The 115,343-nt window shown below is 45.7% G+C and carries 111 protein-coding genes, 1 tRNA gene, 1 pseudogene and 1 riboswitch (2 of these 114 running past the window's edge); of the genes and pseudogenes, 92 read left to right on the plus strand and 21 right to left on the minus strand.

The annotated features are described in order from the left end of the window. The 11 genes from NST07_RS10355 to NST07_RS10405 form a co-directional block, all read left to right on the plus strand. On the plus strand, positions 1-1,073 hold the 3' portion of the coding sequence (locus NST07_RS10355; RefSeq protein WP_342481485.1) for a PTS transporter subunit EIIC. The gene continues 220 nt to the left of window position 1, outside the view; only the last 1,073 of its 1,293 coding nucleotides appear in the window; its start codon lies off the left edge, out of view; the stop codon is at positions 1,071-1,073. A gap of 21 nt (positions 1,074-1,094) precedes the next feature. Then, positions 1,095-2,558: a 6-phospho-beta-glucosidase gene (locus NST07_RS10360; RefSeq protein WP_342481486.1), complete on the plus strand. Its 1,464-nt coding sequence runs from the start codon at positions 1,095-1,097 to the stop codon at positions 2,556-2,558. A 250-nt stretch (positions 2,559-2,808) separates the two neighbouring features. After that, entirely contained in the window at positions 2,809-3,813 is a 1,005-nt protein-coding gene (locus NST07_RS10365; RefSeq protein ID WP_342481487.1) for a Gfo/Idh/MocA family oxidoreductase, read from the plus strand. Further along, on the plus strand, positions 3,810-4,721 hold the full coding sequence (locus tag NST07_RS10370; RefSeq protein WP_342481488.1) for a helix-turn-helix domain-containing protein: 912 nt from the start codon (positions 3,810-3,812) through the stop codon (positions 4,719-4,721). The genes NST07_RS10365 and NST07_RS10370 overlap by 4 nt, the downstream gene beginning before the upstream one ends. A gap of 11 nt (positions 4,722-4,732) precedes the next feature. Next, positions 4,733-5,815 carry a Gfo/Idh/MocA family oxidoreductase gene (locus NST07_RS10375; RefSeq protein WP_341378035.1) on the plus strand — a complete coding sequence of 361 codons (1,083 nt, stop codon included), beginning with the start codon at positions 4,733-4,735 and terminating at the stop codon, positions 5,813-5,815. A gap of 105 nt (positions 5,816-5,920) precedes the next feature. Further along, positions 5,921-7,507, plus strand: a complete 1,587-nt coding sequence (locus NST07_RS10380; RefSeq protein WP_342481489.1) for a response regulator — start codon at positions 5,921-5,923, stop codon at positions 7,505-7,507. 3 nt (positions 7,508-7,510) lie between these two features. Continuing rightward, positions 7,511-9,283, plus strand: a complete 1,773-nt coding sequence (locus NST07_RS10385; RefSeq protein ID WP_342481490.1) for a histidine kinase — start codon at positions 7,511-7,513, stop codon at positions 9,281-9,283. A gap of 121 nt (positions 9,284-9,404) precedes the next feature. Continuing rightward, the gene (locus NST07_RS10390) at positions 9,405-10,814 is read left to right on the plus strand and encodes a sugar ABC transporter substrate-binding protein (protein WP_342481491.1); all 1,410 of its coding nucleotides are present in this window, start codon (positions 9,405-9,407) and stop codon (positions 10,812-10,814) included. 42 nt (positions 10,815-10,856) lie between these two features. Next, a complete protein-coding gene (locus NST07_RS10395; RefSeq protein WP_341091501.1) occupies positions 10,857-11,744 on the plus strand; it encodes a sugar ABC transporter permease in 888 nt (295 codons plus the stop codon). Further along, positions 11,741-12,571: a carbohydrate ABC transporter permease gene (locus NST07_RS10400; RefSeq protein WP_341091503.1), complete on the plus strand. Its 831-nt coding sequence runs from the start codon at positions 11,741-11,743 to the stop codon at positions 12,569-12,571. The genes NST07_RS10395 and NST07_RS10400 overlap by 4 nt, the downstream gene beginning before the upstream one ends. Positions 12,572-12,597: 26 nt before the next feature. Then, a complete protein-coding gene (locus NST07_RS10405; protein ID WP_341378040.1) occupies positions 12,598-14,439 on the plus strand; it encodes a beta-L-arabinofuranosidase domain-containing protein in 1,842 nt (613 codons plus the stop codon). A 135-nt stretch (positions 14,440-14,574) separates the two neighbouring features. Here the strand turns inward: NST07_RS10405 and NST07_RS10410 are convergent, their stop codons facing one another. Continuing rightward, entirely contained in the window at positions 14,575-15,840 is a 1,266-nt protein-coding gene (locus NST07_RS10410) for a TerD family protein (RefSeq protein WP_341378041.1), read from the minus strand. A gap of 51 nt (positions 15,841-15,891) precedes the next feature. Then, entirely contained in the window at positions 15,892-16,455 is a 564-nt protein-coding gene (locus NST07_RS10415; protein WP_341378043.1) for a hypothetical protein, read from the minus strand. Positions 16,456-16,622: 167 nt separating this feature from the next. Between NST07_RS10415 and NST07_RS10420 the strand changes: the two genes are divergently transcribed. Together NST07_RS10420 and NST07_RS10425 are read left to right on the plus strand one after the other, a co-directional pair. Then, positions 16,623-16,958: an RQC-minor-1 family DNA-binding protein gene (locus NST07_RS10420; RefSeq protein ID WP_341378044.1), complete on the plus strand. Its 336-nt coding sequence runs from the start codon at positions 16,623-16,625 to the stop codon at positions 16,956-16,958. Positions 16,959-17,000: 42 nt separating this feature from the next. Further along, on the plus strand, positions 17,001-17,210 hold the full coding sequence (locus NST07_RS10425; protein ID WP_341378045.1) for a hypothetical protein: 210 nt from the start codon (positions 17,001-17,003) through the stop codon (positions 17,208-17,210). A 360-nt stretch (positions 17,211-17,570) separates the two neighbouring features. Here NST07_RS10425 and NST07_RS10430 read toward each other — a convergent pair whose 3' ends face one another. The 4 genes from NST07_RS10430 to NST07_RS10445 are packed head-to-tail and all read right to left on the minus strand — an operon-like array spanning position 17,571 to position 21,394. Further along, the gene (locus tag NST07_RS10430; protein ID WP_341091510.1) at positions 17,571-18,575 is read right to left on the minus strand and encodes an ATP-binding cassette domain-containing protein; all 1,005 of its coding nucleotides are present in this window, start codon (positions 18,573-18,575) and stop codon (positions 17,571-17,573) included. After that, the gene (locus NST07_RS10435) at positions 18,572-19,354 is read right to left on the minus strand and encodes an ABC-2 family transporter protein (protein ID WP_341091511.1); all 783 of its coding nucleotides are present in this window, start codon (positions 19,352-19,354) and stop codon (positions 18,572-18,574) included. Before NST07_RS10435 ends, NST07_RS10430 begins: the two co-directional genes overlap by 4 nt. Positions 19,355-19,382: 28 nt before the next feature. After that, positions 19,383-20,201 carry an ABC-2 family transporter protein gene (locus NST07_RS10440; RefSeq protein WP_341091512.1) on the minus strand — a complete coding sequence of 273 codons (819 nt, stop codon included), beginning with the start codon at positions 20,199-20,201 and terminating at the stop codon, positions 19,383-19,385. After that, on the minus strand, positions 20,201-21,394 hold the full coding sequence (locus tag NST07_RS10445) for a serine hydrolase domain-containing protein (protein WP_341378046.1): 1,194 nt from the start codon (positions 21,392-21,394) through the stop codon (positions 20,201-20,203). Before NST07_RS10445 ends, NST07_RS10440 begins: the two co-directional genes overlap by 1 nt. Before the next feature lie 447 nt (positions 21,395-21,841). Between NST07_RS10445 and NST07_RS10450 the strand changes: the two genes are divergently transcribed. Continuing rightward, positions 21,842-22,795: a serine/threonine-protein kinase gene (locus tag NST07_RS10450; RefSeq protein ID WP_341378047.1), complete on the plus strand. Its 954-nt coding sequence runs from the start codon at positions 21,842-21,844 to the stop codon at positions 22,793-22,795. 114 nt (positions 22,796-22,909) lie between these two features. Here NST07_RS10450 and NST07_RS10455 read toward each other — a convergent pair whose 3' ends face one another. Further along, the gene (locus tag NST07_RS10455) at positions 22,910-24,919 is read right to left on the minus strand and encodes a VWA domain-containing protein (protein WP_342481492.1); all 2,010 of its coding nucleotides are present in this window, start codon (positions 24,917-24,919) and stop codon (positions 22,910-22,912) included. A 417-nt stretch (positions 24,920-25,336) separates the two neighbouring features. On the opposite strand from NST07_RS10455, the gene NST07_RS10460 reads away from it, so the two are divergent. From NST07_RS10460 to NST07_RS10665, 42 genes are all read left to right on the plus strand, one after another. After that, positions 25,337-27,505, plus strand: a complete 2,169-nt coding sequence (locus NST07_RS10460; RefSeq protein WP_341091517.1) for a transcriptional regulator — start codon at positions 25,337-25,339, stop codon at positions 27,503-27,505. Positions 27,506-27,626: 121 nt separating this feature from the next. Beyond that, on the plus strand, positions 27,627-28,052 hold the full coding sequence (locus NST07_RS10465; protein WP_038589056.1) for a hypothetical protein: 426 nt from the start codon (positions 27,627-27,629) through the stop codon (positions 28,050-28,052). A 125-nt stretch (positions 28,053-28,177) separates the two neighbouring features. Beyond that, complete coding sequence (locus NST07_RS10470; protein ID WP_341091518.1) at positions 28,178-28,600, plus strand: DnaJ domain-containing protein; 423 nt, start codon at positions 28,178-28,180, stop codon at positions 28,598-28,600. A 48-nt stretch (positions 28,601-28,648) separates the two neighbouring features. Continuing rightward, a complete protein-coding gene (locus NST07_RS10475; protein WP_341091520.1) occupies positions 28,649-29,197 on the plus strand; it encodes an FHA domain-containing protein in 549 nt (182 codons plus the stop codon). A 27-nt stretch (positions 29,198-29,224) separates the two neighbouring features. After that, positions 29,225-29,758 (plus strand): FHA domain-containing protein, encoded by a 534-nt coding sequence (locus NST07_RS10480; protein WP_038589064.1) that lies wholly within the window; start codon positions 29,225-29,227, stop codon positions 29,756-29,758. After that, positions 29,755-30,624, plus strand: a complete 870-nt coding sequence (locus NST07_RS10485; RefSeq protein WP_076110616.1) for a protein phosphatase 2C domain-containing protein — start codon at positions 29,755-29,757, stop codon at positions 30,622-30,624. Before NST07_RS10480 ends, NST07_RS10485 begins: the two co-directional genes overlap by 4 nt. 88 nt (positions 30,625-30,712) lie before the next feature. Further along, positions 30,713-32,482 (plus strand): serine/threonine protein phosphatase, encoded by a 1,770-nt coding sequence (locus NST07_RS10490; protein WP_342481493.1) that lies wholly within the window; start codon positions 30,713-30,715, stop codon positions 32,480-32,482. After that, complete coding sequence (locus NST07_RS10495; RefSeq protein WP_341378050.1) at positions 32,479-33,771, plus strand: normocyte-binding protein; 1,293 nt, start codon at positions 32,479-32,481, stop codon at positions 33,769-33,771. Before NST07_RS10490 ends, NST07_RS10495 begins: the two co-directional genes overlap by 4 nt. After that, on the plus strand, positions 33,768-34,457 hold the full coding sequence (locus tag NST07_RS10500) for an iron-dependent peroxidase (RefSeq protein WP_341378051.1): 690 nt from the start codon (positions 33,768-33,770) through the stop codon (positions 34,455-34,457). Before NST07_RS10495 ends, NST07_RS10500 begins: the two co-directional genes overlap by 4 nt. Before the next feature lie 62 nt (positions 34,458-34,519). Beyond that, positions 34,520-37,171, plus strand: coding sequence for a molecular chaperone (locus NST07_RS10505; protein ID WP_341378052.1), 2,652 nt, complete (start codon positions 34,520-34,522; stop codon positions 37,169-37,171). 31 nt (positions 37,172-37,202) lie between these two features. Next, on the plus strand, positions 37,203-37,979 hold the full coding sequence (locus NST07_RS10510; RefSeq protein ID WP_341378053.1) for a DNA and RNA helicase: 777 nt from the start codon (positions 37,203-37,205) through the stop codon (positions 37,977-37,979). A gap of 42 nt (positions 37,980-38,021) precedes the next feature. Continuing rightward, entirely contained in the window at positions 38,022-38,657 is a 636-nt protein-coding gene (locus tag NST07_RS10515) for a hypothetical protein (protein ID WP_341091529.1), read from the plus strand. Then, positions 38,650-40,074, plus strand: a complete 1,425-nt coding sequence (locus tag NST07_RS10520) for a hypothetical protein (protein WP_341091530.1) — start codon at positions 38,650-38,652, stop codon at positions 40,072-40,074. The genes NST07_RS10515 and NST07_RS10520 overlap by 8 nt, the downstream gene beginning before the upstream one ends. 94 nt (positions 40,075-40,168) lie before the next feature. Further along, entirely contained in the window at positions 40,169-41,410 is a 1,242-nt protein-coding gene (locus tag NST07_RS10525; protein ID WP_342481494.1) for a pentapeptide repeat-containing protein, read from the plus strand. Then, on the plus strand, positions 41,407-41,967 hold the full coding sequence (locus NST07_RS10530; RefSeq protein ID WP_342481495.1) for a hypothetical protein: 561 nt from the start codon (positions 41,407-41,409) through the stop codon (positions 41,965-41,967). The genes NST07_RS10525 and NST07_RS10530 overlap by 4 nt, the downstream gene beginning before the upstream one ends. Positions 41,968-42,036: 69 nt before the next feature. Further along, complete coding sequence (locus tag NST07_RS10535; RefSeq protein ID WP_052091975.1) at positions 42,037-42,522, plus strand: DUF4280 domain-containing protein; 486 nt, start codon at positions 42,037-42,039, stop codon at positions 42,520-42,522. A 22-nt stretch (positions 42,523-42,544) separates the two neighbouring features. Next, positions 42,545-45,289: a phage baseplate assembly protein V gene (locus NST07_RS10540; protein ID WP_342481496.1), complete on the plus strand. Its 2,745-nt coding sequence runs from the start codon at positions 42,545-42,547 to the stop codon at positions 45,287-45,289. Between the two features lie 39 nt (positions 45,290-45,328). Then, positions 45,329-45,832, plus strand: a complete 504-nt coding sequence (locus NST07_RS10545; protein ID WP_341378058.1) for a hypothetical protein — start codon at positions 45,329-45,331, stop codon at positions 45,830-45,832. Positions 45,833-45,873: 41 nt separating this feature from the next. Further along, positions 45,874-46,311, plus strand: coding sequence for an Imm48 family immunity protein (gene imm48, locus NST07_RS10550; RefSeq protein WP_341378059.1), 438 nt, complete (start codon positions 45,874-45,876; stop codon positions 46,309-46,311). A gap of 377 nt (positions 46,312-46,688) precedes the next feature. Continuing rightward, entirely contained in the window at positions 46,689-46,934 is a 246-nt protein-coding gene (locus NST07_RS10555; RefSeq protein WP_342481497.1) for a hypothetical protein, read from the plus strand. Continuing rightward, complete coding sequence (locus NST07_RS10560; protein ID WP_342481498.1) at positions 46,916-49,219, plus strand: phage baseplate assembly protein V; 2,304 nt, start codon at positions 46,916-46,918, stop codon at positions 49,217-49,219. The genes NST07_RS10555 and NST07_RS10560 overlap by 19 nt, the downstream gene beginning before the upstream one ends. Then, positions 49,212-49,781, plus strand: a complete 570-nt coding sequence (locus tag NST07_RS10565; RefSeq protein ID WP_341091535.1) for a suppressor of fused domain protein — start codon at positions 49,212-49,214, stop codon at positions 49,779-49,781. Before NST07_RS10560 ends, NST07_RS10565 begins: the two co-directional genes overlap by 8 nt. A 245-nt stretch (positions 49,782-50,026) precedes the next feature. After that, on the plus strand, positions 50,027-50,752 hold the full coding sequence (locus NST07_RS10570; protein ID WP_342481499.1) for a zincin-like metallopeptidase toxin domain-containing protein: 726 nt from the start codon (positions 50,027-50,029) through the stop codon (positions 50,750-50,752). A 17-nt stretch (positions 50,753-50,769) separates the two neighbouring features. Next, positions 50,770-51,267, plus strand: coding sequence for a hypothetical protein (locus NST07_RS10575; RefSeq protein WP_342481500.1), 498 nt, complete (start codon positions 50,770-50,772; stop codon positions 51,265-51,267). 179 nt (positions 51,268-51,446) lie between these two features. Then, positions 51,447-53,384, plus strand: coding sequence for a phage baseplate assembly protein V (locus NST07_RS10580; RefSeq protein WP_342481501.1), 1,938 nt, complete (start codon positions 51,447-51,449; stop codon positions 53,382-53,384). Positions 53,385-53,403: 19 nt separating this feature from the next. Continuing rightward, positions 53,404-53,619: a hypothetical protein gene (locus tag NST07_RS10585; protein WP_342481502.1), complete on the plus strand. Its 216-nt coding sequence runs from the start codon at positions 53,404-53,406 to the stop codon at positions 53,617-53,619. Between the two features lies 1 nt (position 53,620). Then, positions 53,621-54,049, plus strand: coding sequence for an SMI1/KNR4 family protein (locus tag NST07_RS10590; RefSeq protein WP_342481503.1), 429 nt, complete (start codon positions 53,621-53,623; stop codon positions 54,047-54,049). Positions 54,050-54,387: 338 nt separating this feature from the next. Further along, complete coding sequence (locus NST07_RS10595; RefSeq protein WP_342481504.1) at positions 54,388-54,897, plus strand: hypothetical protein; 510 nt, start codon at positions 54,388-54,390, stop codon at positions 54,895-54,897. 156 nt (positions 54,898-55,053) lie between these two features. Further along, on the plus strand, positions 55,054-55,392 hold the full coding sequence (locus tag NST07_RS10600) for a hypothetical protein (RefSeq protein ID WP_342481505.1): 339 nt from the start codon (positions 55,054-55,056) through the stop codon (positions 55,390-55,392). After that, positions 55,358-55,723, plus strand: coding sequence for a deaminase (locus tag NST07_RS10605; protein ID WP_342481936.1), 366 nt, complete (start codon positions 55,358-55,360; stop codon positions 55,721-55,723). The genes NST07_RS10600 and NST07_RS10605 overlap by 35 nt, the downstream gene beginning before the upstream one ends. Before the next feature lie 19 nt (positions 55,724-55,742). Beyond that, entirely contained in the window at positions 55,743-56,183 is a 441-nt protein-coding gene (locus NST07_RS10610) for a hypothetical protein (RefSeq protein ID WP_342481506.1), read from the plus strand. Between the two features lie 310 nt (positions 56,184-56,493). Beyond that, positions 56,494-56,868 (plus strand): hypothetical protein, encoded by a 375-nt coding sequence (locus tag NST07_RS10615; RefSeq protein WP_342481507.1) that lies wholly within the window; start codon positions 56,494-56,496, stop codon positions 56,866-56,868. Then, positions 56,844-57,473 carry a hypothetical protein gene (locus tag NST07_RS10620; RefSeq protein WP_342481508.1) on the plus strand — a complete coding sequence of 210 codons (630 nt, stop codon included), beginning with the start codon at positions 56,844-56,846 and terminating at the stop codon, positions 57,471-57,473. Before NST07_RS10615 ends, NST07_RS10620 begins: the two co-directional genes overlap by 25 nt. A 19-nt stretch (positions 57,474-57,492) precedes the next feature. Then, positions 57,493-57,888 carry an immunity 22 family protein gene (locus tag NST07_RS10625; protein WP_342481509.1) on the plus strand — a complete coding sequence of 132 codons (396 nt, stop codon included), beginning with the start codon at positions 57,493-57,495 and terminating at the stop codon, positions 57,886-57,888. Positions 57,889-58,199: 311 nt separating this feature from the next. Continuing rightward, complete coding sequence (locus tag NST07_RS10630) at positions 58,200-58,613, plus strand: phage baseplate assembly protein V (RefSeq protein ID WP_342481510.1); 414 nt, start codon at positions 58,200-58,202, stop codon at positions 58,611-58,613. Between the two features lie 125 nt (positions 58,614-58,738). Then, positions 58,739-59,755 carry a hypothetical protein gene (locus NST07_RS10635; protein ID WP_342481511.1) on the plus strand — a complete coding sequence of 339 codons (1,017 nt, stop codon included), beginning with the start codon at positions 58,739-58,741 and terminating at the stop codon, positions 59,753-59,755. A gap of 165 nt (positions 59,756-59,920) precedes the next feature. Continuing rightward, positions 59,921-60,103, plus strand: coding sequence for a hypothetical protein (locus NST07_RS10640; RefSeq protein WP_342481512.1), 183 nt, complete (start codon positions 59,921-59,923; stop codon positions 60,101-60,103). A 26-nt stretch (positions 60,104-60,129) separates the two neighbouring features. Then, positions 60,130-60,648, plus strand: coding sequence for a hypothetical protein (locus tag NST07_RS10645; RefSeq protein ID WP_342481513.1), 519 nt, complete (start codon positions 60,130-60,132; stop codon positions 60,646-60,648). Between the two features lie 512 nt (positions 60,649-61,160). Beyond that, complete coding sequence (locus tag NST07_RS10650; protein WP_342481514.1) at positions 61,161-61,661, plus strand: SMI1/KNR4 family protein; 501 nt, start codon at positions 61,161-61,163, stop codon at positions 61,659-61,661. A gap of 103 nt (positions 61,662-61,764) precedes the next feature. Further along, positions 61,765-61,989, plus strand: coding sequence for an SMI1/KNR4 family protein (locus NST07_RS10655; RefSeq protein ID WP_342481515.1), 225 nt, complete (start codon positions 61,765-61,767; stop codon positions 61,987-61,989). A 340-nt stretch (positions 61,990-62,329) separates the two neighbouring features. Then, the gene (locus tag NST07_RS10660) at positions 62,330-62,686 is read left to right on the plus strand and encodes a hypothetical protein (RefSeq protein WP_342481516.1); all 357 of its coding nucleotides are present in this window, start codon (positions 62,330-62,332) and stop codon (positions 62,684-62,686) included. A 134-nt stretch (positions 62,687-62,820) separates the two neighbouring features. After that, positions 62,821-63,300: a hypothetical protein gene (locus NST07_RS10665; protein ID WP_342481517.1), complete on the plus strand. Its 480-nt coding sequence runs from the start codon at positions 62,821-62,823 to the stop codon at positions 63,298-63,300. A 464-nt stretch (positions 63,301-63,764) separates the two neighbouring features. Here the strand turns inward: NST07_RS10665 and NST07_RS10670 are convergent, their stop codons facing one another. After that, entirely contained in the window at positions 63,765-64,349 is a 585-nt protein-coding gene (locus NST07_RS10670) for a transposase (protein WP_342481518.1), read from the minus strand. 40 nt (positions 64,350-64,389) lie between these two features. Between NST07_RS10670 and NST07_RS10675 the strand changes: the two genes are divergently transcribed. The 19 genes and pseudogenes from NST07_RS10675 to NST07_RS10765 all read left to right on the plus strand — a co-directional run bounded on the left by NST07_RS10675 (position 64,390) and on the right by NST07_RS10765 (position 78,290). Continuing rightward, entirely contained in the window at positions 64,390-64,896 is a 507-nt protein-coding gene (locus NST07_RS10675) for a hypothetical protein (RefSeq protein ID WP_342481519.1), read from the plus strand. 528 nt (positions 64,897-65,424) lie between these two features. Beyond that, the gene (locus tag NST07_RS10680; protein ID WP_342481520.1) at positions 65,425-65,571 is read left to right on the plus strand and encodes a hypothetical protein; all 147 of its coding nucleotides are present in this window, start codon (positions 65,425-65,427) and stop codon (positions 65,569-65,571) included. After that, complete coding sequence (locus NST07_RS10685) at positions 65,564-65,809, plus strand: hypothetical protein (protein ID WP_342481521.1); 246 nt, start codon at positions 65,564-65,566, stop codon at positions 65,807-65,809. Before NST07_RS10680 ends, NST07_RS10685 begins: the two co-directional genes overlap by 8 nt. A 487-nt stretch (positions 65,810-66,296) precedes the next feature. Next, positions 66,297-66,629, plus strand: a complete 333-nt coding sequence (locus tag NST07_RS10690; RefSeq protein WP_342481522.1) for an Imm8 family immunity protein — start codon at positions 66,297-66,299, stop codon at positions 66,627-66,629. Continuing rightward, positions 66,630-67,226 carry a hypothetical protein gene (locus NST07_RS10695; RefSeq protein WP_342481523.1) on the plus strand — a complete coding sequence of 199 codons (597 nt, stop codon included), beginning with the start codon at positions 66,630-66,632 and terminating at the stop codon, positions 67,224-67,226. It begins immediately after the preceding gene. A gap of 399 nt (positions 67,227-67,625) precedes the next feature. Beyond that, positions 67,626-67,799, plus strand: a complete 174-nt coding sequence (locus NST07_RS10700; RefSeq protein WP_342481524.1) for a hypothetical protein — start codon at positions 67,626-67,628, stop codon at positions 67,797-67,799. 110 nt (positions 67,800-67,909) lie between these two features. Then, positions 67,910-70,264 carry a M13-type metalloendopeptidase gene (locus NST07_RS10705; RefSeq protein WP_342481525.1) on the plus strand — a complete coding sequence of 785 codons (2,355 nt, stop codon included), beginning with the start codon at positions 67,910-67,912 and terminating at the stop codon, positions 70,262-70,264. Between the two features lie 492 nt (positions 70,265-70,756). Continuing rightward, positions 70,757-71,512 (plus strand): annotated as a pseudogene (gene imm47, locus NST07_RS10710) (Imm47 family immunity protein). Positions 71,513-71,943: 431 nt separating this feature from the next. Continuing rightward, on the plus strand, positions 71,944-72,573 hold the full coding sequence (locus tag NST07_RS10715; protein WP_341378065.1) for a hypothetical protein: 630 nt from the start codon (positions 71,944-71,946) through the stop codon (positions 72,571-72,573). A 31-nt stretch (positions 72,574-72,604) separates the two neighbouring features. Continuing rightward, positions 72,605-73,081 (plus strand): SMI1/KNR4 family protein, encoded by a 477-nt coding sequence (locus NST07_RS10720; RefSeq protein ID WP_341091552.1) that lies wholly within the window; start codon positions 72,605-72,607, stop codon positions 73,079-73,081. Between the two features lie 44 nt (positions 73,082-73,125). Then, on the plus strand, positions 73,126-73,626 hold the full coding sequence (locus NST07_RS10725; protein WP_342481526.1) for a hypothetical protein: 501 nt from the start codon (positions 73,126-73,128) through the stop codon (positions 73,624-73,626). A gap of 58 nt (positions 73,627-73,684) precedes the next feature. Next, positions 73,685-74,131 carry a hypothetical protein gene (locus NST07_RS10730; RefSeq protein ID WP_342481527.1) on the plus strand — a complete coding sequence of 149 codons (447 nt, stop codon included), beginning with the start codon at positions 73,685-73,687 and terminating at the stop codon, positions 74,129-74,131. Between the two features lie 382 nt (positions 74,132-74,513). Continuing rightward, positions 74,514-74,861: a hypothetical protein gene (locus NST07_RS10735; protein WP_341091558.1), complete on the plus strand. Its 348-nt coding sequence runs from the start codon at positions 74,514-74,516 to the stop codon at positions 74,859-74,861. 17 nt (positions 74,862-74,878) lie between these two features. After that, complete coding sequence (locus NST07_RS10740) at positions 74,879-75,346, plus strand: DUF2004 domain-containing protein (protein WP_341091559.1); 468 nt, start codon at positions 74,879-74,881, stop codon at positions 75,344-75,346. Between the two features lie 227 nt (positions 75,347-75,573). Continuing rightward, positions 75,574-76,062 carry a hypothetical protein gene (locus NST07_RS10745; protein WP_341091560.1) on the plus strand — a complete coding sequence of 163 codons (489 nt, stop codon included), beginning with the start codon at positions 75,574-75,576 and terminating at the stop codon, positions 76,060-76,062. A gap of 25 nt (positions 76,063-76,087) precedes the next feature. After that, complete coding sequence (locus NST07_RS10750; protein ID WP_341091561.1) at positions 76,088-76,531, plus strand: SUKH-3 domain-containing protein; 444 nt, start codon at positions 76,088-76,090, stop codon at positions 76,529-76,531. Positions 76,532-76,550: 19 nt separating this feature from the next. Beyond that, positions 76,551-77,009, plus strand: coding sequence for an SMI1/KNR4 family protein (locus tag NST07_RS10755; RefSeq protein ID WP_342481528.1), 459 nt, complete (start codon positions 76,551-76,553; stop codon positions 77,007-77,009). Between the two features lie 55 nt (positions 77,010-77,064). After that, positions 77,065-77,535: an SUKH-3 domain-containing protein gene (locus tag NST07_RS10760; RefSeq protein WP_341091564.1), complete on the plus strand. Its 471-nt coding sequence runs from the start codon at positions 77,065-77,067 to the stop codon at positions 77,533-77,535. 80 nt (positions 77,536-77,615) lie between these two features. Continuing rightward, positions 77,616-78,290 carry an Imm3 family immunity protein gene (locus NST07_RS10765; RefSeq protein ID WP_342481529.1) on the plus strand — a complete coding sequence of 225 codons (675 nt, stop codon included), beginning with the start codon at positions 77,616-77,618 and terminating at the stop codon, positions 78,288-78,290. A 4-nt stretch (positions 78,291-78,294) separates the two neighbouring features. Here NST07_RS10765 and nfi read toward each other — a convergent pair whose 3' ends face one another. From nfi to NST07_RS10785, 4 genes are all read right to left on the minus strand, one after another. Further along, positions 78,295-78,972, minus strand: a complete 678-nt coding sequence (gene nfi / locus NST07_RS10770) for a deoxyribonuclease V (protein ID WP_341380346.1) — start codon at positions 78,970-78,972, stop codon at positions 78,295-78,297. A 127-nt stretch (positions 78,973-79,099) separates the two neighbouring features. After that, entirely contained in the window at positions 79,100-79,939 is an 840-nt protein-coding gene (locus NST07_RS10775; protein ID WP_341380347.1) for a DNA alkylation repair protein, read from the minus strand. Between the two features lie 80 nt (positions 79,940-80,019). Continuing rightward, complete coding sequence (locus tag NST07_RS10780; protein ID WP_341091569.1) at positions 80,020-80,709, minus strand: Crp/Fnr family transcriptional regulator; 690 nt, start codon at positions 80,707-80,709, stop codon at positions 80,020-80,022. Between the two features lie 145 nt (positions 80,710-80,854). Continuing rightward, on the minus strand, positions 80,855-81,742 hold the full coding sequence (locus NST07_RS10785) for a fructose bisphosphate aldolase (protein WP_342481530.1): 888 nt from the start codon (positions 81,740-81,742) through the stop codon (positions 80,855-80,857). Positions 81,743-81,874: 132 nt separating this feature from the next. On the opposite strand from NST07_RS10785, the gene pyk reads away from it, so the two are divergent. Beyond that, entirely contained in the window at positions 81,875-82,984 is a 1,110-nt protein-coding gene (gene pyk / locus NST07_RS10790) for a pyruvate kinase (RefSeq protein WP_342481531.1), read from the plus strand. A 313-nt stretch (positions 82,985-83,297) separates the two neighbouring features. On the opposite strand, the gene NST07_RS10795 is transcribed toward pyk, so the two are convergent. Next, positions 83,298-84,452: an alpha/beta hydrolase gene (locus tag NST07_RS10795; protein ID WP_342481532.1), complete on the minus strand. Its 1,155-nt coding sequence runs from the start codon at positions 84,450-84,452 to the stop codon at positions 83,298-83,300. 158 nt (positions 84,453-84,610) lie between these two features. Here NST07_RS10795 and NST07_RS10800 point away from each other — a divergent pair, with 158 nt between their 5' ends. Beyond that, positions 84,611-85,198 carry a TetR/AcrR family transcriptional regulator gene (locus NST07_RS10800; protein WP_341091576.1) on the plus strand — a complete coding sequence of 196 codons (588 nt, stop codon included), beginning with the start codon at positions 84,611-84,613 and terminating at the stop codon, positions 85,196-85,198. A 152-nt stretch (positions 85,199-85,350) separates the two neighbouring features. On the opposite strand, the gene NST07_RS10805 is transcribed toward NST07_RS10800, so the two are convergent. From NST07_RS10805 to frlD, 4 genes are all read right to left on the minus strand, one after another. Further along, the gene (locus NST07_RS10805; protein ID WP_341091578.1) at positions 85,351-86,439 is read right to left on the minus strand and encodes a low temperature requirement protein A; all 1,089 of its coding nucleotides are present in this window, start codon (positions 86,437-86,439) and stop codon (positions 85,351-85,353) included. Between the two features lie 245 nt (positions 86,440-86,684). Beyond that, positions 86,685-87,113, minus strand: coding sequence for a secondary thiamine-phosphate synthase enzyme YjbQ (locus NST07_RS10810; RefSeq protein WP_341091580.1), 429 nt, complete (start codon positions 87,111-87,113; stop codon positions 86,685-86,687). A 4-nt stretch (positions 87,114-87,117) separates the two neighbouring features. Then, positions 87,118-87,969 carry an amidohydrolase family protein gene (locus NST07_RS10815; protein ID WP_342481533.1) on the minus strand — a complete coding sequence of 284 codons (852 nt, stop codon included), beginning with the start codon at positions 87,967-87,969 and terminating at the stop codon, positions 87,118-87,120. Positions 87,970-88,004: 35 nt separating this feature from the next. Further along, entirely contained in the window at positions 88,005-88,790 is a 786-nt protein-coding gene (gene frlD, locus NST07_RS10820; RefSeq protein ID WP_342481534.1) for a fructoselysine 6-kinase, read from the minus strand. A gap of 220 nt (positions 88,791-89,010) precedes the next feature. On the opposite strand from frlD, the gene NST07_RS10825 reads away from it, so the two are divergent. Together NST07_RS10825 and NST07_RS10830 are read left to right on the plus strand one after the other, a co-directional pair. After that, on the plus strand, positions 89,011-90,342 hold the full coding sequence (locus NST07_RS10825; protein WP_341091585.1) for an amino acid permease: 1,332 nt from the start codon (positions 89,011-89,013) through the stop codon (positions 90,340-90,342). A 144-nt stretch (positions 90,343-90,486) separates the two neighbouring features. Further along, positions 90,487-90,559: transfer RNA gene (locus tag NST07_RS10830), tRNA-Lys, on the plus strand. 251 nt (positions 90,560-90,810) lie between these two features. Here the strand turns inward: NST07_RS10830 and NST07_RS10835 are convergent. Continuing rightward, positions 90,811-91,701 carry a LysR family transcriptional regulator gene (locus tag NST07_RS10835; RefSeq protein ID WP_342481535.1) on the minus strand — a complete coding sequence of 297 codons (891 nt, stop codon included), beginning with the start codon at positions 91,699-91,701 and terminating at the stop codon, positions 90,811-90,813. 109 nt (positions 91,702-91,810) lie between these two features. Here NST07_RS10835 and NST07_RS10840 point away from each other — a divergent pair, with 109 nt between their 5' ends. From NST07_RS10840 to NST07_RS10875, 8 genes are all read left to right on the plus strand, one after another. Beyond that, complete coding sequence (locus NST07_RS10840) at positions 91,811-92,203, plus strand: tautomerase family protein (protein WP_342481536.1); 393 nt, start codon at positions 91,811-91,813, stop codon at positions 92,201-92,203. Positions 92,204-92,223: 20 nt separating this feature from the next. Next, positions 92,224-92,550: a carboxymuconolactone decarboxylase family protein gene (locus NST07_RS10845; protein ID WP_341091591.1), complete on the plus strand. Its 327-nt coding sequence runs from the start codon at positions 92,224-92,226 to the stop codon at positions 92,548-92,550. A gap of 169 nt (positions 92,551-92,719) precedes the next feature. Next, entirely contained in the window at positions 92,720-94,810 is a 2,091-nt protein-coding gene (locus NST07_RS10850; RefSeq protein ID WP_341378081.1) for a serine hydrolase, read from the plus strand. A 99-nt stretch (positions 94,811-94,909) separates the two neighbouring features. Continuing rightward, positions 94,910-95,593 (plus strand): response regulator transcription factor, encoded by a 684-nt coding sequence (locus tag NST07_RS10855; RefSeq protein ID WP_341378082.1) that lies wholly within the window; start codon positions 94,910-94,912, stop codon positions 95,591-95,593. Then, entirely contained in the window at positions 95,590-96,633 is a 1,044-nt protein-coding gene (locus NST07_RS10860) for a sensor histidine kinase (protein WP_342481537.1), read from the plus strand. Before NST07_RS10855 ends, NST07_RS10860 begins: the two co-directional genes overlap by 4 nt. Positions 96,634-96,734: 101 nt before the next feature. Beyond that, positions 96,735-97,520 (plus strand): ABC transporter ATP-binding protein, encoded by a 786-nt coding sequence (locus tag NST07_RS10865; RefSeq protein ID WP_342481538.1) that lies wholly within the window; start codon positions 96,735-96,737, stop codon positions 97,518-97,520. Continuing rightward, the gene (locus NST07_RS10870; RefSeq protein ID WP_342481539.1) at positions 97,507-99,432 is read left to right on the plus strand and encodes an ABC transporter permease; all 1,926 of its coding nucleotides are present in this window, start codon (positions 97,507-97,509) and stop codon (positions 99,430-99,432) included. Before NST07_RS10865 ends, NST07_RS10870 begins: the two co-directional genes overlap by 14 nt. Positions 99,433-99,848: 416 nt before the next feature. Then, positions 99,849-101,081 (plus strand): RICIN domain-containing protein, encoded by a 1,233-nt coding sequence (locus tag NST07_RS10875; protein ID WP_342481540.1) that lies wholly within the window; start codon positions 99,849-99,851, stop codon positions 101,079-101,081. 126 nt (positions 101,082-101,207) lie between these two features. Here the strand turns inward: NST07_RS10875 and NST07_RS10880 are convergent, their stop codons facing one another. Both NST07_RS10880 and NST07_RS10885 read right to left on the minus strand, forming a co-directional pair. Next, complete coding sequence (locus NST07_RS10880) at positions 101,208-101,573, minus strand: VOC family protein (RefSeq protein ID WP_083675605.1); 366 nt, start codon at positions 101,571-101,573, stop codon at positions 101,208-101,210. A 46-nt stretch (positions 101,574-101,619) separates the two neighbouring features. After that, a complete protein-coding gene (locus NST07_RS10885) occupies positions 101,620-102,399 on the minus strand; it encodes an SDR family oxidoreductase (RefSeq protein ID WP_038589173.1) in 780 nt (259 codons plus the stop codon). Positions 102,400-102,627: 228 nt separating this feature from the next. Here NST07_RS10885 and NST07_RS10890 point away from each other — a divergent pair, with 228 nt between their 5' ends. The 5 genes from NST07_RS10890 to NST07_RS10910 all read left to right on the plus strand — a co-directional run bounded on the left by NST07_RS10890 (position 102,628) and on the right by NST07_RS10910 (position 114,809). Then, complete coding sequence (locus NST07_RS10890) at positions 102,628-103,308, plus strand: TetR/AcrR family transcriptional regulator (protein WP_341091605.1); 681 nt, start codon at positions 102,628-102,630, stop codon at positions 103,306-103,308. Positions 103,309-103,578: 270 nt separating this feature from the next. Next, a riboswitch (cyclic di-GMP riboswitch) is annotated at positions 103,579-103,672 on the plus strand. A 51-nt stretch (positions 103,673-103,723) separates the two neighbouring features. Beyond that, complete coding sequence (locus NST07_RS10895; RefSeq protein ID WP_341091606.1) at positions 103,724-105,856, plus strand: S-layer homology domain-containing protein; 2,133 nt, start codon at positions 103,724-103,726, stop codon at positions 105,854-105,856. 25 nt (positions 105,857-105,881) lie between these two features. Continuing rightward, the gene (locus NST07_RS10900; protein WP_342481541.1) at positions 105,882-113,291 is read left to right on the plus strand and encodes a polymorphic toxin-type HINT domain-containing protein; all 7,410 of its coding nucleotides are present in this window, start codon (positions 105,882-105,884) and stop codon (positions 113,289-113,291) included. Between the two features lie 27 nt (positions 113,292-113,318). After that, the gene (locus tag NST07_RS10905) at positions 113,319-113,648 is read left to right on the plus strand and encodes a hypothetical protein (protein ID WP_342481542.1); all 330 of its coding nucleotides are present in this window, start codon (positions 113,319-113,321) and stop codon (positions 113,646-113,648) included. Positions 113,649-114,194: 546 nt separating this feature from the next. Continuing rightward, positions 114,195-114,809, plus strand: coding sequence for a helix-turn-helix domain-containing protein (locus NST07_RS10910; protein ID WP_342481543.1), 615 nt, complete (start codon positions 114,195-114,197; stop codon positions 114,807-114,809). A gap of 372 nt (positions 114,810-115,181) precedes the next feature. Here NST07_RS10910 and NST07_RS10915 read toward each other — a convergent pair whose 3' ends face one another. Continuing rightward, positions 115,182-115,343, minus strand: the 3' portion of a protein-coding gene (locus NST07_RS10915; protein ID WP_138754418.1) for a helix-turn-helix transcriptional regulator. Its footprint extends 39 nt past the window's final position; 162 of the gene's 201 nt are visible here — the last part of the coding sequence; its start codon lies off the right edge, out of view; the stop codon is at positions 115,182-115,184.

The raw sequence follows: 115,343 nt of genomic DNA on the forward strand, positions 1-115,343 counted from the left end.
TAACAACCGATTTAATCGCTCTGTATGCAGTGTTCTCCATCGCTTACAATTTTGCGGTACAGCTTAAACAACAGGGATTCTCGGCAGGAATTCTCGCACTGATGAGCTTTCTGCTGGTTACTCCAAAGGGGCTCCTGGACGATGGCGCCACCAAAGCCTTTGGTTACTCCTGGCTGGGAGCCAAGGGGCTGTTCGTAGCCATTATTGTAGCCCTCATTGTCGGCAAACTGTATACTTACCTGCTGGAGAAAAAAATCTATATCAAGATGCCAAAGGGTGTTCCGCCTACTGTTGAGAAATCCTTTGCCGCATTGACTCCCGGCTTCATTATTGTTTTCGTGATGCTGATCCTGACAGCGATTTTCGGAGCGACGAAATATGGAAATATGCATGAGTTTGTCTTTTCCATTATCCAATTGCCGCTAACGAGTCTCGGTGGTACGTGGTGGGCAATGCTGATCTGTATTTTCTTAATCCATTTGCTGTGGTTCTTCGGTGTTCACGGTACATTGGTGGTTTACTCCGTAGTAGGACCGATCTGGGTAGCGCTTGGACTTGAGAATCTGGATGCTTACCAAAGAGGTGTAGAAGGCACTCATATTATCGGTTCGCCGTTCTTCCCGGTCTATGTGCTGATTGGTGGTGCGGGTGCAACGCTTGGCCTGATTATTGCCATGCTGTTCGCCAAGTCTACCCGGTATAGAACGCTGGGCAAGCTTGCAATTATTCCAAGTATTATTGGAGTTAACGAGCCGGTCATCTTCGGGATGCCGCTGGTGCTTAACGTGCGTTTCATGATTCCGTTTATTCTAACCCCACTGGTGAGCAGCGGATTGGCTATTCTTTTGACTTCGATCGGAATTCTGCCGGTTCTGCACGGTATTCAAGTGCCGCTTGGTATTCCGGTGCTGGTTAATGGCTGGATGAACGGAGGCTGGCGCGTATCCGCGTTCCAACTGGTAATGATCGGGGTAAGCTTTGCAATTTATTATCCATTCTTCAAAAAAGCCGATTTCGAAGCCTATGAGCTGGAGCAGCAGGCTGAGTCTAAGACGGCGGCCGCAGTAAATTAAATGAATAAGGAGGCTTATCCGATGCCTAATCAGTTTCCGGAGAATTTCCTGTGGGGCGGAGCGGTTGCAGCCAACCAGGTTGAAGGTGCGTATTGCGAGGACGGCAAAGGGTTGTCTACCGCAGATGTGGTCAAATACGTTCCGCCGGGACAGCGCAAAGCTCTTGAGCATGCTCTCAGCATCTCCAGAGCGGAGCTTACTGCCGCTATCTGGGATACGAAGGAGGGGAATTACCCCAAACGCAGAGGGATCGATTTCTATCACCGTTACAAAGAAGACATTGCCTTATTCGCAGAAATGGGTTTTAAAGTGTTCCGGATGTCGATCTCCTGGCCCCGTATATTTCCAAACGGGGATGAGAAAGAGCCGAATGAAGCGGGATTACGCTTCTATGATGATGTTTTTGATGAGTTGAACAGATATGGCATTGAGCCACTGGTTACGCTCTCGCACTACGAGATGCCAGTGGAACTTGTTACCCGTTACAACGGGTGGGAGTCACGCGAACTGGTCGGGCTGTTCGTCCGTTATGCGGACACGGTCTTCCTGCGCTATAAAAACAAGGTGAAGTACTGGCTGACCTTTAACGAAATCAACGCAGTAATCCGCTTTCCGTTTCTGGGGGGAGGTGTGCTGACCGAAGGTAAAGAGAATGAGAAGCAGGCTGCGTTTCAGGCGCTGCATCACCAGTTCATTGCCAGTGCTCTGTCTATCAAGCGTGCAAGGGAGATTAATCCGGAGTTCCAGGTAGGCTGCATGCTGGCCCGCAAACTGATCTATCCGTATTCCTGCCATCCCGGGGATGTGCTGAAGGCACAGGGAGAGAACCAAATGGCCCAGTTCTGTTCCGACGTTCAGGTCAGGGGGTATTATCCGTCATACATCAAACGGCATCTGGCTGATTATGAAGTAAACATTGAGATGGAGCCGGGGGACGAAGCTGTTCTGAAGGAGAACCTGGTTGATTTCCTTTCCTTTAGCTACTACATGTCCTCAACGGTCAGTACGGACGAGAGTATCACAGAGCGGACAGAGGGTAATCTGTCGTCGGGTCTGGTGAATCCGTTCCTGAAGACCTCAGATTGGGGCTGGCAGATTGATCCGACCGGTCTGCGGGTTGTCCTTAAGGAGATGCACGACCGTTACCAGATCCCGCTGTTTGTTGTGGAGAACGGTCTCGGTGCTGCAGATGTTATTGAAGCGGACGGTACAATCAAGGACGATTACCGCATCGAATATCTGGCTCAGCATATCGAGCAGATGGCCGAGGCCATTGCCGACGGCGTGGAACTATTGGGCTACACAAGCTGGGGCTGCATTGATCTGATTTCAGCTTCCACGTCAGAGATGCGAAAACGCTACGGCTATATCTACGTCGATCAGGACGATGAAGGTAACGGCTCCCTGGAACGCATACGCAAAAAAAGCTTCTATTGGTACAAGAAAGTCATCGCCTCCAGAGGGACCGATCTTGCAAATCTTTAAATTGGAAAGTCTGGCAAAGACACAAAAATCGTTTCTGGGCAGAAATGTCCGGGGGCGTTTTTGTGCTGTGTTTTTTTCGTGAAAAAGGGCCGTAGTCACACGTTGGTCACAGTAAGCTTTACTAGATAATAATTTGGACTATGTCGTAATATTATATATAACTTGTCGTGTTTTCCTATTAAAAAAAGCGGCTCAGATATGTTACCTTATAGTGGGATGTCAGAATACTATATGTTGGAGGTTATGGAAAATGAGCATTGGCATTGGTCTAGTCAGCTTTTGGCATGTGCATGCTTGGGACTATGTTAAGCAAGCGCAGGCGCATGAGGATACGTTTATCGCTGCAGTATGGGACGAAGACGTGATAAGAGGACAAGAAGCGGCTGAAACGTTGAAGGTTCCTTACTTCGAGTCTCTCGATGATATGCTGGCCCAGGAGGATGTTAACGCTGTCATCGTGGATGCGCCGACAAACATTCATAAGGAGGTAATAGTGGCCGCCGCCAAAGCAGGCAAACATATCTTTACCGAGAAGGTTATCACTCCGACAGTGCAGGAAGTGGATGATATTATTACCGAGGTAAATCGGAATCAAGTGATAATTACCGTGTCCTTGCCGCGATTGAACGACGGGTACACTTTGTCCATTATGGAGTTGATTAGCGGGGGGCTACTGGGAGAGATAACGTATGTCAGAGTTCGCTTATCCCACAATGGGGCCATTGCCGGCTGGCTGCCTGAGCACTTTTATAATAAGGAACAATGCTTAGGAGGCGCTTTGATCGACTTGGGATGCCATCCTATGTATTTAACCCGCCTATTTTTAGGTCAGGATGTGACGGGTGTAAGTGCCAATTTTGGATATATCACAGGGAAAGACGTGGAGGACAATGCAGTAGCAACCCTGTTTACAACCTCGGGGGCGATCGGTGTGGTAGAGGCCGGATTTGTGAACAGCCATTCGCCGTTTACCATCGAGGTTCACGGAACAGAAGGAACGCTGCTCTTCGGAACGCCGGAGGATAAATTACTTCTTAGAACGAATAAACCTGAGGGTACCTCGGCTAGCTGGACGGAGATTCCAATAAAAGATAATCACGACAGTGCCTTTCATCAATGGGTCAATCATATACAGAGTGATACTTTTGCGGATAATAATATTCAGACTGCCATAGAACTGACCAGATTAATGGAAGCTGCCAATCGCTCGGCAAAAGAAGGACGGGTCATCCCGTTAGCAGATGTAAGGGCATGATCTACCAAACGATGTCTCAAAAGCCGGATTTGCTGGAGAGACTCGATATTACAGTTCAATGGGGACATTATGAGATTGTTGTACTCAGGTTCCATTTAACCTCATTCCCGGCCGGAAAAATTATAGATTTCCATAATCATGCAGAGTTTGAGTTTCACTTTATTCCTAAAGGTAAAGGGAAAGTAATTCTCGCTGAGCAGGAGTACCCATTATCGCAGGGGATGCTTTATTTAACGGGGCCGGGTGTGATGCATTACCAGGAGGCTGACCCGGAAGAAGCCATGGACGAACTTTGCCTCCATATTGATATTAGACAGAAAAGAAGAGTAGAAGTGGACCCGTGGGAGGCGGCAGAAGCGGAAGAATGTATCGACAAACTGTGGAAACTCCCCCTCATTCCGATCCATGACCGGCATCATGCCATGAACTGCTTTCTGGAAGCCTATGAAGCTTGTGAGGATAAGTTCACCGGATATTATACAGCCATCAAACAGTTTGTAATCAGTATTTTGTTAAAAACAGCAAGAGCGTATGATCCGGAAGGGGTTAGAGCGGAAGCGCCGGTGCGGGATATGCTGAGCTACAGATATGAATACGCTATTCAGTATATCAGGGCTAATTATTCCGGGGCTGTCACGCTGGACAATGTTGCAGAAAAGCTGAATATCAGCTCCAGACAGCTGCAGCGGATTTTTAATAAGGTCAATCCTGATCAATCCTTCTCCCAGATTCTTGAGAATATCCGTTTGGAAGGTGTCTGCCGCAAGCTGTCGGAGGGCAACCAGCCGATTGAACAGATTGCACAGTCTGAAGGTTTTACGAATGCTAACTATTTGCATAATGTGTTTCGCAAGCGGTTAGGAATAACTCCCGCGACCTATAGAAACGGGAAACATACGATAAAGTGAGGATGATAGGTATGAGTAAAGTGTATCGAATAGGCATAATCGGGTGTGGCGGAATCGCGAACGGGAAGCACCTGCCAAGTTTAAGCAAGCTGAACAATATTGAAATGGTTGCGTTTTGCGATATCGTTCAGGAGCGGGCTGAAGCAGCAGCACAACAATATGGAAGCAAGGACGCAAAAGTCTACACCAATTATCAAACGTTACTTAAAGATGGAACACTTGATATTATTCATGTGCTTACTCCCAATGAGTCTCATGCGGAAATCTCTGTCGCTGCGCTAGAAGCCGGCAAGCATGTCATGTGTGAGAAGCCGATGGCCAAGACAGCAGCAGAGGCCAAAAGAATGGTTGATGCAGCCAAGCGAACCGGGAAAAAACTAACGGTAGGATATAACAACCGTTTCAGAGAGGATAGTCTATTTCTGAAAAAGCTCTGCGAAGCAGGAGAATTAGGCCATATTTATTACGCTAAGGCACATGCCATCAGAAGAAGAGCAGTACCTACCTGGGGCGTTTTTCTTGATGAGGAGAAGCAGGGTGGAGGACCGCTCATCGATATAGGAACCCATGCGCTTGATCTGACCTTATGGATGATGGACAATTACCAGCCTAAGGTCGTTTTGGGAACCAAATATCATGAGCTGTCCCAACGGGAGAATGCTGCAAATGCCTGGGGACCCTGGGATCCTGCCAAATTTAAAGTAGAGGATTCGGCGTTTGGAATGATTGTTATGGAGAATGGTGCAACGATCATGCTGGAATCCAGCTGGGCCCTGAACTCGCTGGAGGTGGATGAGGCAAAATGCAGCTTGAGCGGAACGGAAGCCGGCGCGGATATGAAAGAGGGCCTGCGGATTAACGGAGAACAGCATGGCCGCTTGTATAAAAATGAGATTGAGCTGAACGCAGGCGGAGTAGCATTCTACGATGGCACTCAGGTAAGTGCGCCTGACCTGGAGATGCGAAAGTGGATTGAAGCGGTTGAGCAGGATAAGGAACCGCTCGTAAGACCTGAGCAGGCGTATGTAGTTTCCTTGATTTTGGAGGCACTTTATGAATCTGCACGCACAGGGAAAGCCGTTTACTTCGATTAAAGGCAATAAGCCTGAGCGGAATTTTGGCGCCTTATTACATGAAGGCGCTTTTTTCCGTTACAATAAATGAAACATTTCACCAAATTGAACAGGGGGCTGAATGGGATGAAAATAGTGGTCGCTGATGATGAACCCAGACACCTTCGAGGAATGGCGAATCTAATCAACAATCTGCGTCCTAACGTTCGAGTCCTGGTTGCAAAAGACGGGTCCAGCGCGTTAGAGCTTGTCAGATTGGAACGTCCGGATGTCGTGCTGACGGATATCCGTATGCCCAATATGGACGGGCTTACATTTTTGCAGCAGCTCAAAAAAGAAGAACTTCAAACGAAGGTTGTGATGGTGTCAGCTTATAATCTGTTTGAGTATGCCCAGATTGCCGTTAGACATGGTGCATATGACTATCTATTAAAACCTGTAGAGGCAGAGAAGATAGAGGATGTATTGCGGCGTATAGAGCAGGAGCTGCTCACAGAATCGATGCTGAACCTGGAAGCAGAGGAGTTGAAGTTGCGCCTTCACCATACCTCCTCCGCTTATAGAAACCGCTTATATTTAACCTGGCTAAACGGAAGCTTAACGAATCTTGAGCGGGATGAACTGGATACGTATGATTGGCTGCAGGGTGGCGGAGTGGTTATTTTCTCAGAGCTCAGAATCCGCCCCGACCGTCATGGTAATATTGAAAGCGCTTGCTTACTGCGAAGCCTGGAGCAAGGATGGATGGCAGCGGGGGAAGCTGTTACGATTCCTTTGAATGTACTTCTGGAGAATGGAGTCCAAGCCGTCACAATTATCCGTAAAGCCACCCTTACCCCGGAGAAAAGAAATGAAATTCGTGCCATCGCTTCCGCTCTATCCTCAGAATGGGAGAATACAGGTCAGCTTACCCACGGGATAGGACTGGAATGTAAATCATTATTGGAAGAAGCACCGCAAGCTTACAGGGCAGCCCAAACCGTAAATAAGTTTAACTTTCATGACTGCTGGAAAGGGATTCTGTTTCAGGATGAGCTGCGGCTGTCCCAGCATCTAATGACACTTGACATGGATAAACTCTTTGAAGCTCTGCAGGGAAATGATGCGGACATGGCTATAGAAATGTGTATTGGAGCGCTCAGAGCGCTTTCAGATGATGGGCATACAGAGCCGATTATTTTAAAAGAAAATGCCTCGCTGCTGCTTATGAAGGTTAAAAGCAGGGCGGGAAATATCGTTGACCGCCAGCTTGGGGATCTTCTAACGAAAACGGCGATTATGGAAATTCAAGCTTGTGGATCTTATACAGAATTGATTGCGCTGGTAGAGGTTACTTTACAGAAGGTTCATTATGCATTACAACAGGCACGGCTGGATAAAAACGAAATTATCGTTACGGGCTGCTTGAGTTGGATTCAGGAGAATCTGAAGGAAGATTTGTCTCTTGAACGAGCAGCCGCACACTTTTCTTTTAATACCTCCTATTTTAGTACGTTGATTAAAAACCGTACGGGAAAAACATTCTCCGATCATGTGGCGGAAGCCAGAATGAGGCGGGCTCAATTGCTGCTGTCCGCGAACAAGCTCAGAATATATGAAATCTCCGCAGAGTGTGGTTATCAGGATACCAAATATTTCTGCAGGGTGTTTAAGAAATACAATGGCATCTCACCCGAAGCGTTTAAACACTTCACGTCTACAGAGGAGATATGAGGAATGAAGATGACCTTTCGAGCCCGATTGTTTGTCAGCTATATCTTTCTGATCGGAATTCCACTCCTTATTTTGGGGTCTCTTTTCTATCGGACCAGCCTGCAGGTCGTGACGGAACAAGCCCAGAAAAATGTGTATGAGATTGTCAGGAAAAATAATGAGATTATGGACATTAAGCTGCAGATCATTGATCAGAACAGCCAGGCAATGTTCATAGATAAGGATTTATTCAGAATTTTTAACCAAATGGATCCCCAGAACGAAGTAGAGCTGTTTGAAGCAGACCGTCAGGTAACTGCCATACTAAGTAAATATTTTTCCAACAATGAGGATGTGTATGCTTATCAGTTATGGACTTCCTATTTTACTTTCGGCCAGTTGCTGCCGCAAGGAGATCCTACTCAATCGGATATATACCACAAGGCACAGCAGGCAGGTGGGAAATTGGTATGGTACCCTACATATAATTTTGTTGATATGTTTAATCAGCCCTACTTAGAGTCCGGCAATCTGGATTTCCGCCATTTATTTTCTGCGACCAGACTGCTTGATTTCTCTCTGCTGAGCAATACGACACTCGAGAAGATGGATGTTCAGGTGGAACGGCCCGTTTTAGCAATTAGCTTTAAAGCGGAAGCTTTGAAATCTCTATATGACGAAAGTATCCCCGAAGGCTCGGACTTCCTGGTGCTGGATGAGGATCAAAAAATCGTTGCGGGCAGTCAACCAGGGAAAATCACACAAACCTTCTCAGACTCATGGGTAGAGGAACTGGAGCTGGAAAGCAGCGGTGCACGAAGAATGACACTGAAGGGCCAAGCTGTAATCGTCTGCTTCGACCGTTCGGAGGTGACAGGCTGGATATCCATTGTATGGATGCCGGAGTCCTCACTGGTTGGCAGTTTGTTGCAAAGCATCCAGACATCTATTGTCCTCCTTGCCGCTATTATGGGACTTGTGGCGCTCATTTGTGCTTTTTTTATTGCAGGCAGGATTACCAAGCCCATTAAGAAGCTGCTTGCTGCCATGAGATCCGTAGGTGGAGGGGATTTTCAAAAGCAAGTTGATGTTGAAACAAATGATGAGTTTGGCATACTTCTTCAGCGCTTTAATAAGATGAACGACCGGATTCGGCTATTGGTTATAGAAAATTACGAGATTAAATTAAAAGAACAGGAAGCCGAGATTCTAGCGCTGAGTATGCAAATGAATCCTCACTTTCTGTATAATACGCTCAACGTAATGAACTGGACGGCTATTGAAAACAATCAGAAGGAATTAAGCAAAATGCTGGTCAGTTTATCCAATATGCTGCATTATACTTCACGGAAAGACTGGAGTGCTGTTCATTTGTCAGAGGAAATCAAGTGGATGAACAACTACTTCTATATTATGTCCGTTCGTTTCGAGGACAAGTTCACTGTACATTATGCAATTGAACCGGAGCTTTACGAGTACAAAATGCCCAGACTTCTATTTCAACCCTTTGTTGAAAACGCTATCATGCATGGCTTTGATCAGACAGAAGCAGGGGGGGTGATCAGTATCCGTGGCTGGATCGACAGCGGAAAACGTACTTATGTTATTGAAGATAATGGTAGAGGCATGAGTAATGCCACGATCCATGAGATTTTATATAAGGAATCCACTTCGATAGGCATTAAGAATACCATTGCACGTATTCAAATGACTTATGGCGACAGCTATGGTGTTGCCATTAATTCCTTGCCGGGAAAAGGAACCATGATAGTGATCACCTTACCCCTGAATACCTAATAATAATCCACTAATCTAAAAAGGTTCGGGTTATGTAAGCGCTATTACGGACCTTATAATATAAGCATCATAGACTGCAGCTATGAACCAAGCGGGATTGAAATTGAAAGGGGTTTGAGAAATGACACGACAAAAGAAATCGCAATTTGTGCTCACGGCTCTGTTGTTGATGCTGGTTACCATTTTATCTGCATGCTCGAAATCCGATACCGGCAGCAATAGTAACGCGGCACCCTCAGCATCCGGCGATGCAGAATCACAAGATCCCATTACCCTTCGCCTGTCAGAATGGGGTTCACCCGATGAAGTAGCTGCTTACAAGGTAGCGATTAAGAAGTTTGAAGCGAAGTTTCCAAATGTCAAAGTTGATCTTCAGCATATTGCAACAGATTATGATACGAAGCTGACAACAATGGTAGCGGGGAATGATGTACCCGATGTTGCCATGATGGAATCGGGTACCATTGCTTTTCCATTAGCTGAACAAGGGAAATTCTATAACCTTCAGGAATTTCTGGATTCAGACCCGGATATCAACGTAGACAAACTGGTGCCCAATATTATGTATTCTCTTGAGCCTGGTAATGTGATTGGTATAGGACCAGGCCCCGAATCCTTTGGTCTTTTTTATAACGAAGATATCTTTAAGGAAGCGGGGATTTCACCTCCGCCTGCTAAAGCCTCGGAAGCATGGACATGGGATGAATTTGTAGATGTTGCTAAACAACTGACTGTGGATACGAAAGGCAGAACGGCAAAGGATGCTGATTTTGATTCTAAAAATATAAAGCAATATGGTGTTAATGCTTCCACTTGGTGGGGAGCCTACAGCAACTTTATATACTCCAACGGCGGAGATTTTATCTCGGAGGATGGGAAGACGTTTGCGCTTAACCAGCCGGAAGCTGTCGAGGCGTTGCAGAAGGTATCTGATTTAATGAATGTACACCATGTTTCGCCATCACCCGTGCAAGCCAAAAATATACCGGCGACGAATGTAGCGCTTCAAACCAAAAAGGTAGCGATGGCTATAGACGGGCAATGGGCAAGCGCCGCCTTGGCGCAATCGAAGTTCAACTTTAATGTAGGGGTATTGCCAGTTTTGAAAGAGCCGGGAACTACAATTGTTGCTGGAATGTTCTCTATCTTTAAGTCAACCAAACATCCGCAGGAGTCTTGGGAGTTATTGAAGGCATTGCTTGATCCAGAGTCTTCTATTGATATGATCACTGCAGGCACATGGATGCCATCCTACAAGGATTGGTATACGGACCCGGCATTGTTGGCTAAATGGACGGAGAACCTGGATGCAAGACCTTCGGCTTATAAAGAAGCTATTATAGATGTGCTATTGACGAAAAGTCATCAGACACCAACGGGTTATGTGAAAAATTTCAATAAAATAATGGATATCGTGAATCCGGCCTTGGATAAAGTATGGCTTGGTCAACAGACCGCGCAAGAAGCAATGGACTCCATAGCAGCCAAAGCACAAGAACAAGTTCAAGGACGCCGGGATATCGCACAATAATCGAAGAGACGGCGTTCGGATTATAGAAGATTGGAGGCAGCTATGCGAAAGGGACTGTTTTACGGACTATTATTTACGTCTCCGGCTATACTCGGGTTTATTATTTTTACACTGGGTCCCATGATTGCAAGTCTGGTGCTTAGCTTGACGGATTATAACGTATTTAAGGAGCAAACTTCCTTTATTGGTTTTCAGAATTATTCGAGAATGTTCTCAGGTGAAGATGAGCTGTTCTTCAAATCGTTAGGGGTTACTTTCTATTTCGTTATTCTTCGGGTGCCAGCCGTTATTATTCTTTCTTTTTGTATTGCCTTGCTGCTGAACATGAACGTTCGGGGCAGAGCCATATTTAGGACGATTATCTATCTTCCCAGCATTGTGCCAGCCGTGGCATCGGCGATGATCTGGATGTGGCTGCTGAATCCCGACCTGGGACTGATCAATTCCGTGCTCAGCTGGCTTCATTTACCAACCAGCAACTGGTTATATGCGGAGAATAGTGTTATCCCGTCTGTTGTACTAACCACATTATGGGGAATTGGAAGTACGGTGATTATTTTTCTGGCAGGCCTATCAGGTATTTCCAAACAGTACTACGAAGCGATTGATGTGGATGGTGGAGGCTGGTATAGCAAGCTGCGCCATATTACGATTCCAATGGTTACACCGACGATATTTTTTAATACCATCATGACCATCATCGGATCCTTCCAGGTATTTAACGAAGCTTATATTTTAACTGAAGGTGGACCGAATAACAAAAGCTTGTTCTATGTATTTTACCTCTGGCGTACAGGCTTTAGAGATACCGAAATGGGGTATGCATCTGCTCTGGCGTGGATCCTGTTCATCGTCATCATGTTCTTTACGGTTATTGTATTTAAAACCTCGAAGTCATGGGTGTATTACGAAGGAGGGGAGCGTACTTGAGACAGTCAAAGCTTTCCCTTGGATCTGGTTATGCAGCGCTTATATTCATCTCCCTTTTGTTTATCGTACCGTTCGTCTGGTTAATCCGCAGCTCGCTCATGGATTTATCGCAAATCTTTACGATGCCGCCGGAATGGATTCCGAGGCCGTTTCATTGGGATAATTTCCATAAAGCCCTTACTGTGCTGCCGTTCGATACTTTTTTCACCAACACGATTATTATTGTAGCTAGTGTTCTTGTAGGTACAGTCTTAACGAGCAGCATAGCAGCCTTCGGATTTTCACGGATCGTGTGGAAGGGCAGGGATACAGTATTCGCTATACTTATGTCCAGTATGATGCTGCCTGCTGCCGTAACAATCATTCCAAGCTTTCTTGGCTGGAAAATGTTTGGTTTCTACGATACGTATTATCCATTAATCGTGCCTGCTTATTTCGGTGGGGGAATTTTCAACATTTTTTTATTGCGCCAGTTTTACTTGACGATCCCACGGGACTTTGATGAAGCGGCATTCGTGGATGGAGCTACCTATTTACAAATATACACGAGAATTATACTTCCGTTAAGCCGTTCGGCGGTTATCGTAGTTGCACTGTTCAGCTTCCTGGCTTCCTGGAATGATTTCATGGGCCCCCTGATTTATTTAAAAAGTGATCATCTCTTTACCTTGGCGCTTGGGCTGCAAATGTTTCAAGGTTCGTACACTGCGCAGTGGGATTTGCTTATGGCGGCTTCAGCAGCAGTTGTCTTGCCTTGTGTAATCGTATTTCTAATCGGACAACGATATTTCCTTGAGGGGATTACATTATCAGGTCTGAAGGGGTAATGACAGGAAAGTGAGGATACCTCATAATGACAAAAATTAAAACACATCTAAGTAATTGGCAGGGTGTGCCGTTCACGAATGTAACCATTGAGGATGTTTTCTGGCGTCCGCGTCTGGAGGTGTTGAAAAAGGTTACGCTGCCTGCCTGCCTCACGAAATGTGAGGAGACAGGGCGTATATCGAATTTCGCCAAAGCGGGAGGCTTAATAGAAGGGACTTTTGAAGGCATTTATTTCAATGATTCCGATGTCTATAAGGTCATCGAAGGTATTGCCTATTCGCTTATGTCGGAGCCGGATACGGAGCTGGAAGCGCAAGCGGACCGGATTATTGACCTTATAGCCTCCGCCCAGGAACCGGACGGTTATTTGAGCACTTATTATACGCTTGAAGCACCCGAGTCCAAATGGACGGATATGGAGAAGCATGAGATGTACAATGGAGGGCATTTAATCGAGGCAGCGGTTGCTTATTTTGAGGCAACCGGCAAGCCTAAGCTTCTTGATGTCGCTTGTAAATTGGCGGATCATTATGACAGTCTGTTTGGTCCAGGCAAACGCCATTGGGTGGAAGGCCATGAGGAAATTGAGCTTGCTCTTGTAAAGCTCTACCGTGTTACCCGGGAACAACGATATTGGAAGCTCTCCTTGTGGTTGCTTGAGGAACGTGGACATGGATATGGAGTTGGAGAAATATGGGACACTAAGGAGTGGGGCCCTGCGTATTGCCAAGACGATGTTCCGGTCAGAGACATCCAGCGGGTGACTGGTCATGCTGTCCGGGCGATGTATTTATATACCGCTATGGCGGACGTGGTTCACGTGTCGGGGGAACCTGATTTTGTTGATGCCCTGCATAGAGTATGGTCACATACGGTAGAGCGCAATATGTATGTGACTGGGGGGATTGGTCCATCCGGCCATAATGAAGGATTTACACATGATTATGATTTGCCGAATGAATCCGCTTATTGTGAGACCTGTGCCGCTATCGCCATGGTTTTCTGGAATCATCGCATGAATCTGTTGTTTGGAGATGCCAAATATGCGGATGTGGTGGAGCGGGAAATGTACAATGGCGCTTTGGCAGGAATATCGTTGACCGGAGACAAGTTTTTCTATGTTAATCCACTGGCTTCGAAGGGCGATCACCACCGGGTGCCTTGGTTTGACACCTCGTGCTGTCCGACGAATTTGGCACGGTTCCTCCCGTCTATTGGTCAATATTCATATGCTCAGACCGGTCAGGGCATTGCAGTCAATCAATATATGAATGGTGAAGCAGAGATCGTAATGGAGAGTGGGCTGGGCGTTAAGCTCAAGCAAACCACTCAATATCCTTGGAACGGTAAAATTGAGCTTACGGTGGAAGCGGATAAAAGTGATTGTTTCAGCATTTATTTGCGGATACCTGGCTGGTGCAGGGGTTATAAGGTTAAGGTTGGAGGTAAATCCTTGCCGGGAGTTGAGGCGTTGACTGAGCAGGGTTATATCGCTATTCATCGAGCTTGGTCACAGAACGATACGATTGAACTTGAACTGGATATGCCTGTAGAAATCATTCAGGCGAGGCCGGAGGTGCTGGACAATCAAGGCCGGGTTGCCATTCAGCGAGGTCCTATCGTGTATTGCCTGGAGCAGTTGGATAATTCCCGGCTTTCCTATGATGGGTATTCATTTTCTGCCCATGAGACGTTACTGGTGGAGCATCAACCGGAACTGCTCGGCGGCGTTACTGTTCTGAAAGGCAAGGATGGGGAAGGTAGACCTTGTCAATTCATCCCTTATTATGCCTGGGACAACAGGGAATCAGGATACATGCAGGTTTGGATACGGAAAGCGGAAGATAAGGGGCTGTATAGCTTTTAAGAGAAAGAGGAGTTGATCTTCATTGAAGGGCATACTTCAATCATAGTCTTCCGTTAAGGTTCATTCCTTCCGATAAACGGATAATCGGAAGGAATGACGTATATATAACTTTCCCTCCAACGATTCCGAATGCCGCTATTTGCTACCGGCTTCCCATCTTAGATTCCAGTTATAATACTGATCCAATTCCTGGTGCCCGGCGAAATATTCTACGAGTCTCTCCACGCTGAATGTCTCATCATTGTGATTACGAATCATGGCGATGGCACACATCCCCTTATTGTTGTTATGCTCATCCAGCCGGACCTCGATCTCTGGTCCGCTCTGCTGCTTGATGGTTACAACAGCGTCAGCCTCCGACCAGTTCGTAATTCCCTCATAGATGAAAGCAAAGATAACAATTCTGCTGATTTCGGAAAGATAATGGCCATTAATCCGCAGATTCTCGCCCGTGACAATGGATCCGGTGCGGTCATCCCCGTCTAGGGAGATATAAGGCGGTCTGTTCAAGCTTCCGAAGGATTCTCCGAGTGCTTGGACAGAGCCTTTAATGCCATTTTTTAATTCAAACAGACAACCAAGGTCAAGATCGATGCCTTTACTGCCGAACCAGCCCGATGATTTTTTTTGATACCAGTTGAGATTAATCAGTACCTCGCCCAGGGATTCCGTCCCTTTCTGGAGATTGATCATCTCCCCGCGTTTCTTAAGCAAGATGGTATTGAGATCTAGAGGAGGGGCCTTAGGCCGTGACCGCAGCTCTGGGAGAGGAATGGGTGACTGCTGCGATTGAATTACTGGGCTAGAGGGTAGAACTGACGGCACTATGTTATTAACCTTTATTCCATAACTTTCGCATAAGGCAGCTAAGCCTCCTGCATATCCGGAACCCACAGCGCTGAACTTCCATTCATTATTGTATCTATAGATTTCTCCGGCGACAATGGCGGTCTCTACAGAAAAAGCTTTACCTAGCCTGTAGCGGATAAGTTCTGTTCCATCAGCGGCGTTGATAATCCGTAAATACGCATCGTCCAGTAGCGAGAAGTTTTGCTGCCGCTTTTCACCCTCATAAATCGTTAGCGCAAATGCAATCCGTTCGTAGTCCGTAGGAATTTGCCGAAGCTCAACAGCGATTTGGGTGTTATCGGTTAACCCCGCGTAGGCTCTTTTATCGGACAGTAATACAGCTACGGATTGATTCGCAGCAGAAGGGTTGCCATAAAAAATAAGATCGTCATCTTTAGAGACTGTCTGGGCCGGCGTAAGCAAAAAAGCAGAAAAATCAACCTCAACCTCAGATCTGGTATTATGCCAGCCCATTCCTACTATAATACGGGTAAGTAAAGGCTCGTCTTTCGTTAAATTACATTTTTGTCCCTTAATCAGATCAAATGTCATTAGAATCAGCCTTTCAAAAGATTAGTAGCGCTGGATCAATACCTGAGCAGGTTAGAATCTGCCACGTCTTCCGGCGTCGAGATTCGGGCCGTTCAGACTGGATAGCTTCTCCAAGGAATGTTCGTAAATACGTACAATATCCTGCACCTTTTGGAACTCCGGATCCGAAGGACCCAGATTGTCCATGAACATACGCTGCAGGATTTCCTTATAAAACGAAATGCGGCTTCCGATAAGCCCACACTCGTAATCAATGACCTCTTCAACCGTGTGCTGCTCAACAAAATCCATCATGTCATCGGCCGGGCTATCGTGTGACTCCCGCTCATTGCGTGCAGCAATCGGAGTGTTAACATTCTCGAGGTTAACGGTGGAACGTATATCGGAAAAAAGAATACTTTCTTTCGCCAGCATTACCTGAAAAGGCTTGTGCTTGAACAACTCTTGTACGACAAGAGTGCACATCGCCTGATTCCCCAGCAGCATACCATCAAAAGGGTGAAGAACCCATCCCCTGTCATCCCGGTACAGGCTGAACGTGAAGTATTCACCTCCATATTCATATTTCAGATTGATTGCAGTCTCTGAAGTAAGCTCATATTGAAATGCATCCATTGTTCTACTTGCGCCTCCTGCTTCTTTGTTCTTTGTAATTATATTAGCATAGCAGAATATGGGGAATCTTGGGAGAGCGGATTTTCCCCTTTATTATTTACAACGGATTTAGAGATTTGGTAATGTATAAAAGTACATGTACATCCCAATGGGTAGGAGGAGACGTGATGGGCAAAAAAAGCCCGAAAGTCAAAGTTCAGTTGGATTCTGGAGATATTCGCACTCTGGCAGACCAAGAGATCAAAGCCATCCTTCGTGCTGCTGATGAACTAATTATGACTGGAGGGAGGAACCTGCTCGCCAAAATTCTGAAAGGCTCTAAAGACAAGAGTGTGCTAAAGCATGAGCTTCAGCTATCTCCCGTCTATGACTTTTATCATGAATTGAAGCTGGAGGATATTATGCATCGAATCGACTGGATGATCCGCAAAGGGTATCTGGAAATCGAATATAGCGACAGATTGCCGTTGATAGTTTTTTCGGAAAAAGGGTGGGCTATATAACGTGAAACATATGCTGAGGAGTTACTGCTCAAGCTTGGCTCATTGCTGGACGGGCATGACTATTCTTATGTAGAAACGCTTAAGGATCGCAATCGCGGAATGATCCTTCTACTGATTGAGAAGATCAAAGGGACAGGCAATGCCCGTTTTGTGCCCCTGCTTAGAACCTGGCAAGCCATAGAATACAAGAAGGTGCAGGCAGAACTCCAAAGTGCTGTACAGTATTTGCTAAAAGAAGGCCAGATTAAGTGATGTGCGAGGAAGAAAAAGCAATGGGTTGGTACTATTTCGCGCCCGCCTGATCCAACCCTAAGCCCCAAACACCAGCTTCTGCGATAGGTTATCGAGTCCCTGAATTCCTTCTCCTGAACTTCGGACCCACAGCCTTTATTTTCTCTAATTGACACATTTAGCAATGCTAACGGACCGTGCTGCACTTATTCCCCTCCATCAGGCATGTTTCACGCGGAAGGTCAGCAATTAGCTGCATCTGAGTCCGGAAGGTAGACAAAACAGTGTTTATGGTGGAAATAAAGGCTCCTAGGTCCGTAGTAATTCACACGACTCCTTCACCATACCTTACAGTAATATGATCCAGCAGGAGTCAAACCGCTAGCCGGGCACCCCACCCGCATTCTCATAAATATTCATGACCACCTGCTGGATCGGCAGTTCCTTGACCGAAATGTCGGAGAAGCGGTGCTTCCTGGAGATTTCTTCAATAAAATCGCTGATTGAAATAAGTGCCGTATCCACTTCAAGCGTAATTTGAAAGTCTGACGGGCGCTCGACCACCTTGGTGTAGGCATTGTCGAAGATGGTTTTGTGCACAGACTCTGCAAAAGTAAAACTGACCCGTTTCTTATCCCCCAGAAAAAGCTTCAGCTGCTGAAGCGATTCATCAAAAACCTTTTCCCCGTGGTTAATAACAATGACCCGGTGGGCAAGCTCCTCCACATCCTCAAGATCATGGGTGGTCAGAATACACGTCATATTATGCTTCTTGTTCATCTGGTGAATGAATTCGCGGATTTTGACCTTGGCGATCACATCAAGCCCGATGGTCGGCTCATCCAGAAACAAAACCTCCGGCCGGTGCAGCATAGCCATGACGAATTCGCATTTCATTCGTTCGCCAAGGGACAGCACTCGTGTGGGCTTTTCAATCACATGTGCAATATCCAGCATCCCCGTCAGCTCTTCCAGACGGCGTTTAAAGTCCTGATTGGCGATTCCGTAGATTGCCTTGTTCATGTTGAAGCTGTCGATAGGCGGAATGTCCCAGATCAATTGGGATTTCTGACCGAATACGGCTCCGATTTTGCCGACATAGCGCTTCCTGTCCCGGGCAGGCGAATAACCAAGAACTTGAATTTCACCGCTTGTGGGAAACAGCGCACCGCAGAGCATTTTGATCGCCGTTGATTTCCCCGCCCCATTGGGACCCAGAATACCGCAGATTTCCCCCTGCCCAATGGCAAAGCTGATATCGTTGACGGCGTTGACCACGACCTCTTCACGCTGGAAGAAGCTCTTAAAGGTCTGACCCATACCTGCGCCCCGCTTATAGGTTTTATACGTTTTAGTCAAATGCTTCACATCAATAACCGGCATCATCCGCCTACCCCCTCGTACAATCTGATCATATGCCGGTAAATCCATACTCCTGCCGCCAGAAATAAAAAGCAGGGCAGAACAGCAGCGAAATCGCTGGCATGCACCCGTCCTAGGAGAGCGGAAGCAGGGAAGAAGCCTACCATTCCCACAGGAATTATCATCGTGGCCAAAGCTTGTACAGCCTTCGGAAATATGGGCAGCGGATATTTTCCAATGTGCAGCACACTGTCAGCAAGTTCGGAAATTCTCGAGTTGCCCACCCATTTGAAGGACATAGCGGCCATCATTAGAGATAGTCCTGCCAGGACCGCCGTCCCTGCGATAAACATCCCGGCAAATTGGAGCCAGAATAGGACCGGAATGGTGCCGACATGCATAGCGGAGAATATGAATAGCGAAACCCCGCCCAGAAACAGGCCAACACTTTCGGTAGAAAATGTTGTGGCAACAATAAAAAACAGCGGATTCAGCGGTTTCATAAGAATAACCTCGAAGCTTCCCTCACGGACATGCGACATTGTGGTCCAGAGAACGCCGCCGAAAATAAGGCTAGAAAGGCCGCTGGACATGGTGAATACAGACTGGATCAACAACACCTCAAACAAGCTCCAACCGGGAAAGCTGGTGCCCGCCCGGTAAATAAGCAGGGTCACCAGCGGAAACAGAATGTTGCCGGCCAGGGTGATCAGACTGCTGATAATGAAATTCATACGATAGGCCACAGCCGACTGCAAAGCAGAATACATGCACTGCCTGTAAATATCCAGATACCGTTTCATGTAAAAAACTGTCCTTTCATGGGGGCATTCACGCGCCGACAGCAGTAAACTGCTTCATGGCCAGACGGCGAACAAGCTCGTTTAATCCGAACGTAACGAACAAGGCCGCCGCCTGTATGCCCACGGCTTGCTCAATGGAAAGCTCAACGCCTCCAAGGGAGTAATGGCCGGTAAAAACCATTGCAGGCAGGTAGGCCATGTACTGGAACGGCAGGAAGAACTGGATCACCTGAAGCCAGTGCGGAAAAAAATCAAGCGGAATAAGCGCACCCGAAAAAATACCCGACACCAGCATAAAAGCGCTTCGTATTCCAGCTGACTGGACAAGCCAAAATGAAGTCAGGCCGATCATGTAGTTCACATAAAAAATCATTAGAAAGGCAAGCAGCACCGACAGAAGCATCCATGGAAAGCTTGCCGGCCGCATATCAACTCCAAAAATAAAAATGAAGATCAAGAGGCAGGGTAAAAATTCAAACAGGAAACCGAGAGACCGATGCCCGATCTTCTGAAACAAAGCGAAAGAACGGTGATGAATCGGGCGCAAATGAAAGGTAAGAAACTTACCGGTGCGCACAAGCATGGATAAGTTCCAATCGGCAAAATCCATGACCAGGTAACCGATAAGCGCAGTAGCGCCGAAATAGCGGATCATTTGGGGGAGTCCGATACCGCCGAGCGAAGCATGATCTCCATATACCGCCGTCCAGATATAATATTGCACCATAAAATATACAGGACCGACGATAATGGACACCATGGAGTGAGTGCGGTAGGCACTCCATTCCTTGTAAGTTACCTCCGCCACCGTCCGGCAAATAAGCCATTTGCGTTGCAGGCTATTCATCAGGTGAGTCCAGACCAAATGATATTAGTTACATTAAATAGGCCCTCTGCGTACCAATTATCACCGGTAAAAGGCACAAACCATACAGCGGCAAGCTGCTCTGTAGGGTCGATGGCCATGCAGCAGGCTCCAGCGCCTTCATGAAAATAGCTGGTTGGAGAGTAGAGGAAGGCGGGGCCTCTCCTCATATCCAGTCCAATGCCATAGCTCCGGTCTTTGACATCGTTATCCCAGCAATAATCGGGAACCCCGTACAGGGTGCGGGTCGTGATCTTCTCAACCGCTTTGCGGCCGACGATACGGGTATCGCCCAGTGTTCCCATACCTAGGAGCATGTTGGCGAACCGGATGAGGTCGGCTGGCGTAGAGGCAAGGCCTCCGCCGGTGCTGGAGACTGTATCCCACAGCTTTTCCTCTGGAGAGACTTCAGGCAGATTACCGTTAATTAGATCGTTCAGCCGCTTCTCACGTCTCTCGTTTCTTATAATGGCGCGTCTGGCTAGCTCCGGCGTCAGTTCCCAAACAGTATCCTTCATGCCAAGAGGCTTCAGGATTTGCTCTTCTATGTACTGTTCCGCGGTTACGCCAGTCACTTTCTTGATGATTTCTCCGAGCAGGCAGAAGCCAAATGAGCAGTACTGCCATTCCTCGCCGACTTTTTTATTGACCCCGCAGCTCAGCGCGGCTGTGATCCAGTCCGGATCCCCATTCTCAGGGTTATATTTTTCGAAATATTCACCGATTAATTGCCAATAAGATTTATGATAGGGAACTAAGCTGCCCGCACAGTCGGGAAACAGGCCCGAGGTATGGGTCAGAAGGCTGTAAATATCGATTTTGTTAAAAGGGTCCACGTTAAACTGCTCCAGGAACGTGCTGACAGGAAGGTCAAACCGGAGAATACCGTCCTCCACAAGCTTGGCCATTGCTACTGAGGTAACGGCTTTAGTAATGGATGCGATATTATGAACAGTTGTCGGTAAAAGCGGCTCGGCCCTGTCTTCCCGGAACGAAAGCGGTCCCATAGCACCGTGCATAAATGTCTTTCCATACCTTGAGACGCAGTAAGCTGCGGCCTGGATTTTATTTTGATCAATCAGGTTCTGGAAGTGGTTGTGCAAAACCCCGATTCTCGAAGTATCATAACCTACCTCTGCCGGTGAACAGTCGGTAATGCCTGGCGTAAACAGCATACATATATGCCTCCTTGAAATTATTAGCACCATGCAAGGATACCTAATCTATCTAAGCGCTTTCACAGGAACTCGCTTATTCGTGCCGCTCTGCATGGTAATAGCTTTCAGCACGATACCACTTAAGTATATTTCCAGACATTGGATGTTACAATGGCGAATTTGTATATAACCATACTTGCCCGGGTGATGTGTTGTGTATGAATCTTAATAAAGGATGATATTAACAAAGGAGAAAAAGATTGCAAGAATGGCATGTAAAAAGGTATAAATATATATGTGACTTGTCCGGTAGAGATTTTTGACAACATTTTTATATTTTTTTGGTGACTGATTAAAAAATTGAGCAACAGCGGTCGATAAACATCATATACGAATAATGCAATATTCATATTCACTCGATTTGCATGCAGTCTAATAGAATTCTAACAAAAGAGAGGGCTGGCTGTGGACGGAAAATCAAATGCTTCTGCCTTGCCGCGTAACACATTGCTGAATGGCGTCTATCAGATCAAAAAAGTAATATCACGCAGTGAGCTTGGAATCGTCTATTTGGGAAGGGAAAAGGAGACGGGAAAACCAGTCGCAATTAAGGAGTTTTATCCGGCGGTGCTGGCCCGGCGAAAAGCTGATAAGCGTACGGTTGAAATTCGATTGGGGAATAGTCTGGACAAATATGATGAGCTTCTGCATTCGTTTATGCAAGAGGCGGAGCTTCTTTCTGAATTGAAGCATCCTCATCTTCTGAAGTATCTTGCTCATCTGGAAGCTAACGGGACAGGATATATTATTATGGAATACTGCCAGGGAACATCTCTGGATAAGTGGCTGAGTGCACGTGGAGCGGTTGACCGCGCGTTATTCATCAATCATACCTTACTACCGTTGGTGGAGACGCTGGAATACATACATACTCAAGGCATTATTCACCGGGATATTAAGCCCTCCAATATTATGATTATGGAAGATGGCACTCCGAAGCTTATTGATTTTGGGTCTGCAGTCCGGCTTCCGCTTAAGGAAGGGGAGAAGCAGACAATCTTTACATCAGCATGCTACTCTCCCTTGGAGCTTTACTCTGAATTGTCACCTCATAATGAGATGTCTGATATATTCAGTCTGGCTGCGTTATTACATTATTGCTTCTGTGGTGAAGCACCTGCCGATGTGAAGCTGCGCTTGTTCGATGAACAAATTCCTGCGGTTAGGACCAAGAATCCGGAAGTCAGCCGCTGGCTGTCGCGAACCGTTCATTGGGGACTGGCCATGCGCCAGGAACAGCGTTGCCCGTCACTCGCCAAGTTCAGGAGGGCACTGCAAGTTCAGTCTTTTCTATGGAAGTGGAAAGGTACAGCAGTACTTGGGAAGGCAGCGATGGATCTGTCGTCCGGAAAGAAATAGGACAACCTCTAAAGGTTGTCCCATACGGTAACCGGTAGTGATCCTGACTTGAGGGTCACTTTTCTTTTGCCTGGAAGCAGCTCTCGCACGGAATCCCCGGTTATTCTCCACAGCTTATATAACTTCCGAATCCCTCTGCTGGCCTACATAAATATTAGTTTTTGGCTTAATGGCCTTATAACGAATCTCAATCTCCGTCAGACCATCTTCGAACGTAATATAGAGCCGGTCGTTGTATTCAAGGACTTCCTGCTTGCCACGCTCCACAGGGGTTCGCCCATGTACGACGGTGCAGCGGGAATCATGCCGGACGATCAAGGTTTCATTCTTGCCGGCTTTGAACCAGATATTCCCTGCTTCCGGAACATGTTCCCGGATCTCCATCATGTTAAGCAATTCAGCCAGATTCATCCTGCGCTGTTGAAACGAGGTCATCGGCCAGTGGGTCACAGGAATATCCGTACCGCTTGCAGTACTTAGGAAATAACCTTCCAGTCTGCCGCGAAATACTGGCTTTGGCCGCAGCACGAACCAGTACAGCAGTCCAACAGCGATCAGCAACAGTACGGAGAGTACGCCAATACGCAGCATCTTTTCCACCATGGAAGTGATATGTACAGGGATTCGGGCGGTTACTTTGGCGCCTTCATCATCTGTGGCTGTTACTGAGAGATAGGACTTTCCTGAATGCAGCGAAGACAATAAGAGTTGTCCATCTTTGATGTCTGCTTGAGCCAGGCTCCGATCTCCTTGTTCTGTATCCACGGTATAAGTAAGCGAATCCTTATTAGGATCTTCGAAGTAGCTGGTTAAGTCAAGCTTAACAGCTCCGTCATCCTTGGATAAATCAATGGATTTATTCAAAGCGACCGGCGGCAGATTGTTAATCTCGATGACTGCAGTCTTGCCTTCTCTGTAGAAATCCGAACCGTCTACACGGATATGGTATTGGTATGTATTTGATTTAGGAAATATGTAGGTGCCCTTAAAGCCGCTTCCCGTATTGGTTAGTGGAATCCGTTCAACTTTGCCTTCTTTGGGTGTTACGATCAGTTCTGCTTTTAGCCGATTGTAAATATCGGTATCCTGAACTTTAGAACGGTCGTTTATTCCGTATAGTGCAGCCTCGAAGACGGTAGCTTGTCCTTTGAGCACCTTTTGTCCGCCGGATATAGCGGCTTCGGCACGCATATTGTAATTTCCAAGCAGATTGATTTTGACAAGATCACCGGCATGTCCGCGGAATTTCAGCACGAAATTGCCTTTAACCGGCTTGACGATTTTCATCAACGAGTATTTATCCGATTGAATGAAGCTTACATTGCTTGATTTGTAATAGAGCTGGGCCTCCGTTACCGGATGCTCCGACAACATGATAATATTGGCGTCAGCCATGCTGGAGTTTGGAATCTCCACTGTGATTTCCTGAAGGGAGCCATTTGCTGTAACGGCTGCTACGGATGTAAGTACGGATTGAATCTGACTGGCAAAGATCTGGTTAAATATTTCAGGCAAATCGTCTGCACTTCCGGTAATAAAAGAGGTACCGCCCGTCTCACTTGAGATCCGCTCCAATTCACTTGAATTGACCTTGCCTCCATTATTAAGGCCAACGGTGTAAATCGGGTATCCTGACTTTCGGGCCATGTTAATAACTTTGTCCACATCATTTGCAGAATCAGCAAAAGTCCGTCTACCGGAGTTGTTCCCAATATCGGTCTCTCCGTCGGAGAGAAGGATGAGGAAGGGTTGTCTACCGTTTGCCCGGGATTTCGCCAGCAGTTCAGCGCCGCGCCGCAGTCCAAGGCCAAGATCTGTGTAGCCAGTCCGCTTCAAGCTGTCGATCTTGCTCCGTAATTGCTGTCGTGCGCCGGAAGACGTAATATCCGTGAGCGGGACAGAAGAGGTGATCCGGTCGTTGTAGGCCACGAAGCCCAGCCTGGTTTTTTGCCCCCCGCTCATATCCATGAACATGCGGATAACTTCATCGGCTATCCGGTCCTTGTCCGTCTGATTCATGGAGTAGCTGACATCCAGCACAAACATGGCATCCAGACCTCCTGCCGAAGCGGAATTGTTCTTGCCGGATGATGCGTAGCTGGAAGTCCCGCCGTTTCCTGCCAAGCAACCTGAAATCAGTATTATCACTACTACAATTTTCCTGAGTGATCTAAAGTACATAAGCTGCGGAATCCCCCCTTGTATCTGTTTAGGCCTAAAGTTATTGATGCAGCTCCATAAAATGCTGGGATAAGGTTATCATCGGTGGCTCATTGAGGGAAAATAAGGAAAAATTACAAAATAGTCCTTTTAGTCTAGTTAGTCATAAAAATGATTAAATGGAACTATATGCCTTTATATTGACAAAAATTATCTTTACTGGTTAAGATGGGTCCCATGAATCTAAAAAATATCGCTTCAAATGGCAGTATTTAGTCGAATGGTGTAACCAAAGACTCACGAATGCATGCCGGGTAACAGAAAATAATGGAGGGGGGAAGGCATCCTCATGAGCCTTTTTTAACATGGGATGCTGCCTGAATGGACATTATCAATCAAACGAACCGAACCTTGCTTTTTGAGGAAATCAACCCGGAAAAGCTCGATTTGATCACCATCGTCGGGGATGTAAAAGGTATCGACAGCTTGAGTGACGATAAGATCAAAGAGATTAATGAGCATCTTCTTGTGCACAATTTTGATGAGTTCCTCGACAAGTTTTCACCGAGCATTTACTCCTTTTTTAATGCGGCGAACCAGAAAGTAATGTATACGCTTAAGAAGCCTGAAGGCATTCCGGATGATACCATTTCGGAGATTAAGATTGATCAGAGCAATGACTTCCTGCGAATGTTGTTCACACTGATCGATACGAAAAGAAGCCAAGGGATTACGAATGTTGATTTCAAATTTGAAAATTTGCTGGACATGATCTCTCCAAAGAAGGTTATGGATGATATCCGCCAGGTCCGCAAAGAGATTCACTACATGTACGGCCAGTACGACAAGCTGGATGACGGAGATCCCAAAAAACTGGATGTCGGCGATAAACTGAATATTATGTTCGAGGAAGCCAGCCGCAACTATAACAATGTCATGGCTATGCTGCCGCTGGCCATCGAGGATATCAAGACTCGGCTGCTGCTCGGCCGGGCGCAGGAGGATACATCTTCCGAATTGATTCAAGTAGGCCAGCTTACCATCGGCGAGAGCGGTGAACTGAAGATCATCGAGGCTCCCAAGAGTGACAGTACCGACCTCATGCTTCTGGATGAAAGCACGAATACAGATCTCACACAGGTATTTGCTGAAGATTACGGCTCTTTGTCAGAATCTCCGTCTACTTATGTGCAGGACCTGGTAGTACGCACATTCTGTCCGCTTCCGGCGGTCCGGGCTGAAGTCAACGCCGCACTGGAAGTACAGAATTACAATACATACCTGGAATTCTATAAGAATGCCAAAGATGATTTCGTCAAGACGGTTAAGCCGTTAGTGGAAAAAATACTGGGTGTTAAGATGTTCTTCGACCAGTATGCGGTTAAAAACAAAGGGATGCAGCCTTCGATGCTGATTGCCAACAGCAAGCTGGATATGCTCGTGAAGAGCAGCAATATCCCGCGGCTGGAGACATATTTGAACACAGTGAACTCGAAAAATGAATTCTCCGATACGATCTGGTACGGGATTGTTCCTTCCGTTGAGCTAGAGACAACCGGCAAGGTCAAAGTTAGCCGGGAACGTTTTCGCGGAAACGACAAAGTGGTCAAGCAGGATGGCAACAGCATGGAATCACTTACAATGCTGCTCCAAGTCATCAAGGACTACAAGGTGCAGTTGTTCTTCAGCTTCGAGTCCGGCGAGGACACTACATTCAGCAGTATGGCTACTGCCGGAATCGACAAGTACATTGACAAATGTGCAGGATTGACACGGAAGGAATACAGTGAATTTGCGATCCCGAGTGCACCGAATTTCACGGTGATTCCTAAGGAGAAGTCCGGAGTTATCATTGACAGCAGAATGCTGCAGACCGAGAACGGTGTGGAATTGTCCAAGGATAAAGAAGACATTCTGAAGCTTTGGATCGAGGGTGTCTATATCGGAGCCGCTTATGTTGCCGCTGGTATTGTAGCTGCTTATCAATGTCCTGAATATCTGAGAAGCAACTTTAAGAATGTAAACCGGGAATTTCCGGGAGTACGCTTCGATATCGAAGCGGGAGACAACAGTCTGCGCTCCGTAACAACGATGACCAAGGAAATCTCGGGGTTCACGAATACAATCAAGGACTCCATTAACCGCAAGAACTTCGGATTTATTTTCTCCTCTGAGAACGCACAGCTTCAGGATACGGATATCAAACGGATTACCGTATATAAATCGAGAAGTATGGCTATGTCAGAGGACGGATATGATTCCATTTACAAAACACAGGTGAGTACCTATATCGAACGTTTCCTGCGCTTCCAGACCGGAGATTTCAAGCATGAGAACATAGTGAAGTTCTTCAGCAACAATCCGAGCAGCCAGAAGAGCCGCTGGTTGGGCAAACGCGGATCGGTTAACTCGATCATTCAAGAAGGCGATGATATGAGCTATATTATCGACGAGAAGAGCAACCTGTGCCATATAGATCTGGTCTTCAACGGCAATGTGAAGAATCTTGAGGTCATGATAACCAAGGGAACCAGCACTGTTAAGGCTTAATCATTCATATAACAACGATAAAAGATTATATTACAGAACTTATTAAGGTATCAGAGGCTTGTTCATCCGAGCTAGCCTTTATACATATTTCAACACTATTTTTCGAGGAGGTTTTTTATTTATGGGTTTTATTTTAAAAGTTGAAGGTGCAGAAACAATCGAACTGGGAATGGACAATATTCGTTCTGTTGTGTACGACACGGACACTCCGGATGATTCAAACGCAAGATCGACCGATGTTGGAGCAACCCTGCGCATCACTGGTAAAATTATCACGGCTACTGACGGCGATAATGCAGATGACACCATCAAGCTGGCGCTCTGGTCTATTGTTCCTGCTGAAAAAGCGGACTGCTACCGCAAAGTAACGCTTGAAGTTATTGCAGCAGACCAAGTAGTGCGCAAGATCCATTTCCCTAACGCATTCGTTGTGGATTACACAGAACGTTACGGGGACACCGAAGGTGTTGGTGAGTTCACACTGTACATCAAACAAAAGAAAGACAAAACCGAACTTACCAAAATCGATGGCGGATTCTCGGCCTAATATTAGGTAATCGGACTGGGACATCGGGCTGGCTGTGTCTGCCTGATGTTCAGAACATTAAGGGGCCTTTATGCGCCTCTTAATGTTTATTTATCTCTAAATCGTAACGGGAAGCGGTGAGGCGTTTGACAGATTATTATGAAGTGCTTGGTATTGCCCCAAATGCATCATCCGCCGAAGTGAAGCAAGCTTACCGGAAGCTGGCCAAAAAGTATCATCCCGATACGAACGGAGGAGATCCGCAGGCCGCCGAGCGGTTTAAGCAGGTTCATGAGGCCTATAAGGTACTAGGTAATGAAGAGTCAAGGACGGCTTATCAGTCGCAGTCGCGTACAACCCGGGCATCCGGAGAGCCGCCGGAGAAGCCATCCGCAGGCAAGGAGCGGGTCAGTTTTGATCCGGGAAATATGGAAGAGCAGTTCGAACGTTTTTTTGGTTTCCAGCCGAAAAAGGAGAGTGACCGGAGCATCCCCAAACGCTCTGAGCCAGCAAAAAGTATGGAGTCATCGGAGCTGTTTGAGCGCTATTTTGGAATCCGAAAGAAGTGATCCGGCAGTCATTCTGGGGCGTAGCCCGGTAAGGCGGAGGTTATGGGAGTGAAACAAGGAAGGTCGGTCTGGACCCTGGTGCTGGATCTATTGATAACAGCCATCTCGGCTGTAATATTCTATTACATATTTGTGGTTGCAAAGGTTAGGGGGGCACAGGTGGTTGCGGCAGCAATCCTTTTGTTGTCAGTAGTCATAATTGCAGTCAGAACAAGACCCAAGAAGATCAAGGTGCAGAATAAGGTCAAACCCGGCAGCAAGGTTGTAAAGCTGGTGCTGCTGAGTGAAGACGGTGAAAGTGTAAAGGAATGGTACATAGAAGGCGAGACAAGTGTTCTGATCGGCAAAAGCTCAAGGCACGGTGAAGCGGATATAGATCTGTCAGATACACCTTATGCTTCTCTGATCAGCGCCCAGCATGCTGTGCTGAACAAAGCATCCGGCAAATGGTACATAGAGGATATTGAATCCTCCAGCGGTGTGGGTATACGGAAAAGCAATCAGAGCAAAGCAGTTAAATTGGAAATCGAGGAACCCAGCCTGCTTGAGGCGGGGGACTTAATTTATATTGCCAACACGAGGATTCTGGTGAAATGAACAACACATGCGGGGGTATGAGAGCGAATGAGTCTGACAAGATGCGCTAACGGACATATGTTCAGCACAAGAAGACACGGCAACACGTGTCCTTACTGTAATCTTACCGTGGAGAGCCCGGCTCCGTCCGGCAGCAAGGGAGCAGCCATTGCTATGGCGTCCCGTCCTTCCGAAGATGACAGAACGATGCCGTATTTGGGAGAGGCTACCGGAATTGAACCGGTGACGGGTTGGCTGGTCTGTATTGAAGGGGCACAAATGGGACAGGACTACCGGATTATGGCGGAGAAGAATTTTATCGGCCGCTCGGAAGAGATGCATGTGCGCATTCTGGGTGACAATACGATCTCCAGACGCAATCATGCGGTGATTGTCTATGATCCGAAGAAACGCAATTTCTACTTGCTGCCCGGTGATGCTTCCGGACTTGCCTATCACAATAACGAGGCGGTATATTCCCCGGTAGAGCTGGCTGCTTATGATGTTATTCAGCTGGGACGAAGCAAGTTTATTTTTGTTCCCCTGTGCGGTGTTCACTTTGAATGGGAGCAGCAGCAATGAATACGCTGAAGCAACTGCTGGATGATAGTGCATTGACCCCATACTGGATGATTGTTGTCTGGATATTGCTGATCTGGCCGCTGATTATGTTCAGGCATCGTATTCAAAAGATGCCGAAGGCTGGCACCGGTTCCGGGGACGGAATCGGGAACGGCCAGACGATCGGTGCGCGTGAAGAGCAGGATGACTATTTTGCGACGGTCAATATGCCTTTCGGATTGCTGGCTGTGCTTGCGGATGGAATTAGCGGTTTGAGCGGGGGAAGGGTGGCCAGTACGGCGGCCGTCCATACTTTTGTCAAAGAATTTCGGGAACTGGAGCGCTTCCCCGATCCGCCGGAATTCTTCGGTGATGCGGCAATGAACGCCAATGGAGAGATCATGAACCAGTTGCACGGAGTGCAGGGAGGGACCACGCTGGTAGCGGCGCTGATCCGCAGTAGTATGCTCTACTGGGGGGCGGTAGGGGACAGCCTGTTGTTCGTATACCGCGGCGGTATTCTGATTCCGGTTAACCATAAGCATACGCTGGAGAATACGCTGCAGGAACAGTATCTGTCCGGTGAGATTACCGAGTCGGAGGCGCTAGGCAATCCGCAGCGCAAGACTCTGGTCAATTATCTCGGGTCCGAGAATTTCAGGAGCATGGAGCTGGCAGAAGAACCTTTTCAGCTGTATAAGGGAGACAAGATTATGCTGTGCAGCGACGGGGTATACAACACGCTCACGGAAATGGAAATGGAGACGATACTGTCCCGGCCGCTGTCACCCTATGATGCTGCTCAGGCCATGATTGATTTGATAGAGGAGAAAAGGCTTGTACATCAGGATAACGCTACAGTCATTATTGTGGAGAGGCGTTGGTAGAACAGGAGATGTCCCGCCGGGTACATAGCATAAATCATCAATACGGGAAATGGGGATACGCATGAGGAAGGAGAACAGCGATTTTTTAATGAGTTTCGTCTCCGAATCGGGTTCTTTTATGACTAACCGGGATTTTTTCGGGTGCGTTGAGCTGGAGGATAAGGCCTGTTATATCATTGCCGACGGATTGGATTCAGATGAAGAGGCTCACAGTGCCGAAATGATTGTGCAGACGATTCTGGAGAGCTTTTTGGAGAAACCCACCCTCTCCCGGCGGCGTTTGACCGATTACATCCGGATTGCCCATGAGTGGCTGCATTATGAGAGCCGAAGAGTCCGTCTGAAGGCCAGTATACTAATTGTGGTGACGGATTATACGAAGATGGTATGGGCATCGGCCGGGAATGCGAGACTTTATCATTTTCGCGGGGAGCGCCTGATCTTGAAAAGCCGGGACCACAGCCTTGCCCAGCAGATGGCAGACGAAGGACAAATTGCCGAGGACAAGATCGATACGAATGATGAGCGTGGCAATCTGCTGCAATATGCCGGGATGCCGGGCAAGCTGAAGCCTTATGTCTCCGGGAAGATTCCGCTGGCAGATGGCGATGTGCTGGTGATGTGCACCTCCGGGTTGTGGCAGGCTGTCGAGGATGCGGAGATGATTGATTCTGTCCAGGCGGCTAATGATCCGGTCATGCTGGCGGATACGCTTGAGGAAGTCATGCTCAGCAAACAGCGGATGCGGATAGACAATTATACGGCAGCATGTATCTACGCTAATAAGACCTATCAGGAAGAGCCGAAGAACCGCAAGAAATGGATCAAACGCATTCTTATTATTCTATTGACGGTGCTTCTGGTAGGTGGCGCCGGGATCTTCTATAAGGTCAAAAGTGCGGCTAAGAAGGCCGAATTAGCTGCCGATATGCTCCAGTATGAACAGAGTGCTGACGTGTATGTTACAGAGCAGGAGTATGGCAAGGCAGTATCCGACTATAGTCTGGGCCGCAACAACTCGATCAAGCTCAAGGACCGGATTCATAAAAAGCTGCTGACAGACAAAATGGCGGCTGCGCAAAAGCTGGTTGACGGCGAAGCCCACCTCAAGGAGGGGGATATTGTAAAAGCCAAAGCGAGCTATACCAAAGCGCTGGAACTTTCGGAGCCGTACAGTATCTTCAAGCGGCAGGCGATTGAGGACAGACTGGGACAGATGAACGCCTTCCAGAAGGTACAGGACTGGCTTCGGGAAGCAGATCTCAAATTCCAGAACGGGGACTCCAGCGGAGCCATTACGCTGTACCTGCGGGCGCGGTCCTCCGCCACGGAGAACGCTTATAAAGAGGCTCTTGCCGAAATTACAACCAAGCTGGAAACGGCGGAAGCCAAAAAATCGGATGTGGAGCGGCAAGTAAGTCAGCTCCAGGCTGATAAGCTGGAAGCCAAGGGCGACCGTTACAATGAAGCCGCTGATTACAGCGGGGCGCTCGATGCTTACGCAGCGGCGCAAGAGGTCTATCAGAGTATTGATATGCTGGAACGGGTACTGGCAATGGAACGCAAGATCTCCAAGCTGGAAGAGAAATTGAACCCGCCTGTACCTGCTGTAGATCCGAATGCTGCCGGAACTGCAGACCTTACGGGAAGTATGGGTTTGCCTCTGGTGACTCCAGATGAAAGTACGGATAACAACGGAAATATCACAGGAAATTCAAGTAATAATGAAGCTGGTAAGGGTTTAGAGGAAAGTGCCGCAAAAGGTGCAGCGGGCACAGAACCGGGCAGCGGCGTAGATGCCGCGCTGCCAAAAGAGGAAACGGTCCAGAAATCCGCTGAAGAGGAGGTGCAGCCATGAAAGATATCATTCGTGACCGTCTGAACAAGATGGAGGATCTGGAGCAGCGCCGGATGCTGAAGGATGTAATGACTGGTTTATTTCTGAATCTGGTGGAATATCAGGAGACGCTGAACCGGCAAATTGAGGAGCGCGTCTTCAATGAACTGGAGCCGGAGGAGGTGCGGCATGATGTGTATGCGTCACTCTGTCCCCGCGAAGAGCTTGATCCACTGCATGAATTCCTGTACCCCATGGTCCCAGGCGATTCAGAGCCGCAGTTTATCAATCTGGCGGAAGTTGCGGCTGCCTTATCGAAGCAGGAGGAAATGAAGTTATGTACGCTGTTCCTCCAGTGCGATACCTCACAGATTCGCTCGCTTACCCGGAGCAAGCGCCAGTTCAAGGGTGAGATGATCACCAGCGGAGGCCGGTATGAGATAACAGTCCGGCTGAAGCAGAGCTCAATGTACACCGAACGCATTGAAGAACTGTACCGGATATTCCGTAAAAACAGCCTGCCGTGGAAAACAGTCCACATCCCTTATGCCTACAAATTTATGGACTGCATCCTGATATCCTGCGGTTCGGAGTGGGACAACCAGGAGACGGTGAAGCAGATTTCCATACAGTTGGAGGAATTGGAACCGTATAAACATATGAATCTGGTGCCGATCTGGAATATTCAGAGAATGGAGATGAAGATCGGCGGCTTTCCCGTTCCGGCGGCTGACCGGGTGAATTACGAGCATGTGCTGCCGCTAAGAAGAACAGGCACAGAACACGGATATCTTGTAGATGGCGAGGAAGCAAATATCCGTTATATTAAACGCTCGGAGGAAGAGATTACAGTTGTATCTCCGCTGGATAAATCGGATTCCTGGACCATGCTGAAGGTGACGAGGCCCATGAATTCTGGAATTGGCCGGATGCATTATCCTCTTTTGTCGAACCGCAGACAAGAAGGGTATATCGGCAGATATGTCCGGCAGGCCGGCAGTCCGGTTCGGTCCAAAGGTGGCATTGCCCGTTTGACCGGGGCATTTGAGGTTTCGCGGGAGGTAGAACTGGAGGATGTCAAGATTCTGCCGCCGGGACAGGAGATTCCGCTGACTTATGAACTGAACAACTTCGTCAGCGACCAGGTCCGCGTACAGACGGATAAGTACCGGATGCGCCTTCTGTTCAGAGCTGTGGCCAGGGATCGGTCACTTGCCGGATCCTATCTAAGTGACGATGTGCTCAGCTTCCTCGTCTCTGAAGTTCAACTGGTCTTTCCGGAGTACCGCTGTGAAGGAGCCTGGGTATGAACTATATTTGGGATCTGCTGGTTCGGTCGGGGCGGGCGGGAATGAAGAGGAGCGACATTCACTTTGTTCCGGCGAAGGTGTATTCACCTTATATGGAGCTGAGCCATACCGATCTCAATGCGGCTGCTGTGGAGCAGGAGGTTGAGGTGAACCCGTATTATCGTTTTTACGATATTTTCAGAGACTTGTTCGATCCTAACAACGCTGAGGATTCCGAACTGCGTGAGACTTTATTCGATCTGATCATTCATTTCCTGGCTGAATTGGACCTGATGCAGGGGATGAACAAACGGGAATATCAAATCCGCTTCACACTGCGGGAAATGCAGGAGGGAGTCTTCGGAGAACGGATTCGGCAGCGGCTGAAGCTGTTTGGACGGGAAGAGCAGGAAGTCATCGCCGGGCATGTTCTACGGCTGTTCGATACCGGCGAAGCGGTGCATCTTCTGCGGGAACTGCTGGTCCGGATGTTCCCGCGTTCCACATTATATGCGAATTGTGAGGATAAGGACGAATTGCTGCTCTACATTGGTGAGGAAGAGCGCCCGGAGACAAGGGAGAAGCTGGAACTGATTTTGGAGCTTTTTTTACCGGTACGCTTCGAAACGGAGATTTACTGGAAACGCCATTTCGGCATTATCGACGTGGATCACACGATGGTTCAGGATTGCATTGCCATGTATTAAAGGAGCAAGAAGAGAGGGCAGATTCAGATGCTGCGGGAGCAGCCGCCTAGGAGGTTACGAACATGAACGGTTATACATACAGGTTGCATCCTGACGCTGCGAGCCGTGAACGCATTCGGGGAACCACCCGATATACGCGGGCAGAGCTTATGGACATGACGACCTTTCAGCTTCGCAACATTTGCTACAAAGAACGGATGGTAGAAGGGCTGGGTCCGCAGACGGACCGCGAAGAGTTGATCCGGATTATCCTGAAATTTCTGGGAGCGGATGATGTACTGTGTATCGGCCGTGTGCATAAGGGCGGGTTCGAACGGATTCAGCAGGCGATCCACCGCCATATGACCTCGCCGCTAAGCAGTGATGGCGGGATTAGTGTTCCCGCCCGTCTGATTCTGTACGAAGGGCTTAAGGTGGACAGGCTGGACCGCTATATCGTTACTGCAGCGGGAGGGCTTACGGACTCCAATGTACTGCTGGTGAACGAAAGTATGGAGCTGTGCGGGATTTTCAATCTGGAGCAGGATGAAGCCGTGCCGGGCACCTTCTACTTAACCGCCGACAGTGGAGCGAGATGGGAGAGAAGCAGGAACCGCCAGTACAGTCTATTGTTTTTCCGCAAGCGTGACTCGGAGTATTTGTACAAGATTTATTATTCAGACAAGCCGCTGCCGCCTGTTAACATTCAATATACCAAAATTCCGCTAGCCCATCTCGACATCCGTGAGCTGGAACAGACGCAAGCCGTGCTTGCCATCGATTTTGGCACCTCCAATACGACGGCGGGTGCTTATTTGCATAGAGGCTATATTCAGGAACCCAGCAGCCAGGACCTGCTGAACGGACGTGTCCGCCTGGAGGAGATTAATTATGTGACTTTTCCGGATACAACCTTTAAGAATACGGACTGGATTGAAGTGCTCCCGACAGCAGTCAGCATCGCTGATTGCTCGGAACCCGGCAATATCCTGTACGAATTCGGATATGAAGCGCTGAAGAGCATGCGCAGGGGGGGCTATAGCAGCCGGGCCAGTGTCTTCCGCGGCATCAAGCGTTGGATTAGCGATTACAGTAAACAGGAGGAAGTAGTAGATGCCCAGGGCAATGCAGCTGTAGTGACGCGTCTGGATATTGTGCGCGCCTACCTTGAACATGTAATTCTGACGGCGGAGCACCAGTTCAAATGCAGGTTCAAACGGCTGCATCTGTCCGCTCCTGTGAAGATGAAGGCCCAGTTCCTTGAGATGTTCAGCGAGATTCTGCCCGAATATGAAATTGAGAGCGAGCATTCCCTCGATGAAGGAATGTCAGTGCTCTACAACACGATTGCCGACGGTATCGAACGCAATGCCTTTATGGAGGGCGTGCCGTATCAAGCTCTGGTAATTGATTGCGGCGGGGGCACAACCGACCTTTCCTCCTGCCGCTTTACTGTGGAAGACGGACAGATTGCTTACAAGCTGGACATCCACACCACCTACGAGAATGGGGATACCAATTTCGGCGGCAATAATATCACTTACAGAATTATGCAGTTCATGAAGATTGTCTTCGCGGATTATTACTCCGGACGGCGGGCCGCAACCGATATTGACAGCCTGATTGCAGCACCGGGGGCAGATGTGTTCCGCCAGGTCGATGAAGCGGGAGTCCAGAGTGTATATGCGGAGCTCGACCGCCGGTATTTGGAGGCGGAGCAGATTATTCCTACGGCCTACGCCCACCGGGAACATCGTTCACGGGACGAATATTTGCGGGTCCGCGGAAATTTCCATTTCCTCTGGGAGATTGCTGAAGAGATGAAGCAGCAATTCTTCCGCAAGACCGGCATGCTACGCAACCGATTCCACTCCGCCATTGAGGACGGACAGGACAGCGATTTGCAGATTACCACGATGGAGCGCTGGTTCCTGTCCGTGGTGCGGAACGGCGAACTCCGTGATGAATTTGAATTTCCGGATGTGGTCTTTAACATCAAGGAGATCACCCAGCTCATCAAGGCGGATATTTATGATGTGGTCCGCAAGTTCCTGGAGGAGTTCTACCGGGAGGGAAGGCTTGGCCAGTATTCGATGATTAAGCTGACGGGCCAGTCCTGCCGGATTGATGTCTTCCGGGAAGCGCTGAAGGAGTTCGTACCTGGGCGCAGTATAGAATTCCGCCAGAAACCGGCGGAAGGCCGTGTTCCTGATCTGAAGCTGGCATGCCTGCGGGGAGCGATCCGCTATCTCAGTGCCAGAAAGACGGGGGCAATTCAGGCGGAAATCACCCATGAGGCGGCGGTCATTCCTTATACGGTCAGCGCGTATTCCCACAACCTCCGGCAGAAGGTATTGATTAACAGTCTCGAGCGGAGTGACGGTCTGCCCGGCAGCATTTCCCGGCCGTTCGAGACGGCCGAGGTCGAGCTGTATGTAAGCGGCAGCGACGGGACCCTGCGGCAAAAATGCGTATACGTCAATCGTAAGGAGAATTACGAGCAGGTGGTCTATGAGGACATCCAGTCCCGCTTTGGTACGAAGATTCCGCAGGACGATACGGATTCCATTATGAACGGGGAGACAAAGTTCTTCGTGTTCGCGGATCATTCGCATTGGGGTTTCCATGTCCTGCCTGTGGCCCGCCGTGATGAGCAATTGCTGCTGGGTCACAAAAGGCTGTTCGCCTATGAGAATGAATCCTCGGAACTAGACTTTTTTGATGGACTGAAGTAAAAAAGGCAAGTCTGGGAAAGGAGCGCCGCAAATGTTCACCTATACTTACCCTGAGTTTCATAAAGGGCGGATTCTAAAGACCCGTATGCTTGAGGATCTGCGTGATTTCCCCCGGCAGTTTTGGGAGCTGTACTACAGGGATTATGCTGATGGAATTGTGTCTGGGGCAGAGGTGGAGGTACACGCCGAACGGTTATCGGTAAGCCCCGGCATACTGCTGCATGAGAGGCGGCTCTATATGATGACGGAGCCGGCGGAAATTGCTTATAAGGCCACAGGTCAAGAAACTGTTCTGAAGCTCCGGTTCACCGAGCTGGAGACAGGTCATGACCTGTCTCTGGGGCAGACCTCGCTTGCACTGGAAGATGCGGCGTCCGGGAGCGGTTCCCATGAGATGGAGCTCGCCCGCTTCAAGCTGAAGGAAGGGGCCAGATTGCGCAAGGATTACCAGAGCTTCGCGGATCTGGCCACAGAATACAATACGCTCCAGGTGCTGCAGGTTCCCTATGCGGCTCCCGGTGCCAGCACCCTTCCTCCGGCTGTGCTTCAGGACTATGCTCAGCGCCTTATGCGTACCGGTACGCCGGATCCGCATGATGTGATGTTCGCCATGCTGTGTATGAATGAAGGTGTCATCACCCGGAGTGTTATCCTGCATTATATTGCGAACCGGCTGGGACAGGAATACCGGGATTATCCGAGCCTGCAGATTCACCGCTATCTGGACCGGATTCTCTCAAATGCGCGCGGGGGACAGGGTCATAAGGGGCAAGCTCACGGGGGTATGCAGCGGATGCTGGTGGAGTAGAACGGCTGCGCATCAATCGACTATTGGAAGGATGGGGTGAAGATGGAGCATTGGGATGAGAAGATTGTGTCCATGCTTAACGGCAATACAGGCGGACAGCCTGCGGATAATTACGGAGTGATTCCGGAAGAGGCTGGACCGGATTTAACCGCACCCGTGGTGCAGATTGGAGACGAGCCGCACACCTTTGTGGAAACGGAGCTGCTGGACGGTGCGATGCGTATGCTGCTCCCGCAGACCTTTAAGCTCATGAGTAAAGAGATGGCAAAGCGGAAATATCCTTCTGAGCATCGACCCGGCGTTATATATACGACTTCCAATGCCAGAATTAACATTGCCGTCAATCACACCAAGAACCCGCTGCCGGAGGACGAGCTGTCCGATTTCAAGAAGACCATGATCCAGATGCTGCGCCGGACGCAGAAGCTGACGAAATGGTATGGGGACCATGAGTTCAGCATTAACGGCAAGCCGGTCGCTACTTGTGAATTTTTAACTCCGGCGGTTAATGCCAATCTGTATAATCTGATTCTGTTCGCTTCACTTGAGGATCGGGCACTGATGTGTACTTTTAACTGTACGGACGAGGAGCTTGAGGACTGGAAGCCGATTGCACTGGCCATGATGAAATCCATTCAGTTCATTCCACAGGAAGAAGGGGACGAGTCTCATGAGTGAACCAGCTTTGTCTTACGATAATCTGCGGGTTAGCCCGTTTGAACTGGTCAGTCTGCAGGAGTTAACCATTACGAAGCAAATGAATGAGCACACCTATGTGAAATTCACCGGTATTGTGGATGAAGAGAAGAAGGACAGCTATGTCCGGTTGAGCTCATCAAATACAGTGGTGGAGATCACGCAGGTGAATGAAGAAGGCGGCAGCTGGGTGCTGTTCAGCGGACTTATTCTGAATTTGAGTGTGTCGGTGAACCGCGGGGTCCACATCCTTGAAGTGGAGGGGGTCTCCCATACCCATGAGCTGGACATCCGCAAGAAAAGCCGTTCCTTCCAGAACCACAGCATGACTTACCCGCAGCTTCTGGATCAGATCGCGGAGGGTTATTCAAATATTGATATTATGGACGCGGCAACAGATGGAGCGGCTATCGGCAAGTTCACGCTCCAGTATGAAGAGACAGACTGGCAGTTTTTGAAGCGGATCGCTTCACGTCTGCGTACCGGTCTGATGCCTGCATCGGTCTTTGATAGTCCTAAGTTTTATTTTGGCGTGTTCGATACCTCCTCGAAAGGCAAGCTGCAGGATTTTAACTACCGGGTTCGTAAAAGAATGGACAAATTCCGTTACACTACGCAGAATACGTCAGCCAAGGTAGGCGAGGATGATTTCATATATTATGAGGTCGAGACGGGCCGGGTACTGGATCTGGGCAATGCGATCGAATTCAAAGGCAAGCTGCTGTATGTATATGAAGCGTACACTGAAATGAAGAAGGGCCTGCTTCGTCACCGCTATATTTTAAGCTCGCGTCATGGACTTCGCCAGAACACCTTTTATAATGACAAAATCATCGGAGTTTCGCTGCAAGGTCAAGTGATCGGGATCAATAAGGATAAGCTCAAAATCCACCTCTATATCGATTCGGAGCAGCAGGCGGGAGAAGCGCATGACTTTCCGTATTCATCTGTGTACACGGCAGAAGGCAACAGCGGCTGGTACGTCATGCCGGAGAAGGGCGATCATGTCCGGGTGTATTTTCCGGGGAACAAGGAGGAAGAAGGTGTAGCAACCAGCTCGGTGCGGCAGAATGCCGAAGAAGGTGAGAGCAACAAGTTAAGCAACCCTGACCACAAGTTCTTCCGCACACCGGCCGGCAAAGAGCTGAAGATGACCCCGGATGAGGTAATTGTGACCGGAAAGGACGGAAAGATCTTCATCCGGCTTAGTGAGGGCGGCGGGATCGAGATTATCAGCAGCCAGCTGATTAAGCTCAATGCTAAGGAAGATATTATGATTAACGCGGATAAAAGCATTGTCATTTCCGCCAAAGATCAGCTCAGCCTGACCTGCAAGGGCAGCAGCCTGAAGATGGACGGCACGACCGCTTTAAGCGGAACTGAAGTACGTACGAACTAAGTAAAGATATGCAGATAACATCCTATGAACAACGGTTTAGTTCCTTTGGAAGAAAAACTAAAACTGGAGCAAGCGATAACAGGAGGGGAAACTGTTGGCTCAGACTGCTGTGCTGGAGATGTTTATGGAAGAAATTGTGGGGCCGGTCCGTAACCGGGTACTGCTGCATTGGGAGCAGCTGTATCAGGCCAACCGCAAGCCGTTAAAGGAGGCGTTCATCCGCCACTTTGACAAGCTGTGCCGGGAGGTGGCGGAGCTGCAGAGCATAGGAGAGAAGGGTGCCATCGGACATTTTACCTATTCGATGCTCCGGACCCGGCTGCAGGAAGGACGCGGAGTTTATCTGGTAGAGGCTTCGGATGAGACGTGGCTGTTTGACCCCGCTTCTGTGGCGGGTGAATATGATGCTTCTTGGGCATTCGGCTACCTGGATGAGCTCCAGCTGCTGCTGGAGGAGAAAAGACAACGCCCGGGTTCCCCGTATGCCGGAGGTATCAGCCGTCCCGAACTGGAGAAGCTGCTGCTGCGTGAATCGCAGCATGGGCATCAATATGTTATTGCACTGCTCCGCTGGGCGATGCCGGAGGCGATGCTTACCGAGGGGTTTCGTAAGCTGGAGCAATGCGGAATAGTTGAAGTGCGTGTAGGCGAGTATCTCGATATCAGCGAGTCTGTCTACCGCAAGGACAGCGACCCTGCGGATGAGACCGAGATTCGGAAATGGCTGGCTGAGCGGATCGAAGGTGCTTACGGATACGGCGCACTGGAGCGGCTGGATCTGACAGGCGGAGATTACAGTGAAATGGATTTTCGTTATTCTGCCTTTCGGGAGAGCGCTTTTGGCGGTAGCAGCTTTGCAGAGAGCAATCTGGTGGGTACGGTCTGGGAAGGCTGCGATTTGACGGATACGGAATGGAATCAGGGATGGCTGCACGGTGCAAGCTTCCAGAATTGTCGTCTGGTGGGGGCGTTATTTCATCGGGCGGAGGCGGCCTGCGGGCTTCCTGATCCGGGGAAGTGGGAGATTCCGGGCTTCCATGAAATATCCTTTGCCGGAGCTGACTTAAGCGAGGCTGAATTTGTTCTGGCCAAGCTGCGGGGGGCTAGATTCACGGGGGCGAAGCTTACCGGAGCCATCCTTGGATGGTGCGATCTGACCGGTGCAGATTTCCGGGGAGCTGATCTGCGTGGAACGAATTTCTCAGGCTCCTGTTTAATAGGAGCGCAGATGGATACGGGCGCGTGCAGCTTGCTCAGCGAACGTCCGGAAATGCCGGAACTTCCGTTCACGGAAGAAGCCATTATGGATTGGCTGAAGGAGGAACATCAACAATGAGAAGCGACTGGTTCCAGCTCTCACAGGATATGCGTGTGCGGGGGGCACTTGAACCGCGTGGTGTAAAAGAAGCCATCCGTCCGGAATGGCTGAAGGGGGAGGATTTACTGGAACTGGAGCGGTCCAATCTGCATTTTGAGCTGAAGCCCAGTCACCAGCTGTTGGCGGTGGACCTCATTGAGCGGCCTTATCCGCTGTGGTCTGATCCTCTGAAGCAGCTGCTTCAGACCTTTGCCCCGCGTCTGATCTTCCGTCTGGCCGGACTAATGGACGCCGAACGAGAGCAGCTGTACCCCTATTGGTTCCTGGTTCCGCCGCAGCTTGCCTGTCTGCACGAAGACAGCCAGTTCGACAGCAGCGGCCGCCTCACCCGGCTGAAGGTGGATGCGGACTGCTTACAGACCTGCGGCTGGCCGATTGTCCAGGCCGTGGATAATCGGCTGCACGAGAATGTGTTCCTGATCAACCTCGCACTTGCGGAAGCCATTTTGCGCAGAGACTTTACCGGGTTATGTATGCAGCGGGTAGAGATGACAACAGCGGAGCCGATGTTATGAGATAAATGGAAGCCGTTAATTATAGCATTTCAACTGACATAGGCAGTTGAATTTAGGAGGGGAATCTCTATGGCAGAAATCAAAGGAATCACGAGACCGGATGTTGTGGAACAGGACGGAGGAGGGGCAGAGCCGAGCTACGTGGTTGCCGGGGCAATCTTAAGCTGTACATGCGGAACTCAGCTGAATCGCTTGAAAATCCCTTATAGCCACGGCGTCCACCTGAAAGAAAAAGCACAGCTGAATGTGGAGGACAAGAACCCGATGATCCACATTATGCCATTCGGGAATTGTACCAGCCTATTGAACCCGGCTGTCCAGATCGGGAAACTCGATATTGAAGGGCGGAAGAAGGCGCCGTGTGTTCCGGGGATTTCGACTTCGTGGATGGACGGAAAAACAGATGTGCTTGTGGAGGGACATCCCGCGCTGCTCAGCACATGTGTGAACCAGTGTGTTTATGGGGGACGAATTGTGATCGAGGATGACGGTCAGGAGCTTGGGGGATCGAGCCTGGAGGGGACGACGAGCGGGTTCGGCGGGGCCATCCGGTAATGTAAAGGAGAGGAGTGAGACAATGGGCATTGTGGAAGCCGCAACAGGCACATGGAACCTCAAGTGCCATTCGCCCTATCCCGTGCACAGCATCCAGAGCATACATATGGAGCGGAAGGCAGGCGGACATGCACGCTTGTTCCTGACCGCTGTTCTTCCCGAAGAACAACAGGACCGGGAAATCGATATGACCGCAAACGGGGAGAATATCTCCCTGATCGAGACCGGTGAACGGGGCCAAGAAATACGCAAGCTGTTTCAGGGGATCATCCAGGAGGTTGGCGTCCGGGATGTTCAGGGGGTATACATCCTGGAACTGGAGGCCGTCTCCTATTCGTATCTGCTGGACATCGAGCCGCGAATTCGTTCGTTTCAGCATAGCGAGATGGAATGTGAGGACGTGATCCGTCAGGTATTATCAGCCTACCCAAAGTCTGACCTCATCGACTACGTGAGCAGCGGCACGAAGCTGGGAGGGCTGACGGTACAGTACCGCGAGACGGATTGGCAGTTCCTGCGGCGAATCGCATCCCGGTTCGGAGCGGTGGTGATCCCGGAGGTGACGGCGGATGCGCCGAAGCTGTATTTTGGTGTCCCGGATGGCGGATATCATGAACTCAAGGATCAGAATTATACAGTAACAAGAGATTTGCACGCGCTGAAGATGTCCTGGTCGGTGGGAGCCGCAGACGTAAAAGAAGCAGACTTCACCTCTTACCGGGTAGAGACGCGGCGCTGGTTCGGACTCGGAGATACCGTACAATTTCAAGGACAGGAGCTGCGGGTAGCAGCAGCAGAGAGCAGGCTAATGCAGGGCATGCTCATACATACGTATACCCTCAGTCCCCACAGCGGGATCCGGGAGAATGAAATCCGCAACGATGAACTGGCAGGAGCTTCGCTGGAAGGCAGGATCTTGGCGGTCACGAAGGATACCGTAAAAGTACATCTGAACGTGGATGCGACCCAAGCGGAGAATGAAGCGAGCTGGATGCCGTACTCCGCGGTCTATGCGAGTGACGGTGGAGGTTTCTACTGCATGCCGCAAGCGGGAGATTCGGTACAGGTGTATTTCGGAAGCGGGCGTGAACAAGACGCGTTCGCGATGGGATCGGTGAGGCGGGGCAGCAGTCCGTCACCGAAGACCGCGGATCCGGCGACCAAGAGCTGGGGAACGAACTTCGGGAAAGAGATGCGGATGACGGATGCGGAGATGTCGCTGATCGCGACCGAAGGCAGCCTGTTCATCACGCTGGACGACGGAGGCATCTCGATCACGAGTAACAGCGGTATCCAGATGAACACCGTGCAGGATTTGGTACTGGACAGCGAGAAGAGTATAGAGATCGAAGCGAAGGAAATTCTGTTCCTGCAATGCGGGGACAGCAGTCTGGTGCTGGATGGGATGTCGGACCTGCGGGGAAGCAGCCTGACGATGAATGGCATCAAAAAGATGCCCGTGCAGGTGGAAGACCTGGAGCCGCAATACGAAGCCCCGTTCGTGAGCGAAGTGGCAGTGCCGGAAGAGGCCGCCCCCGAAGAGCAGCCGAAGAAGAAGAAGAAAAAAGGGTTTTGGAGTAAGGTGCTGGATGTAAGCCAGACGGTGCTGGATGTGGTGGGCATGATCCCGGTTTATGGGGAAATCGCGGATTTGGCGAATGCGGGGATCTATGCGCTGCGCGGGGATTATATGAGTGCAAGCCTTTCATTAGCAGCGACAGTGCCTGGTGCAGGTTGGGCAGCAACAGGAACTAAACTGTTTGTGAATAGTAAGAAATTCACGAAAGCCGCAAATATGGTGGGGAAGGCGACGAAAGCTGTAAGCAAAATAGCGGACAAGGGAGCTGATGTCGCGAAAGCGATCGGGAAATTAGCGGATACCACGGGGGATGCGCTGAATGCCGGTCTAGGAAAAGTGCTGACAAAAGCGAAGAAGCTGGCGAGCAATGTAAGTACGTTCGATCTAGCCGGGAAGCTGAAGAGCGGCATGAATACCATCCTGACGAATTCATCCAATTTGAAAAAAGTGTTGCAAAAGGTCAAAAAAGAAGTGAAGAAAACCGCAGATCAAGTAATGGATCAGGTATCCGATACGATGACAGGGCTGAAAAACCGTCTGTCCGGTCCACAAAAAGCACTGGATGGCCCCTCTGATTTTTCATTCAGCAAACCAAATAAATCTCTTCCACAAAATAGCCAGCAGAAGAATTTCTGGAGTGAGATGGAGGCAGGCAAAGAGGATTTAGCGAAGAAGATGCCTGGGGGGACGGGTAAAGGTAATCTAAAAAAACCAGATGACATCGAGATTAAGGAATACGGAGAATGGAAAAATGATGGATCGGGGACTCAAAAGCATCATTTAAACCAAGACGCAGCGTATGGTTCAGTAATTCCAACTGATAAAGGAGTAACAATTGAACTTGATGGAAACATCATTAGTGGTCCTGTCGGAACCCCGCACTATAAAGCACATCAAGAAATGGAGAAATTCTGGGATCAATTCAGAGAAGTCACTAAAAAATATCCTGCAGGTCCACGTGTAGGTGATATCCCAACAAATTTAGAATATACAAGAGCTTTAAAACGTTCCCTGGAAGCAGCAGGTCTATCACCGGATCAGGTAAAGAAATCTTTGAAAGAAGCAATTCATCAAAGAGTAAAATACGGTTTGCTTGGTGGTATGAATGTTCCGTTAAAGTTTGGAAAGAATGGAGTACCGAAGATTCCGGGTAGGATATATGGCGTTTATAGAGATTACAAACCATAAAGTTTCATTATTATTGCTGGAAAATGGGAGGTATAACAGATGAAAGAGATTATAGTTAATCAAGAATTATTAAACGAGTTTGAGAATATCCAGTGGTTTATTAATTGTGGTAACATAGAAGAAATAGATTTACTATGTTCGGTACAACTTGTTGCTGGATGGGAGAAGGCAGAGGAACTTGACGATAAAGAAGAATGGGAGGAGGTAATATCAAGCAGTAGGGATGAGCTTTCAAATTTTGTTCTGAAAAAACTGGGATATAGTGTTAGGGATTTTAATTCAATTGTTGCTGTAGTAAGAGAGTCACTACAGTATAAAACTGCTATCTCTAAACTTTACGACGTTATTGAAGAGAAAAATATAAAAGAAGAGTTTGGTGGTACATTGGGTTGGTTATTACTTAATGCAGGTATTGAAAGTGCTTATGTTGAGTATAATGGTTGTCCAAGATTTTTTAGCGAAATGCTATCCGTTTTCAAACTCGGACACTGTCCATGTGGATGGAAGGGGAAATGGCCTAAAGGTACATTATATATTTACTAAACACTTATTTATAATAAGGTAAAGATGATGGGAGATAGATAATGAGCGACTTTTTAGAACCCGAGAAACTCGACGGAGTAAAAGTAAATAATGCGACAAGTGAGCTAAGGCTTTTTTTAACTAAAATATTTGAACTAATTGGAATCAGGTTTGAGGATACATCTGAGCTTGAAAGACAAGTTATTGCAGCGTTTTGTTTTGGCGCATTAAATGCTATTGTTCAAAGGGACGAGATGAATCAGCCACAGGCACATGCCTTGATAATAGCGCTACTGATTAATGGATTTAAATACAGTGAAAAACAGGCAGTTAATTTTGCGGAGGACTTAATTCAAGCAACAAATAAAGAGTATCACCCTGTAATGAATTCAATAATTCATAGAGGAATAGATGGTCATTATCAGTATGAAAATAACATGGAGGAAAATTTAAGACAAAATATATTAGGTGTCATTAATGCGGTGAAAAAGAAAGCGTGAATAATGCTTCTATTTTTACCGCAAATCAAACACTTTAATTTTACAATCTTTACATTGAACAGGTCGATTATTTTAGACACCTTCTGTGGTTTAGTGGATATTCGACAATCTCACTTTACCAAACGAAGCAGTGTTTTTCTATGTTGGCAAGATCCTGACTTAAACATGCTCCACCTAACCCTAGCGGGGTCTGAATTCGATTCTGACTCTGCGAAAGTTGAGCTATTAACATCAAGATAGTATAGTACAACCACCAAACCAAACTCTAAAAATTGAAAAACTACTTACCAATTTTCAAACGCTTATTCCAACTTGAATCATGAGATAGGAATAAGCGTTTTTGTATGTCAAAAATCAAAGGTGGGAGTAGCGAATAATTGAAGAAACAGTCTATGCGCATGCAGACCTGTGTCTGGCCGATCGTCCGTGCTGTGGACGATCAGCTGAAAGAGAATGTATTACTCCTGATCAACCTTGCACTCCGGAAGCCATCCTGCGCAGGAATTTTACCGGGCTGGGGGTATACATCCTGGAACTGGAGGCCGTCTCCTATTCGTATCTGCTGGACATCGAGCCGCGAATTCGTTCGTTTCAGCATAGCGAGATGGAATGTGAGGACGTGATCCGTCAGGTATTATCAGCCTACCCAAAGTCTGACCTCATCGACTACGTGAGCAGCGGCACGAAGCTGGGAGGGCTGACGGTACAGTACCGCGAGACGGATTGGCAGTTCCTGCGGCGAATCGCATCCCGGTTCGGAGCGGTGGTGATCCCGGAGGTGACGGCGGATGCGCCGAAGCTGTATTTTGGTGTCCCGGATGGCGGATATCATGAACTCAAGGATCAGAATTATACAGTAACAAGAGATTTGCACGCGCTGAAGATGTCCTGGTCGGTGGGAGCCGCAGACGTAAAAGAAGCAGACTTCACCTCTTACCGGGTAGAGACGCGGCGCTGGTTCGGACTCGGAGATACCGTACAATTTCAAGGACAGGAGCTGCGGGTAGCAGCAGCAGAGAGCAGGCTAATGCAGGGCATGCTCATACATACGTATACCCTCAGTCCCCACAGCGGGATCCGGGAGAATGAAATCCGCAACGATGAACTGGCAGGAGCTTCGCTGGAAGGCAGGATCTTGGCGGTCACGAAGGATACCGTAAAAGTACATCTGAACGTGGATGCGACCCAAGCGGAGAATGAAGCGAGCTGGATGCCGTACTCCGCGGTCTATGCGAGTGACGGTGGAGGTTTCTACTGCATGCCGCAAGCGGGAGATTCGGTACAGGTGTATTTCGGAAGCGGGCGTGAACAAGACGCGTTCGCGATGGGATCGGTGAGGCGGGGCAGCAGTCCGTCACCGAAGACCGCGGATCCGGCGACCAAGAGCTGGGGAACGAACTTCGGGAAAGAGATGCGGATGACGGATGCGGAGATGTCGCTGATCGCGACCGAAGGCAGCCTGTTCATCACGCTGGACGACGGAGGCATCTCGATCACGAGTAACAGCGGTATCCAGATGAACACCGTGCAGGATTTGGTACTGGACAGCGAGAAGAGTATAGAGATCGAAGCGAAGGAAATTCTGTTCCTGCAATGCGGGGACAGCAGTCTGGTGCTGGATGGGATGTCGGACCTGCGGGGAAGCAGCCTGACGATGAATGGCATCATAAAGATGCCCGTGCAGGTGGAAGACCTGGAGCCGCAATACGAAGCCCCGTTCGTGAGCGAAGTGGCAGTGCCGGAAGAGGCCGCCCCCGAAGAGCAACCAAAGAAGAAGAAGAAAAAAGGGTTTTGGAGTAAGGTGCTGGATGTAAGCCAGACAGTGCTGGATGTGGCGGGCCTGATCCCGGGTGTAGGAGAAATCGCAGATTTGGCGAATGCGGGGATCTACGCGCTGCGTGGGGATTATTTGAATGCAAGCCTTTCGGTAGGTGCTTCAGTGCCCTTTGCGGGCTGGGGAGCGACCGGAGCGAAGCTACTCATGAAGAGCGAGAAATTCATGAAGGTTGCGAACGTGGTGGGGAAGGCGACCAAAGCCGTAAACAAAGTGGCGGACAAAGGAGCCGATGTCGCAAGGGCGATCGGAAAAATAGCGGATAATGCGGGGGAGGCGTTGAATGCCGGTCTAGGGAAAGTGCTGACTAAAGCGAAGAAGCTGGCAAGCAATGTAAGTACGTTCGATCTAGCCGGCAAGCTGAAGAGCGGCATGAATACCATCCTGACGAATTCGTCCAAGCTGAAAAAAGTGTTGCAAAAGAACGTGTCCGCGCTGGATGAAATGTGGACGGGATGGAAGCAGCAGGTCAAACATGAAGTTAAGAAAACCGCAGATCAAGTAATGGATCAGGTATCCGATACGATGACCCGGCTGAAAAACCGTCTGTCCGGTCCACAAAAAGCAATGGATGGTCCCTCTAATGTTTCATTCAGCAAACCGGATAATCCTCTACCACAAAATAGCCAGCAGCAGAATTTCTGGAGTGAGATGGAGGCAGGCAAAGAGGAATTAGCGAAGAAGATGCCTGGGGGGACGGGTGATGTTACCACAGATAGTTTATATAAGAGAGGTGGTTTTAGAAAAGGCGCTCGTGCTAAAGCGGAAAGTGAGGCGCCAAAAAACACATCAGGAAAAATGATCTGTCCTACTTGTGGAAAAGACATCCCAGATAGTATTATTATTAATACTAAAAATGGCCCCGTAAAAAGAATTGGATATGACTTAGACCATTACCCAGATACCTGGGCGGAAAGAGTTGCAAGTATGAAAGCTGGTGAAGTGCCACCAACACGAGTGGAAGTGTTGGATGAGTACAATGCGCGTTTAAGGGTTCAATGTAATGAATGTAATATCGGTCATAAATATGAAGGAGTAGAAGGAACACATAAAGGAGTAAATAAGGATGATTAACTATGGAGAACTTTACTACGACCATTACAGCCATTTTTTAGGTGAACCAATTGACCGAGAGGTGTTCAAAAATAATGAAGAAATGCCAAGTATACAAATTTTGAAATACGAAAATGTATTTGAAGAATGCTTAGTTTATAACACTCTTGGATTTAGCAAGTATGAGGAAGTAGTAGGCGATAATGTTGAGATTTCATTGGTAGTTGATGGGGCATTTAGCAGTGCTGGGTATGTTCTTGCGAATGCATTATTTTATTGTATAGGTAACCAAGTACAAATAGGGCGAGGAATAGCAATTAGCGGCATTGAAAGTATTGAGAAATCATTTGTTCAAAAGTATAAAAAAAACGTAGTTTACTTTACTGAACCATTTGCGTTCACAGAAGAATATAGTCATGTTCCGACTAAAAGTGAAGATAAAGACGGAAAAATTCTATTAGCTTTTTTTATCTCACAGTCAGAATATGAGTATTTTGTAAAGTATGGAACGGAGAAATTTGAAGATCTACTAGAAGAAAAGAATGTTGATCCATTTAATGTTAGTAGAGAATCTATTGTTTGAAGGCTACTTAGTTCCGAATGAAGGTATTATTTAATTATAGTGGCTGTCCTATCGACCAATGTTTTTGCACATATGTTAGGTCGAGACTGTCAAGAAAATGTAATTTTTGAAAACGTACAATATCTCCAACAACGCCACAATACGAGTTAGCCGCCGTATTGTGGTTTTTTTCATAAGTTGATGGGTAGAAAAGAATAAAATAACCGGATACCGCGGGGGATGCGCTGAATGCCGGTCTAGGAAAAGTGCTGACAAAAGCGAAGAAGCTGGCGAGCAATGTGAGCGCGTTCGATCTAGCTGGCAAGCTGAAGAGCGGCATGAATACCCTCCTGGAAAAACACTCGAAGCTGAAAAAAGTGCTACACCTAGCAGGGGGCATGGGAGTCAACTACATGGCGACGTTGGCGATGGGCTCCGGGGTAGATGCACTGAGCGAACATGCAGATTCGAATATTGTGAAGGCAGCGGTGTTTACCCTGAGTATGCTTATGGGCCGGAGTAGGTTGAAGAAAGGGAAAGGTGGGGGTTCTAAGGGAACGGGGGAAGGTGATAAGAGAGCTAATGAAAGTTATGATTATAGAAAAGTAAATAAACAAACTAATGCTATAGGAGAAACACTCGCAACAAGTAAACAGGTGAAACAATTCAAGAAAAAATGGGAACAACTAGGGGTACCTGTGAAAGTGGATAAAAAAGGGAAGATTCTCAAAGGGAATTATGAAGCGGCATTCGATTATGGGTATGGTAGGATATTTATCAAGAAAAATCCTACTGTTGTTAATATATACCATGAAGGATATCACGCAGAACAATGGTTAGATATAGGAAAAGATTCATATACAAAGCTGAGTAGATTAGAAAGAGAAGAATACGTATTTGAACAAATTATGAAGAATAAACATCTATTTGATGAAGCTTCGTTAGATCATTCGTTTGAGTATATTGACGGATTAAGAAGAAAATTTAAATAAAAGGAAATGATGATAATATGTCGTTAAATAAATATAAAAAAATGACAAGTGAAGAGTTTAAGAGTTTAACTGAAGAAGAATTTAACGAATATATAAAGTTGAAGAAAGAAGATCTTCCTAGACATCATCGTAAAATAGAAGAAATCACGATTGAAATTGTTTCGACCCCAGAAGAAGCAATTGAAATCGCAAAAAAGTACCATCAAGAACATGAATTGGATGGGACGGTTAATGTGCAAATAGAAAGTTTATTTTTTGACGAAGCCTATACGTTTAAAGTAGATTTAGAAAATAGAGAGAATGATGATATTCGACCTGCTTGGAGAGTTACTGTAGATTTACCACCAAATCCATTTTTGTTTGAAGATTATACTATAATTGTATCAGACAGAGATAAAGCGGTAATGGGGATGTTAGATCCTAATGGACATCCAGTATCAGAAGGTAACGAGTTCACTGATGAAGATATAGAGTATATTATGAGTGATGAAGACCTAGAAGATGATGAGAAATAATATTGAAACAATTTTTAATCCTATTATTATATTTTTTAAGTAGTGATTTTAGTGGGTAGGTACAGAATGAACTCATTATCAACCAATAACACTTGTTTGAAAAGTATAACGTTAATAACGTAAGAGCGTACATAGAACAGGTCGATTATGGTCAGATGCCACCATGATTAACCTGTTTTTTGTTAACTTCGTTTTCTTGCAGTCTTTTCAAAATATCTGACGTAAGGGAAGCAGACTTCACCTCTTACCGGGTAGAGACACGGCGCTGGTTCGGACTCGGAGATACCGTACAATTTCAAGGACAGGAGCTGCGGGTAGCAACGGCAGAGAGCAGGCTTATGCAGGGCATGCTTATACATACGTATACCCTCAGTCCCCACAGCGGGATCCGGGAAAATGAAATCCGCAACGATGAACTGGCAGGAGCTTCGCTGGAAGGCAAGATCTTGGCGGTCACGAAGGATACCGTAAAAGTGCATCTGAACGTGGATGCGACCCAAGCGGAGAATGAAGCGAGCTGGATGCCGTACTCCGCGGTCTACGCGAGTGACGGTGGAGGGTTCTACTGTATGCCGCAAGCGGGAGATTCGGTGCAGGTGTATTTCGGAAGCGGGCGTGAACAAGACGCGTTCGCGATGGGATCGGTGAGACGGGGCAGCAGCCCGTCCCCGAAGACTGCGGATCCGGCGACTAAGAGCTGGGGAACGAACTTCGGGAAAGAGATGCGGATGACCGATGCAGAGATGTCGCTGATCGCGACCGAAGGGAGCCTGTTCATCACACTGGACGACGGAGGCATATCGATTACGAGTAACAGCGGCATCCAAATGAAAGCCGTGCAGGATTTGGTACTGGACAGCGAGAAAAGTATAGAGATCGAAGCGAAGGAAATTCTGTTCCTGCAATGCGGGGACAGCAGTCTGGTGCTGGACGGGATGTCGGACCTGCGGGGAAGCAGCCTGACGATGAATGGCATCATAAAGCTGCCCGTGCAGGTCGAAGACCTGGAGCCGCAATACGAAGCCCCGTTCGTGAGCGAAGTGGCCGTGCCGGAAGAAGCCGCCCCCGAAGAGCAGCCGAAGAAGAAGAAGAAGAAAAAAGGGTTTTGGAGTAAGGTGCTGGATGTAAGCCAGACGGTGCTGGATGTGGCGGGCCTGATCCCGGGTGTAGGAGAAATCGCAGATTTGGCGAATGCGGGGATCTATGCGCTGCGGGGGGATTATTTGAATGCAAGCCTTTCATTAGCAGCGACAGTGCCTGGTGCAGGTTGGGCAGTAACAAGAACTAAACTGTTTGTGAATAGTAAGAAATTCATGAAAGTCGCAAATGTGGTGGGGAAGGCGACGAAAGCTGTAAGCAAAATAGCGGACAAAGGAGCCGATGTCGCGAAGGCGATCGGGAAAATAGCGGATAATGCGGGGGAGGCGCTGAATGCCGGTCTAGGGAAAGTGCTGACGCAAGCGAAGAAGCTGGCAAGCAATGTAAGTACGTTCGATCTAGCTGGGAAGCTGAAGACACAGATGAACAAGCTTCTAGCGAATTCGTCCAGGCTGAAAGAAGTGTTGCACAAGAACGTGTCCGCACTGGATGAAATGTGGACGGGATGGAAGCAGCAGGTCAAACAAGAAGTGAAGAAAACCGCAGATCATGTAAAGGATACGATGACCCGGATGAAGAACGGTCTGTCCGGTCCAAAATATGCAACGAATGGTCCCGAACCTGGTTCACTCTACGAACCGAAGCAGCTTGTTACAAAAAATAGCCAGCAGCAGAATTTCTGGAGTGAGATGGAGGCAGGCAAAGAGGAATTAGCGAAGAAGATGCCTGGGGGGACGGGGAAAGGTAAGAACATCCCGGATGATCCACCGCCACCTAAACATTCGCCTGAGGGGACGGGTGAAACCTATCGCCACCTCAAGGATTATGAGAACAATAAGTATTTTACAAGAAGCGTAGAGTATAATGCAGGTAAGGATGGAACGGGATTTACCTACAAGGTTTACCAACGCAATGATATTGATTGGAATATGGCCAGAACAACAGGTGCTAGAAAGGGGCGTGGCTTAACAAAATGCAGAAGCCTCCGCAAAACATGGTCTAGCCCCAATACTAGATGATGCAGGCAGTGTAGCAACATTGCATCATTCACAGCAAAAAGGAATTGGACCGTTATTCGAGGCATCAACTAGGTATCACAATATTAGTAACGCCAAAAGAGCACCATTGCATCCGTATAAGGGAAAACTTAATCCTTCTTACCCTATGGATGAAGCAACGAGAGAAGCCTTTCAAAAAGTAGATTCAATAAATTATTGGAAACGAAGAGGAATTAACGAATTAGGAGGTAATTAAATTGACTAATCTTCCTGACGGGCTTGAAGAAATTCTTGCGGAAGAAACATACGAACGTCAAAATAAAGGTGAAGTACAAGATGCGATAAACCGTTTAGGTGTAAATGTATCAGAAACTTTTTTTGAATTTTATAATAAATATACTGGACCTTTTTGGGAAGAATCTGTTCCTTTTGAGTTGTTAGATATTGTTGAAGATACTAATACTATAGAATCCTACACCATGATTTCTCGTAAAGAACACGAATTTCCAAAACAGTATCTCGTTCTTAGTGAGATGTCAGCAAATGCTGTGCTTGTCCTCGATACTAATACAGATGGAGTGTACAAGGTGAATTTTGAAGGTGGAGATGAGTTGTTAAAGAAAGGTGAGTTGAAAGAAACTTGGTCAACCTTCTATGATTTTTTAGTTGAATATTTTAACTGCTAAGATTGAGTATCGGTGGGGGGCTGCCCATTGCCGAACAAACCTATCATTCAACCAGTAACACATCTAACCCTTGTAATACCCGTATGAAGATTTCTCGATTTCGGTTGTACGCACATCAAATGTTTTAATTTTATAACCTAAATAACGCTATTCCGTTACATTGAACAGGTCGATTATGGTCAGATACCACCATAATGGATCTGTTTTTTGTTATCTTCGTTTTCTTGCGCAAATTTACTCACAACTGTAGAATGGGCGCCCCGATAGGGAGGATGAAAAGGCAATGCATCTATTAAGCGAAGGAAATTCTGTTCCTGCAATGCGGAGACAGCAGTCTGGTGCTGGACGGGATGGCAGACCTGCGGGGAAGCAGCCTAACGATGAATGGCATCATAAAGCTGCCCGTGCAGGTCGAAGACCTGGAGCCGCAATACGAAGCCCCGTTCGTGAGCGAAGTGGCCGCGCCTGAAGAAGCCACCCCCGAAGAACAGCCGAAGAAGAAGAAAAAAGGGTTTTGGAGTAAGGTGCTGGATGTAAGCCAGACAGTGCTGGATGTGGCAGGCCTGATCCCGGGTGTTGGGGAGATCGCGGATTTGGCGAATGCGGGGATCTATGCGCTGCGCGGGGATTATACGAGTGCACTCTTTTCGCTAGGTGCTTCAGTGCCCTTTGCAGGCTGGGGACCGACGGGAGTTAAGCTGGGAAACAAAGTCAGGAGAGTACTGCAGAAGGTAGATCTGGCAGGCCAGGCGAGCAAAGCTTACGGCGCAATCAAAACCGTGGCAAGTAAGGGAGCCGATGTCGCGAAGGCGATCGGAAGAATAACGGATACCGCGGGGATGCGCTGAATGCCAGTCTAGGGAAAGTGCTGACGAAAGCGAAGAAGCTGGTAAGCAATGTAAGTACGTTTGATCTAGCCGGGAAGCTGAAGAGCGGCATGAATACCATCCTGACGAATTCGTCCAAGCTGAAAGAAGTGTTGCACAAGAACGTGTCCGCGCTGGATGAAATGTGGATGGGATGGAAGCAACAGGTCAAAAAAGAACCGGCTGAAAAACGGTCTGTCCGGTCCACAAAAAGCACTGGATGGCCCCTCTGATTTTTCATTCAGCAAATCAAATAAATCTCTTCCACAAAATAGCCAGCAGAAGAATTTCTGGAGTGAGATGGAGGCAGGCAAAGAGGATTTAGCGAAGAAGATGCCTGGGGGGACGGGTGATCATGATGCGGCATGGAAGGAAATTGATCGTTATAGGACAAAACTGAAAGAATTTGAACCCCTCGGTGATAAAATTCCATTTAAAGGTGATGGACAAGGAACTATCGCCTTTAAAAGAAGTTAATGGTAAAAAAGTATTTGGGATTAACTCATCTGCTATTAGTAATGAATCCAAAAACTTGGGAAGAGAATTTTTAAAATCGATGCAGGAAAAAGGTTTTTTTGAAGGTAAGCGTTATGGTCAGGGGTTGACACAAGTACTGACACACGGAGAGGCTCATTCATTGATGAGAGCATGGAAAAAAACTGGTGGAAATCTGGGTGATGAGGTTGTAATCTATGTTGATCGGTTAACCTGTGGAATTTGCCAAACTGGATTCCCAATGCTTAAGGAATTTTTGAATTTAAAAAAGATCAAGATTATTTCTAAAGATGGAAGTGAATTTATTTTCTAATACTGGGAGGAATTTGTATATGAATAAAGTAGTCTATCAAGCCCCTAATGGCTCTGAATTTATCTTGCATGATCTTGTCGAATTAAAAAACCATGTACTAAACGAGTTTCCTGATTATTGGCATGAAGGTCATGGTGGTGGGATAATCAGTTGGCTTGATGATGAAAAATGTACGAGACAGCTTCTTATTCTACCAAATGATGATTACGGGATATACTTGCAGTATATTGATAAAAGAAAAAATGAGAAGTCATATGAAACTTGGCTTTCTTTGCAAGACTCTAATAATTTAAGCGAGGAGACAGCAGAATACTCTGATGAATTATACGCTTCAATTGGATTGTTTTTACCAGTAGGAAAAGCATGGTTAGCAATCGAGGAATTTTGTGAGACGGGGGGGGAAACAGACAAAATCGATTGGATTGAGGAAACTGCCATGCCTGAAGATAGTAATTTTTAGACAAATAACTTTATGCAGTTATAATGGACAACTCGTTTGGCGAACCATTTTTTAAAAATAAAAGTGTTTAAAATTGTGAAGTAGGCTACTCAGTGCCGAAATGTAATACCGGTAAGCATTACATTGAACAGATTGATTATGGTCAGACACCACCAAGATTGATCTGTTTTGTTATGTTTGCGATTTTTTTAAATTTCAATTACAACTGAGATTTACTACCTACGGTGTAGAGATGTGGTGTTGGTTTGCGCTCGGAGATAACGTCGCGCTGGATATTGGTTAGTTAACACTAAATGCCGGTCTAGGGAAAGTGCTGACAAAAGCGAAGAAGCTGGCAAGCAATGTAAGTACGTTCGATCTGGCCGGGAAGCTGAAGAGCGGCATGAATACCATCCTGACGAATTCGTCCAGGCTGAAAGAAGTGTTGCACAAGAACGTGTCCGCACTGGATGAAATGTGGACGGGATGGAAGCAGCAGGTCAAACAAGAAGTGAAGAAAACCGCAGATCAAGTAATGGATCAGGTATCCGATACAATGACCCGGCTGAAAAACAGTCTGTCCGGTCCACAAAAACACTGGATGGCCCCTCTGATGTTTCATTCAGCAAACCGGATAATCCTCTTCCACAAAATAGCCAGCAGCAGAATTTCTGGAGTGAGATGGAGGCAGGCAAAGAGGAATTAGCGAAGAAGATGCCTGGGGGGACGGGTAATACCACTAATCCAGGAAAACCCAAAGCAAGCAAAGATAAACCAAAAGCCAGTAGAAAGCCTTCTAAAAGTAACAACAAGCAAAAGACAAAGAGACTATCAAATGCGGAGTTAGATAAGCTAGTAGAGGAAAATTTTGTAAAAGAAACATCAAGAACTAGAACTTTTACTCCAGATACTATGCCAGGGAGTAAAGAATTCGCTAAATGGTTCAAAGATTTGAGTGTAGATGAATTTGAACTGGCTTGGGCAACACCGGAATTAAGAACTATTATTGAGAGTAGAATACGTCATCCAGGTGGACTCCACGAATGGCATTTAGTATCTCGTGCTCCCATCTTTAAAAGGTGGGGTGTTACGGCAGAAGCTATCGCTGAAATGAGAACACTAACAAAGAATGTTGAGTTTGTTAATCCAGTAGGAAAACATGGTTTCGATGGTTCAGGAAAAGCACATAGAGAACTTCTTGAAATCATTGATAACTCTTTAGATTATGGTACGTTTAAAAGAAAGTTACGTAACTGGGCACATTACAGATTAAAGGGTGGAATAGATTCATTACCAGAGGGGTTACGATAAGAAAAGGAGGAATTAATAGGTGAACAATCCTGGCGCAGTGTCATTATGGTTAGGAAATTGCAGAGGTGAAAATTCCTTAAGGGAATATGTTGACATAAAATATGACGAGAATGGGGATAGAATTCCATCTAGATTTATGGAGGACTTTTCAATTGAATTTATTGATTACAGTCAAGATTTACTAGAGTGTACTTTTATTAAGCATGCTACTCATTACCTATCACAACTTTTAAAAAATGCATCTTACTCTGAAACAATCATAAGTGAACTAGTTGAGTTTTGTGGTGATGAAATATCAGAAGAATATAACGTAGCAATACGGTTATATGATTTTGAATACGAAGAAATTGTAGAGGAAGCAATACTTGACGGAAAAAAGCTTACTTTCATAGGCTCTGTGATGTACGAGGAATGATATCGGGGGGGTCACACACCCAGTGCCGGATGAAGTCATCATTCAACTAATATCCTATATAACCCAAGTAACTACTCGTATAAAGATTTCTCCATTTCGGTTGTACGCACATCCAATGCTTTAATTTTATAACCTAAATAACGCTATTCTGTTACATTGAGCAGGTCGATTATGGTCAGATACCACCATGATTGACCTGCTTTTTGTTATCTTCATTTTCTTGCAGTCTTTTCAAATTATCAAACGTAAGAGAAGCCGACTTTACCTCTTACCGGGTAGAGACGCGGCGCTGGTTCGGACTCGGAGATACCGTGCAATTTCAAGGACAGGAGCTGCGGGTAGCAGCGGCAGAGAGCAGGCTTAGGCAGGGCATGCTCATACATACGTATACCCTCAGTCCCCACAGCGGGATCCGGGAAAATGAAATCCGCAACGATGAACTGGCAGGAGCTTCGCTGGAAGGCAAGATCTTGGCGGTCACGAAGGATACCGTAAAAGTGCATCTGAACGTGGATGCGACCCAAGCGGAGAATGAAGCGAGCTGGATGCCGTACTCCGCGGTCTACGCGAGTGACGGTGGAGGTTTCTACTGCATGCCGCAAGCGGGAGACTCGGTGCAGGTGTATTTCGGAAGCGGGCGTGAACAAGACGCGTTCGCGATGGGATCGGTGAGGCGGGGCAGCAGTCCGTCACCGAAGACCACGGACCCGGCGACCAAGAGTTAAGGAACAAACTTCGGGAAAGAGATGCGGATGACCAATGTGGAGATGTCGCTGATTGCAACCGAAGGGACCTGTTCATCACACTGGACGACGGAGGCATCTCGATCACGAGCAACAGTGGCATTCAGATGAACACCGTGCAGGATATGGTACTGGACAGCGAGAAAAGGATAGAGATCGAAGCGAAGGAAATTCTGTTCCTGCAATGCGGGGACAGCAGTCTGGTGCTGGACGGGATGTCGGACCTGCGGGGAAGCAGCCTGACGATGAAGGGCATCATAAAGCTGCCCGTGCAGGTCGAAGACCTGGAGCCGCAATACGAAGCCCCGTTCGTGAGTGAAGAGGAAGTACCGGAAGAGGCCGCCCCCGAAGAACAGCCGAAAAAGAAGAAGAAGAAAAGCTTCTGGAGTAAGGCGCTGGATATAGGGCAGACGGTGCTGGATGTGGCGGGCCTGATCCCGGGTGTTGGGGAAATCGCGGATTTGGCGAATGCGGGGATCTATGCGCTGCGCGGGGATTATACGAGTGCCTTCCTTTCGGTAGGTGCTTCAGTGCCCTTTGCAGGCTGGGGGCCGACGGGAGTGAAGCTGGGAAACAAAGTCAGGAAAGTACTGCAGAAAATAGACCTGGCAGGGCAGGCAAGCAAAGCCTACGGCGCAATCAAAACCGTCGCAAGCAAGGGAGCCGATGTCGCGAAGGCGATCGGAAAATTAGTCGATACCGCAGGGGATGCGCTGAATGCTGGTCTAGGAAAAGTGCTGACAAAAGCGAAGAAGCTGGCGAGCAATGTGAGCGCGTTCGATCTAGCTGGCAAGTTGAAGAGCCAAATGAATACCCTCCTGGAAAAACACTCGAAGCTGAAAAAAGTGCTACACCTAGCAGGGGGCATGGGAGTCAACTACATGGCGACTTTGGCGATGGGCTCCGGGGTAGATGCACTGAGCGAACATGCAGATTCGAATATTGTGAAGGTAGCGGTGTTTACCCTGAGTATGCTTATGGGCCGGAGTAGGTTGAAGAAAGGGAAAGGTGGGGGTTCTAAGGGAACGGGGGAAGTTAAGAACATTCCGGATGATCCACCGCCACCTAAACATTCGACTGAGGGGACGGGAGAAGCTACTCAAAATGCTGGATCGAGTGGGTAATAGATCTAATGATGTCCCGTACAAGGAAAATGGTGGATATGATTTACAACAGAACTCATTGGGTGATCATGGACAAAACATGCGTACGACCCAAATACAACATCAACAAAAAATAAATCACAATACGGAAAAGATGTTTACATTGAGCAAATCACTCTTGATATTATGTATAATCCAGATCATGCGGTCACCAAATTGTATCCAGACGGTAGTAAAGTAACAATTTATAAAAAAGAATACAACGGAAATATAAGTACTCCTGATACTCCAACGGGAAGCCACAGAGTATTTGATCATTTAACAGATCCAGGGAAAAGCACGAATTTCCCCTTTGTACCAAGAAATTAGAAAAAAATAAGAAGGGGGGAAACAATATGAAAGAATATTTCTATTTTTATATTCGTCCTGAAAATCATCAGTATTATATTTCTGAAAATGAGTACCTAAAAGAGGGGATTAGTTACGAAAAAATTTATAAAGTTAAGCCAGCATCAACACTCAGTTCAGATAAATTTTTATATGAGAATAAACCAAGCGGTATACCTGACTGGGTAGTGTTTAGCAAAGCGTTTCGTTGTCATTTTGAGTTGCCTAAAAAAGGTAAATATTTAAAAATTGAGAAGTTTACAGACAAGCTAATGGTCTTTGATTCCGCTATCGCATCTCTAGTTACAGATCAGTATTATTATGATGTTGTTTTAGTGGACGAAGAAGAAAGAGATTCGTTTTATACAGGATTAACAATGAATGAGGTTTGTGCACAATATTGGGCAACTATGATGACACTTTCTGATTATTTACTTAAAAAGCCATATGTTAATCCAGAAATTCTAATATTTGAAGACGTTCCTAGACAGTATTTAAGTTTCGGCGAAGTGGACAAACTGTCATAAAAAACACATAAGACGGCTTTGTCATGAAAACTGAAATTAAGAACGTGCAAATAGGGTGAGGGCTACCCAGTGCCCAATGAACCCATCATTCAACCAAGAACACATATAACCCATGTAATACCCGTATAAAGATTTCACCATTTCGGTTGTACGCACATCAAATGCTTTAATTTTATTTAAAACCTAAATAACGCTATTACGTTACATTGAACAGGTCGATTATGGTCAGATACCACCATGATTGACCTGTTTTTATTATCTTTGTTTTCTCACAGTTTTTAAAATCGGTCGCAACTTAACGAATAGATACCTCGATGGATATTGTACCGAAATAAATTACTATCTTTCTTTAGTAGAGTTTAAGATTATTAATAAGGGGACAGGCAATGCTGTAAATAATACCAATCGTGTATTTAGAGACAAGTTATAAAAGCAATTTCAAGAAGAATTCAAAAATATTAAAACTGTTAGAGTTTAAATGAAGAATTAACGGATAAGAGGAGTTGTATTTGATGAATAATATTAAAAAGAAATACTTGGGAGAAGACAATATTGATTCATTTTTATTTTTCCTAAAGGAGCATTATAGTAACGAACTTAAACCTTGTGATGAAAATGACATGATGCTAATAACACAATTAGCAGATAACAAAAAATTGCCTGAAGCATATTTGAAGTTTATGGAATGCGCTGGCAGGGGTTATGTGATGTTCAGTGGTTCGGATTATAGTATTAGGAATATGGAGAGATTTAAAGGATTTAAAGAAGGAGCATTGGAGCTACTAGAAGAATGTAATTATAATAAAAGAATCGGTGATAATCAATTTGTTTTTATGGGGCACCAAGGATACATGTATTGGTTTTTCAATCTTGATGATGGAGACAACCCTTCCGTCTACTTTTTTGAAGAAAGCTATGATGAGTCATACACTCAAAATGAATTCATGAAATTAAGTGAGACTTTTTCAGAGTTTTTGATAAAGAAATATAATGGTGAACTTTCACGTTATTAGCAGATATTGAAATAAACTTCATAGCACTCTAAATCATTTTAAATAATTTTAGTACCTTGACCATAACGGGAAGTATTGACCCTGATATTTGACAGGTATATGCATGTCGTATGCAAATTTTGGTTACCTCCAGTTTCTAACTTTTAGTTGTACTTTTAATCTTTATCCTGCAGTTGATGAAAATGAAATCAACAGGATCGAGATAGAAATAGGTTTCAAATTCCCCAAAGTATTTAGGGATCTCCTAAAGTTAACTAACGGCTTTGAAACAAAAGAAGGTGTCATAATTTTTGGTACTGATGTTATTTTTGAAAGAAATCAAACATAGGAGGTTTCAGAATACGCTCAGGGTTATTTAGCTATAGGGAGTAATTTGGCGTTTGGTTGTACGCACATAATAGATTTATCGTTTATACAGGCTATAATTTTCATACATAAATAAGGCTATTTCGTTCCCGAATCTGGAATTCTCTTAACGAGAAGTTGAGAAGGAAGGCGGGCCTAGTCTAAAACCTAGAGATAAAACACTACCAGCGTCTAAGGGGACGGTGAAGTTCTAAACAAAAATGTATGATATTTATGGTCCTGGTAGCAAATCTCATCCAGTATATTATCGACAGATTTAAACCAATAGACGAGTAATAATAATTAGGAAAGGGAGAAGAACAGTGGCTTTAATAGCTGAATTAGTAAAAGAACTTGAAAATGATACAATCCAAAATGAAGATTTAATTGTTTGTATGGAGGCTTACAGTTATAGAGTTGTTGTTATGGCGATATTTAAAGCAATAGAAAGAAATTATTGTAATCAAAGAATAGTTGATAGATTAGCTGAACTCAGTGATCTGTTGAAGGACAATAAATTTCTTGGACCATGGCAAATGGGACATGTTGCTTTAGCAACGTTAGCACTTTTAGACAATGAAAATGCAAAGGATAAATTCAATGAACTTTTTGAGAGTCTAAGTGATAAGGATAAATTTCTAGTAGATAACTTTATTAAATCAGAATCATATGAAGCATAGTGAAATGCTTTAATTTTATAACCTATATAACGCTTTTCCGTTACCATTATTGGTCTGTTTTTCGTTACCTTCGTTTTATCTCGGTTTTTTCAAATATATCTCAACTATTAAGGAAAAGTTAGGAGAATTACATAATGAATAACCTTAACGATGAATTATTCGGTGAAATTACATACGATTTATACTGGAGTGGAAAGCAGAAGGTAAAGATCTTTGGACAAGAGAGAATCGTTATTTTAAGTATTGATGGAAACGAAGAAGGTGAATTTCAAGGTGCTCAAAAAGAAGCGTATATAAATTTTATAGGTAATATGGAAAATATGTTAACGAAAATAGAGGATGTTGTCTTTGACTATTATCTAGAAGTTTATATGGAATATAGAGATATGGTGGGAGAAGATGAAGCTGACAAGATTGCACCAATTATAGAAAATAAAGAAGAAATGGGCAAACTAGTTGAACCTACTCAATTGACTATAAGAAGAGTACGTAAGAATGGAATTAGAAGAATTGGTTTACTTTTTAATTGTACTTGGGAAATAGAACATGGGCTTGCTGTGAAAATTGAGGATGAAGAAATAGTTGAGGTAGGCTTTCAGGATATAGTCCTATAGGTCTGAAGTGGAGGCTACTCAGTAATTGATAAGGAGAATTAGTAATATATGAGTGTATTAACTTACAATGGGCCTATTGGAGATACAGTTGAAAATCCTAACTCGAAGTTTTTAAAGGTGTACAAGAACGGTTAATTTTCTTTTTTGATGAACCATATGGTTTTTTTATCATACGTCATCCAGATTATCTTACACCATACAACGAAGATGTTGAAATAGAAGCACGCCTGTTGATTAGCTAAATTATGGAAAAGCGAGATCATTAGCCAAAAGGGTATGCCATTCCACGGGTAAATGTTGCAACGTAAATAAGCGATCAAAATCGGCAAACGTCAATTTTGCGCTCCAATGAACCACCGCATTTCCTTCGTCAAACAGGAACTTCAGTAACACATAAACAAGCAAGGCGGTGTACAACTGTCCATACACGGCATTTGGCGTTGTCCCAAATAAGGTGGGGATGTTTAAATGCTGCTTAATCCAGCGGAAAACACCTCAATCTGCCACCGTTTCTTGTAGATTTCAGCAATTCTCTCGGCTGAGTGCCAGTGCAGATTCGTGGCGAGAATCACATGATTACCTTGCGGGTCTTTCAGGATCACGACGCGGAAATGGTGCTTGGAAAGTCGGGCATTCTTTCCCAACTGACAGGTGAAATCGCGTTCGAGTGTTCCTGCAAACGGTTCGAATCGTTCTCTGGGTACGGGATCTTGAAAATGTGTATTATCCCGGAGCCGAATGACAAAAGATTGGTGCTGTTCCAAATAGTCATCGAATCGTTTGTGACTGCCGTACGCTCGATCGGCTACGACAATAAAACGCTTGTCAATCACCTCAGGACTGCTTTTAAAATCATGGGAATTCCCTGTTGTTTCGGTCACTTTGTGGAGTCGACCTTCATAGGCCACCAACGAAACGTGCAATTTGATTCCCGCTCGTTCGCCTTTAAGCGGAGCCCAAGAAAGCCGCTCTTTACCCACGGTAATCTTAGTGGAATCCACGAGAAGTAACGCTTTGGGAATTCCTAAATGTCTTAACTTAAGCAGCACTAAAACAACTATTTGGGATTAATTAGTGAGGGAAGCGACTATGGAATATAATATAGAAAATATTAAGAAATATTACGATGGTTTCCGGTTATACAACTATGACAATCTTATTAAGCAAGGTTTTATAGTGTGTGATGCCTTTTTTATGAGTCAAATAGGTGTTCCGTACAATTTTCTAGGTTTCACTTTTTTTGAACTGGAAGAATTTAAAACTTGTGTATTTTCTGATGAAAATTACATTCAAGTAGGTGTTTTTAGACCACATGATTATACGAGTAATGGAATTTATGTGCATTTAGGTAGCGGAAAGATGGTGAAAGAATCAGAAAATGATATCGTTCTTCTGAATCGTGATTTAAAAACCTTTTTCTTGTTCCATCTGATTTTTTTTCAAGAAGCTAAAAAGTATAATTTGAAGGAAGTAGTAGAATGTAATAGGTATGGAGAAGAGGTACGGAATAAGTTTGAGAAAATTGATCCTGAAGCAATGGGAAATAGCGAAGGGTATTGGTCTACTAAGGTTGAAGAATATGAAGAAATGTGGTGATGTGTAAACCTATTTATAACCTCAACAACCAGATCGACTGATAATGTGCTCCTTGGATTATTAGGAGGAAGCATACAATATGTAGAAAGTGTTGGTTTCGTGGTGAATACCAAATTTGGAATGAAACATCATTTAACTGACAATACATAAAATATTTATGAATTGAGTTTATGTTGATAAAACTTGATAAACTTTCAAATGCTTATTCCAACTCGAACGATGAGAATGAATGAGCCTGTTTTGTAAGGATCGGAGGCAAACAGATTTCCTATGGGACATTTGCATAAATGCCAAGTGCATGCAGGGAAGTAGTGTGGCTGCCAACTGACACGCAGATCCTAAATAACAAGGTTGCAGAGGTAAAGCGGAAAGTGAAGCGGCAAAAAATACATAGGAAAAATGATCTGTCCTACTTGTGGAAAAGACTTCCCAGATAGTATTACTATTAATACTAAAAATGGCCACATAAAAAGAATTGGATATGTCTTAGACCATTACACAGATACCTGGGCGGAAAGAGTTGTAAGTATGAAAGCTGGTGAAGTGCCACCAACACGAGTGGAAGTGTTGGGTGTGTACAATGTGCGTCTAAGGGTTCAATGTAATGAATGTAATATCGGTCATAAATATGAAGGAGTAGAAGGAACACAACAAGGAGTAAATAAGGATGATTAACTATGGAGAACTTTACTACGACCATTACAGCAATTTTTTAGGTGAACCAATTGATCGAGAGGTGTTCAAGAATAATGAAGAAAGAGTTTATAACACCCTTGGATTTAGCAAATATGAGGAAGTAGTAGGCGATAATGTTGAGATTTCACTAGTAGTTGATGGGGCATTTAGCAGTGCTGGGTATATTCTTGCGAATGCATTATTTTATTGTATAGGTAACCAAGTGCAAATAGGGTGAGGAATAGCAATTAGCGGAATTGAAAGTATTGAGAAATCATTTGTTCAAAAATATAATGAAAACGTAGTTTACTTTACTGAATCATTTGCGTTCACAGAAGAATATAGCCATGTTCCGACTAAAAGTGAAGATAAAGACGGTAAAATTCTATTAGCCTTTTTTATCTCACAGTCAGAATATGAGTATTTTGTAAAGCATGGAACGGAGAAATTTGAAGAATTACTAGAAGAAAAGAATGTTGATCAGTTTCATGTTAGTAGAGAATCCATTGTTTAAAGGCTACTAAGATAGTGTGCTGTCCTATCGACCAATGTTTTGCACATATATTAGGTCGAGACTGTCAAGAAAAATGTAATCGTTGAAAACGTACAATATATCCAACAACGCCACAATGTGAGTTAGTAGCTGTATTGTGTTTTTTTTCATTGAGCACTAAAGAAAATTAGAAATGTCCATATAGATATTTTGGATTAGGAGCGCATATTAAATGCTTGTAATAAAGGCTCTGACAAAGATTTTTGAGGATTGGGGCGATGATATAGACGATTTTTATATCACTTATCATATAGATATCGGTCCAAAGGAGATAAATGGAGCATCAGACTTATTTTCGTTTGAATTAATTAGTTCTAGAAGGTTAGAAAGGATGTTAGGTCAAAGTGATATCATCATAGGTCGTGGGCATATTATGACAAATGACTTTAGTGAAAAAAAACTTGAAGAAACATTAGGTCATATTATTAATAAGTGTTCAGATGATGATATTAATAAGGCAAACCATAACCTTTCTAAATACTTTCGCTGGGAGATGGATGAGTAGATGAGAGTCAGAAAAAATGGCTTGTGTAAACCGAAGTTTACAACCCGAATAACAAGATCAAGTGAGGTGGGGAAATTGAATTCTTATTTTGAACAAGCTAGAGAGAGAATAAAAAACATTAACTGGGAAAGTAATGGTATGGATAAACCTTCACATACGGTCTTAGTAACAGAGTTTATTAGAAGAGGTAACACTTTTTTGGATTTCAACTCCAAGGATAATAATAGACGGGCTGTATTTAATGCAGCAGAAATAATCAAGTTTGATAGACCTGTTCATATAAAAGAGGAATGTAATGGATTTGTTAACGCAAACGTTGATTGGGTTACAGAATACCTGTGCACTTTTTATCTTGAGTGGGCATACGTGGTTGATAAAAAATTGCCTATTGCGCTACAGTTTCACGATCTATATGACCCCATTATTAAGTTGTTTGAGAGAGGTGGAAGAATCAGTTATCACCATAATGAATTAGTATGTGGAAAACATGCCTGGCCGCGTAATTCTGGGGCTATAACTAGAGAACTTTCTCCACAAGACATTAGGGATGAAGTTCTGGATGCGCTTGATAACTTACAAAAGCTCTTTCCAACTTGAACTATGAGAAGGAATAAGCTTTTTTTGCATGCTCAAAATCAAGGGGCGGAAAAAGGACCCGAAATGAATACCATCCTGAAGAATTCCCCCAAGCTGAAAAAAGTGCTACTCAACATGAACATGTCCGCGCTGGATGATATGTGGACGGCATGGAAGCAGCAGGTCAAACATGATGTGGAGAAAACAGCAGATCAACTAAGAACGTCGAGTTTATTAGTCCAATAGGAAAACATAGTTTAGTTGGTTCAGGAACAGCATCATGATTGGGAAGGAAACTCTGTTATATATCCAGGGGGTATCCAGATTTCAAGGGGGCTGGAATGGTAAAACAGGAAGTTGATATAGGTTGACCGGAGAATCTGCAGGGACTTGCCGCCGAAGTGCATAGGGTTTTTCGAAATGAATATTGTCACGAAGCCGAATGACAAAGGATTATCCGTCTTGTTTGTAGCGATCCAATCGTTCCAATTTGCCGTATGCACGGTCCATGACCATAATAAAGTCAGGATTCTCCAACGTTTCGCATACAGGCCCATCGTGCCGTGCGCCAATCGTTTCCGTGACGCCAAGTAGCTGTGCTGACATATAGCAAAGTGAAACCTCAGAACGAACACCACGTAATAACAAAATGATATATGAAGATAATACCAATTAGATTTTATTTTATCCGAGGAGGGGAAGCTTTGAAGAAATTATTAGCATTTATGTTGTCTTCATCCTTGATACTTACTTCACTAGCGCCACATGCACTAGCTAAGGATGAGAAAGCAGCAATGACACGAGAAGAGGTTGTTACTTATTTATTAAATGTTGCAGATGATTACAACCCTGGCTTGAAGAAAGAAGACATTTTGAAGGGGGATGCTCAAGGAAAAACTAAAGACGGTGAGTATGTCTCGCGTACCGAAGCATTAATTATGCTAAGTAGAGCATTCTCAGACCTACCGAAGCCGCAGGGAAACGATTCGCGCAGCTTAAATACAGCGTCTTCCTTTAGTGACATCCCGGTGTGGGCACAAGATGAGATGACTACAATTGCTGCGACTGGTATCGTTAATGGTTATTCGGATGGCAAACTTGGAGCTAAGGATCAAGTTACACTTGAACAATTAACTGCACTAGTTAAAAGAATGGTAGCGTTAAAGGGGACAAACCCTCGTGATGATTATTATGAGTTTGTAAATAAAAAGTGGCTGAATGCATCTACCATTGATGCTGGAGAAATGACCAATGGTGCATTTAACGAATTGGACAAACAAAATCAAGAACGAATTAAAGATATGCTGCAAGAAGTTGTGAAGGACACACATGCTAAAGGATCAGTAGAACAGAAAATTGCAGACTTTTATACGAATGCACAAGATATGAAGCATCGTAATGCTTTGGGAATTACGCCAATTGCACCTTATATTGCATCCTTGAATCAAGCTTCTACAATCAAGGAGCTAATGAATGTAGGCTTGAAGATGGAGAAAGAACTCGGCTTTGGCTCAATTTTATCATTTGGTATCATGGCAGATGCTAAAAAAAGTGACACTAATGCATTATATTATGCAGGTGTAGGTTTGATTTTAGACAAGACGAGTTATGTTTCTAACAATGCTCAAGCAAAACAAGGGTATGTCTCGTATTTGAGCAAGTTATACCAACTTGCTGGTGACAGCAAGGAAGTTGCCGAGAAGAAGGCAAACTCACTGTATGAGTTTGAGAAGCAAATAGCAGCAGCAACGATGGACATTCAAGACCAGAATGATGTAAATAAATATTATAATCCATATACGATCCAAGACTTTGCTGCGCTGTTCCCTTCACTGGATATGGCTGATTATTTGAAGCAGCTACAGCTTGGTTCCGTGGATAAATTAATTGTAATGGACAAGGGGCAAGCCAATAAGCTTTCACAATTAATGACTGATGAGCACGTGGAAGATTTTAGAAACTACATGCAAGCGATTTGGCTTATTAATTCCAGCAGCGTATTAAGTGAAGAGTTGCAACAAGCGTCGTTGGATTTCCAAGCTAATCTATTTGGTATTCAAGGTCAAAAAACACAAGATGAAATTGCAATTCAATTAACACAAAGTGTAATGAGTGATTACTTAGGTCAAATGTTTGCAAAACGCCATTTTACAGCTGAAGCGAAGCAAGACGTGGAAAAAATGGTGAAGGAATTTATTGCGGTGTACAAGGAGCGTATTAAGGCGCTAGACTGGATGTCTGAAACCACTAAAGCTAAAGCTATGCTGAAGCTAGATAAAATGACCTACAAGATCGGTTATCCTGATAAATGGGATGACAGATTTAAAGACGTATCCATCGTATCCATTAAAGAGGGTGGAACATTATTTGATAACTTTGTAGCTATTCGCAAAGCATCATGGAAAACAGAAGTAGCAACATTGGGTCAACCTGTGGATAAAAGTAAATGGCAAATGAGTGTCTACAATGTTAACGCCTATTACAACGCACTCAATAATGAAATTGTATTCCCAGCAGGTATTCTTCAAGCACCATTCTATGATATTAATGCGAAGCACGAAACAAATTTAGGTGCAATTGGTATGGTAATTGCTCATGAAATCAGCCATGCATTTGATAATCTCGGCTCTTCCTATGATGAAAATGGAAATGCTGTAAACTGGTGGACACCTGAGGACTATAAGAAGTTCCAAGAAAAAACGGAGCAAGTGATTGCTTATTATAACGGACTGGAAGTCATTCCTGGTGTATATAATAACGGTAGCTTAACTGTGAGCGAAAATATTGCTGATCTTGGTGGTATGGCCGCCTCCTTGCAAGTATTGTCTCAAACGAAAAATGCTGATTACAAAGCTTACTTTGAAGGGTATGCAACGATATGGCGTACAACAATGACTAAGGAAGTGTTAGCTTATCTTTCTAGCAATGACACACATTCCGCTAACAAGATTCGTGTGAATCGCACAGTTGCCAGCTTTAAAGATTTTTATGATGCCTATGGAATTACAGAAAAAGATATGATGTATGTAGCGCCAGAGCAGCGTGTGAGTATCTGGTAGAGTATTGTAAGTTCTAATTTATTTTTGCCTAAAATATAAAGGATTGTTTCCACGACATTTCGGGTGGGCCGCAATAACACTCCAAAGCTCTTTCCCACTTGAACCATGAGTAGGAATGAGCTTTTTTACATACCCGAAATCAAAGGAGGATGAAACGAATGGCAAAACGTGTATAGGTTGTGACAGCAGAATTGAAGAAACAGCAACCAGTGCAGAAAGCAGAAAAGAAGTTACGGTCCATAGCACAGGCCCGCGCATTATACGAGCTAATTGATGGAATTTATGATAACTGTCAGCAAGCCCGGGAGTACGTGAGTAGCAGGGGTACATCATTCTGGACGGACAGATTCTCAGGTTAGTGTAGGCTTATGCAGTATAATCGGGGGGAAATGCTGCTGAAAAAAAGGGGAGAAGTATGTAGTGCCCTAGCTTTAATTGTTTTTTCACCATGAAAATGGTGATGGTAAAAAAAATGTCGAAGTATTGACTCGGATGAAAATGGAATCATACACTTTGGTAAATTCTCAGATATACTGAAGACGTTCAAAGACGGAACAAGATGTTATACTCCAACTCGTGGAGCTTTTCAAGTTAGGAGATTTTACGCAAAAAACACTCTTAATTCACTTGTTAAATCATTCTGAAGATGAAGCAGTATTAAATCTTTGCATTCGGATTTTTTGCTCAATTTGTACGCATGAAGATTTAAGAGACTCGAACAATCTTCTGTTTTTAGAAAATGCTACAGAAGATGTGGTTCATACATTTGCGTCAGCGGCAGTTACAACGCTTTCTCTCGAAGCAGTTCCATATCTATTAGCATTACTTGAAGATTGGGATGAAATTAATGATACGTCGATCATTATAAGGGATTCTATAGATGCTTTTATTGAATTTGAAGAGCATTTAGGTGATGGTGCAACCGTGGAAGAGATTGGTCATTATTATTTGGAGTACATTAACAGTTGTAACTCGGAAAAGTATTACTATAATCAAAAAAATGCATTTATTGGTAATTTAACAAAAAAATTAATTGAAAGAGTTATGATTGCCGCTAATACCGGACAGCGTCTTGAAATGGAGTTAGTTCCATCCTTACTATCGATTTGGTCTGGGGAGAAAGTGCCAGGCGATTACTACACAGTAATAAATGCAGACAACTATAAAGGTTTTATTAATTATGTCGAAGGACTTTCAAAGAAAAACTGGGAGAAGGGACATAAGTATTTTTACGGACTTAAAGTATAATGTACGGTTATAAGACACCCTCTGTGATAACATGATGTGAAATAACCCGTGATAAAATGAGGGCTGCCCAGTTCCAAATGAACTCATCATTCAACTAACAACACATATAACTTAACAATAGCGTTACGATGATCAGGTCGATTATGGTAAGATACCACCATGATTGACCTGTTTTTTTGTTTTTTTATAGGAATTCGAGCAATTCATGGAAAATAGTGTCCTCTAGATCAAGCAGCCATGGCTCATTTAACTGCCGTTGTCTCGTGGTGGAGCAATACGGGGAGATAGTATGGTACAAAGTCCCCAGAAGTTAGGGAATGGATGCTTAACTCCGATAACTATCTCAAGTTTTTTAAAAGTTAAATCTCAGAGCAAATGAAAACTGGATAATAGAATTGGATGTCGATTTGAATATTGTAGGAGTAAGATAAATGAGAGTATGCCTTAAAGAGGGTTTAGCGAAAAAAGAGAATCTATCAATGAATAAAAATTATATAGTTTTTTCTGTGGAAACCAGTGAAAATGGTGAGAAATTTTTCCGAGTAGAAAATGATGTCAATCAAGTTGTGCCTTATTCAATCTCTTTATTCAAAGTTGTATCCGATAAAGTGAACTCTGATTGGATATTGTGGAACAAGCCCAATAATAGCTCAGCTTTATTGCCGAAGCAATTTGCTTATCTAAGTTTTTGGGAGGATTATTATAATGATGAATTAGAGGCATTGAGTATATTTAACTTGGTTAAGGAGCAGCTATTTCAAGAAGAATTAGAAGAGATTGAGGTGCGTGAGATTTTTGAAATAGAGAATGAGGATGAGATTACATTCGTTCTTAATGTTCTCTTTAAGACAAAAGACAATAGATTCATTAATCAAGCGATTCAATATGTAAAAACAAAGTTGGAAAAAAATTATGGAATAGATGATACTACACTACTTGCATTTCAATATCTGAGTTTATTCAATCAAAGTGAAGTAAAAGATTATTTCCTTTGTTATTTGACTAACATTGAGTTAGGAAACGACCAATTAACTGCAGTAGTAAATGATTATTTTAGCTAAAAGTAAATGACTCTAATGAGGGTGAAACATTTTGAAATATTTAAATGAGTTAGTCTCACAATTTAGAATTGATAACATTCCTATGAATCCTTGTACAAACGAAGATTTAATTAATGTGAGAAAACTGATAAGCGATCAAATATTACCGATGGCTTATATTGAATTTCTTGAAACAATGGGAAACGGCACTGATCATACTTTTTTGCGTGGTGAATCATGTTTTATGGATGAATTGTTAGCGTTAAATGAAGGGGGGGCAGAATTGTTAGAAGAAAACAATGTACCTCTTAAACTTACTTCAAACGATTTTGTATTTTGGATGAGTCAAGGTTGTATGTTTTGCTTCTTTAAATTAGATGAAGGGGAAAATCCACCTGTCCACTTTTACTCAGAAAGTAAAAAGAAGGATGGTTTTTATAAGATTACAGATACTTTTACAGAATTCTTACAGCGTAGGTATATAAAAGATAGGTATATATTTCAAAAAAAAGAATGGGTTGCTAAATAATTCGTTAATGGATGCCATAGCTAACAAAGTTGGAGGAAAGTATAGTGTATTCAAATAATGACGAAGTTGGTTTAAAAAGAGATTTATACGAACAATCAAAACCTGGGATGATTGATACTTCAGCGGTAAGCCCTAATTGGTTTACCTTTACGGATCATGAATGGGAAGCATTACAAAAGGATTTCTTTGAAAAGCCTCTTGACGGCTTGTTGGTTGATTTAGTCTCGATATTTAGAAAAGGGAATCCCAATTACATCAATTTAAGTAGCCTGTTCGGCATTGAAAAAAAGAGGGTAGATGACAAAAATAAGATTATCTACACTGTTAATCAGGTGAATCGGAAGGAAAACGACATTACTAATGTTACAATGTTTCTTCATCCTGATAGCCACATAATCATAGAGATTTATTTACATATGCAAGTACTTCCTCATATGAATGAACTTAAATGCAGGATCGAGGAGAACTATTCCGATTTACTTGTTAATGTTAGCAATGAGCTTGTAATTATTGATAGAGATTTTAAATTAACGCTTAAAGAGTGATTTTGTGAAAATGAGTAATCCATTAATTTATAGGATAATTTTGAAAGGGGGCGTATAGATGTCTAGTCCAAAACTTTCTGCATCACAAGCGTTGAATATTGCACAAGAGTACATCAACGAACGTAACAAGCACATCATGGGGTATAACAAAAACTACATTCCATCGACCATTGACAGTGACATAGATAAATCTGTTCAGTATTATGAAGATTTTTTTGCATTGACGGGCGGCGCTTGGATTGTTGAGATAGACTTTAGGGATTTTGAAGAGCTTTTGGTTGTTTCTGATGAACAAAAAGTTATTTCTTTTTGGATATTAGGAATCGATAGAAATAAAATACCTGAAATATACACTAAGTTAACCACTGACCAATTGCTCCAAATTGCTCAAAGCTATAATGACGAGTATGATTTAGAGGGAGTAATCCATCTTAATCACGGTGAGTCAATATTTTTTATGAGAAATTTGAACATGTTGAAGGTTACTCATGGATTATTAATATGAACGTACCCCCTTCACCTTATGGCGGGGGTGATATGGTAAGTCTGGTTTTTTCTGATGAAAAAGCGTGTGTTGAATATATGTTTGATCCGTCAGGTTACCCGATTGCCCCTCATTTAGATGACGATTAAGAGAATGATTCAAGATGAAGATAGCCTCTATCAGAACACACAACGTACAAACTTGGCAGACGTTAAAAGGCTTATTCCAACTTGAATCATGAGTTAGGAGTGAGCCTTTTTATATGTATCAGAATTTATGGGATCATAAAAAGTCTTAGAAAGTTCAACTAGCACAGAAAATTGGAGGGAGTTTAATATTTATAAAAAATGACGAAAGCATTAATGCGAAGTTTCTTTATAGAAAGCCTGTAGTTATTGGGGTATTGGACGATAGTGATGATGATTTCAATGATATGAGCTGGATGGTGGATAACTCGTGGGAATTGTTAAAAGTGAAATTTATAGAAAGTTCTTTTCAGGAGTTAGTTGTGGGGTTGGTGGAAATATTTATAGGTGGACAACCAAACTACTCAACACTGGGTGAAATGTTCGGTAATGATACAAAGGTGGAGGGGGATGTTGAGAAAGTAGTATACAAAATAAACAATATTGAAAGAAATTCAAATGATATTATAAGAGTTAGCGGAAAATATGAGGGCGTATCCATTGAATTAAATAGCGAGTTTATTATTACAGGTAAGGATTACAGAATCATCATAAGCGGCAAATAAAAAGGGGAGACTTAAAAATGACAATAAACGATCCGATTTTTGGTGAACTTGAGTATAACTATACTTGGGCTAAGGATACTACGATTCATTTTTTTGGAAAAGAAACTGAGATTGCATTGATGATCGATGGTGAAGAAGATGGCAAGTTTGATGAAGATCAATATACGGCGTATCAATCATTAATGCAAAACTGGCAGCAATTACAGCAAAGCTTCTTGCAACCCATTTTAGACTATTACCAACAAAAACGATATGAACTGGGTTATGATATGGAATTTAATGAGTATTATCCCTTAGTTGAAACAACCAGCCAACTTCTTGAGATGATTACTTTGGTTGGAATTGTTGTTTCATATGCAGGGATTTATGAAGGCCGAGATATCGGAATACTTTTTGATTGTACATGGGATGCAGAGAACGGAGTGGGAATTCGTTTATTGAATGAAAAAGTAATTGAGGTAGGTTATCAGGATGTTGCGATTTGAATAACTTATCATACGATACGAGAGAAATACTGATACAAGCAGGCTGGAACCCGAATAATAAGGCTGATTTAACCGAGACAGTAAAGTTTTTAGAAGCAATGGGGTATCAAGTATTCGATTCAGTGATTGATGCACTAGACCCTAGATACTCTATGTTTATTTAGAAAACCAGAAGAGGTATAACGCCGGGAAAAGATAGACTTGTGGCAAAGGTGGTTTGATAAGTTATGAAGAACGGAATATACAGCAATTTAGTTGAGGAAGTTATTCAATTCTCTAATTCTATTATGGAATTCCCGAAAACAGCTAGAGCCCAAAATATCGTTACAATTAATCAATATGAAGAGGCAAAAAGGCTAGCCAGTACAGAAGTTTTTGGTGAAGATGAATATACTTGGTCTGATATAAGACAACTTGAAATGGGAAAAGTTAAGGGGAAGTTATATAAATTAGCTTCTTCCCAAAAACCTAGTGGTTTGGATGAATTAACTGGATTAATAGCGGATGGTCTTAGAAGTCAAATAACTGACCCCTATCGCGATTTTTTTGAAACTGTTGTAGTGGACTTGAGAAACTGTGCAATCAATCGTGCAATAAACGGTGAGGTTGAAAATTTTTATGAACAAGTTTTTAGAATCTATAAGGCTGGTGGTTTTCCATGTGGTTGGGATGGTGATTATCCAGACGAAGGAAGAATTATTGCTTACTTTGCCTAAACAAGAAATTGAGTGAGGTTAACTTATGACTTTTTCACAAAGAACTATTGATATTTTAAAGGATGCTGGCTGGTATCCTGAAAGGAAAGTAGAGGTTAGCTCGACAATAAACTTTTTGGTGGAAAAAGGGTTTGAAGTATTTGATCTTGCCAAGGAGGCATTTGAACACTTCGGTGGACTAGAGTATTCAGTGCCTAGTGACGAATCAGATGACTTTCAGATAGGTCCTGAATTTTTAAGGGCAGGCATCGAAAAGAAACACTATAGCAGGTATGAAACAATAATAGGAGAAGAGCTAGTTGTAATCGGATTGGCATATGACGAGAATGCAACTATGTTTATGTCTAAAACAGGGAAAGTATATGGCATTATGAATGATTATTATATTTGGAAATTCGGCGATAATATATATGAAGCTATACATAATTTATGTGAGAGTAAAGAGTTAAAGGTAATTAGTGAAGAATGAGAATAGTGGGGGGAGTTTTGTGAACATAGAATTTGAGTCAACATTTAAACCAATTCAACATCAAGAACTAATAACTTTTGAAGAAACGTATAATCTTGTCTTGCCAGATGATTATAAAAATTTTTTAATGTATCATAATGGAGGTAAGACAGTTCGAAGAAGATTTGAAACAAAGGATCAGAAAATCACATCGTCTATTATGTTATTTCTGCCACTTAGCAAAGAAACGGAGAGTAATCTAGAAGACTATTATAAAAAATATAATGGTGGAGCAATAATCCCTCCTAACTTTATTCCTATTGGGATAGATCCTGCAGATAGCCTTATTTGTCTTGCTGTTAATGAGGAGGATCAAGGAATAGTTTATTTCTGTGATATGGATTATTTCGAAGAGGACAATGAGTTGAGACCCGAATTCATTAAAATAGTATCTTCAAGTTTTAGTGAGTTTGTGAATTCACTGTACCAGCCAGATTGATTCCAAAATCCGCCCGCTCCGATAACAGTCACAACACGGCATTATGGAGGTAAACATGTTCAAGAGCGAAAAGATTAAAAATTACTTCGAGGAAAATGGTTGGTATGAAGGAAGGGAAATTGATATATCCCTTTATAAGGACATGTATCAAAAATTCAATATTAAGCCCAATCCTTTAGCGCTAAATCTATTGAAGGAATTTGGAGGAATTTATTTAAAGCTGCCCTCTAAAAGCTCGAATTATTATACATCTTTAATACTTGATCCAAGTGAAGGCGAAGTAACTCTCGAAGAGTTAAAAGAGTTTGAGGAAACAATGGGTGGGAAGCTGACACCTTTAGGTTTCTTTCCTAGGAGCACACTTGATATTTATATTTCAAACTCTAATAAATTTTATTTTGCTGGTTCCTATGAATTTATGTATATAGTTTTTATAGGTTCTGATTTTTATGAAATGTTAGAAGTGTATTTTAATAAGGAATATCTTGACCAAGACAGATTTCCAAATCTATTCCCTGAGGATTAATACATAGCATTGCAGGTCAAAATTTAGCCTGGCAGACTTACTCCACTTGAAATTTGGGTTGAGGTAAAGGAGACAGATAGGTGAGACGAAATTACGAAGCATTATTTGGTGCTTTTTATGAAAGATATTTTGATTATAAAAGTGAGAGGATGAGCGATGCTGAAGCTATTGCCTGTACAGCTGATGCATATTTTGGTGTGCAAAACAGAGGCGAGATGGAGAAGGCTGTTGTATATATTTCAGAAGGAAGAATTTGCTTAACGCACTCAAAAATATTCATTAAAGCAAAAGAAAGAATAGTTGAGGTATTAAATTCTTTAGATTTACATAAGCTTCAAATTGAAACAACTCCAGATGAATATAAGGACCTATTAGAGCGCAGAGATATGGTACTGGATGAAATTGATAATATTCCAGTAGATTATAGCCCCTACACAAGATGGTATTACCATGAAATGGAGAAAGAAGTTAAGAACTACTTTGGGATCATTGTTAATGAAGTGGAAAATAAAAATGAAATGATAGAGAAAGTATTGGAGCGTTTTGAACGTGAATGTACGAATACGCTTAGCGAAAATATTGTTGTTAAAACTACGCTTGTAGAGTTACTAATTAGATATGAAATTAAGGGAAATGAACAATTTGTAGAAATCAGAAAAGAGCTGGAACAGTTCGATATAAATGATGTAGGTGAACAATTAACAGAAAATGAGAAGGAAGATCTGTCTCTCCGAATCAGCAACTTGTTGATGTAAAAGTTTATTCGATACTTGCTAGAGCCTTTTTAACAAGTTGGTCTGACTGACGTGTTGTCTCTGGCAAACGATAATCGGGTGATAGATGTAGAACCCATTCACAAGCGGTATCTAATGAAATACGATGACCAGTGGAGACGAAGATAGGCTTAACATTATTCTGTGTTCTAAGAACATTTCCGATAATCTCTCCTTGATCTTGCAGTGGTGAAATTGAGCCTCTTGTTAAATTGGGTTCTTCATACTCTCCTAATAACCTGGTTTTTCCACAACCAATTGTAGGAATATCAAATAGAACACCTAAATGACTTGCCAGACCAAATCGTCTCGGATGGGCAATCCCCTGACCATCACAGACAACTAGCTGAGGAGAGGTCTTTATCTGCTTAAATGCTTTAACTAAAGGGGGAAGCTCCCTGAATGAAAACAGCCCTGGAATATAAGGGAACTGAACAGAATCTTCAACTACCACGGATTCTACTATATCTAAGGAGCTTGCTTCTAAAATGACTACTGCGGCAATCAGTAAGTCACGTTGTTCACTATATGCCACATCTACTCCAGCGATATAACGAATTTCAGCAAATTGATCTTCTTTTATTACTTTTAAGGATAACTTTTGCTGTAATATTATTGCTTCCGTTTCGGTCAAAATCCAGGAATGATTTAATATGGGTTCCATCTTGTATCCCTCATTTTCGAACATTAGAATATCTGCAAATGCGAAGTACATTTATCTTAACACCTGGAAAATACTAAATTTGAAGAGGAGCATCATGTCTTTTAGAAAAGCAAACTGCGTCACCGCTTTACTTACGCGTAAGGGTCCGTTGCGCCCGCTCAGTAATACGTTTCGTTTCCTTTGTGTCAGAGGCCTTCAGCCAGTCGGAGCAAAGCTGCAGCACCCAATCCGGCTGGCTTTTGCTGGCGTCATTCAGCCAATTGGCCACCGAGTCCTGCACATATTTGACCGGATCGGAACGAAGGGGTTCAAGGAGCGGAAGCCCCTGTGCCGGGTTTTCTTTCAAGGCTTGTATATGTTTTGCCCAGACGCCTTGGGGACGTGTCGACTCCACGGCAAATCTGCGGATATTTGCGTCCTCGTCCCGGACCCATTTCGCCAAGAGGGTGATGGCTGCCTCCAGATTGGCTGAGATATGGGCTCTTACGGCCATCCAGGCAATCTCACGCACTCCAAAATGGGAATCGGCAGCAAACGGGCGGATATGCTGCAGTATGCCGGCAATATCCATATCTGGAGTGACTCCGACGATATAAGCCGCCCAACAACGGACGCTGTCGGAGCGGTGTGACGCCAGCATGGCGAACAATTGGCCTCGCTTGGTCTCGGGCAACTCCCTCAGCAGGCGATGCCACTGCGCTGCAATGGCCGGAATCATCTTCATCGGCTTGTCTTCTTTAAGCTTATTTAAAGCAGGCAGCATTACCTCTGCTTCATGTGAAAGACCGGAAGTGTTCAGCACAATGGACAATAACGCCCGGTGATCTACTGCCAGCCATTCTGTCAGATTGACGCTCTCAATAAGACCTTGATTTAAGCGTTCCAACACATTTTGCGGAATATCCGCAGCCTTCTTGGCGCCTTTGCGATTAAGGATATCTGCGGGAAGTGAAGCCGTTTCGTTCATCAAAAAAAGGACCTCCTCATGGGTTGCTTTCCTTAAAATACCCTGAGCAACCGCATGGAGGATGTAATGCAGATTACAGCTTAATGACAATCTGATATCAACTTCTCAAGTCGCTCCGGATGGATGCGGACCGTTTTAAAGCCTGTCTGGACCAGGCCGTCTCTGTTCCATTGCCGCAGGACGCCGCTTACTGCCTCCCGGGTGGCTCCAACCATATTGGCGAGTTCCTGGTGGGATAAGGACAGGTTGATCATGGATAGTCCGTCCTGCTCTTCACAGCCAAACCTGCGGGACAAACGCAGCAGAATATGCGCAAGCCTAAACCGCAAATCCCCAAGTGCCAACTGCAACATCAGACTGCCCATATCATTAAATTGGCTGCTTAACGTCTGTATCAGGTTCAACATGAAACGGGGCCGGCTCAGCAGGAACCCTTCGAAGCGGTCTTTGTTCATCAGACAAATATCGCAGTCATCCAGCGTGTCTATAAAAAGCTCTCTTGTCCCAAGCGAGATGCCGGCCATTTCCCCAAAAACATTTCCTTCACTCAGAATATCGAGCGTGAATTGCTTGCCGGTGCTGCTCAGCTGATAAAGACGAATCTTGCCCTTTTTGACAAAAAACAACCCTTCAGTAAATGTCGACGGTGTCTGGATCAACCTATTCGCCGGGACTGCTGTAATGGAAGTCATCTCCTCCATCTCCATTAAGTCCTCAGTGGACAGATTATTCAGAAGATTAAACTGGGATAAATACTGGATGCTATTCATGAATCCTCCTTAGCATATAATTGGTACTACCCTACCATAATCGAGCCAAAGCTCCGACGAAACAACTATGTAAATCACAGCTCTGCCATATAAATGAACCCCGGGCTGCAAAAAGCCCGGGGTTTATTTTGTGTGATAGCTACCCTTAGGTAATGGAGGCTTCGTAGATTTCCTGTGTGGATTTTGCGAGCATAGCATTGAATTCATCGTCCGATAGCTGATCGCTGAGCCCTTGCGATAAAGCGCGGGAGAAGCTGGCGATCAGTCCATGGTTATGTGCCAGCTTGTCATTGGCTTCAGCTTGGGAATAGCCTCCAGACAAAGCCACAACCCGTACCACATGCGGGTCTTCAATTAAATCGCTGTAGAAATTGTCCTCAGTCGGTATGGACAGTTTTAGCATGACTTTTACATCTTTGCCAAGGGCGGATAATTGAGTGGAGAGCTCATGTTTTAATAGCTTCTCAGCTTGTCCCTTATCTGCGCTGTGGATATCCACTTCCGGTTCGATAATCGGCACCAGACCATAACCTGCAATTTGCTTAGCAATAGTGAACTGCTGTTCGACAACTTTTTGAATGCCTTCGGGATTTGCTTCCTTAATCAGCGAGCGCATCTTGGTCCCGAAGATGTTTTTCTGCACTGCGCGCTTCAGGAGGTCATCCAATCCGGGAATAGGCTTCATAAGCTGAACCCCATTTTCAAGTTCATCCAGACCTTGATCGATTTTCAAAAAAGGCACAATGCCTTTCTCTTCCCAGAGATAATCGGCGGTTAATTGCCCGTCAATGAAGCGATCCATCGTGTTCTCAAAAAGAATAGCACCCAAAATGTGCTTGGAATCAAACGCTGAGCTCTTGATAATACGTGTTCTCATTTCGTGAACCAGTTCAAACATCTCTTCTTCATTGGAATAGCGGTCTTCCTGAATACCGTATTGCAGCAGTGCTTTAGGCGTGCTTCCACCGCTTTGATCCAAAGCCGCAATGAAGCCCTTTCCCGTGTGGATCACGTCCAATTGTTTCGTATTCATGGTCGTTTCCCCTTCCCTTCCATAAAATGAATGGTAACTGTTTCAATCATGTATAGTTTAGTTAGAATAAACGAACAATGCAAACTAAAGGAAAAGACAGGGAAGCCAATCAAGTATGAGAGGTGTGTTCACATGAGTATTGATTTGATCTGCACGATAGGTCCGGCAAGTTCTTCTTCTGCTGTTCTCAAGGAATTGCTGCTGAGCGGGATGACGATTGCCCGGCTCAATATGTCACACGGGAGCCATGAAGAGCATGAGCGGGTAATCGAGGCTTTGAAGACAGCCGCTGCCGAATCGGGACAGCCCGTACGGATAATGGGTGACTTGCAGGGACCGAAAATCCGTCTGAAGAGCATAAAAGGGGACGCGATTCGCTTAGATGAGGGTCAAACGTTTATCCTTGACCAGTCTGATGAACCGGGAAGCCGGGAACGCGCAGCGCTCGATAATCCTGGTGTAATGGAAGATATTTTACTAGGGTCAACTATTTTAATCAATGACGGGGAAGTCAAGCTTAAGGTGACGGATAAACATCCGTCCAGGATCACTACACGGGTTATAGTCGGTGGAATGATCGGCAGCCGAAAAGGCGTTAATCTTCCAGGAACGGTACTTCACTTGCCGGCCATTACGGAAAAAGACAAACGGGATCTTCAGTTTCTGCTGGAGCATCATGTGGATTGGATTGCGTGCTCCTTCATCCGTGAGGCGTCGCATTTGGAGGAAATTCGAGAGTTTGTAGCTTCACTGGGGAAATATAGTCAACCTGGCCTTATTTCTAAAATCGAAACTATTCATGCGGTGCGTAACTTTCCATCCATCATGGAGGCGTCCGAGGGAATCATGATTGCGCGCGGAGATCTTGGGGTGGAGCTGCCTTTTGAACGTATCCCCTTTATTCAGAAAGCGATTCTTCGCGAGTGCAGCCTGTCGAAGACCTATGTAATTACGGCCACTCAAATGCTGCAATCCATGATCGATCATCCGGTTCCGACGCGCGCAGAGGTAACAGATGTCTCTCAGGCCGTAATGGACGGGAGCGATGCCGTGATGCTGTCAGCTGAGAGCTCGGTTGGTCATTACCCGGTGCAGAGCACAAGAGCCCTGAATACGGTAGCCAAATTTGCAGAGAACATGCGAGAGCAGGGGAAAAACGGTTTTTCACTGGAGGAGATTTGCTCCGAGTCCCTATTTCATAATCTGTATAAGAATATCGCTATTAATAACCGTTCAGATTGAATATTTCTATACAGCAATATGGATGCAGAGATACCGGCTGCTTTCGCTCAACCGCCGCTTAGGTGATAACCTATTTCAAGCCGTTGCTTTGGCAAATATGATGAAGAACAACATTAACTCGCCTAATATAAGATGTGGAGTTGCGCATTGCTGTCACGGCCGAATCGGTTGATGTATACGGATTGCCCTAGACGAAGGGCCTACGCTCATGGAGCTTGTGGCTAGAAAATCCAAAGCGAAATTCTTCATGCTGGATGCGGGTGAGTATATAATTTGAATACAACATGTTAAGAGAAAAGGCTTCATCCGTCGATTAGAATTGCCCGATCCATTGAAGCATCACATCAGCCGCCAAGCCTAAATTGCCAATTTGACAGTGATTGGACGCGTGTTCCTTTGCTGTGAACATGCGGGCAGTAAGCGAACGGACATGGGTCAAACTCGTGATTTGTTCGTTTAGCTGTTTGAGAGGAACATAATGATCCTCCTGTCCTGCCAAAAGAAGAACATCTTGTGTGAGCAAGGAGGAAATATCCTTCGTGTTATACAGCATGGTTTTTCTCATGAATTCTGCCGGTGTTTGGCTGCTGGTGATATGCATCCCCTGCATCAAGCCCCACTCAATCATCAGGCTTTTGCCCGCCATTTGTTGTAACGCCGTATTGACTTGCTCATTCTGCCCATCCGCCAACAGCGTTTGAAGCTTTTCCCTGGTTTCTGGTTCAACTTGATGCATAAATACTTCAAAAAAATTCGTCAGAACGTCATACGCAATAACATGTTTTACTCGCTTCTCAAACGCCGCAGCCCGCACTGCCAGAAATCCCCCCAAGGACATACCAATCAGAGTAACATTGTCCAGGCTAAAAAAATCAAGAACCGCACTCACCGGTCTTTCCCATTCATGGGTAAACGGTAACCCGTAATCCTCTAAGGCTGCTCCTTGTCCGGGTCCGTCGAAACAAACGACATCAAATCCGGCACCTTTAAAAATCATAACCATCAAAAGAAGCTCCTCCACATAACTGTCGAATCCTCCAAAAAAGACAACTGTTCTCTTGGGATTGTCCGCAGAGATATGGTAAGCTGACAGAAATTTGTTCTCGTAAGGAATGAGGTGGTGTTGCTCCTTGGCTATCCCGTAATGGGCAGTTGTCAACGCAATGAATTGCTTGCGCAATTGCTGTTTCTTCGGATTTCCCTCTGGCAGGTAGAACTCCCCTCCCCGGAAATAATACGCCGCTTTAAGCTTTTTATCTTGTTCCAAAGCCTGATTGCCGAGTTGGATAAAGGAATGGACAAGCTCCTCATATGAATGGATACTGCGCGCGGCCTCACGCATTTCGCGAAGCATGTCTTCGTCATTTGTCCAATTATAAAACCGGTTCATTTGAAAATTGATGCTGACATTCGGGTGGAGGTCATAAAGTCCTACGGGAAAATCGCGGGTAGACCATTTGTTCATCATCTGTAATGCTCCTTTCCTTTTGTTTTTTTTTATCATACACTCACTATAATGAACCCGAACCTCTGCCACAATCACTGGATAATGCGGTTTCGTTGCTTATTCAACAGACGGATCTCTTTTGTTGCTTGACACAGAATTACGAGACAGGCGGTGTTAAAATGTCTTATGAAAAAGATCTGAGGGTGCTGAAAACACGCAGGCTGATCAGAGATGCGCTGGTAACCCTCATAGAAAAAAAAGGATTTAAGAATATCACGGTCAATGATATTGCCGAGCAAGCAATGATCAACCGTTCGACTTTTTACCACCATTATACCGACAAGTACGAACTGCTTGATCAGATGGTGAATGAGTTAATTGCAGAGCTAATGACGCTGGTGGCTCCGGAGGCTCATGTCAAAGGCGGGAAATTGGAATACTCCAGTTTTGTGGATACGATACAAACCATATTAAGCGTTGTAGCAAAAGACGCACAGCTTGTAAAAGTTGTAATGAGCGATAATGAAATGATCAGAATCCGCAGGCGAATGGAAAATACGTTAAAGGAAAAGCTGGACAAGAGTTTTCAGGAACAGATCCTAATCTCCAAGGATCTGTTCCTCGAATTAATTACGTCGCTTTATATGGCTGCTATCGAATGGTGGGTCAATAACGATATGAAATATTCTGCGGGGTATATGGCAGAGCAACTGGTTCGGATGCTTGCGGCCGGGCCTGTAAAAACCGCTGGTCTGGGGTCCATGTAGGCTTTGTTGCATGAAACTTTAAGAACTACAGTAGAGCGAATCCAAAAACAATCCGATGTGAATGTATTTGGTCTTGAGGATGACAAAAGCCATTTGCGCTTATCCGGTTCATGGGCATCTCATAATCTGTAAAGGGACACAGATAACCTATTTCAAGCCGTTGCCTTGGCAAATATGATGAAGAACAACATCAACTCGCCCACTATAAGATGTGGAGAAGCCGCTATAAATAGGTCCAGGGTAAACAGGGCACAAAGAATGCCGGTTAACAGAGTAACAACGGTGAAGCTGGGTCTAAGATGATTGAATTTGTACTGAAAGAGTATGAACATCACGGAAATATAATAGATCAGCACAGAGCCGAAGGCAAAACAAAGCATAAATACGTATTCCAATTGATCTATAAAGAGAAGTTGTATGGAAGCGGCAATCATACTGAGTGAAAAATAAATAAACAAGTGCCCGTATATGAGGCTCTGTCCTGCCGTTTGTTTCGATTTGTCTACGTGCTTCTCCACATTCTCGAAGTATTGCCACCAGATGGCGATCACTAATAGAAAAGCCAGGGCTGCAAATAAAACAGAAGATCCTGTGAATTTATAGGATTGCAGGACAGACAGCATGCTGACTACCGACTCACCAAGCAGAATCAGGGTAAACAAAGCAAATCGTTCTAATAAATGCGCAGTATGAATAGGCGTCTTGACCAAAATCTTTCGTCCGAGCAGAGGTACAATAATGTCCACAGCAATGCCTGCATATAGAAACAAATACCGTACTGAGGAGTCAAAAAAGAGGGAAACGCAGGAGATAACGATCCCCAGCCCAAAGGAGGCTCCTAAGAAACGGGCTGTTTTCTGCTTATGTGCAGCCTCTGTCCGCGAAGAGAGCACATACTGGACGGCGGTTAAGCTCCTTAAACCGATATATCCGACAAAAAAAGGCAAATAATTTGCATCAAAGTCCACATCAAGACTGGCGGTCATGATCAAAACAAAAAACAGCTGCACGATCATAAAGAGCCGCTGCGCATTGCTGTCACGGCCGAATCGGTTGATGTATACGGATTGCCCTACCCAAGCCCACCAAATCGGAACGAAAATCAGAATGAATTTCACCAGATGTTCAACGGAAATACTGTTATGCTCGACATGTAGCAATACATGGGTAGCTTTGGAAACAGCAGCTACAAATAACAAATCGTAAAAAAGCTCTAGCCAAGAAACCTTCTTCTCATGCATTGTTAGGAAGCCCCCCTCAATTTTGCAGAATAGATATGGAGACTGGTGATGTTTTCTCAGAATATACTAGCACACAATTACTTAAAAAATAAGCAAATATTTAGACCTTTGGTATTAAGCTATTATCATCATTGCGTAAAAACGGAGCTATTTCACAAGCAGATAAGACTGCTTACAAAATAGCTCCGTTGATGATGCATTGTTGTTAGCGTATCCGTTATTAGAAACGGTATAGTATCTTCCAGTTACTCACCCATCATCTGAACGTATACTTTACGAGTCTGCGGACCGTCACACTCCACAAGATAGATATGTTGAGCAGAACCACACACAATTCTGGATCCCTGAATTGGAAACATACAGCTATTTCCCAGCAGCATCGATTTCAAATGACCTGGCGAGTTATTGCTTGTGGCTCCATAGGTTGGAAGAAAATGAGCGTGAATATATTTATCGTCATCAGGAACGAGCTTCTCCAGCCGTTGTAATATATCTGTTTCTACACACTCCAGCGGTTCATTGATTGTAATTCCTGTGGTAGTATGAGCCGTAATTACTGCGACCAGGCCATTCGTAATTCCTGATTCCGCAACGATTTTGTGTACTTCTTCCGTAATATTTATCATTTGAACCGCTTGCTTCGACATACATGAGATTGAAACTAATTTGTTCATAAGCTTATTTCTCCTCCCCTAGAAATGCAAGTGCATTTCCCCCAAAAATGTTCGTCTTTACCTGTTCACTAAACGGTAGATTTTCTATAGCTTTTTTTAATTTAAACGCACGAAACCTCGGGGTATTTGAACCAAACATCACTTGCTTGGCAAAATTGCGTTCAAGGGTCTGCGGTTCCATTTCCTTCATAAAAATACGTTCCATAAAATCATTAAAGGAATCCATATACAGCATTGAGGTATCTGTGTAGACATTAGGATATTTTATCAACAGCATCATCATTTCTCTAACCCATGGCCATGCAAAATGTGCGAGGCACATTCTCAGCTCCGGGAACTCCACTGCTACCTGCTCATAATGAATCGGGTTAGCATACTTGGCTAGCGCATTAGGCTCCCAACTCAAGCCGGCATGAAACATGATCGGTTTATCGTATTCTCTACATTTCTCATAGATCGGCCACAATAGCTTATCATCAGGATAAAACCGCTGCTTGGAAGGATTCAGCTTTAGCCCGCTTAGCTTCAGATTGGCAAAGGCATTGTCCAAAACCTCCACCGCATCCTTCCGATACGGATCTACACTGGCAAATCCAATAAATGAATCGGGATGAAGATCTGTGATCTTCTTGATCTCCTCATTACTTACAATACAGCCGCCACTTTGTGTTGTTAAATCAAGTGGAAGCAGAATGGAACGGTCGATCTTACCATAAATCATTTCAGCTACAATTTCCTCATAACTGTAAGGTGACTGCTTATAGGTACCAAACTGCTCAGAACGGAATTTCAGGGCGGAATCATCCCCGCAAATCGTATCAAAATAAATCGGATGTACATGTGCATCAATAATCATTTTTTCTCCTCCTCCAATATCCTCAGCTTTGTAAATTAATAGGGTTCGAATTTTTGAATAATCTCAGCGGACAGCTTTGCACCCTCTTGCAAGCAGCTTTTTATCGGAAAACCCTTGATCATCCCAGCCATAAATCCGGCAAAAAAGGAATCCCCGGCTCCCACTGTATTTACAATATTTACTACTTTTATAATGCTTCCCGAATAGAACTGTTTACCATCGTACGCCAAGCTTCCAAACTCTCCAAAAGTAGCTACTACGATTTGTACTCCTTGATCACAGGCCCACTTCATTTTGTCTTCAATCCACGAATCTCGCTGCGGGTATGAGAATAAAGCATAATCCACATTCGGGATAATCAATTCAAAATCCTTATCCTCCAAAAATGTAGAGAAATCAAAAGCGATCTTACAGCCCGCTTGTCTGAATTGTGCCAGTAAGCCATAAATACGTCCGAAGTAATCTGTATGAATGTAATCATGCTGCTTAATAAAGTCAAAATCGTCATCTGTCAAATAATAATTGGCCATAACTCCATCAATAGAATTACCGTGGACTCTGTCGTTATCAATCAACTGCATATGAATTTGTGCCGTTGAGCCCTTATCCACCCGGAGGTGAGTAGTATCAATTCCGCTTATCTTCAGCCTCTCCGCCATCTGTACCCCATAAGAATCATTTCCCACAGCGCTCACAACAGCGGCGGGGATTCCCTGTTTTTTAATATTGATAGCAAAATCAACACCATTGCCTGTAGGGTAGCTCTTATCCAGATTGTCATAAACATCCATACAGCTATATCCAACTGCAACAACTTTCATAAAGATCAACCTTTCTACACAGATATCTAATAAACAACATGCATAACGTTATATAACGTATTGATAATATGTCCAATATAAGCGTTTTCATATAGAGTGTCAAGAGAGAACATTATTACACACATCGTGGTTTCGGGATGTGTTTTTTGCTGTTATGTCGTAAACTATATATACGTAATTTTCCCAATACATATAATACAACCGGGAGATCTATAATTTCGTGACAGGAAGGACTTTTAATTTCACAATGAATACGAAGCCGCTAACAAAAAATGTAACATTCATTGAAGCTCTGGCCATTGTGGTGGGGATGATCATCGGATCGGGGATTTTTCTGAAGCCGGGTATTGTGCTGAATCATGCCGGTACGCCATGGATGAGTATTTTGGCCTGGGGGATTGGAGGAATCATTACGCTGGCTTCGGCGCTGAGCGTGGCGGAAATCGCAGCCGCCATTCCTAAGTCAGGAGGACTCTATACTTATCTAGGTGAATTGTACGGCGGGGTATTCGGCTATTTGCTGGGTTGGGTGCAGGCTGTAATCTCCTATCCGGCCTCCGTTGCGGCGCTGGCGATAGCGTTTGCCACATACTCCGGCTACTTTTTGCCGCTCAATCAATGGCAGCAGAAGCTGCTGGCGGTGTCCATTCTGGCATTCATTCTCCTCATGAACGTCATTGCGACCAAATTCGGCGGTATTATTCAGACGGTTGCGACTGTTGGGAAGCTGATTCCGGTTGCAGGTATCGTAGGAGTAGGTTTATTCTCGGATTTGGCTCCCGGCTTTGGAGGGATTGGAGCTACTGCGACTGGTGCAGGCTTTGGGGCGGCGGTTCTGGGCACATTATGGGCCTATGACGGTTGGATCAGCGTGACCAATATGGCAGGAGAAATCAAAGATCCGGCCAAGACCCTGCCGAAGGTCATCTCCATTGGTGTGATGTTCGTGATCGCCGTTTATGTGTTGTTCAATATTGCAATTTTCAAGGCGCTGCCTTACGACCAGATCATTTCTTCCCAGACTCCTGGGGCTGATGCAGCAGAGGCTTTGTTTGGCAGCGGCGGCGGGGCTTTCATTACCGCGGGGATTATCGTGTCTGTACTTGGTGCGCTGAATGGGTATTTAATGACCGCGGCGCGGGTACCTCAGGCAATGGGGGAGAAGAATCAGATTCCTTTTTCCCGGGTACTCCGAAGCATCCATCCCAAGTTCCAGACTCCAGCCAATGCGCTCATTTTTCAAAGTGTGCTGGCGGTCATCTATATTTTCTCGGGAACCTTTAATACGCTGACGGATTTACTGGTGTTCGTGTTGTGGATTTTCTTTACAATGGGTGTGTTTGGTGTGTTCATCTTGCGTAAAAAACTGCCGCCGGAGAAAGGACGCTACCGTGTGCCACTCTACCCGGTTACCCCTATTCTAGGGGTGGCAGGCGGGATCTATATTCTGGCCAGCACAATTGTCAGTGATCCGCTGCGTTCTCTTGTGGGTATCGGCATTACGCTGGCCGGACTGCCGGTCTACTATGTGTTGTCCCGCAAAAACAGGTAGTTCTAAAATAATGAAAGAACTCGAGTAATGATTTTCTTGACATAAGCAATATAAAGTTATATGATATTAAAGCGTCTTTTGAAGATGATTTCTTTTTTTGAAAGATACCAGTCTAGTGGAATTCGAATAATTAGACATCTATTTGGACTCTTAGCTCAGTTGGTAGAGCAGTTGACTCTTAATCAATTGGTCCAGGGTTCGAGTCCCTGAGAGTCCATCACAGAAAAAACGGCAGAGATGCCGTTTTTTCTGCTGTTTGGATAGAAAGAAAAGACGTACAATGCAAAGAGAGCCGTGCGTCAACACGACTCTCTAGGCAATAGCCGCTTTTAAGGGCGGCGGCTTTAAGGTATTACAGGCAGAGATAGACCGCATCCTTTGGACCAGGGAATACAAAGCGACTCCAAAGCACTTGCTCTAATCGGACAAGCAAACCAAACACGCCAAATACGGCGTGTTTTTTTGCGTTTAATTTCGGCGTCGATCAAGCTCCAGCTCTTCTTTTATATATTGCATCAAAAGTTTCTTGGATGAGGATATATATTCATCATTGCGTGCTTGCAGCAGGCCGACCGGAATGGCGGAATCCTTCAGTTCAACTTGGATTCTCACAACATTTGGCGGTAATGGCGTAGAATCGAGAACGGCTCCTATGGAGGAAGGGATTTGCTGGACGAACCCCGCAATGGCTGAGATTTGACTTACTGTATACAGAAAAGGAGTTTCAGTGTAACGGGAAAATTGCTTCGATAACCGCGAATAATATAAACAGGTAGTTCCCCCGGATATGATTGGATAACCCAGTAATTCTTCAAAAGGGATTTCGTCTCTCCCGGCCAAAGGGTGGTTGTGCACTGCGATGAAAGAGATATGCTCGTTGTACAGTGGCTCAAAGTGAAACGAAGCCGCCTCGGCAGGCTCTCCGCATAGGGCAAAGTCCAATACATTCTGAAGCAGTGAACGGGACAGGGTGGTTGTGTTCCCGATTACGAAGTGGCAGGATACATTGGGCTTATAGTCGCGGAACCGCTTCAGCGAGTTTGGCAGTACTTGCTCTGTTAACGATTCCAGCCCTCCGATACTGAGAGTGCCGATCTCCTCTTTTTGCAAAGCTTTGGCCTGTTCTGCTACATAGTTCCAATGTTGAATCAGCTTGTCGATCTCTGTTGCAAATATTTGCCCGGCAGCGGTAAGCTCTGAATCCCAGCCTCGTTTGAAAAGCTTGATACCCAGTTCCTTCTCCAGCCGCTGAACCTGGTTCGTAATCGTAGATTGTGCGTAGTTCAGTTTTGCGGCGGCTTTGGAGAAGTTTCCTTCTTGAAGGATAGTCTGAAATGTAGTGAGTTCCTTTAAGTCCATAGTCTATATCTCCATCGGAAAAATTGAATTTTTGTATCATTTAATTCAATTATACAGAATAAGTGATGGGGAGTACAATAAGGATAAATCGCTAAAGGAGTGAAGGAACATGCCATTCGTCAGGGTAAGTTACTTGGAAAATAAATACGATGCGGAGCAATTACCCATTATTAGCCGTGATATCATGAGTGCTCTAGTTGAGCATTTTAACGTACCTGAGGATGATTTTTTCCAAGTATTCCATGCACACAAAGCAAGTGAATTTTATTATAGTCCGAATTACTTGAACATAGAGCGAACGGATGGACTGCTCTTTATTCAAATCACGCTCAAATCCGGAAGAAGCATGGAGCAAAAAAAGAGTTTTTACAGCAAGTTGGCTCAACTTTTGTCGAACACCCTCCACATCAGGAAAGAAGACGTCTTCGTCGTGCTGGTCGATACGGAATTTGAGGACTGGACGTTTGGCAATGGCATCGCACAAATGATTGAACATCCATAGAAGGAAAGGAGGGGATTGGAATGAAGCATCGTAAAATTGCATCGAAAGCCCTTGAAACCTTTGGGGAGATTGCCCCAGCGTTTGCCCGCTATTCAGAAGAAGTGCTCTTCGAGGAGGTATGGCGGAGAGAGCAATTATCGCTTCGGGAACGCAGTCTCCTAACGGTATCGGCGCTAGTCGCTGGTGGACTTACCGAGCAGTTGCCCTTTCATATCCGTCTGGCCCGGGAGAATGGTCTATCCGAGGAAGAATTGATCGAAGCGATAACACATCTCGCTTTTTACGCGGGGTGGCCGCGTGCCGCATCTGCAATACAGGTGGCCAAGGATATGTTCCAAGAAAACTAGAAAGTGATTCCCAAAGTGACAACAATGTAACAAACCCCCTCCTGCTTATCACCTGGATCGAACGACAGGGTTTGCGCTTAACCATACAATAAATGTGTTGGTTGAAACTGCCTGTTCGATCTGACTTGGGTTAAGCCCAAATTTAAGGAAAGCAAGGAGAGGATTTTCGTTGAGTAAGAATAAGAATAAGAATAACAAAACCCGCCGCAAGTCCGGCATGCTGGCCGCTCTGCTGATGCTGACTCTTGCCGTTGAAGCAAGCGCGTATGCTCAGCCGTCTGAGCCATCAGATCATTTAGCCTTGGTCCAACAAGTTGCCGCACTCAGCAGCGCTGCCCCGGGAGATTTAAAGAACGGGCCCCGTGATGCGAAGGAGGTTGAGGCGTTTCTTGACGCATTTTTTGCCCAGGATGCCATCAAGCAAAAAGCCGGATCGGCTGCGGTCTCTGTCGTTCAAGACGGGAAAGTGCTTGTCTCCAAAGGTTATGGCGTAGCTGATAAAACGTCGAAGGCACGGGTTGATGCCAGCCTGGGTACCTTCCGGATAGGCTCCGTTTCTAAAGTATTTACAGCCGCAGCCATTATGCAACTTGTCGATCAAGGGAAAATTTCGCTTCAGGACAACATTGAAAAGTACCTGGATGGTTATAAAGTAACAAATCCCTTCGATACACCGGTAACGATAGAGCATCTGTTGACGCATACGACCGGTTTTGAAGTTCGCGAACCTACGGATGCCAGCTATTTATTTGACCCTTCCCAGAAACCTATTTCATTAAAAGAAAGCATCTACGATGTGTTCCCACCTGTTGTTCGCAAGCCGGGAACGTCCTATATGTACGATAATTTTGCTTCCAGGCTGCAGGGATACATTGTGCAGAAGGTAAGTGGAGAATCCTTCGGGAGTTATGTGCAAAAACATCTGTTTAAGCCGCTCGGTATGACTTCAAGCAGCTTTAGCATGACCAAAGATTTGACCCGCCGGCTCGTCACTTCTTATGATGCGGAGGGCAATGCTATTCCGGTGTATGGGTTTTCGCCGGGTGAATGGCCGGAGGGCAGCATGTTATCGACCGCCTCCGATATGGCATTGTTTATGAAAGCTTTTCTGAATGATGGCCGTGCGTCGGACGGCACGGTTATCCTGTCACCTGAATCGGTGAAGGCGATGTCAGCTTACCAGATGGCCATCCATCCGGATTTGCCGGATATGACATATGGCTTTGAATCGCCTGTTCTTCCGGCCAAAACGAAGGGTGAAGCTGTGATCTCCAAAGGTGGCGATATTCTGGGCTATAGTTCGCTGCTGTGGATTCTGCCTGACCGTAAAACGGGTGTTTTCGTTTCTTACAATACGAATCAAGATTTGCGTAATGATCTGTTTACCGCTTTTATGAATCATTATTATGCGAGTGGCAAATCGCCGTATGAAGCGAAGGGATTCAAGGTACAGTCGGCGGAAGACCTTTCCAAGTTTGAAGGCCTGTACTCCGATTTGCGGATTAAACTACTGACCAAAGTCGAAGTGGCAGGAGATGGCACCCTAAGGGTGAGCGATATGCTTAGCCATCACCAGTTGAAGCAGACCGGTGAGCTGCTGTTCGTTGATGAGGAGGGGAATCCTCTAGCCTTCAAGGCGGATGCCGAGGGCCGTATTCTCTATATGAAATACTCTAATTTATTCAGCTATGCAGCCAAAATACCGGAGGATCCAGCCGAATTCCCGGATGTAGCGGCCGATCATCCGTATGCCAGCTACATTCTTAGCTTAAAGTCACTGGGGTTCTTAACGGATGATTTGTCACAGCCATTTGAGCCTACGCAAACGGTCACCCGTGGAGCGTTCATCCATATTTTTAACGCGATATGGAGCATCCCTGAATCATCAAATCCGTCTGTATTCAAGGATACTGAAAATTCTCCCTACCGAAAGGCTATTCAAGCCGCTGTCGAGGCCGGTATGCTGAATGGAACAGGGAGCGGATTGTTCGAACCGGACCGTCCGATTCTTCGCGAAGAAGCTGCGGCTATCGTCTACCGCTTACTTACTGTAACGGGAATTAGGATGCCGGATTCCACGGCTGTCCTTGCACCGGGCACGTCGAAATGGGCTGCCGATGCTGTCAGCTCTGCGGTCATCTGGAAGCTGCATGGACCGGAGGTGACCGAATCGAACGGCATGTTCGATTACGGCTCTCAGCGGGCGTTGAACAAGCAGGAACTGGCGGCTCTGCTGTTCACGATGCTGCTTCCGCAATAAGTTCATTACAGTGGGGGGCGATTCATTTGCCTCCCCTTTTTGTATGGAAGCGCGGAATGGTATGATGAAGGAGCAACAGCCGGAAGGGAGCTCGCCGATATGGATTTTAATATATTTATTATCGAAGATGATGAGGCCATTTTTTCTTCCTTAAAGGAACGATTGGAGCAGTGGTCGTTTCATGTCACGGGACCGGAGCGGTTTGATGATGTGATGAGCACCTACATTAAAGTGCAGCCCCAGCTGGTCATCATAGATATACAACTTCCAATGTATGATGGTTTTCACTGGTGCCGGGAGATTCGGGCAGTGTCAAAAGTGCCGATTCTCTTTCTATCTTCGCGCGATCATCCGCTGGATATGGTGATGGCGATGAATATGGGGGCGGACGATTATATTCAAAAGCCGTTTCATATAGACGTGCTGCTCGCGCAAATACAAGCGGTTCTCCGCCGGACCTATGCTTACAGAGAGGAAGCTGATGACCTTATCGAATGGAACGGCACCATTATTGATATGAAGCGTGGATTGATCCGTAAGGATGGGCAGGATGTGCTATTGACCAAGAACGAATTTTTTATTCTGGTGGTGCTCGTCAAGGAGAAGGATAAAGTGATCTTACGCCAGGATCTGATCCGCAAGCTGTGGGATGATGAGACCTTCGTCAACGACAATACGCTGACAGCGAACATAACGCGGCTGCGTCAGAAGCTGGCGTTTTTTCAACTTGAAGAAGCGATAGTAACAAAAAAAGGACTTGGATATATGGCGTGTACGTTATGAGCGGGAAACGTTTATTCCTCCGCTATCTGTATGACAGGAAAAGCTGGATTGTGTTCTTCCTGTTCTCATTGTTGTTTGTAGATTTGCTGATCTGGATCGACAATGGCATTTCCATCCGTGGCAATTCGATGCTCTATTTAAACCTGCTGCTAATTCTGGCGATGATCGTTTTCCTTGGGTGGCGTTTTCGTAAAGAAACGAGGTATTCGCGAGCACTGGCAGAACTGGCTGAAGGAATCCATGAAGATTGGGTTGAAACCTTGCCTTCAACTTATTTGTATCAGGAGGAAGCGACGAACCAGCTCTTACGGGCAGTGGACCACTGGTACTGGCATAAAATATCGAAGAGCTATTCTGCCCGATCTATGGAACAGGATTATATCGCTGCCTGGGTGCATGAGGTAAAGACGCCGCTGACTGCAGTGAAATTAACCATCGATGCCAACAGAGACCATCCGGCGATGCGTAAAATCGAATCGGAATGGCTGCGGATTCATTTACTTATCGACCAGCAATTATACATTTCGCGTTTGCCGACACTTGAGGCTGATTATGTGTTGGAACAGACGGGAATTCAGCGGCTTGCTGCACTGGAAGTACGTGAGCTTAGCTCCTGGTGTATGGAGAAAAATATAGCTGTTGAGTTTGAAGGCGAAGAGAACCTAGTTAGAACGGACCGCAAATGGTGCCGTTTTATTATCAGGCAAATATTGACGAATGCGGTTAAATATAGCCCGGAGGGCGGAATGATTGTACTGTCAACTACAGCCATAGAGGATGGGCCTGTCAGATTGACGATTAGAGATGAAGGACCGGGTATCGCCGCACAGGACTTGCCGCGTATTTTCGACAAAGGCTTTACCGGAGAGAACGGCAGACTGCAAAATGCGGCAACTGGACTGGGGCTCTATTTAGCTCAAACTGTTGCGGACAAAATCGGGATTAGGTTAACGGTAGAGTCTGAGTCCCAGTCAGGAACGGCCATTCAGATGACCTTCACCGCGATCAATGCGTTCGAATCTGTCCGGACTTCAATATGATAATATTGTCACGTAGAACCTCCTGTTTGTCATCTGATACGGGCGACGGGCATGGCCTGTTTCTCTAAAATGAAGGTTATATCAGAGTGGAGGCTATGGAGATGAATCAAAACAATGGGCTGAGAACCGTACTGCATGCGCAGGAAGTCCGTAAATCATATGGTGTCAGGGGAAATGTTCAGCAGGTGCTGAAGGGCATCAACCTGCGTGTAGTGGAAGGTGAGTTTGTCGGAATCATGGGGCCGTCCGGGTCGGGGAAGTCGACTTTGATCAAAGTGTTGGCGACCATTGATAAAGCGACGGAAGGGAAAATTCTCGTCGAAGATACGGATGTCTCAATTATGAAAAATAGCGAATTGTCTGCTTTTCGGCGCAGGAAGCTGGGCTTCATCTTTCAGGATTACAACTTACTTGATACGTTGACGGTAAAAGAGAATATCCTGCTGCCCCTTTCCCTCGATAAGATGAAGAAAGCAGCGGTGGAGGCTGATTTTCAGGCCATGGCTGCAGATCTTGGCATCGGGGAGATTGCCCATAAATATCCGAATGAAATTTCCGGGGGGCAGCGGCAACGGACGTCTGCTGCACGCGCATTAATCCACCGGCCCTCCATCGTATTTGCGGATGAGCCGACAGGTGCTTTGGATTCGAAGGCGGCCTCCTCTCTATTGGGAATGCTGGAGGAGCTTAACGGGCAGCACAATATTACCATTATGATGGTGACTCATGATCCTGTGGCCTCGAGCTATTGCAGCCGAGTTGTGTTTTTGAAGGACGGAGTGCTGTATTCCGAATTGTACCGTGGCAGCAAGACACGGCAAGCTTTCTTCAAAGATATATTGAATGTGCAGGCCGTGCTCGGGGGTGATCATATTGACACTGTTTGAGTTGATTATCCGTGGTGTACGGAAAAATATTAAAAATTACTACTTATATTATTTTGCACTAATTTTCAGTACAGCCCTTTATTTCGTGTTTGCCACATTGCAGAATGACTCATCGGTAATGGCAGCATCATTCGGCGATATTCCATTTACTTTGGTGTTTGATGTGGCCGGAATTTTGGTGCTCACGATTGTAGTTGTATTCATGATCTACGCGAACAGCATTTTTCTGAAACGCCGCAGCAAGGAAATCGGGCTGTATCAGCTGGTGGGCCTGACGCACAGCGCGGTAGCAAGGTTGCTCATCACGGAGAGTGCACTGCTGGGGATGGGGGCGCTCCTGACCGGAATAGTTGGGGGAGCGCTTGTGGCGCGGATTTTTATGCTTATTCTGATGAAACTGATCGGTATAGAAAGCGTTGTAACCCTCTCTTTCTCGAGTGGAGCCGCCTTGCAGACCGTCATCGTATTTACTGTGCTTATCGGCCTTACCATGGTACAAATGCTGTTCAAGGTTTACCGCTCAACGCTACTCGATCTATTCAAGGCGGACAAGCAGGGCGATTATCCGCGAGAGCCGAAGACTGTTCTGTCCGCTTTGATGGGGTTGCTTGGGATTGGACTGATCGTTACAGGCTATCTGCTCTCCAGCCAAACCCTCGGCCAGAATCTGTTCCAGCAGGTGCTTGTGATTCTCGCCCCGACCATACTTGGGACCTATTTGCTGTTTCGTGTGACGATAGGCTGGCTGTTCTTCCGGATACGAAAGGGGAAGGATGGACAGCTCGGGCTAAAAAACAGTTTGTCGCTAGCCCCGATCATGCATCGCATGAAGGGGAATGCGAACTCGCTCACCCTAATTACCATTCTATCTGCGATGACGCTGACGATGGTAGCCATCTCTTATTCGCTGTACTATTCGGCGGAGAGTGAGTCTAGAGCAATGCTGCCTTACGACTTTATCTTTGCCAATAATGAGCGGGATGCGAAATCATTTCGTGTTGAGCTGGAGAAGGAAGGAATTGCGTTTGCTTATCAACCGGTTGAGGCAGTCCGGCTGTCTGGCACGATCGGTAAAGGGCAAGGGGACGGACGCAGCCTGTTGTTGCTCGCGGCAGAACAATTGCAGGCAAGCGGTGCAGACATTATTGTCCCAGGACAGGGTGAGGCCGTCTGGTACACCGGCCTCAAGAAGGCGCTAAGCAAGCAGCCGTTTCCGGTTACTTTTCCACAAGCTGTTGATTTCGGGGCAAGTGGGGTTCACACCAACATACAATTAACACGGGGAAATGATCGCTATGCCATGAATTTCAGCTTACACGGCCATCAGCTGGTGATGCCGCTGGCCTCGATAAAGGCTATTCGTGAGCAATTACCAACTTCCCCTGTATATGAAGCCATTATTATCGACACCTACCAAATTGCGGATAAGAATGAGCGTGCAGCCGCAGCTGGCATCTATGCGAAATATGTCAAGGAAGAGGGAGGCAATCCCGATTTCGATAGCTTTTATAAAGGGGCGCTCCGAAAATTCGGGCTGATCATTTTTATAGCAGGTTTTCTCGGCCTGATCTTCCTGATTTCCACGGGCAGTATTCTGTATTTCAAGCAAATGACAGAGGCAGAACAGGAGAGGGATAGCTATACGATTCTGTGGCAGCTCGGATTCGGGGAGCGTGAGATCATGGGCGGCATTGTCCGCAAGCAGATGTTTGTATTCGCGATTCCGCTTGTGATCGGGCTTTTGCATTCCATCTTTGCCGTAAAAGCGGCTTCTGCGCTGTCCTTATCCAACCTCACCTTCCCGGCAGCTATTGCCATGTCTGTATATACGCTCATCTATTTTCTGTTCGCTGTGCTCACTGTTGTTTATTATCGCCGGGTTGTGAAGATGTCTCAGCATCAAGACTGCTAAGCTGTGCGAGCACCTACATCACATCCACTAATTTTTTGAAAATTGGACAAAATATAGGTGGATTCATGAACCGAAACCGGTTTATAATGGGTTTATACAAAATGTTTGCGCTTACATAATTTCCTGTGAAACTACCACTGTAATGAAGACATCAGGTGTTTATATACGAAACAGGTTGAATAACAATAAAGTGAACAGATTAGACGGCCCCCTTCAAAGGCGTCGGTACCTATACAGTGTGGAGAACGCTTATTATGCTCTGGTTAATTCAGGTTTCAAATGTGCGGAGCGCGCGCCGTGCATTGAAATAAAAGAAAATAAATGAGGTGATTTTACTGGACTGATCATGGTTAGACTGTTATCGTCTGTTTTCCTGCGTCCTATTAAAACTTTCATTTTAAGAGGAGGGAAAGATGATGTTGAGAAGGGGAAAAGTTCTGGTTCTATTACTTCTGTTCACACTCTTGATTTCTTTAGTACCCGCTGGGCATTCAAATGCAGCTTCTAACTGGAATCAGGTATGGAGCGACGAATTCGACGGGAATTCTCTGAATACTGGCAATTGGTCTGCCGAAGTTAACGGCGATGGCGGGGGAAACAATGAACTGCAGTACTACACCAACCGTGCGCAGAACTTGAACGTTACCGGGGGGAATCTCGTCATTACTGCACTCAAAGAATCCTATGGCGGAAAGAATTACACCTCTGCAAGGATAAAGACACAAGGATTAAAAAGTTTTACCTATGGAAAAATCGAAGCGAGAATCAAATTGCCCTCTGGGCAGGGAATATGGCCGGCATTTTGGATGCTTGGAACGAACATCGATTCGGCGCATTGGCCTCAGTGCGGGGAAATCGACATTATGGAACGTGTAAACAATAATGCCTTTGTTAATGGCACAGTGCATTGGGATGCCAATGGACATGCTGAGTATGGACAGGTATCCGGCAATCTGGATTTTTCCCAGTACCATGTCTACAGCATTGAGTGGGATGCAAATTATATTAAGTGGTTTGTAGACGGCAACCAATATAATGCCTTCTATATTGAGAACGGAACTGGAAATACGGAAGAATACCAGAAGCCATTCTTTATACTGCTCAATCTTGCCGTGGGCGGAAATTGGCCGGGCAGTCCCAACAATTCAACTCCATTCCCGGCACAAATGCTGGTTGATTATGTACGCGTGTATCAGGCATCCACTTCGCCAAATATCGAAAGCGGCAGTATTTATACCTTAACAAACAAGGCGAGCGGCAAGGCGCTGGATGTAGTGGACGTTTCCACAGCCAGTGGAGCGAAAATGCAGCAATGGACCAATTACACTGCCAATAACCAGAAATTCAAGGTAGAAAGTACAGGTGATGGATACTACAAGCTTACTGCAATGCATAGCGGAAAAGTATTGGATGTCCCAAGCTCAAGTACTTCCACCGGTGTACAGCTTCAGCAATGGGACGATAATGGTTCCAATGCCCAGCAGTGGAGAATCGTGGATGCGGGAGGCGGGTACTTCAAACTTGTTTCCAAAGGGAGTGGGTTGGTCATGGACGTATCCGGATCTTCTACGGCAGATGGGGCAGTGGTCCAGCAATGGACCGACAATGGAAGTGATGCTCAGAAGTGGTTGTTTACCAAAGTTAACTAACACCCTAGCAGGACACTGAAACAAATTTGTCTGAATGCCGTGCCCCGTTTCGGGTAATTTATGAATCTTGTGACGGGGTGCAGCTTTATTGCTTCTGCTCCATAGTGAAAAGACGAAAACACTGGCTTAGCTGTGCGCTGCAATCTGTACCTCGAAACCGTCCGGATCCAGTACATAAAAGAATGATATGCGTGGATTCGGCGTGATCGGACCACGCGCTACCGGGATACCCTGGCTTTTGAAACTCTCTATCGCCTCATCCAGTGACGCCACCTCGAACCCAATGGACACACCGCATTCCGGCTTCAGAGCCGGGTCGCTTCCCTGAATAAGCTCGATCTTGGGCTGCCCCTCCGTGCCTAACATTACAATCTGTCTTCCTCTGCTTTCGAATCTGCGGTCAATCGGAAGTCCCAGAATGCTGTGATAAAAATTAAGGGATGCCTCCAGATCCCGCACCCTGAGTGTAATCCAATTCATGCTCAATATCATGTATCCTACCCCCTTTCTGTGAATTTTCTATTTTGTTCATTATACGCTATTTTGGGGCAAGCATGTTTCCAACAATCCGCAGACTCTGCTTTCGGGTAACGAATCTGGACAACTGTGCTCCGAGGTAATTTTGCGAGCCTGGAACAGTGTATATCTTCTTTTTCGCGAGTGAGCGCAGCGCAGTCTCAACTACCTGCTGTGGAGTTGCTTTCTTCCCGACTGAAGCATCCTCCGTCCCCACGACGGTGAAGAAAGCTGTATCTGTAGAACCGGGGCAAAGTGCAAAGAACTGGACTCCACGGTCACGATTCTCCCACCATAATGCGTCTGTAAAGGACAAGACAAAAGCTTTGGTTGCCCCATACACAGCCATATAGGGGAGCGGCTGAAATCCTGCGGTGGACGATACATTGATCACAGTACCAGAGCTTCTGCGCAGCATATCCGGCAAGAATAAATGAGTCATATTTACGACGGCAGCAACATTCAACATAATCTCCTCATGCTGCCGCTGGCCTGAGATTTGCTCGAACCTCCCATGAGTGGCAAATCCGGCATTATTGACCAGCAGCTCAATCTCAAGTTTCAACAGCTGGCATTGCTGGAACAATTCGCTTGGTGCACTTGCTTCCGTAAGATCCATAGCTATGACTTTGACCTTGATGTTATAGCTTCTTTCGAGCTCCGCTGCCAAGTCATCGAGTTTGTTCTTAGATCTGGCTACGAGAACCAGATGACTTCCTTGTTTAGCCAGCTGTATTGCGAATTGTTCGCCAATACCGGAAGAGGCACCCGTGACTAGCGACCATTTTCCTTGAATATTCATAAAATTATTCCTCCTATTAAAACGATGTATTCGTTAGGAAACGTTGTTTCCTGTTGAAATCATAGTAACCCGCTGGCTGGAGAAAGTCAAACCTTCTTTTTTAAAAATTTGCAAGAAGATATGTGTATGTATGATTGACTTTGTGGAATCGACTGTATAGAATGCGTGGTATATGATTGGAAACTGCGTTTCCCGAGAATAACAACATAAATAAAGAAGGCGATTAAGTTGAATGAACCTAATAATTTTGCTGACGCAAGCAATAGAAAGCTGACAACCTACCAGGAAGCCCGCTTACAGAACACAGCTAGTCTTCGTCAACTCGTAGTTGATGCAGCAGCCTTTATTCTTCAGGAAGAAGGGCCGGAAGCTGTCACCGTGCGAAAAGTAGCTCAGAAGATGGGTTGCTCGACCAAGATCATCTATAGTCTGTTTGCTAATAAAGAAGGTTTAGCCCAGCAATTATATCTGGAGGGCTGCAAAATACTCTCGAGCGAATTTGAGAGTGCTTCACAGTCAGAGGATCTGCAGCAGTATTTAATTAATCTGGCAGAAGTGTATTGGGAATTTGGCCAGCGCTACACCAGCTACTATAAATTGATGTTTGGGGGAGCATTTGCCGATTTCAAACCGGATGAGCAGAGTATGAAAGGCACTGTTACTGCTATGCGGCGCTTGTTGTCCGTGATTGTCAGCGCTCAAGAGCAAGGCCTAATCGCCGGTGATTCAAATGCGGAATTTATTGTAGGTACGATTTGGTCCTCTCTTCACGGAGTGATTCACCTGCACATAGGAGGACATTTGGGAAGTGTCGCAGCGTCGCACGCAGTGTATAAAGGAACGGTAGCTCTGCTTGCAAACTCGCTGTTTGCACCTGCAGCCGCAGCCAAGCATTTAAAGCAGGAGTAATTAGTGAAATCCTTTATATAGGTCCTGGGTTCGAATCCTGAGAGTCTATAACACAATTAAACGGCAGAGATGCCGTTTTTTTGTTTCTATATTTGTTGTAAATCTTTACAAATGCCGAAGAACGAAGCCTATTTCTGAAAAAAGGAAAAGATATATAAGTAAGGGAGAACTAGGACTTATTAATTTTATAGGGATAAATTCCGATAAAGAAAGAGTCCTGTACATCTAAAGTCACACTTGTATACCCATAACGGGACAGAAAAACCGAGTTTGAAACAAAGGCAAATCCGTACGAAAGTCGGAGACGCAAAGCCACGGGTCTACTTCATCCAAAGGAGGATGTTAAGACAGCCGGGCCGCTCAAGGCACTTGGTTTTTTGGCGTGCCTACAAATAGCGCTAGGGGAGAGAAGTAAATGAGGTTTATTAGGAAAGGGAAGTTTTCGCGGATGGTTGTTTCCGCAGTGGCGGTGAGTTTGCTTGTGGGCCTGATTAGCGGCGGCCTTAGCATGAAGCAGGTTTTGGCTGCCGGGACCGATCCGGGTAGAACGGACTATAACGTATCCGGTAACCGGATCGTATGGCTGGAAGCAGGGGCCGATGGGGTGAAGCAGGTTCACGCGATGAATCAGGCCAGTGGTGCCAGCACTGTTCTTACATCGGGTTCATCCGCCAAGGATGCGCCTTATGTGAGCGGCAACGTTGCAGTGTGGGCCGACAAAGGAACAGAGCAGGAGTCTTCACTGAACTGGGATATTTACACTGCCGATCTTGAGACGGGTACCCGAAGAAAGCTTAACAAACAGTCTGGCACATATGGCAATCCGACTACGGATGGAGCCGGTGTAGTCTGGTACGAGCGCAAAAATTACGGCAGCATGATCTATCATGATCTGGCTACGGGTGTTGAAGCCGACCTTGGCGAAGGACGTTTCCCGGTGCTGGCCGGCGGCAATGTGGTGTATAAGAATGCCCGTGACGGGGGGCTCAGTCTGCTCCATTTGAAAAGCGGAGCTACGCGTGCACTTGTTAGTCTGGGCGGAGCAAGCTATGTGGACTGGTTTGTTTTTAACGGCAGCGATGTGCTGTTTAAGCAAAAAAATGGGTCTTCCGAGAGCAAATATGTGATTCTGAATATCAAGGATCTGACTGCTCTGCCTGTGGATCTCACCGAGATGAAGCCTGGAGGAACCCAGTATGCCTTCATGTCGATAGGTGAAGGGCAGGCAGTTTTTCAAGAGGAGAGGGACGGTGCTGCCACATTGCAGCAAGTGAACCTTTCTACATATGCAGTGAAATCACTGCCAGCAATAGAGCCCGGAACGAAGCTGATCGGCATTACCGGGGATAAGCTGCTTTACAGCAAGAAGGATGACTACATAGAGTCGATTGACCTGAAGGAAGGATCAACCCCTCCGAGTCCGGGAGCCACTCCAAGTCCAGCGGTAACCCCAACCCCAGGAACGACTCCAACTCCAGGGACAACCTCAAATCCAGGTGCAGTTCCAAATCCAGGCGCAGATCCGAACCCGGGTTCAACCCCGGAAGTGAAGACCCCTGTAGTAACCGGAGCCAAGGACAGTCAGGTTATCGGAAGTGCTGGAGGTACTTTGTCTGTACTGAATGGCTGGGCACGGCTGGAGATTTCAGCAGGAACCTTCCCTGACAATACCACTGTAAGCTTGGCCCAAGCTGAGCTGGAGAAAGAAGTACTGCTCGACGCAACCGGCAAAAAGCTGCTGAAGGCAGGTTCTGCGTGGCAGGTGCAAGCGAGTGCTCCGTTCCTGATGCCGGCCAAGCTGACGGTAAGGTACCCGAAGGAAGCGCCTTGGACGACAGGCCGTGAGAAGCTTGGAATCTATAGCAACGATCCGGCAAAAGGCATATGGAACTATATTGGCGGAGTGACTGCGGCGGAAGACGCCGTTGTTCAATCCAGAATTACAGCTTCTGGACTATATGCGGTAATGCTACGCGGAGCTGAATTCACAGATATGTCAGGCCACTGGGCGCAGCAAGCAGTAGAGGTGCTGGGGGCTAGGGGGATTGTAAACGGGATGAACGGAACGGCTTATGCGCCAAAAGGGATCCTGACCCGGGCTGAATTCACCAAGCTGCTGGCAGCAACTCTTGGATTGCAGCCGCAGCGGCCGGAGACGCCGGCTTTCCGTGATGTTTCAGCTGCGAACTGGTCCTACCCTTATGTGGAAGCAGCTGCAGCGGCAGGAATCGTAACGGGAGAAGGTGGACTTTTTCACGGTAATGATCCGCTGACCCGTGAACAGATGATGGTGATGCTGATGCGGGCAATAGACAGCACTATCGGCAGCCGGGCTTCTGCTGCAGAATCTGCCAAGCTTGCAGCTGAATTGGGCGGATATAAGGACAACGGCAGCGTTAGCAGTTGGGCAAGGGATTCCGTAGCTGCGGCGGTAGGCAAGAAGCTGGTGCAGGGTAACGGACAGCTTTTGAAGCCTAAAGATTCATCAACGAGAGCAGAAGCAGCGGTCGTGATGTACAAGCTGCTGGCTGAGCTGAAATTACTCTAACTTACAACGGATAGGAGATCAAATCATGAAATTCGGAGCGCTCAAAAGGAAGTGGCGCGGCGGCAGCTTGAAGGCGCGTTTTAACCTCATGCTTGCTTTGCTGTTGGTCATTTCTTATATTCCCATCCTTCCAGGTCTGGATAAGCTCATCTCTCCGGCCTATGCAGCTACCAATATGCGGATTGAACCCAGTGAACTTAACCCGGAATCGGGAAAATCGGTTAAAATCTCCTTTAGCTTCAACGCGGCCGACAACGGTCAGGAGTATCATAAAACGAATATCAGCCTCTGTACTCCGCAGCGGGACGGATCGTCCCCGCTCCTCGGGGATCTGATTAAGAGCGGTGAATATCCAACGAAGCTGAACGGCCAATATATCGTTCATGAGTATGAATGGGACGGGAAAATCGGCGGTGTACCGCTGGATGAAGGGCGTTACAACATCTGTATCTCCCCTGCCGAGTATAACGGTGTTGGCGTGTACTACGGGCAGATCGCCAGCTTTGAAATCCTTGGGGGCGATGAATTGCCTCCTCCGGCAGCTTTGCAGATCAAACCTGCTGCTGCAGGACAATCTGTGGTTTCAGGAACTGCTGAACCAGGGGCCCAGCTGGAAGTGGAACTTTATTATCCGTCCAGTGGGGAAAAACGGCTGTACTCTAATATTGCTGCCAACAGCGCAGGACAATGGAGTGAACAGATCGGGCTAACGCTGGGCAAAGCCGTGCATATCACGGCAAGAGCGAAAGAGGAAGGTAAGTACTCTGGAGTTTCGGAGCCGCTCGCAGTGCTGCGTGCGCCTATGCCTGCTTTTTCACTCAGCTGGGAGGCGCTGGCAGCCTATTATTATAAGCTGGATACTGTTCAGGCCATGCAGGAGAAGGCTCAGGACATTGCAGTATTGAATCAGTCTGCAACCTCTGCGGGAACAATCAGCGGCCTGACCTCCATTCTGCTGGCCAATCCGCAAACCAGCCGGGCTATAAACAGCGGGGATCTGCCGCAGTTTACGGAAGCAGCACTTCAGGATAGGCTGCGGATTGTGAACCCGTCCGGACAGGCACCGGTTGATCCGGCCCGGGGAGATTTTGTCTACTCCAGTGATTCAATCTCGCTGCAGGCGTTGATGCCGCTGCAATTCGGCCTGAACTATTTAAGCCGTGACCCTTATACAGGTGTAAGTGGATTAGGGTGGCATCACAGCTATGAATGGAAGCTGACTGCGGTAGAAGACGGCAAGGTAGAAGTGATGAGCCCGGATGGCTCGCGTTTTGAGTACGTACCTTTGTCGGGAGGAGAGTATCTGACACCGCGCGGCACGGACTGGACGCTGAGTGCTCCGTCAGCAGGGGTGTATACTCTATCATCACCTCAAGGCGATCTCTACCGGTTCAATGCAGAGGGGCTGCTGCAGTCCATTACGGATTTGAACGGGAATAAGATCACTTTTGCTTATCAGGGTACGAAGCTGGCAACGGTCAGTACAGCCGGGGCTTCTCTGAGCTTAAGCTACGACGGAGCAGGAAAGCTGATGACTGCAAGTGATCCAACCGGCCGCCAAATGTCATTTCATTATGACCCGGCCACTGGGGACCTGACCTCGATTACTGATGTGGATGGAGCTATAACCAAGCTTACCTATGATAACAAGCACCATGTGCTTAGTGTTACGGATGCCAAAGGGACCGCCACGATGAGTGTGACCTATGATGACCATCAACGCGTGACCGGCTTTACCGATTTTTACGGGCAGACAAGTTCATCCAGCTATGAAGGGCGCGTAGCTCCAGTAGTTCGGGGAGAGGTGTCTGATGGCGGAGAGACTGGGATAAATCCTGCAAACGGACGGGATATTCCGGACTCGGATGAAGTGATTTTGTCCGGTACGATGCATAATCTTGCCCATGCACCTGCATACCGGCAGGTTGCCGGGCTGAAGCCGCTCATCGCTGACTATCTGGCGGGCAGCATCGGAGCCATCGAGAACAAACGGGATGGCTTCATTACTTCTGCGGTTGCCGCTCCAGGCGGGATTGCTGCCATCCAAAGTGCAATTGCGGCCAGCAGTACATCCCCGGCAGTTGTCAGTTCGGGTCATTTAAATCTTGAAGAAAGCGTAACATTCGGGTCGCCGAACAAGCCTGTGGTGCTGATCGTGGATGGTATGAATACGAACCGGGATATTACCGTGCGTGTGTACGGTACGCTGATTCTGAAGCAGGGACTTAATGCCAATACCAAGCTTGCACTGGATGTGCAGAAGGTTCAAGGTTTGTACGGCAATCTGTGGTCGGGCGGAACGATTCATCTCAACAATGATTCTTCCGTAACTGTGGGGGATACGCTGCAAACGGGCAGTTTGACCTATAACAGCGGCGGGCTGACCATCTATGCACAGCGGATATTGATTGCCGGAGACTTGTCCATTAACACTAGGGTGGAAATGAATATCGCCCAGGAGATGGTCATTGGCGGGATCGTATCCAACAACCAGACGGCGAATCTAACCGTGTCCGGCGGCGATCTGTTCGTTCGTGACAACGTCAGTGTTAACAATAATCTGAATGTGCAGACGGGCGGTCTATTCGTCCTTGGCGGAGACATGACTCCGAACCAGACTCCTGTTGTTCATACGGGAGTGGGAGCAGGCAAGACCATTTTGACCTACTCGGAAAGCGGAGCAAGCGATGTGAATTCCGGGAATGCCAGAACGGTGAGTGCTGCCGGATTGGCCTCTTCCATCGCTACTACTGCGAATAAAACAACGTGGACCAATGCGCTTGATCAAGATACTGCTTATGTATGGAATAATAATTTCCAAGTCGTTCAGCGGCAAGCGGCGAATGGCTCGATCGTTAAATATAGCTATGACAGCAGTGACCGGGTAACCGCGATCATAGACGCTAACGGCAATAAAGAAAAATTGGCATATGACGAGCGCGGCAATGTTACTCAGCTGACAGATGAGAATGGTACTTCCACCCTCACACGTTATAACGCCTTGAACCGTCCGGTTGAGAAGATCGATGCCCTCGGCAACCCTTCCACCTACGATTATGATACCGCAGGCAATCTTGTCACAAGTACGGATGCCCTCGGCAGCACTGTCACCATTGTCAGAGACAGTGCAGGGGTTCCGGTCTCCATAACCGATGCCGAAGGGCATACCACAGCATATATCAATGATGCTGCCGGGTTCGCACAGGAAATTAAGGACCCGAGCGGATATACGACAGTGATTGAACGTGATACCCTGCACCGCACCACCCAAGTGGCAGATGCCGATGGCAAGCTGCAAGGTGTCGAATATGACAAGAAGGACCGTGCCGTTTCCATAACCAACGCACTTGGCCAGACGAGCACGGTCACTTTTGACGCAAATGGCAATGTGGAAGAACAAACGGATGAAGCCGGGACAAAGACCGTCAGCTCTTACCAGGTATACCGGTTAAACGGCACGAAGGACGGACTTGAGCATAGTACCAGCAATACGTATGATGCGCTTGGCCGCGTGATAGAGCAAAAAGATAAGGCGGGTGAGACAACGGCTTACAGCTACGACAGTGTCGGACAAGTAAAGGAAGTTACCGATGCTGAAGGCGGGAAGAGCACTTATACCTACGACGATAACGGAAATATGCTCACCCGGAAGGATGCCAAGGGTAACCTCACCTCCTACACCTACAGTAAACGCAATGAACTGCTGAGTGTGACCGATCCACTCGATGCCAAGACGAGTTACCGTTATGATGCGGCTGGCAATACCATCAAAGAGACGGATGCGCTGGGCAATAGCACCTATTATGACTACAATACACTGGGACAACTGGTGAAGGTAACAGATGCACTACGTGGGGTAACGGAATACCAGTACGACAAGAACGGCAATCAGATCGCCGTCATCGACCCTAATCATTCCATCTGGAAGACCAAATACGACAGCAGAGGTCTGGATGCAGGGACAATCAATCCGCTGAATGAGGAAACGGTCGTAACCCGCAATGCACGCGGACTAATGACCGGGTTCACCGATGCGGCAGGCCAGAAGACCACCTACGAATACGATGATTTGGGACGCAGTACACGGGTACGCAACGCGCTCGGGTACGAAACCTCATATGCTTATGATGCTCAAGGCAATGTAGAGAAGATCGTGGATGCGAATCAGCGTGAAACTGCTTTTACGTATGATCCGCTGGGCCGGTTAACAGATGTGAAGAATGCGGAGGGCAGCACCACCCATTACACCTATGACGCCTCCGGCAACTTGCTGGACAAAACCAATGCCCTGGGAGCAGTGACTTCCTATCACTACGATGCACTGAACCGGGTGATTGAATCAGTGAATCCGCTGCAGGAGAAGACCAGCCTTGCTTATGATAAGAACGGCAACCTGCAGAAGGTTACTGAACCGGACAGTAATACAACCGTATATGCCTATAATAAAGGCAATCAAGTGGAGCAGATTAAGTACGGTAACGATCTTACTGTAAATTACAAATATGACCTCGCGGGACGCCGTGAGTTGATGACAGACAGTACCGGAAACACAAGATATACCTATGACGCACTTAACCGGCCAACGTCGGTCATTGATCCGGACGGCAATAACGTGCGTTATGAATGGACCGCAACCGGACAGCGCAGCAGAGTGATCTATCCAGATAACTCAGTGGTTAACTATGCGTACGATAAGCTGGGCCGAATCAAGCAGGTGACGGATGCGCAGAACCAGACGACCAGCTATCAGTACGATGCAGGCGGCCGACTGACGGAGAAGCTGCTGCCGAACAACGGTCAAAGCACTTATACCTATGACGGGGTTGGACAACTGCTGGAGATGAAGCATCAGGCACCGGGCGGCGCGCTTTTGGAGCAGCTGACCTATGTCTACGATCCGGCAGGGAACAAAATACGCACGGAACGCCAGGAAGCCGGCAGCGATGAGGATAATCCGGCCGGCACACAGCGTCCGGCAGACATCTCGGATTATGCGTACGATGCGCTGAACCAACTGGTTGAAGTACAGAAGCAGAATGGTTCCAAAGTCGTCTATTCCTACGACACCGTAGGCAATCGTCTGGGCAAAGAAACAACTGAATCCGGAATTACCACCTTGGAGAGCTACACCTACGATGCGGCCAACAAGCTGACCCATTACGAAAAAGGCAGCGACTACAAGGACTACGCCTACGATAAGCGCGGCAATTTGCTGGAAGTCAGCGGGATCGACAGCGAAACGGTTTTGAGCTTGTTCACGGCGAAGGCCAATGCGCAGAAGGTTACAGTGCCGGAAAGTGTCTATTCGGATAAGGAAGTAAAAGGATTGGAAGCAGGCGGGGCCGCAGACGCAAATGCAGATGTAGATGCAGTTACCAATACAGATGCATTGTCGGAGCTGTTAGATCCGCTGTCATCGATTGCAAATCCATCCTTAAGTCCAGCAGGAACGATTCCAACCGATGAGGAAGGAGCTTCATTATCCGGCCTGCCGGAAGCAGATCTTGAATCTGGCGTCACGGAAGAGGTATACGGGGCAGACAAAGTCCTGAATCCTGACGCGCTGCTGAAGGTTGCGCAGGCAGCAGGCCCTCAGGTACTGGAGAGCAACCGCTGGGATGCATCGAACCGGCTGATCGGGAATACCAACGCGTACGGCGATATCACCACATACAAGTATGACGGTGACGGGAACCGGGTCTCCATGCGGACCACCATTGGTGACGGTGCAATTCAGGATGCCTATTTCTCAAGCAATCCTGCCGGGAACCGGGATGGCTGGGAGCCGCAATACAAGAAGCGGCAGATTGATATTTATTTTACCAATGACATCACCATGAGCATTCCACAGCCTCTTATGGCAACCGGAGCTGACGGCCAGAACTGGAAGCAGTCCTACGTCTACGGAGCCGGTGAAGAACGGATCAGCATGAGTTATTTGGTCAGCGGAGACGAGAGCAACGATTGGGAACCGGCTGATGGAGCCAGTGGTGCAGGAGCGGCGGCTGTAGCGCCGAAGACACTCTATTATCTGAGTGATGCACAGGGCAGCGTGATTGGCCTGGAAGGCCAGGACGGCAGCGTGTCAGCACGCTACCGTTACGACGAATTTGGCATAGCCGAAAACCCGGAGAAATTCGACCTGAACTGGTCCGGTCCAGACAACTTGTTCGGCTACACCAGCCTGGGCTATGATTACTACAGTGGTTACTCCCATGCGCAGGCGCGGGATTTTGACTCTAGCATTGGCCGGTTTATAAATGAGGATACGTATGAAGGTGAACTGGATGATCCGCTGAGTTTTAATTTGTATACGTATGTAAAGAATAATCCGTTGAGGTATACGGATCCGAGTGGGCATATGGCGTGGGAACCCTATGAAGTCAAGCAGCTAAGAATCATAGTGGATGAAGCTAGGGTGAAATCTAAATTCAGTACAACCAATAAGAATTATCAGGTGTACAAGGATTTCATATGGAATCACTACAACTTTTCATCTTTCATGAAGAAAAACCGCTACAATTACTTATATGGGTTGTTAACGGGAACAAGTGCCTACACGAACAGTGCCGGTAATGCAGGCTGGGCGAGAGAAGAGTTAATACGAGCGTATTATGAATCAGTAGAGGCAGAGTATGTCGCAGCTATGGCGATGGGATTTGCTACAAACGTCAGTATGCGTGGCAGTGTAGGCAACCAGAATAAGACGAAGAGCAAATCTTCATCTGGATGTAATTGCTTTGTAGCGGGTACTAAGGTTCAAACAGACGAAGGGGAGAAACCTATCGAGGAAATAGAGGTAGGGGATAAGGTTCTCGCCAAGGATGAGAATAACCCTGATGGAGAGTTGGCTTACAAGGAAGTAACAGCTTTATTCCGCAACCAACGTGATGATATTATTAAGTTGCATGTTGGAGAGCAAGTCATTGAGACGACCAATAATCATCCATTCTATGTTGAAGGAAAAGGTTGGGTACTTGCAGATGAACTTCAAGCGGGCGATAAACTCCAAAAAGCTGACGGAAACAATCTAACGATTGACAAGGTAGAGTTTGTCAAGCAAGATGAGCCTGTTACAGTTTACAATTTTGCCGTTGCTGACTACCATACGTATTATGTAACCGATTTAGGAATTTGGGTACACAATACGAATACGGGTGATTGTATTATTAAAACAGGTGACAAGACACCTGGAGGTCATTCATTTAGTGAACATGGTGCAGAACGTGCAAATGAGAGAGGGTTTTCAACTCAAACGATTGACAACATAATAAACAACAATAAAAGGAATAGGAAAAGTAAGGTTGATGACCAAGGGCGGAAAACATGGGAATATACAGATGCTCGGGGCAATAAGGTTGTAACCAACGAAAGTGGAGGAATTATATCTGTCCATTCCCCTGCTTCGGGGGGCGTGTATATTCCTAAACCTTAATATGATAATTGGAGTTGATAAGAAGAGATGAATAAGGATGTATTATTAGAATTATCAAAGAATCTAAATACTGAATATGAGATAGGGATTTGGTCAGAGACAACGGACTTCTTTGAAAGACAGGATAATATCGCAGACTTTTCTGTTAAATATGATGATGGTCAGTATAATATTGTGATTAAACCAAAAGAGTTTAACTTAAATGCGGCAAAAACCATATTCGCCTCATTAGTACGGTTTATAGAGTATAAATCGACATTCTATGTGAGGGAAGATAAAAAAGATTCATTCGTATACTACCTACTCTCTTCAACTGATAGCAAAAAAGCGTTCTTGTTTTATGTAGTTATTCAATAAGTTTGAGACCTTGAGGGCGGCAATCCTCAGGGTCTTTTTTTACCCCCACCCAGTGCCGAATGAATCGGGCGACTACGTCCATAAGAACTTAACCCTCATCACCCCCGTATGATATTCCCCTAATATGCATGTACGCACATGCAATGCTTGAATTTTATACCCTAAAACACGGTATTCCATTACGTTTGACAGGTCGATTATGGTCAGATACCACCATGATTGACCTGTTTTTTGTTATCTTCGCTTTCTCTCGGTTTTTTCAAAAATGAATTGCAACTGTAAAATACCCTGTCTCGATAGAGAGGGCGAAGGACAGAAGACGCACCTTTTCGGATGGATAGCACGACAATTCATAGTAGCGGCAGAAACGTGAAGGATTTTGATAATGTCTGCAACTGAATTGACCTTTACAGCGATTGTTACAGCGTAAGAAAGAACTCTGCTGACGAGCAGTTGACATATACAGGTAAGGCAACGTGAAGGCTAGCCGCCTTCCTGACATCATAGCCGCCGCAGGGCGGAACACTCAAGAGGAGGGCAACGAAAGTGAAAGACCTATGGTTGAAAAAGAACAATCAAGCTGCCAATAAGTATATGGATGAAGTAAGTCGAGCGAATCAGTTCACGTCCCATCACAACGGTTACCTCAAAGCACCAGTAAAGATTCTACGTTGCTTTGGCTTGAGTGCCTTTGAGAAGCTGATTCTGATGGATTTAATCGCTTATATGAGCGATAAGACGTTGTGCTACCCTACCATCGAAATGATTGCTCGTGATGTCGGATGTAGTTCCAAGTCGATAGAGCGGCATATCAAGGAACTTGATGACAAGAAGATGATTCTAGTCAGTCAAGACCGAAAGAACAATACGTATTATCTGCCGAACTATCTACATTGCCACCCGTATTTGCTAATGAGCGAAAAGACACATGAGTTTATTGGCGGTGTGAGGAAGCAAGTCAATGAACGAGAGCTGACGCTATGGGTGCGAGGGATAGTAAAGGGTGATGAGTTCAAAGCGTTTACAGCCAAACTGCAACGGCTTCATGAACATCGCTTTCCTATGGATAAGTTCGCAGAGAAGGAGATACTGGACAGCTATGCCCAGTGCCTGAAAGTGGAGTTAGCAAAGCGATTTCCGTCCGATGTGAACGAGCAATAATGGACTGTCTGTTATTTCAGCCGACTTTGTGTCCTGATAACCGTCAACCAGTCTGTTGAAGAATACAAAACAGCCGTTGTAGACAAATTGTCTGCGATTTTGACAGATTGTCGGTTATCGTGGACGGATAGTCTGCAATGAGGACACAAAGTCTGTCGTAAACAGACTGGCAGTCTCACTAATAAGATTCATTAACAAAACTCAATAAACAAGAATCAAGAGAAAAATCATTTGAATAAGAAACAGCAGACACGCCGTGGGCGGTCAGCATTTTCAGGGAGATTCTTGATTCTTGGAGGGTAAAGATGGCGGACTTCTCTTTACATGTACAGAGAGATATTCCGCTGTTGCCGCTGTGAGCGGTATGACTGCTCAATCAATCTCTATTAGTTCTTCTATCCTGACATTCAAGGTCTTACAGACGAGTTCTAATGTCTCTAAGTAGACTCTGTCAACATTGTCAGAACACAGATGGTTGATTGTGCTAGCTCGTAATCCTGTTAATCGTGCTAGTTCACGTTGAGATATTCCTTT

The organism is Paenibacillus sp. FSL L8-0340 (assembly GCF_038593145.1).
Taxonomy (GTDB): Bacteria; Bacillota; Bacilli; order Paenibacillales; family Paenibacillaceae; genus Paenibacillus_AQ.

Bases quoted from the DNA above. Each gene is read 5' to 3' on its own strand.
- NST07_RS10365 (WP_342481487.1), top strand. From the start codon at position 2,809: ATGAGCATTGGCATTGGTCTAGTCAGCTTTTGGCATGTGCATGCTTGG.
- NST07_RS10845 (WP_341091591.1), top strand. From the start codon at position 92,224: ATGAAGCATCGTAAAATTGCATCGAAAGCCCTTGAAACCTTTGGGGAG.
- NST07_RS10430 (WP_341091510.1), bottom strand. From the start codon at position 18,575: ATGATGCCGGTTATTGATGTGAAGCATTTGACTAAAACGTATAAAACC.
- NST07_RS10480 (WP_038589064.1), top strand. From the start codon at position 29,225: ATGAGTCTGACAAGATGCGCTAACGGACATATGTTCAGCACAAGAAGA.
- NST07_RS10535 (WP_052091975.1), top strand. From the start codon at position 42,037: ATGGCAGAAATCAAAGGAATCACGAGACCGGATGTTGTGGAACAGGAC.
- NST07_RS10875 (WP_342481540.1), top strand. From the start codon at position 99,849: ATGTTGAGAAGGGGAAAAGTTCTGGTTCTATTACTTCTGTTCACACTC.
- NST07_RS10900 (WP_342481541.1), top strand. From the start codon at position 105,882: ATGAAATTCGGAGCGCTCAAAAGGAAGTGGCGCGGCGGCAGCTTGAAG.
- NST07_RS10780 (WP_341091569.1), bottom strand. From the start codon at position 80,709: ATGAATAGCATCCAGTATTTATCCCAGTTTAATCTTCTGAATAATCTG.
- nfi (WP_341380346.1), bottom strand. From the start codon at position 78,972: ATGGAACCCATATTAAATCATTCCTGGATTTTGACCGAAACGGAAGCA.
- NST07_RS10560 (WP_342481498.1), top strand. From the start codon at position 46,916: ATGGAATGTGAGGACGTGATCCGTCAGGTATTATCAGCCTACCCAAAG.
- NST07_RS10605 (WP_342481936.1), top strand. From the start codon at position 55,358: ATGGACAAGGAACTATCGCCTTTAAAAGAAGTTAATGGTAAAAAAGTA.
- NST07_RS10655 (WP_342481515.1), top strand. From the start codon at position 61,765: ATGTCGTATGCAAATTTTGGTTACCTCCAGTTTCTAACTTTTAGTTGT.
- NST07_RS10600 (WP_342481505.1), top strand. From the start codon at position 55,054: ATGAAATGTGGATGGGATGGAAGCAACAGGTCAAAAAAGAACCGGCTG.
- NST07_RS10665 (WP_342481517.1), top strand. From the start codon at position 62,821: ATGAATAACCTTAACGATGAATTATTCGGTGAAATTACATACGATTTA.
- NST07_RS10390 (WP_342481491.1), top strand. From the start codon at position 9,405: ATGACACGACAAAAGAAATCGCAATTTGTGCTCACGGCTCTGTTGTTG.
- NST07_RS10905 (WP_342481542.1), top strand. From the start codon at position 113,319: ATGAATAAGGATGTATTATTAGAATTATCAAAGAATCTAAATACTGAA.
- pyk (WP_342481531.1), top strand. From the start codon at position 81,875: ATGAGTATTGATTTGATCTGCACGATAGGTCCGGCAAGTTCTTCTTCT.
- imm48 (WP_341378059.1), top strand. From the start codon at position 45,874: ATGAGCGACTTTTTAGAACCCGAGAAACTCGACGGAGTAAAAGTAAAT.
- NST07_RS10435 (WP_341091511.1), bottom strand. From the start codon at position 19,354: ATGAAACGGTATCTGGATATTTACAGGCAGTGCATGTATTCTGCTTTG.
- NST07_RS10805 (WP_341091578.1), bottom strand. From the start codon at position 86,439: ATGCATGAGAAGAAGGTTTCTTGGCTAGAGCTTTTTTACGATTTGTTA.
- NST07_RS10465 (WP_038589056.1), top strand. From the start codon at position 27,627: ATGGGTTTTATTTTAAAAGTTGAAGGTGCAGAAACAATCGAACTGGGA.
- NST07_RS10405 (WP_341378040.1), top strand. From the start codon at position 12,598: ATGACAAAAATTAAAACACATCTAAGTAATTGGCAGGGTGTGCCGTTC.
- NST07_RS10445 (WP_341378046.1), bottom strand. From the start codon at position 21,394: ATGCTGTTTACGCCAGGCATTACCGACTGTTCACCGGCAGAGGTAGGT.
- NST07_RS10760 (WP_341091564.1), top strand. From the start codon at position 77,065: ATGTTCAAGAGCGAAAAGATTAAAAATTACTTCGAGGAAAATGGTTGG.
- NST07_RS10575 (WP_342481500.1), top strand. From the start codon at position 50,770: ATGTCGTTAAATAAATATAAAAAAATGACAAGTGAAGAGTTTAAGAGT.
- NST07_RS10690 (WP_342481522.1), top strand. From the start codon at position 66,297: ATGCTTGTAATAAAGGCTCTGACAAAGATTTTTGAGGATTGGGGCGAT.
- NST07_RS10865 (WP_342481538.1), top strand. From the start codon at position 96,735: ATGAATCAAAACAATGGGCTGAGAACCGTACTGCATGCGCAGGAAGTC.
- NST07_RS10515 (WP_341091529.1), top strand. From the start codon at position 38,022: ATGGAGCATTGGGATGAGAAGATTGTGTCCATGCTTAACGGCAATACA.
- NST07_RS10485 (WP_076110616.1), top strand. From the start codon at position 29,755: ATGAATACGCTGAAGCAACTGCTGGATGATAGTGCATTGACCCCATAC.
- NST07_RS10840 (WP_342481536.1), top strand. From the start codon at position 91,811: ATGCCATTCGTCAGGGTAAGTTACTTGGAAAATAAATACGATGCGGAG.
- NST07_RS10490 (WP_342481493.1), top strand. From the start codon at position 30,713: ATGAGTTTCGTCTCCGAATCGGGTTCTTTTATGACTAACCGGGATTTT.
- NST07_RS10700 (WP_342481524.1), top strand. From the start codon at position 67,626: ATGAATATTGTCACGAAGCCGAATGACAAAGGATTATCCGTCTTGTTT.
- NST07_RS10650 (WP_342481514.1), top strand. From the start codon at position 61,161: ATGAATAATATTAAAAAGAAATACTTGGGAGAAGACAATATTGATTCA.
- NST07_RS10885 (WP_038589173.1), bottom strand. From the start codon at position 102,399: ATGAATATTCAAGGAAAATGGTCGCTAGTCACGGGTGCCTCTTCCGGT.
- NST07_RS10635 (WP_342481511.1), top strand. From the start codon at position 58,739: ATGAACACCGTGCAGGATATGGTACTGGACAGCGAGAAAAGGATAGAG.
- NST07_RS10505 (WP_341378052.1), top strand. From the start codon at position 34,520: ATGAACGGTTATACATACAGGTTGCATCCTGACGCTGCGAGCCGTGAA.
- NST07_RS10520 (WP_341091530.1), top strand. From the start codon at position 38,650: ATGAGTGAACCAGCTTTGTCTTACGATAATCTGCGGGTTAGCCCGTTT.
- NST07_RS10620 (WP_342481508.1), top strand. From the start codon at position 56,844: ATGGAGGCAGGCAAAGAGGAATTAGCGAAGAAGATGCCTGGGGGGACG.
- NST07_RS10775 (WP_341380347.1), bottom strand. From the start codon at position 79,939: ATGAACGAAACGGCTTCACTTCCCGCAGATATCCTTAATCGCAAAGGC.
- NST07_RS10395 (WP_341091501.1), top strand. From the start codon at position 10,857: ATGCGAAAGGGACTGTTTTACGGACTATTATTTACGTCTCCGGCTATA.
- NST07_RS10410 (WP_341378041.1), bottom strand. From the start codon at position 15,840: ATGACATTTGATCTGATTAAGGGACAAAAATGTAATTTAACGAAAGAC.
- NST07_RS10510 (WP_341378053.1), top strand. From the start codon at position 37,203: ATGTTCACCTATACTTACCCTGAGTTTCATAAAGGGCGGATTCTAAAG.
- NST07_RS10815 (WP_342481533.1), bottom strand. From the start codon at position 87,969: ATGATTATTGATGCACATGTACATCCGATTTATTTTGATACGATTTGC.
- NST07_RS10745 (WP_341091560.1), top strand. From the start codon at position 75,574: ATGAAGAACGGAATATACAGCAATTTAGTTGAGGAAGTTATTCAATTC.
- NST07_RS10495 (WP_341378050.1), top strand. From the start codon at position 32,479: ATGAAAGATATCATTCGTGACCGTCTGAACAAGATGGAGGATCTGGAG.
- NST07_RS10895 (WP_341091606.1), top strand. From the start codon at position 103,724: ATGAGGTTTATTAGGAAAGGGAAGTTTTCGCGGATGGTTGTTTCCGCA.
- NST07_RS10740 (WP_341091559.1), top strand. From the start codon at position 74,879: ATGACAATAAACGATCCGATTTTTGGTGAACTTGAGTATAACTATACT.
- NST07_RS10380 (WP_342481489.1), top strand. From the start codon at position 5,921: ATGAAAATAGTGGTCGCTGATGATGAACCCAGACACCTTCGAGGAATG.
- NST07_RS10645 (WP_342481513.1), top strand. From the start codon at position 60,130: ATGAAAGAATATTTCTATTTTTATATTCGTCCTGAAAATCATCAGTAT.
- NST07_RS10460 (WP_341091517.1), top strand. From the start codon at position 25,337: ATGGACATTATCAATCAAACGAACCGAACCTTGCTTTTTGAGGAAATC.
- NST07_RS10685 (WP_342481521.1), top strand. From the start codon at position 65,564: ATGATTAACTATGGAGAACTTTACTACGACCATTACAGCAATTTTTTA.
- NST07_RS10375 (WP_341378035.1), top strand. From the start codon at position 4,733: ATGAGTAAAGTGTATCGAATAGGCATAATCGGGTGTGGCGGAATCGCG.
- NST07_RS10360 (WP_342481486.1), top strand. From the start codon at position 1,095: ATGCCTAATCAGTTTCCGGAGAATTTCCTGTGGGGCGGAGCGGTTGCA.
- NST07_RS10675 (WP_342481519.1), top strand. From the start codon at position 64,390: ATGGAATATAATATAGAAAATATTAAGAAATATTACGATGGTTTCCGG.
- NST07_RS10385 (WP_342481490.1), top strand. From the start codon at position 7,511: ATGAAGATGACCTTTCGAGCCCGATTGTTTGTCAGCTATATCTTTCTG.
- NST07_RS10420 (WP_341378044.1), top strand. From the start codon at position 16,623: ATGGGCAAAAAAAGCCCGAAAGTCAAAGTTCAGTTGGATTCTGGAGAT.
- NST07_RS10880 (WP_083675605.1), bottom strand. From the start codon at position 101,573: ATGATATTGAGCATGAATTGGATTACACTCAGGGTGCGGGATCTGGAG.
- NST07_RS10540 (WP_342481496.1), top strand. From the start codon at position 42,545: ATGGGCATTGTGGAAGCCGCAACAGGCACATGGAACCTCAAGTGCCAT.
- frlD (WP_342481534.1), bottom strand. From the start codon at position 88,790: ATGAAAGTTGTTGCAGTTGGATATAGCTGTATGGATGTTTATGACAAT.
- NST07_RS10640 (WP_342481512.1), top strand. From the start codon at position 59,921: ATGTATAATCCAGATCATGCGGTCACCAAATTGTATCCAGACGGTAGT.
- NST07_RS10860 (WP_342481537.1), top strand. From the start codon at position 95,590: ATGAGCGGGAAACGTTTATTCCTCCGCTATCTGTATGACAGGAAAAGC.
- NST07_RS10730 (WP_342481527.1), top strand. From the start codon at position 73,685: ATGTCTAGTCCAAAACTTTCTGCATCACAAGCGTTGAATATTGCACAA.
- NST07_RS10715 (WP_341378065.1), top strand. From the start codon at position 71,944: ATGAGAGTATGCCTTAAAGAGGGTTTAGCGAAAAAAGAGAATCTATCA.
- NST07_RS10680 (WP_342481520.1), top strand. From the start codon at position 65,425: ATGAAAGCTGGTGAAGTGCCACCAACACGAGTGGAAGTGTTGGGTGTG.
- NST07_RS10800 (WP_341091576.1), top strand. From the start codon at position 84,611: ATGTCTTATGAAAAAGATCTGAGGGTGCTGAAAACACGCAGGCTGATC.
- NST07_RS10500 (WP_341378051.1), top strand. From the start codon at position 33,768: ATGAACTATATTTGGGATCTGCTGGTTCGGTCGGGGCGGGCGGGAATG.
- NST07_RS10810 (WP_341091580.1), bottom strand. From the start codon at position 87,113: ATGAACAAATTAGTTTCAATCTCATGTATGTCGAAGCAAGCGGTTCAA.
- NST07_RS10530 (WP_342481495.1), top strand. From the start codon at position 41,407: ATGAGAAGCGACTGGTTCCAGCTCTCACAGGATATGCGTGTGCGGGGG.
- NST07_RS10695 (WP_342481523.1), top strand. From the start codon at position 66,630: ATGAGAGTCAGAAAAAATGGCTTGTGTAAACCGAAGTTTACAACCCGA.
- NST07_RS10750 (WP_341091561.1), top strand. From the start codon at position 76,088: ATGACTTTTTCACAAAGAACTATTGATATTTTAAAGGATGCTGGCTGG.
- NST07_RS10795 (WP_342481532.1), bottom strand. From the start codon at position 84,452: ATGATGAACAAATGGTCTACCCGCGATTTTCCCGTAGGACTTTATGAC.
- NST07_RS10610 (WP_342481506.1), top strand. From the start codon at position 55,743: ATGAATAAAGTAGTCTATCAAGCCCCTAATGGCTCTGAATTTATCTTG.
- NST07_RS10565 (WP_341091535.1), top strand. From the start codon at position 49,212: ATGATTAACTATGGAGAACTTTACTACGACCATTACAGCCATTTTTTA.
- NST07_RS10785 (WP_342481530.1), bottom strand. From the start codon at position 81,742: ATGAATACGAAACAATTGGACGTGATCCACACGGGAAAGGGCTTCATT.
- NST07_RS10440 (WP_341091512.1), bottom strand. From the start codon at position 20,201: ATGAATAGCCTGCAACGCAAATGGCTTATTTGCCGGACGGTGGCGGAG.
- NST07_RS10415 (WP_341378043.1), bottom strand. From the start codon at position 16,455: ATGGATGCATTTCAATATGAGCTTACTTCAGAGACTGCAATCAATCTG.
- NST07_RS10545 (WP_341378058.1), top strand. From the start codon at position 45,329: ATGAAAGAGATTATAGTTAATCAAGAATTATTAAACGAGTTTGAGAAT.
- NST07_RS10370 (WP_342481488.1), top strand. From the start codon at position 3,810: ATGATCTACCAAACGATGTCTCAAAAGCCGGATTTGCTGGAGAGACTC.
- NST07_RS10855 (WP_341378082.1), top strand. From the start codon at position 94,910: ATGGATTTTAATATATTTATTATCGAAGATGATGAGGCCATTTTTTCT.
- NST07_RS10835 (WP_342481535.1), bottom strand. From the start codon at position 91,701: ATGGACTTAAAGGAACTCACTACATTTCAGACTATCCTTCAAGAAGGA.